Here is a 113090-nt window from a genome sequence, read left to right as displayed (position 1 = left end):
CTGACACCAGGCTGCAGGAGGCGATTGCGCCGGTGTTTTCCAACCGCATCGACCGCACCGCCTGGCTGCTGGATTTCGGCGAGGGCCGGCAGGCCGAACTGGTGCTGGACCAGGGCGAACTGCGCCGTGGCGAGCAGCGCGAGGCGATCAGCGAAATCGAACTGGAAGTCAAATCGGGCGACGCCGCGCCGCTGTTCGACTTTGCGCTGGCGCTGCTGGACGACATCCCGCTGCGCCTGGGCAATGCCAGCAAGAGCGCGCGCGGTTACGCGATGATGCATCCGGCGCCGCCGCCGCTGGTCAAGGCTGCCCCGGTCGAACTGGCCGATGCGATGACGGTGGAACAGGCGCTCCAGGCCATCGCCGGCAACTGCATTGCGCAGATGCAGGGCAACGAGGCCGGCGTAATGCGGGGCGGCGACCCCGAGCATGTGCACCAGATGCGGGTCGGGCTGCGCCGGCTGCGTTCGCTGCTGAAAATGTTCGAGGAACTGGCGCCGCTGCCGGCCGGGCTGGACCAGGAATTGCGCTGGCTCGGCGGCGAACTGGGCGCCGCGCGCGACTGGGAAGTGCTGGCGGGCGACACCCTGTCGGACCTGATGCATGAACAGAACGACGCGCTGCTGCCGCCGCTGCAGCAGGCGGCGCAGGCGCAGGCCGACGGCAACCGCGCCCGCGCCGCGCAGGCGGTGGGCTCGGCCCGTCATGCCCGGCTGCTGCTGAACCTGATCGCCTGGCTGCATGGCGCGCGCTGGCAGCATGAAGCGTCGCCGGAACAGCGCAAAACCCTGTCCGCGCCGGTTGGCCGCTTTGCCCGGCGCGTGCTGAAGCAGGGCGAGCGCCGGATGAAGCGGCGCGCCCGCAATCTGGTGCATGCCGATGCGCCGGCCCGGCACCGGCTGCGGATTGCCGCCAAGCGCATGCGTTACGCCACGGAATTCCTTTCCAGCCTGTATCCGCAACGCCAGGTGCGGCCGTTCGTCCGGGCGCTGACTGCGCTGCAGGACAGCCTGGGCGGGCTCAATGATGCCGCGGTGGCACAGGGCCTGCTGCGCGACCTGGCGCAACGCCAGCCTTCCCAGGCGCTGGCCGCCGGATTCGCCTGCGGCCTGTTGCAGGCGCGCGAGCCGGACGCGCTGCGCAGGCTGTGCAAGCGCTGGAAAAGCCTGCGCCAGGTGCCGCAGCCGGGATGATGAATCGCACGCCATGAAGCGTGTTGCAGGCGCGTCATCAGGACGTCATCCAGCCATGATTAAGTCGCGCTGCGATCGCACGCCGTCAGGCCGATGAGCTTGCCGTCACGGCAGTGCGATCCCGCAGGCGCGGCCAGTGGGCGACGGCCCGTTTCATCGGCGCACTCGACCATTGCCGGCGCCGGCGAAACTGTATATATTATTTATACGATTAACTTCGGGAGCGCTTCGTGGCAAGAGATTCCAATGACATGGCCTTACCCACCAGGAAAACCGCCGTGCCCAGGCAGAAGAAAGTCCTGGCGGCACTTTCGCCGACCGTGGCTTCGCCTGAAGTGATGTTGCCCGAAGTGGCGCTGGACCAGGAGACTGCCCGGCCCGTCGCACCCGTCACCGAGAAGAAGAAGGACAAGGACAAGCCCAAGGCGAAAAAGCAGAAGCTGGTGCGCGACAGCTTCACGATGCCGGAAGCCGAATATGAGGCGCTGGCCGAAATGAAGAAAGCCTGCATCAAGGCAGGCGTGGCGGTGAAGAAGAGCGAACTGCTGCGGGTGGCGGTGTCGCTGCTGCGCAAGATGGAAGTCGCCCAGATCCAGCAGGCGCTCGGCACGCTCACGCCGGTCAAGGCGGGCCGTCCCAGCAAGCAGAAATAATTCCCCCGCTTCCTTGGCTGGCGGCTAGGCGCCGGGGCCGGCGCCGCCTATAGCCATGCGCAGCGCATCCATGCGGTAGGGCTTGCCGATCAGGGCCGCCGCCATGCCGTGCGGCGCCTCACCCACCATGACCAGCCGCAGCGACGGATAGGCGCTTGCGATGTCGCCTGCCTGCTCGCGGTCGGCGACATCGTCGGCGACCAGCAGGATGTCCGTCGCCCATCCGGCCAGCGCCTCGCGCGCCTGGTCCATGCTGGCCACGCCGTGCGGCGCATGGCCCAGCAGCGACAGCATGTCGCAGACGATCTGGCGCGAATCCTCCTGCTGCTCCACCACCAGCACCCGCCGTGCCGCGCGCGGCGCCGCGACCTGGGCCAGCGCCTGGCGCACGCCGCGGGCAAGCTGTTCGCGCCGGTAAGGCTTTTTCAGCAGCAGCGGCTCGGCGCCACTGACGCCCTGCAGTACCGCGTCGCGGGTATGGCCCGAGGCATACAGCACGGCCAGGCCGGGGCGAAGCGCCAGGGCTGCGCGCACCATGTCCGGCGCGCGCAGCGGGCCCGGCATCACCACGTCGGTAAACACCAGATCGGCCGGCACGCCCTGGCGCAGCATGTCGAGCGCGGTCTGCGCGTCGCCGGCGCTGCGGACCCGGTAACCCAGCTGGCCCAGCATCGTGCAGACCGAATCCCGGACCGCCTCGTCATCCTCCACCACCAGGACATGCTCGTCACCGCCCTGCGGCGCCGGGCCGGCCGCCTCCGGCGCCGCGCTCTCCGCCGCGGTGCTGCGCGGCAGGAACAGGCGGACCGTGGTGCCGGCGCCGGGCACGCCATCGATATCGATATGCCCGCCGCTCTGCGCAACGAAGCCGTAGGCCATCGCCAGCCCGAGGCCGGTGCCGGCGCCCTCGGCCTTGGTCGTGAAGAACGGCTCGAATGCGCGCTCCCGCACTTCCGGCGTGATGCCGGTGCCGCTGTCCTTCATCGCCAGCACGACATAGTCGCCGGCGGCGAGATCGGGCCGTGAACGCAGCTCGCCGGCAGCCAGCGTCAGATTGTCCAGCGTGATGTCGACGCTGCCCACGCCATCCATCGCGTCGCGGGCGTTGATGGCCAGGTTCAGGATCACGTTCTGCAGCTGGTCACGGTCGACCAGGGTGTTCCACAGGGCCTCGTGCGCATGGATGGCCAGCGTGGTCGATTCGCCCAGCGCGCCGCGCAGCAGCTCTTCCATGCCCCTGACCAGCCGGGCAAGGTTCACCGCCACCGGCCGCAGCGGCTGGCGCCGGGCAAAGGCCAGCAGGCCCGACGCCAGGCGCGCGCCGCGATCGACCGCGTCCAGCGCACTGGACATCTGCCGCGCCAGCAGGCCGCCGGCGGCCACCTCGCGCTGCATCAGCTGCAGGTAGCCGCTGATGATCTGCAGCACATTGTTGAAGTCGTGGGCGATGCCGCCGGTGAGCTTGCCGACCGCTTCCAGCTTCTGCGCATGATGCAGCGCCGCGCGCGCCTCTTCCAGCGAACGCTCATGCTCGGCGCGCAGGCGCTCGGCCTCGCGCCGGTCGCTGATGTCGCGCACGAATGCGGTGGCGGCATAGCCGCCGCCTTCATGCGGCATCGCCGCCAGCGCAAGTTCGACCGGTATCAGCCGGCCGCTGCGATGCAGTGCCATGATTTCCTGGCGGCCGCCGGCGCCGTCGCCGCGCTCGATGAAGCGGGCGAAGCTGGCCAGGTGCTCGGCACGCTGCTGCTTGGGAATGATCAGGCCGGCCAGGCTGCGTCCGATCGCCTCATGCGCGCTCCAGCCGAAAGTGCGTTCGGCCTGCACGTTCCAGTCGGTGATGCGCTCGTCGGGGCCGACGGCGATGAAGGCGTCGTAGGAGTTCTCCAGGATGACGCGGATGCGCTGCTGCTCCGCCGCGGTGGCGCTGTAGGCCACGCGCAGCGCGTCCTCGTTCTGCTTGAGCCGGCTGATGTCGGTATGGGTGCCGATGGTGCGCAGCGCCCTGCCCTGGGCATCGCGGCTGACCACCATGCCGCGCGTCAGGATCCACTTCCAGCTGCCGTCGCGACAGCGCATGCGGATTTCCTGGGCATAGTCCGGCAGGGCGCCAGCCACGTAGTTGCGCAGCACCTGCATCGCGCGTTCCCTGTCCTCCGGATGCATCAGCCTGTCCCAGCTGGCAACGCTGTCTTCCACCTCGGACTCGGCGTAGCCCAGCATTTCCTTCCAGCGCCGCGACAGCACGACTTCGCCGGTATGGTTGTTCCAGTCCCAGACGCCGTCGCCGGCGCCTTCCAGCGCGTATTGCCAGCGCAGCTGGCTGGCGCGCAGTGCGCGCGTCATGCTGCCCGCCAGCGCCAGCGCGCGGCTGCGCCCGCTTGCCAGCAGCCAGACCAGCAGCGCCAGCAGCACGCTGATGCCGGCGCCGGCGCCGGCGACAAGCAAGGGGGCGCCGCTGTTGAAGCGCGCCTCGAATGCGGGCGTGCTGTCGATGGCCAGCGTCCAGTCGCGGTCGGCAATGCGGAGGCGGCGCAGCGCCTGCAGCTCGGCCGGGGCGGCATTGCCGGCGGCAGCCGAATCATAAAGCCGGGCATCTTCGGCCATGCCGGCGCCGTCGAAGATGCGCAGCCGGACGTCGCCGGCGCGCTCCCCCAAGAGGCCCAGCATCAGGTCGTTCATGCGGAACGGCGCGCCGACCCAGGCCACCAGCGCGGCGCGCCGCTGCGCCACGGTGTCCAGCGGGAGCGCGTGTCCATATACCGGCAGGTAGACGATCACGCCCGACTGCACATGCGGCTCCTGCTCCTGCACCAGCCGCAGCTTGCCGGTCAGCGCCGCCATGCCGCTGTCGCGCGAGCGCTCCATGGCGTCGCGCCGCACCGGCTCGGTCAGCATGTCGTAACCCAGCGCGCGCATGTTCATTGCCGTGGCCGGCTCGATCTGCGCGATGGCGCTGTAGGCCGGCCGCTCGCCATCGGGGCGGACGGCATAGTTGCCCACGCCCTGGGCGCGCACCCGCGCCATGTGGGCTTCGCGCTGGCCGGCCGGAATCATCTCGGCAATGGCAATGCCCTGGATGCCGGGAAAGCTTTCCTCCAGCCGCAGCGTGGCCACATAACGGGCGAAGTCGTCGCGCTCGGCCATGGCGTGGCTGCCGACGAAGCCCTGGGCGCCGCGCAATACCTGCTCATACGTCGCCATGCGCTGCTGCAGCAGGGTCAGGATGCGGCGAACCTGGTAGTCGAAGTCCTGCTGCTGGCTGCGGGCAGCGGCGCTGCGCGCTTCATGCCAGGCCAGCGCGGTAAGCCCCAGGCACAGCAGCAGCACCAGCAGGGGCAGCAGCCAGGACAGCAGCGGCACGCGCGCCGCCCCGGACGGCGATGCGACGTCGTCCGCCGGCGACCCGCCGGACAGGACGGCGCCGGCGCGGCCCCGTTCCACGCTCATCGGGCCTGCCCTGCGATCCAGGCGCGATAAACGCAAAGCGCCGCATGCGCATCATTGGCGGCATACAGCATCTGCCGTTCGCTCAGCCTGCGGCTGGCCCAGTTGGTGGTGGCGACCCGCTTGGATTTTTCCAGGCGCCGCCCAAGCAGGCCGGCCACCGCCTTCTTCACGCCCATCGCTTCGCGCCTGTTATGGCGCAGCAGCTGGGCCAGGTCCAGCACGCCGCCGCAATGAATGTCGCACTTCGATGCCAGGCGGCGCAGATCGTCGCCCAGGCCGAAACCGGCCTTGACCAGGCCGGGCGATTCAAGCACGGCACGCAGGTCGGCCAGGTCGGCAAGATGGTCGACCTGGTAGAGGAAGCAATGGCTGTCGGTGGCCAGCTGCACCAGGTGCGGACCGCTGGACGCTTCGCCACGCACGAAGGTGGGACGCGACTCGGTGTCGAAGCCCAGCGCGTCGGCGGCTTCCAGCACCCGGCGCGCAGCGGCGGCGCCGGCATCGTCCCGCACCAGCGTGATGCTGGCAGGGTCCAGTCCCGCATAGGGCGGCAGGCCGGCTGGATCGTCTGGCGCCATCACGCGGCGCTCGCATCGGCGGCAACCGCCGCCAGCACGGCGCGCAGCTGATTCAGGTCGTAAGGCTTGGCCAGGGAACGCGAGCGGATGTTCAGATGGGAGCTGATGGAGGCGCCGTAACCCGAAGCGAAGATGATCGCCAGGCCCGGCGCCATGACCGCGGCCTTCTTGGCCAGCTCCACGCCCGACATGCCGGGCAGGCTGACATCGGTAAACAGGGTGTCGAAGCCGCCGCCCTCCAGCGCCTCCAGCGCCTCCTCGGCGCTGCCCACGCCGGTCACCTCGTGCCCCAGCGTAAAGAGCAGCTCGCACACCAGGATGCGCGAATCCTCGTTGTCTTCCACCACCAGGATGCGCAGCGCGCCATCCTGCGCGGCGGCATCGGCGGCATCGGCGGTATCGGCGGACGGCGCCGGCTGGCCGGCCGCCGGGGCCGGTCCGGATGCGGCCGGCAATGGCGGCGGCGGCGGCGCGGCGCTGCGCCCCATCGCCTGCTGCCGGTTGGCGAATATATGGCGGATCTTGCGCGCCAGGTCGGTACGCCGGTAAGGCTTGGACAGCAGTTCCACGCCCTCGTCCAGGCGGCCGCCATGCACGATCGCATTCTGCGGATAGCCCGAGGTGAACAGCACGGCGATGTCGGGAATCAGCAGCCGCGCCTGGCGCGCCAGTTCCACGCTGCGCACCGGGCCGGGCATCACCACATCGGTGAAGAGCATGTCGATATGCATGCCGCTGCGAAGGATCACCAGCGCGCCCTCGCCATCGTCGGCCTTCAGCACCCGGTAGCCCAGCGTGCTCAGGATGTCGACCACGGTCGACTGCACATCGGGATCGTCCTCCGCCACCAGGATGGTTTCATTGCCGCCGATGACGGGCCCCGACAGCAGGTCGGGCAAGGCGTCCTTGGCCTGGGTCGAACGCGGCAGATAGATGCGTATCGTGGTGCCGACGCCAACCTCGCTGTAGATGCGTATGGTGCCGCCGCTCTGGCGCACGAAGCCATAGGCCATCGACAGGCCCAGGCCGGTGCCCTCGCCTTCCGGCTTGGTGGTGAAGAAGGGCTCGAAGGCCTTTTCCAGCACCGCCGGCGACATGCCGGAGCCGGTGTCGGTCACGGCCAGCATCACATAGCCGCCGGCCGGTACCGGGTCGGCTGCGCCGAATGCCTGCCCGTCCAGGTCCACGTTGGCCAGTTCCAGCGTCAGCCGGCCCTCGCCCTGCATCGCGTCGCGGGCATTGATCACCAGGTTCAGGATCACGTTTTCGATCTGGCCGGGGTCGGCCAAAGTGTTCCACAGGTCCGGCTCGACCACGGTGCTGACGCTGACCGCCTCGCCCAGCGCGCGCCGCAGCAGGTCGTCCATGTTGCGCACCAGGTCGCCGAGGTTGATGACCACCGGCTGCAACGGCTGGCGCCGGGCAAAGGCCAGCAGCTGCGACGCCAGCTTGGCGCCGCGCAGCACCGCCGCCAGCGCGGTGTCGAGGCGCTTCTGCGCCGCCTGGTTGCCGGCCAGCTGGCTCTGCAGCAGCTGCAGGTTGCCGCCGACCACCTGCAGCACATTGTTGAAGTCATGCGCGACGCCGCCGGTCAGCTGGCCGATCGCTTCCATCTTCTGCGCCTGGCGCAGCGCGTTCTCGGCGTCGGCGCGGCGGCTGATCTCTTCCACCACGCGCTGCTCCAGGGTTTCATTGAGGTCGCGCAGCGTGGCCATGTGCTGGCGGCGCGCGGTGATGTCGGTGAAGGTGCATAGCGCGCCTTCGAGCACGCCGTTGCGACGCACCGGATGCGACCGGTATTCCACCGGGAAGCTGCTGCCGTCGACGCGGAAGAACACTTCCTCGTCGACCAGCGCCGATTCGCCGGTGCGGGCGGTGCGCAGGATGGGACACTCGTCGGGCTGGTAAGGGGCGCCGTCCGGATGGCTGTGGTGGATCAGGTCGTGCAGCGGCTTGCCGATGACCTGCGAGGCCTGGGTGAAGCCCAGCATGCGCATGAAGGCGCGGTTGCACAGGGTGGTGCGGCCATTGCGGTCGATCGAATAGAAGCCTTCCTCGGTCGAGTCGAGCAGCAGGCGGATGAATTCATTGCTCTGCTGGATGCGCGTCTCGCTGTCGCGCAGCGCCTGGTCGATGCGCTTCCTGTGGGTGACGTCGAAGGCCACGCCCAGGTAGCGCTTGCGGCCGTCGCGCTCGATCACCTTGCCGCGCCGCGCCAGCCAGCGTTTTTCGCCATTGTCGGCCCGGGTGATCTCGTATTCCGCGTATTCCAGCGGATTGGCCTCGCGCGCCAGCTTGGCCGGCCCGACCTCATGCCGGTCCTGCGGGCTGACCATGGCCACCAGCATGCTGCCGGTGACGGGCACATCGTCCGGCAATCCCCACAGGCGGCGGTAGGTATCCGAGCACACCAGCTGGTCGGTATCGGGAAACCACTCGAAGCTGCCGATGCCGCCGGCTTCCTGCGCAATCCGCAGGCGCTCGGCATTGGCGGTCTGTTCGGTCACGTCGACGCCCTGCACGAAGATGCCGGTCACGGCGCCGGACGGGTCGCGTATCGGCTGATACACGAAATCGAGCAGCACGGTGCGCTGCGCGCCGCCGTTGCCGCCGCGCAGCTTCAACTGCATTTCCTTGCCGATATAGGGTTCGCCGCTGGCATACACCTGGTCGAGCAGCGTCACGAAACCCTGGTCCACCACCTCCGGCAGCGCCTCGTCGACCGGCTTGCCGATGATGTCCTCGCGTCCCACCAGATGGCGGTAGGGCGCGTTGGCGACGGTGAACACATGGCGCGGGCCGCGCAGCACCGCCGTGAAGCCCGGCGTCTGTTCGAACAGGCTGCGCAGGAAATCGCTCTCGTCGGCGCGCGCATGGCGCTGGGTATCGGCTTCCAGGCGTTCCGCGGCGATCGCTTCGTGCAGGCGCCGCACCATGCCGCTGTCGGGGCTGTTCTGCGCCTGCGGCGCGGTTTCGGTGACGGTGACCAGATAGCCGGCATCGTTGCCATCATCGGCGGCGTCTGTGCCCAGCGGCGTGTAGTACAGGTCGAATCCTTGCCCGCCAATGAAAAGATGCTGGCGCTGCGGCACGCCCGCTTGGCTGTCGCCGCCGGCCGGCAGCAGTTGCGGCCAGGCTGCCGCGGCCGGTCGGCCGAAGGCGTCGGCATCGCGTTCGCCGGCCAGCGCGGCAAAGGTCTGGTTATAAATCAGCGTATGCTGCGGCCCCCACAGCAGCAGCGTGGGCAGCGGCGCATTGCACAGGATGTCGGCTGCGGTACGCAATACCGGCGACCATGCACGCCGTGGCCCCAGTGGCGTGGCGGACCAGTCGAAGGCGCTCAGGCGCAAACGTGTCGCTTCCGGATTCAACCGAATAATCGCATTCATTCAGATTCAGGCTTCAGGCCGGGAGCCGGCGCATGGAGTTGGCATTTGGAGCCTGAAATTCTAAATGGTAATGCGGCCACGGGTGGCAAAACAATCGCCTTTACACGCTGCGGAACAAACCAGCGATGCTGGCCGCCTCAATTGCCTCTGGCCGGGAATCCCGAGTTGCCCAGCACCAGGCCTTCCACCGGCTCTTCCGGCGCGCTTTCCGGGCTGGTCTCGCGGGCCTGCTCGGGAGGCTCGAGGTCGGATGCCGGCGCGGCCCCCTGCGGCGGCTGCTTTGCCTTGTGGTGATGCGGCGGCTGGGAGCGCGGGTCGCCCGGCATTTCGCTGAACTGGTCGTCCTTCGCGGTCTCGATGAAAAGCTGTTCTTCGACCACGGTCTGCAACTGGCTGCCATCCTGCGGATGGCCACTGCGTTTCTTCGCCGGCTCGACGCCGGCTGGCGCGCCATTGTCCGGTCCGGCTGGTCCTGTCGTTTCGCTGGCCACGGTAAGTCTCCTTGTTCTCCTGACAAGGCTGCATCATAGGCGCAAGCCTTTCGCAGCGGTGTCAGAGAGGCGGCGCCCCCTGCGTAGGAAAACGCTGATTTTCCAATCTGGCCCAGGCTTGACCGAACGCCTGAGGCGAATAGCTTCTTCCAGTAAAATCGCCCGGTATACGAACTGCGAGCGAGGTATTGCAATGAGTGATCAGACCGATAAGGAGCAGTTTGCCGCCGACCTGGAACAGCGTTTCCAGGACCTGATGCAATGGGCAGTCACCAGCTGGCCGGACCGGGAGCGTCCGGTTTCCCTGGCTGACTTCGAGGATGTCAGGAAGGCGGTGCATGCGATCAGCCAGCGTGTGCGCCATCCCAGGGGCGAGGCGCTGGCGCCTTCCGAAGGCGGCGCCCAGTTTGTCAGCGTCGCGCCCGCGCCCTGGCCTTGAATACCACGCCAGCCGTTGCGCCTGATGGCGCCTTCGCCGCATCCCGGCCTGGCGCGCTGGCGCATGCGCGCGCGCCCGCGGCCGCGTCCACGATTGCGTCGCCAGGCTGCCGCAGCACCGGAGGTAGGCCAGAGTGAGCCAGAAAGCACAGAGCAATTTTGATTTGCTTGCCGGCGGCGGCGAGATGCGCGCCCGCATGCGCAGCCACGACTGGAGCGATTCGCCGCTGGGACCGCCGGCTACCTGGCCGTCGTCGCTGCGCACCGCGGTCGGCATCATGCTCAACTCCAGCTTCCCGATGTTTCTGGCCTGGGGTCCGGCGCTGACCTTCCTGTTCAACGACGCCTATATCCCGGTGCTGGGCAACAAGCAGCAGCATGCGCTGGCGATGCCGTTCGCGCAGGTCTGGTCAGACATCTGGCCGGACATCAGCCCGCTGGCGGAAACGGCGATGTCCGGGGAATCGATCTTCGCCGACAACCTGCTGCTGGTCATGGAGCGCAACGGCTTTCCCGAGGAAACCTACTTTACCTTTTCCTACAGCCCCATCCATGATGAATCGGGCCAGGTGGCCGGCATGTTCTGCGCCTGCACCGAGACCACGCCGCAGATCCTGTCGGAACGGCGCCAGCGCTTCCAGCTGGAAATCGCGGACCGGCTGCGCGGCCTGACGGAACCGGGCCAGATCACCGAAACCGCGTCCGCCCTGCTCGGCCGCCATCTCGGCCTGACCCGGGTGGTGTACGCACAGATTACGGGGGACGGCCAGCAGCTGCGCATCAACAGCGACTGGCATGACGGCAGCGTGCCGGGCATACAGGGCCAGACCTACCCGGTCGCGCGGCTCGGCGCGGCGCTGGCCGCCAACGTGCAGCGCGGCGGCCCGTTCTGGGTCACCGATGTGGAAAGCGACAGCCGCACCGCCGCCCATGCCTCCCTGTATGCCGGCGTGGCGGTGCGGGCGCTGCTGGCGGTGCCGCTGCGCAAGACCGGTCAGGAGCAAAGCCTGCTGGTGCTGGCCCAGGCCGCGCCGCGCCGCTGGCGCGACGGCGACGTGGCGCTGGCCGAGGACATGGCCGAACGCATCTGGTCGGCGGTGGAAAGGGCATCCGCCGAAGCCAGCCGGCGCCAGGCGGAAGCGGCGCTGTCACGCCAGCTGGCGGCCGAGGGCGACCGCCTGCGCGGCCTGTTCGAGCAGGCGCCCGGCTTCATGGCCGTGGTGCGCGGCCCCGACCACGTATTCGAGCTGGCCAACAAGAGCTTCACCCAGCTGATCGACCGCAGGAACATCCTGGGCAAGAGCGTGCACGAGGTGCTGCCCGAGTTGAAGTCGCAGGGCTTTTTCGATCTGCTCGACCAGGTGTATGCCAGCGGCCAGCCCTTCTTCGGCCATGAATCGCTGCTGGTGCTGCAGCCGCGGCCGGATGTCGCGCCGGCCCGGCGCTTCGTCACTTTCATCTACCAGCCGGTGCTCGGATTCGACGGCGCGGTATCGGGCATTTTCATCGAGGGCTATGACGTCACCGACCAGCGGCTGGCGGCCGAGGCGGTGCATGACAGCGAGGAAAGGCTGCGCGAGGGCCTGCAGGTCGGGCGCATGGTGGTGTGGGACTGGGACCTGAAGCAGGACAAGGTGCGTTATTCCTTCAATGTGAAGGATGTGTTCGGGCATGGCCAGGAAGATGCGCCGCCGGGCTGGTCGGCGGTCCATCCCGAAGACATGGCCCAGATCGGCGGCGTGGTGCAGAAAGCCATCGCCGAGCGCAGGGATTATGAAGGCACGGTGCGCATGATCCGCCCCGACAATGGCGCCACGATCTGGGTCGAGGCGCGCGGCAAGGTGGTGTGCGACGCCGCCGGCGAGCCGGCGCTGGTGCGCGGCATCTCGATCGATGTCACCGAGCGCAAGCGCGCAGAGGAAGCGCTGCGCGCGGCCGACCGCAGGAAGGACGAATTCCTGGCGATGCTGGCGCATGAGCTGCGCAACCCGCTGGCGCCGATCAGTACCGCCGCCCAGCTGCTGCGGCTGGCGCAGGCGGACGATCCGCGCATTGCCAGGACCAGCGACATCATCAGCCGGCAGGTGGAGCACATGACCAGCCTGATCGACGACCTGCTGGATGTATCGCGGGTCACGCGCGGCCTGGTCACGCTGGAAAAGGAAGCGGTGATGCTGGACCAGGTCATTGCCAGCACCCTGGAGCAGGTGCGTTCGCTGGTGGAGTCGCGGCGCCATCATCTCGACATCGATATCGCGCCGGGCATTCCGCCGCTTCTGGGCGACCGCATCCGCCTGGTCCAGATCTGCACCAACCTGCTCAACAATGCCGCCAAGTACACGCCGCCGGGCGGCGAGCTGCGGCTGGGGGCACGGGTGGAGGACGGCATGCTGGCGCTGACGGTGAGCGACAACGGCATCGGCATGCCGCCGGACCTGCTGCCGCATGTGTTCGACCTGTTTACGCAGGGCGAGCGATCCCCGGACCGCGCCCAGGGCGGACTGGGGCTGGGGCTGGCCCTGGTCAAGAGCCTGGCGGAACTGCATGGCGGCCGGGTGGCGGCCTACAGCGAAGGGTTGGGCAAGGGCAGCACGTTCTCGGTCTATCTGCCGCTGGCGCCGGGCCAGCGGCAGAGCCTGCCGCCCGCGCAGGATGGCAGCCATCAGGCGCATGTCGCGCCGGCGTCCACGCTGCTGCTGGTGGACGATAACGTCGACGCCGCCAATACCCTGGCGATGCTGCTGGAACTGCAGGGTTATCAGGTTTCGGTGGCCTACCAGGCGCAGGACGCGCTGGAACGGGCGGCGGCGCAGGCGCCCGGCATCTGCCTGCTCGATATCGGCCTGCCGGACATGGACGGCTATGAACTGGCGCGCCGCCTGCGCGCCTCGCCCGCCACCAGCGACGCCGTGCTGATTGCGCTGACCGGCTATGGCCAGGCGCAGGACCGCGAGCGCTCGATGCGGGCGGGCTTCGACCATCATCTGGTCAAGCCGGTGGAGATCGACCGGCTGATCGCGCTTCTGGCGCGCATCGGCAAGCAGGCCCGCGCCGCCTGATCCGGGCGGCGCGGGCCTGCCCGCTGGCGCTCAGGCCTTGGGCGCGCGCTTCTTGGCCACCGTCTTGCGGGCGCGCGGTTTGGCCTTCTCCGCTTCCGCTGCCTTGGGTTCGCTGCGCGACTCGGCGCGCGGCTCGGCGGTCACCGCCGTGCTGACGGCCTGCTTGAACTGATCCTGCAACAGGTTCCACCATGCTGCCGGATTGGCGAAGGCGGTGGCATTGCCCATGTCGGCATTGGCCTGCGGCGGCTCGCCTGCCGGCTTGTCGCCGGCGCCCGGCGCAGGCGGCTTCTCGGCCTGCGGCGGGGAAAACGAGAAGGCTTTGGCCATGTCCGCTGCCGGCCTGCTGTCGGCCGACGCCGCCTGCGCCATGCCGGCCTGGGCCAGGGAATTCATGCTGTTGCCCATGGTGTGCAGCGCGGCCAGGGTGGCGCTCTGGACTTCCAGCGCCTGTATCGTGCTGCGCAGCATGCTCATGTTGACGTTGAGCCAGGACTCGACCGCCTTCAGGTCGGCAATCTGCTTGTTCACGTCATCGACGGACAGGGAAGGCATTGCCATGCCGGGTATCTTCATGCCGCCCCACAGGTTCTTGACGAACTCCAGTGTGTCGGTCATCGCGCCCACGCCTGGAATGCCGGACATGCTTGAATCTGCCATGCTGATCTCCACGTTTGATGTCCGCTTAGCGTAGCAGAAAAGCCACATAAAAAAACCTGCCCGGGCAACGATTCCAGGGGCGCGCTAATACATTTTGACTTTGATCGAAGCCGGAGTTCTAAGGCCGCGTCATCCGGCAGCTGGTTGGCAGGGCCGTTTCCTCGACCGACAGATAACGCTCGGTACGAAAGCCGTAGCCGCTGCCTTCATTGTCGAAGCGCACGCCCTCGCCCTTTTTCTGCATTACCGACACATACAGCGGCTGGATCAGCTGATGGTCGGCGGCGCGCATGGTGGCCTGGTGGAAGCTGTTCCTGAACTGCGCGCCTTCGAGCGCCCGCGCCACCGCCGCCGCCTCGGTGCTGCCGGCCTTTTCGATCGCCGCGGCCAGCATGCCCACCATCACATGCATGCGCAGGTGCACATAGTCGTCCTTCGGCGCCGGATAGCGCTTGCCGAAAGCCTGGTAGAAGGCGTCGCTGGCAGTGCCGCCGGCATTCGGATGCCACTCGGCCACTGCCCGCACCCGTCCCACGCCGGCATCGCCAATCGCGGCCGGCGCGCCCAGGCCGTTGCCGTAGAAGGTGTAGAACTTGGCGTCCAGGCCGGCCTCGCGCGCCGCCTTGACCAGGAGCGTCAGGTCATTGCCCCAGTTGCCGGTGACGATGCTGTCGGCGCCGCTGGCGCGGATCTTGGCCACATAGGGGGAAAAATCCTTGATCTTGCCGACCGGGTGCAGTTCGTCGCCGACGATGGCAATGTCCGGCCGCTTGGCTTCCAGCATGCTGCGCGCCGCCTTCGCGGTCTGGCGGCCGAAGCTGTAGTCCTGGCCGATCAGATACACCTTCTTCGCATGGCTGTCCTGGCGTATCACCTCGGTCAGCGCATGCATGCGCATGTCGGCATGGGCGTCGAATCGGAAATGCCAGAAACTGCATTTTTCATTGGTCAGCGCCGGGTCCACCGCGGAATAGTTCAGGAACAGGATGCGCTGATCGGGCACGCGGCCATTGTGCCGCTCCACCGCGTCGATCAGCGCCGACGCCACCGCCGAGCTGTTGCCCTGCACCAGGAAGCCGATGCGCTGGTCGGACAGGCGGCGAAATTCGATCAGCGCCTCTTCCACGCCCTGCTTGCTGTCGAAGACGGTCAGCGCCAGCGGATGCCTGCCGTCCGGCAGACGCACGCCGCCGGAGGCGTTGATCTTGTCGACCGCCAACTGGATATTGCGCGCGACGGCCTCGCCGGCATTGGCAAAGGGGCCGGACATGCCCTCGACCATGCCGATGCGGATCGGCGTGCCGGCCGCGGCGCCCTTTGCAAGAAGCAGCAGCAGCGCCGCCAGCATTGTTCTGAACATGGTGCCCCCGAAAAAAGGCGCCATTCTACTTGCTTTGCCGCGCCGCAGCATGACCGGCGACCATTGGCCGCCGAGCGGCTACACTAGCGAAATGTCCGAGAAACATTCCCCCATCCAACGCTGGCGCGGTCCCCTGCTGCGCATGCTGGCCGTGCTGGCGCTGTCGCTGCTGCTGCACGCGCTGGCACTGCATTGGGCGGGCGGCCATATCGGGCTGCCATCGCTGGCCCAGGACGATGCGCCGCCGGTGGCGGTGGCCCTGCTGCCGCCGCCGGCGCCCGTTGCGGCGCCGGAGCCGCCGCCGCCGCCCAAGCCCAGGCCGCGTCCCAGGCCCAGGCCGAAAGCCGTTGCGCCACGACAGGCCAGCGCGCCGCCACCCGTCACGCCGCCCGCCGAAAGCACGGCCGCGCCCGCGCTTGCCGATGCCACGCCGTCGCCGGCGCCAGCGCCGGCCGGGAGCGCGGAAGCCGCCGTGTCCGCCGAGGCGCCGCCGCAGTCCGCGCCGGACCCCGCGCCTGTTCCCGCCCCCGCCACGCCGGAGCAGGAAAGCTTACCGCGCTACCAGGTGCGCATGCCGCCATCGGTCGACATGAAATACGACGTGCGCGCGCTGCGCCAGGGCAAGGAAGTGTATGGCAACGGCCGTATCGTCTGGCATGCCGACGGCCAGCGCTACCGCATCGACGGCGAGGCCGGCGTGCTGTTCTTTACCGTGCTGCGCTTCCAGAGCCAGGGCGGCTTCGACGACTTTGGCGTGGCGCCGCAGAGCTATGCCGAAAAGCGCATGCGCAAGGACGAAACCGTCACCCGCTTCGAACCCAGCCCGGGCAGCATCCGCTTCTCGTCTTCCACGGCGTCCTATCCGCGCAACGGCGGCGAGCAGGATCGCGCCAGCATCGTCTGGCAACTGGCGTCGATCGGCCTGGGCGATCCCGCGCAATATGCGCCCGGCGCGCAGTTGCGCATCTTCGTGGCCGGCGTGCGCGACGCGGAACCCTGGCTGATCCGGGTGATCGGACAGGAGCGGATCGACACGCCGGCCGGCGCGATGCAGGCCTGGCATGTCAGCCGCGTGCCGCTGCCCGGCTCGCGCGACCAGAAGCTCGATATCTGGCTGGCGCCCGAGCATTCCTGGTACCCGGTGCGGCTGCGCTTCACCGAACCCAGCGGCGAATACCTCGAACTGGCGGTATCGGCGCTGCAGCCGGCCCCACCGATCTGACATGGAGAACCTGCCCGCAATGCATTTCCGCACCCTCTGCACGGCGCTGCTGTGCCTCGTCGCCGGCAGCGCCGCACTGGCGGCGCCGCCGCCGAAATACCCGACCCGGCTGCCGCCGCCGGCCGAACTGGACTATGGCATCAAGGCGCGCCAGAGCGGCCTGTCCCTCAATGGCGAAGCGACCATGCGCTGGGACCATGGCGGCCAGGGCTATACGATAGGCGTGACCACCCGCGCCATGCTGGTCGGGAAGATCCTGGACGAAAAGAGCGAAGGCGGCGTCGATGCGTGGGGCCTGGCGCCGGCGCGCTTCACCGAGCAGCGCTACCGCAAGGGCGCGACCAGCGTCACCTTCGACCGTCCGGCGAAAAAGATCCGTTTCGAGGCATCCGACCGCAGCTATCCGATCCAGGGCGGCGAGCAGGACCATGCCAGCGTGGTCTGGCAACTGAGCTCGGTGGCGCGCGCCGCGCCCGCAAAATTCAAGGCCGGCTCGAACTGGCACTTCTTCGTGGTAGGCCAGCGCGACGGCGACCCGTGGACCTTCCGCGTGGTCGGCCAGGAAAAGGTCAACGGCCCGTCCGGCCCGACCACGGCCTGGCATGTGACCCGCAATCCGCCGCCCGACGCCAAGGGACGCCAGCTCGACATCTGGCTGGCGCCGGACCTGCAGTGGTACCCGGTGAAGCTGCGCTATACCGAAGGCGACGGCGACTACATCGAACAGACGCTGCGGGAAGTCCGCGGCCAACCAGCAAAGTAAGGACAACACAATGAGCAATGCAAAGGGCGCCCTGGTACTGTTTTCCGGCGGCCAGGACTCCACCACCTGCGCCGCCTGGGCGCTGGCCCGCTATGAGCGGGTCGAAACCATCGGCTTCGACTACGGCCAGCGTCATGCGGTCGAACTGGCGGTGCGCCCGGCCGTGCTGCAGTCTCTGCGCGCGATGTCGCCCGACTGGAACGCCCGCCTGGGCGAGGACCACATGCTGGACCTGGGCCTGCTGGGCCGCATCTCCGACACGTCGCTGACCAAGGACGTGGCGATCGCAATGCAGGAAAACGGCCTGCCCAACACCTTCGTCCCGGGCCGCAACCTGCTCTTCATGATGGTGGCCGCCACCCTGGCCTACCGCCGCGGCCTGGACGTGCTGGTCGGCGGCATGTGCGAGACCGACTACTCCGGCTACCCGGACTGCCGCAACGACACCATGCAGTCGCTGCAGACCACGCTGAACCTCGGCATGGCAACCGACCTGCGCATCGAGACGCCGCTGATGTGGATCGACAAGGCGCAGACCTGGGAACTGGCGCGCGAGCTGGGCGGCGAGGCGCTGGTGGAAATGGTGCGCACCGAGACCCATACCTGCTATCTCGGCGAGCGCGGGCAGCTGCACGACTGGGGGTATGGATGCGGGGCTTGTCCGGCGTGCGAGTTGAGGGCCAAGGGGTATCGGGCGTTCAGGGAAAAAGGGCAGCATTGAAAGCGGCGGCATTGGGCGGGCAAGCAGGACGGCGGCCAGGACTGAATGAGCCGCTGCCCAAACCCGTTGGCTGATGCACTGTCCGGTAACAGAGTTTTGCTGGCTTGCGTTCAAGCAGCGCCGTTCGTCCTTGTCCGGAACCCTTCTGGCTGGCAAGCCGGCCACATGCGCTGCGCCAGGCCCTGCGCGGCGCTTCCAGCACCGCGCAGGCGCATTCCGATGACTCCTGCAGCCAGGAAACAGTCAGGAAACGGCCCGGCGGCTGGAAGGAAATGACAGGCGCCAGCAGGGAAGCTGGCGCGCAAGTTCAAGGATTACTTCAGCGCCTGCGCCGCCTGCAGATGCCCGCGCAACTCATCCGCGGACGACATCGTGTAGTCCTTGTTCAGCTCCAGCTTCACCAGCGCGGTCAGCTGCTGCGGCAGCAGCTTGCGCAGCATGCCCAGGAACTGCGGCGATACCACCAGGCACAGTTGCTGGAATCGCCCTGCCCGCTGCGACTCTTCCAGATAGGCGACGATGTCGCGGGCGAACAGTTCGGCCGCATGCTCGTCGGGTGTCTGGCGTGGCTCGAAGAGCTTGTTGGGCACGGCGCCGCCGGTGTTGTGCATGCTCTTGGTGCCCGCGGTCGGCCCGATCTTGTCCGACTCGTTGCTCTCGGCCATGCGCAGCCGCGCGCCGTCGTTGACCATGTCATTGACTTCTTCCAGCGGCGCGGCCGCGTTCGCCTGGGAAAAAAACCTTGCCCGGCTTGCATTTGATGAGACGATCCACGTAGCGTTCATGTTGTCCTTGTCCTGGCTGTATGTTGAGAGAAAAGTTCGATGCCCGTGCCAACCGAAATGTTCCGCGCCCGCGGCGCCGATGCCGCCGCCAGCCCGCGCCGTATTGCGCATATCGATGTCCTGCGCGGCATGGCGGTGTTTGGCATTCTGCTGGTCAATGTCTGGTCGTTTGTCTGGGGCTTCGGCGCGCTGCGTTATGGCGCCATTGCCGAGCCGTCCTGGCTGGACCGCGGCGCGGTCTTTGCAGTGGCCTTGCTGGCGGAGCAGAAGTTCTACCCCATCTTCGCCTTCCTGTTTGGCGCCGGTTTCGCGCTGCAGGCCCGTTCGCTGCAGCGCCGCCTGCGGGACCAGAGCCAGGTGCATGCCGCATTGCGCCATCGTTTCCGCTGGCTGCTGGGCTGCGGCATGCTGCACGGCCTGCTGCTCTGGGCCGGCGATATCCTCACGGTCTATGGCGCTGCCGGCTTCCTGCTGCTGCGCCTCCTCGATGCCCGGCTGCGGTTGGTCCGCGCCAGCCTGCGCGGCTGGGGCCTGCTGTGGCTGATCGTGGTGGCGGCCAGCGTGGCGCTGTCGCTGCCTTCAGGCGGCCCGGGCGCCGACGATGCGCGGCATGAACAGGCCATTGCCTACATCGAGGATGCGCAGGAGGACCGCGCCATCTACACCGAAGGCACGGCCGGCGAAGTCGCTGCGCAGAGACTGTCGGACTATCTGGCGGTCACATCGGGCTCGCTGCTGCTCGTGCCGCATCTGATGGTGCTGTTTCTGCTGGGGATCTGTTCGGTGCGGCTGGGATGGCTGACCGCGCCGCGGCGCCATGCGCTGCTGTGGCGGCGGGTGCGCGCCATCGGCCTTCTGGCCGGCCTGCCGCTGAATCTGGCCTGGGCCGCAGCCGCGGCGACCGAAGCGGCCAACCCGCTCGCCGCGCCGGTGCATGGCGAACTGGCCTATGCGCTGCTGCCCTTGAGCGGCTCCTTGCTGGCCGCCGCCTATGTCGCCACGCTGCTGCTGGCGCGCGGTTCGCTGGCGCGGCGGGCAAGCGCCTGGCTGGCGCCGGTGGGCCGCATGTCGCTCAGCAATTACCTGATGCAGTCCCTGCTGGGCGTATGCCTGCTGCAGGGCACGGCGCTGGGCATGCATGCATCGCCGGCCGGGCTGATGCTGGTCGCGCTGGCCATCATGCTGCTGCAGTCGCTGGCCAGCCGCTGGTGGCTGGCACGGCATGCGCAGGGACCGATGGAATGGCTGGCCGCGCGCGGCAGGCCGCGGGCCTGACGGGCGCCGCGTCAGGCCCCTTCCTTTTTGTAGGTCACCAGGCGATAGAGGTAGGTCGCGGTCAGGAAGCCGACGATGGCCTTGGATACCGGATCGAGATAGCGGGCAACGGTGTCGTACTGCGCCTCCAGCAGGTAGCCGGCGCCCGCCAGCAGGCAGGCCCAGATCAGCGAGCCGATCGCGGAGTAGGCCAGGTAACGCGGCAGGCTCATCTCCGCGATGCCGGCCGGCACCGAGATCAGGGTGCGCACCGCCGGCAGCAGCCGGCCGAACAGCACCGCCTTGCGGCCATGCCGCTCGAATGCCTGCAATGCCTTGTCGATGTCATCGGGCCTGACCGTGAGCCAGCGGCCGTGCCTGGCTGCAAGCGTGCGCAATCTTTTCCGGCCATAGAGACGGCCGGCGTAATACCAGGGCGCGCTGCCCGCCACCGAACCGGCCGTGCCGGCGAGCAGCACGGCAAACAGGCTCAGCTTGCCGCTGGCGGCAGTAAAGCCGGCCAGCGGCATGATCAGTTCCGACGGAATCGGCGGGAAGATGTTCTCGGCGGCCATCAGCGCGAAGACGGCGAGATAGCCATGCTCGGCGATGAACCGGACGATGAAGTCAAACATGGCGCTTTGCCGGCAGTGTCGCATCGTAGGCGAACGGCGGCGCGCCGGCGGTCGCAGGCACCGGAACAGCAGTGCGGCCCATCCGACGCGGCAGGCGCGGCGGACTAATAGCGATGGGTCTCACCCGCCATCTTGCTCAGGGTATAGATGGAATACAGCGCCGACAGGCCCACCAGGCCGTACACCGTGCGGGATGCGGTGGTCATGTCGCCGAAGATGGTGGCGACCAGGTCGATATTCATCAGGCCGACCAGTCCCCAGTTGATGCCGCCGATGATCATCAGCACCATGGCCAGCCAGTCGATGGCGCCCATGCGGCGCGCCATGCTGCTGCCGACAGGCGAGCGGCGCTCGGGCGTGTGACGCCTCTCGGTGATATGAGGATTCATTGTTGCCATACAGGACTCCTTGCTTGTGACGCGGGATAGCGGCGGGGCGTGAAAAGGCGCGGCAATCCGCTGATAGGGCATGGCCGCGATGTCAGGCGTTTAGAGAAGGCGCCTTCGGACCAGTTCCGGGCAACTGCCTTCCATTGTTTGCGCTTGCACAATGCGCCTGAGGAAGAACAGCGGGATAGACTGGAAATGCGCAAACCGCCAGCGGCAAACCCAGCGGACCATTCTTTTTAGCAATAAATTTGTTACATGCCTTGACCCACTTTGCATATTCAGTGACGATACGGCTCCAGTTCCCCCGCCTTGCCAAAACCTCTGCCCGCCGATAACGATGTTACGAAAACACATCAGCCTTCATGTCTGCCTGGGCGCCGCCTCTTGCGCAGTGATCCTCGTGCTGGCCTTGGCCCTGGCCGGCGTGCTGGGCGAACTGGCCAAGCATGAAATCGCCCGCCTGGCCAGCGCCAACATCGAGGGACTGGCCCAGCAGATGGCGCGCGAACTGTCGGCCGGCATGGACGACTTCGCGCGTGACATCGAGGTGCAGGCAAGCCGCGATGTCTTCCGCGGCGCAGGCACCGCACCGGCGGAGTCGCGCGCCGCCCTGGAGCAGTTCGTCGCCACCCGTCCCGAATACGCCTACCTGGCGCTGATCGATGCCGCTTCCGGCAAGGTGCTGGCCGCCACCGGCGGCGTTTTCGAAGGCGGCAGCCTGGCCGGCCGGCCGGTGTTCGAGGAAGGCCGCAAGGGCGCCTTTGTCGGCGATGTGCATGAAGCGGTGCGGCTGGCCGAACTGCTGCCGCCGCCAGCCAGCGGCGAACCGCTGCGCTTTCTCGATGTGGCCGCGCCGGTGCGCGACCACAGCGGGAAAATCGTTCGCGTGCTGGCCGCGCATATCAGCTGGCAATGGACGGAAGGCGTGCGTGCCAGCGTGCTGGGGCCGTTGAAGGAAAAGCGCGGCATCGAGATGCTGATGCTCGACACCCGCAACAAGGTCGTTCTGGGACCCGACAAGAGCACGCCGGTCGGCAGCGCGCTGAGCCAGCTGACCAAGCGCCTGCCCGACGCCAGCGCCAGCGTGATCGGCTGGTCCGGCGGCGCCGACTATCTGACGGTCATGACCCCCACCGAGCCGAGCGGCCAGTTTGCCGGTTTTGGCTGGAAGGTGGTGGCGCGCCAGCCGGTTTCCGTGGCATTCGCGCCGGTGGCCATGCTGCAGCGCGGATTCTTCGCCGGCGCGCTGGCGCTGGGCCTGCTCGCCGCCGGCATTGCCTGGTTCGTCACCGGCCGGCTTCTGAGGCCGGTGCGCAAGCTGGCTGATTCCGCACTGGCGCTGGCGCCCGCCTTTCCCGTGCCGAAGAAGGCGGGACGACGCCTTGGCGACATCGCCCAGGTCGAGGATGTGCTGCACCAGCTGGCCAATGACAGCCGCGCGATGTCGCACACGGCGCTGATGCGGGAACTGGAATTCGTCACCCTGGCCGAGTCGCTGCCGCATATCGTCTGGCAGGCCGACCCGCAGGGCGCGCTCGAATACCGCAACGAGCAGTGGCATACGACCTTTGGCCCCGGCCCGGTCACCAGGCTGGACCAGCTGGCAGCGCTGGCTCACCAGAGCGACCTGCCAGTCCTGATGAATGCCTGGAGCCTCAGCCGCGCCAGCGGCGTCGATCTGCACTGCACGGTGCGCCTGCGCAGCCATGACGACAGCGCCTATGTCTGGTTCCGGATCCATGGCCGTGTGCTGCGCGCAGAGGACCAGCGGATCATACGGTGGGTAGGCACCATCACCAATGTGCATGACGCCATCCTGCAGACCGAGCGCACCGAGCAGGCGCTGGAGATGGAACGCCAGGCCCGTGCGGAAGCGGAGCGCGTGGCATCGATGGCCGACGAATTCCTGGCTACGCTGTCGCATGAGCTGCGCACGCCGCTCAATGCCATTGCCGGCTGGGCCGAACTGCTGGCGCGGCGCGCCTCGGGGGACGATACCGTGACCCGCGCCGCCGAAGTGATCAACCGCAACGTGCACCTGCAGGCGGCGCTGATCAACGACCTGCTCGACACCAGCGCCATCATCGCCGGCAAGGTGGTGCTGGCGAAACGGCCGTTCGATGCCGCCGCGCTGGTGACCAGCGTGGCGCTGTCGCAGAAGCCCATGGCCGAGCAGAAAGGCATCATGCTCGAATGCCGCGCGCCGGCGCCGGTGCTGATCGATGGCGACGAACGCCGCATCAACCAGGTCGTCACCAACCTGGTGTCGAACGCAATCAAGTTCACCGACAGCGGCGGCCGCGTGACGCTGCAGGCGGGCTTCGACGGCGAATCGCTGCTGGTCTCGGTGACCGACACCGGCTGCGGCATCGCGCCCCAGTTCCTGCCGCATGCCTTCGAACGCTTCCGCCAGGAAGATGCCTCGGCGACCCGGCGCAAGGGCGGACTGGGACTCGGGCTGGGGATTGCCGCCAGCCTGGTCAAGCTGCACGGCGGCACCATCGAAGCCGACAGCGCCGGCCTGAACCAGGGATCGCGCTTCACGGTGCGGCTGCCGGCGCTGGCCGAGGCGACTGAAAACATCGTCAGCGACCGCACCGAGCGGTTGCTCCAGCAGTTCCCGATGACGCCGCTGACCGGGCTGCGCATCCTGGTGACCGATGACGAGGAGGATGCGCGCCTGGCCACGCAGTCCCTGCTCGGCAGCTTCGGCGCCGAGGTCGCGGTGTCGGCGTCGGCTGCCGAAACCCTGCAACTGCTGGACCGGCGGAGCTTCGACCTGCTGATCTGCGATATCGGCATGCCGGGCATGGACGGCCATGAACTGATCCGCACCATCCGCAAGCGCAGCCGCGACAAGGGTGCGCTGATCCCTGCGATCGCCCTGACCGCCTTCGCCATGACGCGCGACGAGCGTGCCGCCTCGTTCGCCGGTTTCGATGCCCATGTCGCCAAGCCGCTGTCGGCCCAGACCCTGATCGAGACCATCTGCAGCGTCTGCGAAGTCGGCAATACCCGCAGCGTCTGACGGCATCGACAAGCAGACAAGCAGCCTGGGTAAGCGCAGCGCACCCCGGGTTCCTGCCGGCGCGCTTGCCGTCGACGCCTACTGCCAGGACCGCGCTTCCTTGCCGGCGCACCGGCTGCCCGCAGCCGGCGGCAGCAGGCGCGAGAATTCGGCCCGCACGGCGCGGTAGCAGTCGCAGGCCATGGATTCCAGCAGGCCGCGGTCAAGTATCCTCAGATGGCCGCGCCGGCAGCCGATGGCGCCGGCCTGCTGCAGCCGCGCCGCCGCCTCCGACACCCCTTCGCGCCGCACGCCCAGAATCGCGGCCAGCATGCTGTGGGTAACCGCCACTTCGGCGCTGCCCACCCGATCGAAACTCTGCAGCAGCCAGCGGCACAATTGCTGGTCGATCTTGTGATAACGGTTGCAAATGGTGTTCTGCGCCATCTGCACCATGAATGCCTGGGTATAGCGCAACAGCAGCGGCGTCGCCGATCCGCCGTGCGGCAATGCCTGGCGCATCAGGTCGGCGCGCAGCCTGTGGCTATGGCCGGCCGCCTGCACCACGGTGCGCGCGCCGGTCGCTTCGCCGCCCATCAGGAGCGAAATGCCGACCATGCCTTCATTGCCCACCGCCACCAGTTCGGAGGAGGCGCCGTTTTCCATCAGATGCAGGATGGAAAGCACCGCGCTGGTGGGGAAATACAGGTGGGTCGGCACCGTGCCGGCTTCGCACAGGATGTCGCCGCTGCGCAGCACGACCGGTTCGAGATAATGCGCCAGATGGTCACGCTCAAGGGCCGGCAGGGCCGACAGCAGGCGGTTCTGGTCCGCGGTGGCAAGCAGGAGCATGGGCGTCTGGCGGGCGGCCGGATGAAAACCGCCATCTGTGCGATGATGCGGCCCAATATACCGTGGTAAAAAATGCATTCAATGGTTGATGCAACTGCTTACATCTGACACATCCGTGGCCATGCTTGTAACAGGAAGCGAAAATCAATAACGACAGGAAGAGGAGCCTTATGACCAATCTGCTCAAGCGCCGTCTCGCGCTGCTTGCCAGCGAACAGGCGCGTCCCCTGCTGCTGCAGGGCTTGCGCGGCATCGAGCGCGAGACGCTGCGGGTGACCGCCGGCGGCCGCCTGGCAACCACGCCGCATCCGCCGGCGCTGGGGTCGGCGCTGACGCATCCTCAGATCACCACCGACTATTCCGAAGCCTTGCTGGAATTCATCACGCCGGCCGAGCACGACATTGCCACTGCGCTCACGCAGCTCGACGCCATCCATCGCTACGCCACCGGCATGCTCGGGCAGGAACTGCTCTGGAGCCAGTCGATGCCGGTGCCGCTGCCGCCGGAAGAAGAGATACCGATCGCCTGGTATGGCACCTCCCATATCGGCATGATCAAGCATGTCTACCGGCGCGGCCTGGCGCTGCGCTATGGCCGCGCGATGCAGTGCATCGCCGGCATTCATTACAACTATTCGCTGGCCGAGGCGCTCTGGCCGCTGCTGCAGCAGGAGGAAGGGGCCTCGGGTTGCCTGCGCGACTACCAGTCTGAAAGCTATATCGCGCTGGTGCGCAATTTCTACCGGACCAACTGGCTGCTGATGCTGCTGTTCGGCGCGGCGCCGGCGCTGGACGCCGGCTTCATGCGCGGCCACGAGCATCAGCTGCAGCGCCTCTCGGACGACACCTTGTATCTGCCCTATGCCACCAGCCTGCGCATGAGCGACCTTGGCTACCAGAATAACGTGCAGGCGGGCCTGGTGCCGCCCTACAACACCCTGCCGGAATACATGCGCAGCCTGGCGCGCGCGGTACGCCAGCCGCATGCGCCCTATGTGGAGATGGGCACGCGGCGCGATGGGGAATGGGTGCAGATCAACACCAACGTCCTGCAGATCGAGAACGAGTTCTACGCCAGCATACGGCCCAAGCGGGTGATCGCTTCCGGCGAACGTCCGCTGGAAGCACTGTGTGCGCGCGGCGTGCAGTACATCGAGGTGCGCTGCATGGACGTGGACCCGTTCTCGCCGGTCGGCATCAGCCTGCAGACGGCCCGTTTCCTGGACGTGTACCTGCTGTACTGCACGCTGCAGCAGAGCGCGCCGACCAGCCACGCGGAAGGCATCGAGAATGCCGCGAATTTTGCGCTGGCGGTGAAGGAAGGACGCCGTCCGGGGCTGACGCTGCAGCGCAATGGCGCGGCGATCCCGGTGCAAGCCTGGGGCCGGGAACTGCTCGACGAGATGGAGGCAGTCGCTGCGCTGCTGGATGCGCAGCATGGCGGCGCCGAACATGCGGACGCGCTGCGCGCCCAGCGCGCCAAGCTGGCCGACCTCGACGCAACGCCCTCGGCGCAGGCGCTGGAGGCGATCCGCCGGCATGGCTCGTTTGCCGCCTTCGGCCTGGCGCAGAGCCGGCTGCACGCCGAGAATTTCCGCTCGCGGCCGCTCGCTCCGGCGCAGCAGCAGGCATTCGCCGCCATGGCCGAGGCATCGCTGGCCGAGCAGGCCACGATGGAAGCCACCCAGTCGGGAAGTTTCGACGACTTCATCCTGCATTACCAGGCCAGGACCCCGGCCCAGCTTTGCGAGCAGCCCTGCACACAATAGGCACGACAGGCCGCCCGATTGCTTGCGCACAAATCGGAGCCTTGCCGCCGGAGGCGGCGCCGGACGTTAGGTTTAGCATTGCGGTAACTTCATGCTTGTAACCTCCATTACGCGACGCGGTGGAGGTTTCCCTTTCCATTCGCCGATCTTTCCAGAAACCGCCGATGAACCATCCCGAACTTCAGCAAAAAACCTTTCTGATCCTGTTGATCCTCGTCTCCATCGCCTTTGGCTGGATATTGCTGCCCTTCTACGGCGCGGTATTCTGGGGCGCGGTGCTGGCGATCCTGTTTGCGCCTTTCTACCGGCGCCTGCTGGCGCGCATGCACCAGCGGCCCAACTGGGCGGCGCTGGCCACGCTGGCGATCTGCCTGGTCGGCGTGATCCTGCCGCTGACCCTGATCACGATGGCCATGCTGCAGGAAGGCATGCTGATCTTCGAGAAGATCCGTTCCGGGCAGATCAACTTCGGTGAGTATTTCCAGCAGGTGGTCGCCGCCCTGCCGCAGTGGCTGACCCGGCTGCTGGAGCGGCTGGACCTGCTCGACATCAACTCCATCCAGCAGCGTCTCTCATCCGGCGCGATGCAGGGCAGCCAGTATGTTGCCACCCAGGCCATCAGCATCACGCAGAACACCTTCGACTTCATGGTGAGCTTCTTCATCATGCTGTACCTGCTGTTCTTCCTGCTGCGCGACGGCGCTTCGCTGGCAGCCCGCATCCGCGACGCCATTCCGCTGAGCGCCAGCCACAAGCGCCATCTGTTCAAGAAATTCACCACCGTCATCCGCGCCACCGTGAAGGGCAATGTCGCGGTGGCGGCGGCACAGGGTGCGCTGGGTGGGCTCATGTTCTGGTTTCTGGGCATCCAGGGCGCGCTGCTGTGGGCAGTACTGATGGCCTTCCTGTCGCTTTTGCCCGCCATCGGCGCGGCAGTGGTCTGGCTGCCGGTGGCAATCTATTTCCTGGTGACAGGCGCGATCTGGCAGGGCGTGACGCTGATTGCCTTTGGCGTCCTGGTGATCGGTCTGGTGGACAACCTGCTGCGCCCCATCCTGGTCGGCAAGGACACCCAGATGCCGGACTACGTGGTGCTGATCTCCACCCTGGGCGGCATGGCGCTGTTCGGCCTGAACGGCTTCGTGATCGGGCCGGCGGTCGCGGCGCTGTTCATTGCCTGCTGGGACCTGTTCTCGGCAACGCCGGAAGTGCATCCGTCGGTCAACTGATTCACTGATGTCATTGCGGCATGGCTTGATGGCATCGTCATTGGCCATGTGGCTGCGCTGATACACTCGGATGACGGTTTTCCGGCAGTTTTCCTGCAGTTTCTTCTTTTGAACAGGCCTGCATTCATGCGTACACCCGGTACTCCACCCAAGCACTTTTCCATGCTGCGCGGCTTTCACCTGGCGGATTTCTTCACGCTGGGCAATGCCGCCTGCGGCGTGGCGGCGGTGCTGCTGTCCATGCTCTACATGGGCAGCCAGTCCCTGGACCACTTCTATGCCGCCGCGGCCATGGCGCCGGCGGCGCTGATCTTCGACGTGCTCGACGGCCGCATCGCCCGCTGGCGGCGCCAGCATTCACCGCTGGGACGCGAGCTCGACTCGCTGGCCGACGTAATTTCCTTCGGCGTGGCGCCGGCGGCGCTGGCCTTCGCCGCCGGCATGCGAGGCGGCTGGGATGCCGCTGCGCTGGCCTATTTCGTCTGCTGCGGCGTGAGCCGGCTGGCGCGTTACAACGTCACCGCCGAAAGCCTGGCCGAGGGCGCCGACAAGGTCGCCTATTTCGAAGGCACCCCGATCCCGACCAGCGTGCTGCTTTCCGCGGTGCTCGCCTTCGCCGCCTGGCAGGGCCGCATCGGCGACGCGCTGTACTGGGGGGAACTGGCGATCGGTCCCTGGCATTTCCATCCGCTGGCGTTGCTGTTCGTGCTCTCCGGCACGCTGATGATCAGCAAGACGCTGCGCATCCCCAAGCTGTAGCCCGGCCGGAGCCGGGCGCCGCTCAACGCGGCCAGGCGGTAAAAGCGGCCGTTTCAGGGCACGTTACGGGTCGGGATCGGCATTACTTGCCTGAAGCACCGGCCTGCTGCCGCTGCGCGGCCTGCGCGTCCGAACGCGGCGGGGTAGCTGCCGCATTCGCAGTGGCCGCCCCGGCGGAACCGGCCGGCCGCTCACCTGTACTGATGGCGGATGGTTGCGCAGTCTTCGCAGTCCCCGCGGCCTCGGGCTTCGCGCCGCTGCTTCTTTTCACGCCACTGATGCCGGTGTTGACCACATTCTGCCTGTTCTTCTTCCTGCGTTGCTCCACGCTCCGCGCGCTGATCACCTGGCCTTGCGACTTGATCTCGGTATTGACCAGCACTGCCTTGCCGCCGGCCTCCACCACCACGGCGCCATCGGACTTCAGGACGGTGCCCTGAAAATTCTCGTTTTTCTCGGAGCGCATTCCCGTTTCGGCCTGACGCTTGTCGAGGTTCTTGCTGCTGTCCGGCAGCTCGGCTTTCTTCCCGGCCAACGAAGCGCTCACCTTCAAGGCCTCGTCCGTACTGCGCGCGGCCTCCATCGTCACATTGCCGCCCGCAGCGACGGCGATGCCGCCACGGGCATCGATGGCCGTGCCTTCGAACAGCGTGTCGTCCCGGCTGCGCGTGCTCAGGTTGCCGCCCGCGGTGATGGCAACCGCGGTGGCCTGGCTGGACTCCTGTTTTTCCACGGTGCCGGAAGCATTGACGGCATCCACTTTTGCTTTGGCGACCTTGCCTTCATCGTCCGTGGCTTTGACGCGGGCCGTATTGATGCCGCCCTTGAATGCCTGGGCATTGGAGGACGCGGTGTCGCGGGCGGCATTCAGGCTCAATGCGCCGCCTGCCTCGATCGACGCATTGCCCTTCGCCTCCAATGCCGCTCCCTCCACGGCAACCGCCTGCCCTCCCCTGATAGCCAGGTCGCCCCCGGCGCGGATGGCGCCGACGACAGCCTTGTTATCGGTGTCGCTTGACCGTTCATAGCCGCCGCTGGCGGCCAGGGTGGCCTCGCGGTTGTCCTTGTCATTCCGGCCAGCTGCCAGATCGAGGCTACCGGTCACCTTGTCGGTGCCTGACTGGCTCTTCTCACGCGCCGCCCGGTAATCGATGCTGCCCGCGGCGCTGACATCGGCGTTGCCGCCGGCCGTCAGTTTCGTGCCTTCCATCAGCAGGTCGCCCTGGCTGCGTATCGTCAGATCGCCGCCGGCGTCCAAGGCCGCCACCCGGGCGCTCGACCGGGTGGCATTGTCGGTCCTGTTTTCCATTTCCCCTTTCAGGCCACCTTCCAGAACGGAGTTGGTGCCCACGCCCGTGCCAGCGGAAAGCGTGCCGCTGGCGCTGGTGTCAGCGCTGCTGCTGGAAGCGCTGTTGCCCGCCGCCAGGATATCGATACGGCGCCCGCTCAAGTCCATCTTGCCGCCGCTTTTCAGTTGCGTGCCCTCCATGCGCATTGCATCGGACGTGGATATGGCGATATTGCCTCCCGCCTTGATGCTTGACACGACGGCCGTCGCACTGCCGGCATCCTTCTGTGCCGACTTGTAGCTGTACTCGATCTGCGCACCCACGCTGGCGCCGGCGCGGGTGTCGGTCTTGCTGTCCTGTTCCTTGTCGAGGGCGTTGCCGCCCAGGTATCCCAGGCCGGCGTTGGCGTTGGCGCTGGCATCGGCCGACGCGCCAGCGCCCGCCTTCGCGTACGACACCAGCCTTCCTGAATGCGCGCTGCTCTCGTCATGCCGGCTGGCGGTATTGCTGCCCGCCTTGCTTTCGAACGCGTCGGATTGCTGCACGACGTCGCCGCCCGCCTCGATGGATGTGCCGACGTCGGTGATCTTGCCGGAAGCAATGCGGCTGACGTTGCCATCCCCGGACACGATGCGGGTGGCTTTCGCCTGCGTGGACCCGGTGCTCTTGCCGGCGGCGCCATGCTTGAACTGCAAGCCGCCCTCCGCACCCGCATCGGCATTGGCGCTGGCCGAAGCAGTGGCCGAAGCGCTGACGCTGGCACGCGCGGCATCGCGGTCGGCCAGCCCGTAAGCAGCCGTTTCATTGCCTTGCCTGGTCGCGGCGCTCATGCTGGTCTCGGCCTTCAGGCTGGCCTTGGCCGATGCATCGGCCGAGGCTTCGGCCTTCAGCGCCAGGCCGAAACTGGACTTGCTTTCCGTGCTGCCGGCTTCCTGGGAATCGGCGGCCACGCCAAACGACATCTCACGCGCCTTCAGGTCCACGCCCTCACGGCCGGAGAGCGTGCCGCCCTCGGTGCTCAACCTGTCCACCGCGGTGATCTGCAGATTGCCGCCGGCTGCGATGCTGGTTTCCAGGCTTTTCCCGGCGGCGCTGTTCTCCGTTGTCTGTTCCGTGCGAACCAGGTCGACAATGTTGTCGCTCCTGGCCTTGACTGCGGCTTCCGCGTTGGCCTCCAGCGTGGCCTTTGCATCCATGCCCTTGCCCCGGTCGCTTCCCACCGTGGTGGCCTTGGCCTCGGCATTGGCATTGGCCGAGGCACTGGCGCTGGCTGTATTCTTCGACTCCGCCAGCAAGCCGATATCGGTCACCTTCGACGTCTTGCTGCTGGCGCTGGTTTCCGCAGCCGAAGTGATGCGCACGCTCCTGCCGGACATGCGGATGTCACGCTCGGCGCGCACGGCAGCGCTTTGAATGTCCAGTGCGTCTGCGGCATTGATCTCCACTTCCCTGCCGGACAGATTGGCGCGGGCCAGCCTGGTCTCTTCCTTGCGTTCGGTATCGACCTGGCTGCGCATCAGGTTCAATTCGCCTTTGCCCGTTGCGCTGGCCTCCGCCTTTGCCTCGGCTTTTGCCGATGCAGCTTTTGTGGCGACCTGCGTGGCAGGCTTGTTGTCTGCCGTGAGGGGTTTTTCCCTCGTCTGCGTGCCGGCCAGCGACTGGCTGGCAGCCTTGCCGCTGCGCTTGCTGGTCTCGTCGACCTTGCCCTTCTTGTCGACCGAACGGCTGGTGCTCACCGAGGTTTCCGCCATGGCGATGGCGCGGCTCGACGTAGTGTCGCCCTTGCTGCCATCCACCGTGGACACGCCATCCACATCCTTGTAAGCCTGCTTCTGCAGCTTGTCGGATGCGCTGGCCTGGGCCGAAGCGCTTGCCGCTTTCTTCACATCGCTGGACGTTGACGTGGCCAGAAAGCTGGTGGCTTCGGTTATCTTCTCGCTGGTGGCAACGTTTTGTGCGGACTGCAGCGTGACCTGGTCGCCGGTGAGCAGCAGCTTGTCCTTCGCCGAAATGTCGGAGCCTTTCACCAACAGTTCCTTGCCTGCCAGGAGGCTGCCCTTTCCGCCCGCAGCCAAAGCGGCTTGACGATTCTGCTGGTCGGTCTTCTTCTCCGTCGTGGTCTCGATGCCATACAGGCCGCCGCCCACGCCAAAGCCGCTCTTGCTGGACTGCTTCCTGCTCGATTGCGTGTCGGTACGGGCGATGATGTCGAGATTTTCTCCGGCATCCAGGACCATGTCCTTGCCGCTGTCGAGCCCGGAACCGGCGATCAGCATATCCGTGCCAGCGGATGCGTCGAGGTTTCCACCCGCGCTCAAGCCAGAAGCATGAGCCTTGACGCTGCCGACTCCAGCGCGTGCCTGATGCTCGTCTTGCGTATCGATCTGCACTGCCTGTCTCGCCTCAATGGCCAGATCTTTTTTTGCTGCGGCCCTTGCGCCCTTGAAGCCGACATTTGCGGCGGAGATCAACAGGTCGGCGTCGCTTTCCACGCTGGCGGTCCTGCCCATGTCGGTATGGGCGAACAGATCCCCGCCGCCCTTGACCACTGCCACGGTTTCATTGATGAAGTCGCCCCCCGCAGCGATCACTGCATCGCCGGCCTTAATGCTGCCGCTCAGATTGCGCACGTCGCCGGCGCTCCTGACCGCGAGCTTGCCGTCGGCCCTGATCACGCCGCCGTCGTTGGTGAGCGACGCCACATTGGCGTCGATGCTGCCGGCTGCAATCACAGGGCCGCTGGCATACCCCTTCCTGGTGGCTTGCGACAGATAAACGACGGGCATCAGCACCTTCCTGCCCTTGATTTCAACTTCCACCATCCACACCATGTCGCTTTCCACCGCCGCCGCCTGCTCGTCGGACAAGGCGCGGCCAAACACCAGGCCCAGCGCTTCGAGCTGGTCGACGCTGCTTTCCATCAGCGCCTGCATCTGCGCAGCTTCGCTGACACCGGCCTGCAGCAGGTTGCGGCCAACCTGCGCGATCAGCTGCTGCCGCACGATCTGGGTCTCGTAGGCTGCGTCGCCGAGCCGCTTCTGCACCTTGTCCGGGTCCAGCTGCAGCAGCTGGGCCAGGTAATCCGAGCCGACCACGGGCGGCGTCTGGGGTTGCTGTCCTGGCTGCGGGCTGGCCGTGGCAGCGGGCGGCGAAACGAACAGGGGATTGGTTTCCACCAGATAGCGGGCCTGCGGATCCCTGGAAGGAACGAAATAGCCATTGGGATTGGCGGGCAGGCGCAGGTTGGCAACGTCGAATGGCAATACGCCAACCTGGCGCCCGGAATTACTGTCGGCAGCGATCGCTATGGCTGCCTCGCCAGCCAGCCATGCGTTTTCGTCCGGCGCCGGCTGCCTGCTGGCCGATCGCGCCTGCACCGTCGGCGAAAAGGGCGACCCCAGGTTCAGCAGGCTGGCGCCCTGGACGTTCAGCTTCCCGGCATAAATGCCCGCATCATAGGTCTTGACGGTCTTGCGGTTGACCTCGTCCACATAGCTGGCCGCCCTCGCCGCTTCCGCGCTGGCGGCCTGGCTGGAAAAACACGTTCCCCCATTGCAGGAGAACCTGGCTGCACTTTCCGGATACCAGTAAGTGACTGTGTTCGGATGGAACAGGCTCTGCAACTCGACCTTGGTCCAGCGTCGTTCGCGCTCATAGGCGTCGAGATGCAAATCGGCATTGACGAAGCCCGCGCCGTCGGGCTTGCTGCTGTAGAGGTTGACGGTGGGGGCGGACAACAGCGACGCCCGGTTTTCTCCCCGCGCGCCATAATCGATCGACAAGGTCCTTCCGGCAATGATGCGCCCCCGCACCTCCGGCAGCGGGCTGGCCAGTTCCTGGACGACGCTTTCCTTTTCCTTGTACAAGGTCGTGACATAGCGCGTGAAGAGGTCGATATCCTCGACGCGCGACGTGACGCTCACGGGTGCGCTCGTCACCTTCTCGATCACCACAGGCACGCCCCCCGTGGGCAGATTGCGAAAGGCATTGGTAACGGCAATGTCGATATCGCGCGTTGCACTGACGGCGTTGTAGTTATCGAACGTGCCCGCCCTGATCACGATATCGCCGCCGTCCATCGTGCCGCTGCTGCGGTTGACGATGGCCTGGCCGGGCGCGGACAGGGTCAGCAGGCCGGCTGCATACAGTGCGCCGCTGTTGTCCAGCCCATGGGTGTTCATATGCAGCGACAGGTTGGCAAGGGAAGACATGCCGCCGGTGTCGCCGTTCATCACGCTGCCGGCCTGGATGCGCATGCGGCCGCCGCTGTGGATGGCGCCGCGGTTTTGCAAGGCAGTATCAATCGTCATGCTGCTGGCGCTGCCATCCAGGCCGGCCAGGATCACGGCGGCACTGTTGTCATTGTCGAGGCTGCCGGCACGCAGGTCGGCAGCGCCATCCGACTGGATGCGCGCGCTGTTGGTCAGTTCCCTTGCATTGATCGTCAGGCGTCCTGCCTGAAGCAGGGCGCCCGGCGTGTTGTGCAGCAAATTCAGCATGGCGCCATCGGCGCCCAGCGCGAGCAGCCCGTCGGCGCGAATGGTCCCGAGGTTGGTCACGGCGAGCTGCATGTCGGGGCCGGTGATACGCACAAGGTTCTTGCCCAGGATACGCCCGGCCTTCTCGTTGACCAGGTAGCCGCGCGAGAACAGGTCGATATCGGCCGCGGCCTGGATCAGGCCGCGATTGAGCAGGATATTGTCCACGTTCAGCAAGGCTGCGCCTGCGCTTTGCAGCGTGCCGGCGTTCTCGATGGCGGTGGCGGTCAATGCCAGCGACCGTGCGCCGTCCTGATTGAGCATGACGCCGCTGTTGTGCAACTGGCCGCCGACGACGGCATCCAGGCCGGCATCCGCCTGTACCTGGCCACGGTTATCGAGTCGGGCGGCAGACAGCCTGAGCGGTCCGCCCCGTGCATGGATCGTGCCGCTCGCTTCGTTCACGGCCTCCGCTGCAAGGCCAAGCGTCATCGCGGCACCCGACTGCATGGCGCCGCTGTTGCGCAGCGTGCCGCCATCCAGGTTCATGTGCCCATCGCTGACGATCATGCCTTCGTCCTGATTCCGCAGGCTCGATCCGGCCGGCGCCTGCAGGACCAGATCCTTGCCCGAAGCCAGCAGGCCGCGATTGTCGAACGCGAATCCGGCGCCGCCAAGCATCAGCACACCGTTGGCGCCACGCAGGATGCTGCCGGCATCGCGATTGCGCAGGGCCGCCGCGCCCAGGAACAAGGTATCGCCCCGGATGCGTCCGCTATTGTCGATGGCGCCGTCGGCCATGACACGGTTTGCGCCGGATGCGTCGATCCAGCCGCTGTTGTCGATGCTGCCGGCGCGCAGCAGCATGGCGCCATCGGCGCCGCCATCGATGCCGCGCAGCGTCAGCATCGTGCCGCGATTGACCAGGGCGCCGCCTGTAATGACATCCAGCGTGCCGGCCGATTGCACGGCGCCCTGGTTGTCCACTGTCGCCCCGGAGAGCGCGACCTGGCTGCCGGCCGCGGTATTGGACAGGCTGGCGCCGGCGCGGTTGAGCATGCCGCCGCTGACAGACACGGCGAGGCGCTCGCTGGCCTGGATGCGGCCTGCGTTGTCCAGGCTGTCGCCGGCGATATCAAGCGATGCGCCGATCAGGCTGCCGCTGTTGCTCAAGGTGAGTTGCTCGCCGGCGGCGCCGATGGCAAGCGCGTTGCCCTGCATCCTGCCGCTGTTCTCCACGGCGAGCGTGGCGTCGGGTGCGGCGGCGCGCACGCTGAACGTCCTTGACGCCAGCAGTTCGCCGGCGTTGCGCAGTGTGCCCCGCGCAGTCAACGCCATGTCGCGGCGGGCTTCGATATCGGTGCCGGCGCCCACGGCAAGCTGCCTGCCGGCGGCCAGCTGGACATCGGTGCCGCTGACCAGGCGGGTGGCATCGAGCGCCATGTCGGCGCTGGTGGCGATGCGCAGCTCGCGTTCCGCCGCATCGGCATCGGCGCCGCTATGGAACAGCGCGCCATCACTGATGAAGGTGCCGGCAGCCAGTCCGAAGCGGGAGCCGGCGCCCCAGCGCGCGCCCTGAATGCTTGCAGCGCCGCTGAAGACGGCATCGACCTGGCCGTTGGCGGCGCGGCTGGCCTGGCTGTCGGACCGGTCCGTCAGGTCGCGTGCGCGCAGCACCAGATCGGTGCCGGCCTTGAGCTCTGCGCCCGACAGCATGAGCCCGCCCGGCGTGCTGGCATGCAGCGCAGCGCCGGCGGTGACCGATGCCCTGCCTGCCTGGCCGGCGTCGTCGAGCATGCCGGGATCGGATATCTCGATGCCGGCCGCTTCGCCGGTCTGCGCCAGCGCCATGTTTCGCGCTGCCGACAACCGGCCCTGCAGCTGGATGCGGCCGGCGGCATCGAGCGTGAAGTCGTCGGCCCTGGCGGCCGCTTCGCCCCGCATGCGTACGCCCACGCCGGCTTCGGTCGCGACCAGCCTGATGCGGTCGGCATAGATGCCGCCCAGCCTGCTGCTGTCGATCGCATAGGCGGGCGCCGGGCCGAAGCCGGTGGCGCCGCCGCTGACAGTGCGGCCGGCATAATCCCACTGGACGAGGCCGGTGGTGACATGCAGGTCCCTGGCATTGACCGGGCCATCGAGCTTCAGTGAACGGGTAACGACGTCCAGCAGCTGCTGATCGCTGGCGTTCATGCCCTGGCCCTGCACCAGCACATCGCCTGTCCTGACGTGCAATGCGTTCAGGCCGCCATTGGCGCCGAATACCGGCGTGCCGGTGCTGAGCGTCACGCGGTCGGCATTGATGAAGCCGCAGCCGCTGCAGGTGATGCCGTACGGGTTGGCCACGATCACGTCGGCGCGCCCGCCGAGCACTTCGGTGAAGCCAGCCAGCATGCTGCGCTGCGGCGCCACGACCTCATTGAGAATCAGCCTGGCCTCGGCGCCCAGCGCGGCATTGGCATCGACCTGCCCGGCCAGGACCGACTGGCGCCTGGTCATGCTGTTATTGAGCACCAGGCCGCGGCTGTCGACGTCATAGCGTTGATACTGGTTGTACGACAGGCCCGCGCCATTGGCGGCATTGATGTTGACCACCGGGACGCCGTTGGCCGACACGGTGGCCCTGGTGGCGCTGCCCGGCGCAGATGCCGGAACGACGGTGGCGGTAGGCGTTTGCGCATGCGCCAGGCCGGCAGTGGCCAGGCAGCAGGCAGCCAGGACGGCGCGCCCCCTGCGCCGCGCCGTTTCCGGCGCGACCAGATAGGCGCCGTGGGACGCACTCCATACAAGACAGTAAGCGTGGTTCATGAGGTTCGTCCATCGGGTGATCAGAGCGTCAAGGCCAGCCTGAGCCAGGTCTGGCTGGCTTCGCGCGGCAGGAAATCCGGCTGCGACAGCCGGCGGGCGTTGAACAGGTCGACCGAGATGCCGGCCCAGGTCGCCGACAGGCCGACCGCGATGCCGGCCAGCCGGCCGCCGGGCACGTCGGGAGCGCGGTTGCTCACGCCGCCGATGTCCACGCCCAGATAAAAGCGCACCGGGACGGCCACGCTGCCCAGCACAAGGGAAGGCTGCACGGACACTTCATTGCGGCTGGTCCAGCCATGGTCTCCGGACAGGGTGTTGTTGCGAAAGCCGCGGATGCTGTAGATCCCGCCGATCAGCACCTGCTCCGAGCCGTACAGCACCTGCTGCGCCCTCTGCGCATTGAACTGCGTGGAGAACTGCATGTCGGTACCGGCGACGGAAAAGGGAAGCAGGTAGCCCAATCCCAGCTTGAACTTGCCGAATTGCGCACGCGGCGCAAGGTCGGGCAGCCCGTCGGCGTCACGCAGCGCGCCACCCAGCTTCAGGCCGCGCGCATAGCCCAGGCTGGCGGTGGCAACGCCGCCCAGCATCAGGCTGCTGCCAGTGGTGTCAAGATCCAGCACGCTGAGCGAGCGGCTGCTCAGGCGCAGATACTGGTCCGACAGGTAGTTGCTGGATTCCTTGGCGGTGAGCATGGCGGCGACAGCCCAGCGGCTGACGCGGTCGCGGTGCAGCACCTGTTCCAGCCGGATGTTCCCGGCCTGGCTCCGCCCGCGAAATTGCAGCGCGGCGCCGGAAGGCGCCTCGACCGTGGAGACGAATTGCGAGCGCAGGGCCGAGAGGCTGAGCGTGGCATAGCCAAGCGGAACGATCAGGTTCAGGCTGCTGCTTTCGCTTGCGCGGCGCCCGGCATCGCCGGGCTGGGAACGGCGATGGGTCAGCAGCAGCAGTTCATTCAGGCCGAGCAGCCGGTCCGCCGAAAGCGATACGCTCACCTGGTTCCTGCCGGTGCTGTCGGAGCCCTGGTTGTCTGCCCCAACCGCCGCGTGATAGCGGGTGGACGGCGCATTCCGGATGAGCACGTCGCTGGCGCCCGGCCGGCTGCCTGGCAGGATGTCGAGCTGCGCCCGGTTCGATTCCAGGCGGTTGAGCTGGTCGATGCCCTGTTCGAAATCGCGCAGATTGAACAGCGCGCCGGGCGCTGGGAAGACGTTCGCGGGATTGATGCTCCCGCGCGCGCCCTCATCCAGCAGGATGTTTTCCACCACGCCTTCGACCACCTGGATTTCCAGTACGCCGCCGGACAGGTCCTGGCTGGGCAGATAGGCGCGGGTCGTTACCAGGCCCTGCTCCAGGTATTGCCTGGTGATCGCCGCCAGCATCTGCTCGATGTCGGCCACGCCCAGGCAACGCCCTGCATGGCCTTCCACGACCTGCTGCCGCGCGGACGCGCTCAAGCGGCTGGCGCCGCTGATGACGATGCGGCTGATGTCGCGGCAGGCGGCTTCCGCGGCGGAGGCCGCGGCGCCGGCGGCAGGCGCCATCGTGCTGGTATCGGCGCCGCCGGGTCCGGGCTCAGGCAACCTTGCCGCGTCGATGTCGCGCTGGATGCGCTGCTGGTTCTGCCTTTGCAGGATCTCGGCCTGGCGCGCAGCCGCCGCTTCGGCGGCGCCTTGCGCACGGGCCGGCACGCCGGTCAGCGCAAGCGACAAGCCAAGAAACAACAGCAACATTGACGGTGCGAAAACAGCAGTTGGCATGGATGGTTTCGACTGGGAAGTGGGCAGCAGGCGCAGTGCGGTCTGCCAGAAGCGTTATTAGTCCGAGTAGTCGGTTACAGCACGCAACTGTTGGTTCCATCCGCGACAAGCCGCGACAGGGAAGCAGCTCGCAAGCAGTGTCGGACCATGGATGCCGGGTTACGGCATGGAAGTACGCCGATGGCAGGAAGGGACAGCGAAGTCTGGCAGGCGCTTGAAGCCGGCGCTGCGCGCCGTCATTCGCCCTGGCGCGGATGGGCCAGGGCGATCAGGTCGGGCGCGGCGGCGGCGCCCAGGGTCAGTACGTAGCTGCGCATGGCTTCATCCTGTATGAAGCCGGCGGCGGAGGTGAAGCGCAGCAGGGTGTCCGGGGCCTGCGACCTGGCCACCGCATAGCCCTGCACATAATCCACGCCCAGTTCGGCCAGTGCCTGCACGGTGGCCTGGTCTTCCGCCCATTCCGCGATGGTGCGCATGCCCAGGCTGGCGGCGAGGGTAACGATGGCCTCGACGATGGTGATGTTGGCCGGATCGTCGTTCATGTCGACGATGAAGCTGCCGTCGATCTTCACCACGTCGGCCGGCAGGTCCTTGAGATAGGAGAACGAGGTGTAGCCGGCGCCGAAATCGTCCAGCGCGATCTTCACGCCATGGCTGCGCACCTGGTCGATGAAGCGGCGGGTGTTGTCGAGGTCATGCAGCGCCACGCTTTCGGTGATTTCCATGCACAGGCAGCGGGCCGCGTCCGGGTTGGCGGCCAGCATGGCAAAGGTGTCCTGCACGAAGCGCTCGTCATTGAGCGAGGCGCCGGACAGGTTCATGCAGACGAACTGGGTGCGGCCGAGGCGCTCCCTGCTGGCCGACAGCCAGTCCAGCGTGGTTTTCAGCACCCAGCGGTCGATCATGCCGATGCGGCCGCAGCTTTCGGCCGCCGGGATGATGCGGCCGGCGGTGATGACGTTGCCGTCGCGTTCGCGCATGCGCAGCAGCACCTCGAAATTGAGCGAGCCATGCGGCGCCGACAGCGACATGATGGGCTGCATTTCCAGGAACAGGAAATCGCCGATGTCCGGCGCGGACAATTGCTCGACCAGGCGCAGCTCGGCCTGGCGCTCCCGGAACACCGCCGAGCCGCGCTCGTAGACCACCAGGCCGTCGCTGGCGGTGCTCTTGGCGGCGCGGCAGGCGCGGTCGGCGTTGGCCATCAGGTCGCGGATCGCGGCGCCGGGCTCGACCTCGATCAGGCCGATCGAGCCGCGCACCTGGAAAGCCTTGTCGCCCAGCCGGTAAGGCTCGGTGCCAATGCGGTCGATGATGCCGCGGCAGGTCCATGCTGCCGGGCCGATGGCGGTGTCTGGCATGACGATCACGAATTCGTCGCCGCCCACCCGGCCGATCTGCTGCCCGCCCTGCAGCATGGTGCGGATGCGCTGGCATACCAGCTTCAGGATCTCGTCGCCGGCGGCATGGCCATACAGGTCATTGATCAGCTTGAAGCGGTCCAGGTCGAGATAGGCCAGCGTCAGCGGCCTGCCCTGCTCCAGCTGCGCGATCGCATCGGTCAGCACGGCTTCGATGCCGCGCCGGTTGCAGACCTTGGTCAGCGGATCGTTCAGCGCCAGGAAACGCAGTTCCTCGGTGGCCACGCGCTGCGCCGTCACATCCTGCAGCGAACCTTCGATCTTGCCGTTGGCCAGGGTGGCCTTGACCAGGAAATGGCGCTGCGGCGCCTCCGGCGCCGGCGCGCTGCTCAGTTCCAGTTCGACATGATGCTGGCGCCGCGCCATCTGCTGCAGGCTGCTCCAGGCATTGCCGCTGAAATGCCGGCCCCACTGGTTGCGGCCCGGCGCCAGCACATCGTCGCCCAGCATCTGCTTCAGCGCCGGGTTGGCCGACAGCAGATGGCCCTGCAGGTCCAGCGTGAACAGGCCGATGGGCATGGCGTCGAAGGCATTGCGCAGCGCGGCCTGGGCCGCCAGCCGCTGCTGCTGTTCATGCCGCATCTGCTCGGCGATGGCCAGCGCCGCCAGCAGGCTCGACGACAGCGCGGCGGTGACGCTGTTGACGGTCCCGATCAGCGCATGCATGCCGAGCGCGGCGGCGAATACTTCATAGAGGCTGGCCAGCAGCGTCACGGCGATCGAGGCGCTGTACCAGACCGCGCTGCGCGACGGCACGATGAACAGGATGCGGGCCAGGAAGAACACCAGCACGCCGGTGCAGATGCCGGTGGCGCCCCAGATGAAGGGCAGGAAGTCATGAAACGGCAGCAAGAGCGACAGCAGCACGAGCGGCAGGCAGGTCCATTGCGCCAGCCGCAGCAGCCAGCCGTAGCCGACCCTGGCAAGGTCGCTGCGGAACAGGGTGCAGAACAGCATGATGGTCAGGGTGTAGTACAGCGCCGTGGTCAGCAGCCGGATCTTGGGCAGCAGTTCGGTGGGCAGGTTGCGGCCCAGCCACTGGATGTCCCAGCCGCCCGACAGCGCCGCCATGCGCAGGTTGATCACCAGCCAGGCGGCGAACAGCACATAGGTGCCGGAGCGCAGGATCAGCGCCGTGATCAGCACGAAGGCGGCCAGCACCAGCAGGCCGCCGTCGAGCAGGCCGGCGTTGCGATGGAATTCATAGGCGGAGAGCTGGAGCCGGTCGGCCGGCCACTGCATGACCGACAGCGCCGCCGGGCCGATGAAGCGCATCCGGCACAGCACGTCGGTGGACGCGCCCGGCGCCAGCGCGAAGCCGGCCTTGATGCGGGTGACGCCGCCATCGGTGCCGGCGCGGCTGCCGCTGCCCAGCGGCGCCAGGCTGCGCGCGTCCCAGCAGCGCAGATCCAGCGTATGACGCGACGGAAACTCCAGCATCGTGGGCGCGCTTTGTGCCGGCGCTCTGGTGGAAAAGACGATCCAGAAAGGGGTTTCGGCAAGCCTGGTGTGAAAGCGAGCGAAGGTCGGCTGGCCGTTGAGCCGGGCCAGCGCCGCTGCCGGGTCTTCAGAACCCTGCCGGACCGGCGCCTCGGGCACGACGCGAAACATCAGCGTCTCGCCCTTGCCTGCCGGGTAATGGCCGCTCCAGGCAGTCAGCGCCAGCAGGGTTGCCAGGCCAATCAGGGCCGGCGCCAGATACACCGACAGCAGGTACAGCGCATTCTCGAGACGCGTGCGTCCCTGGAAAGGATTGCCGTCAGGCTGCAGGAGAGTGCCATGCATGATGCGTCATTTCCGCGCGGTGCCCGCATCAGTCACGGGCTTGCCGGCTAACGTAATGGCGTTACGTTAACTGAAATGGCGTCGCGGAAAGGCTGGCTCATGCAGCCAGCTTGTCCAGGCGCATGGAATTCACGTAATTGTCCGATGCCGGCAGGACCAGGCGCCCGGATGCGTTGCAGGCCGCGTCGAGCATGATGTCCGGATGCACGGTCCGGAAGATGAAGTCGTACAGCGGATGGCCGGCCGCGGCCCAGCGCCGTTCGGCGCTGCCCACCTCGAACGACATCACCCGGTGCGGCAGGTTGCCGGCATGGCGCAGCGGAATGTAACCGGCGTCGGGATAGATATCGTTGAACAGCAGCCGCTCGTACTGGCGGTCGATCGGCGCGCGTCCGGCAATCACCATCCACTCGATGCCGGCCTGCTGGCAATACTGGAAAAATGCCTTGAACAGCACGGTCTTGACCATGCGCCCGACACGCTGTTCGGTCACGCCGAGCCGGGCTGCCTCGGCCAGCGGCCGGCTGGCCAGGCTGTGGGGCAGCGCGATCGACTGCTCCAGCGCCAGCGGCTGGAAGCGGTTGGTCTGGATGCGCATCGTGCCCAGCGGCGCGCCGTCGAGCTTGGATTCGGCCAGCAGCACGGCCACGCCTGGCCGCAGGTCCAGCGCCTCGGGCGTGCCCAGTGTCTGCGCGAATTCCGGAAGGTGGCGGCCATAGGCGGCCTGGCGTATCTGCACCGCCTTCATCAGCGCGCTTCTGCCGCTGACCACGCGCACGGTAAAGGGCAGGGCTTGCTCGGCGCGGCCGGGAAGCGGCATGGCCGGGCGGCTGGAATGAACGACGGCGTCGAGATAGCTCTGGCTCATGATGTCTCCTGCGTTATTGGAGACGCCATCTTATTTCTTTATGGAAATCATTCAATAGAGAAATTTTAACTTTGCTATAAAAAATTTTCTTTTCTTATCAAATACTTATTTCATTTCTGCAAGAGCATGCCGGAATGACATTACCGGCGGCAAGATCGCTCTAATGATGGCCCGACAGGCGCCACGGCATCAGAGGCCCAGGCATTGCAGGTAGGTCGGCAGTCCGGCGGTACAGATGGGCAATTGCTCGGGCAGGTGGCGATACAGCAGCCATGCCAGCAGCACGCCGCTGGCCAGCACGACCAGCGCCAGCGGCCCGCGCCGCGCGCCGCTGCGCCGTGCCGCCTTCGACAGCATCCATGTCAGCAGCAACTGCGCGCCCAGGGCAAGCAGCGCCATGAGCAGGAACCGGATGCTGTGATTGGCCATCGGGGGGAAAGGGGTGATTGCGGCGGGGAAGGAAAATTGAAAGGGGCGGCACGCGCCGCCCCCAGTGTGCGCCAGGCGGTCAGTGCCTGGCGTCTGCTGCCATGCGGGCCTCGCTGCGGTCCAGCACCGCTTCCGGCTCCTCGGCCTCCTCATCGGTTTCATTGTTGAGCTGACGCTGCATGCGCGCCGCGTCGAGGTCGCCGGTCATGCGGCCGACCACCACGGTGGCCACGCCATTGCCGATCAGGTTGGTCAGGGCGCGCGCTTCCGACATGAAGCGGTCGATGCCGAGGATCAGCGCCAGGCCGGCAACCGGCACGCCGCCCACCGCCGACAGCGTGGCCGCCAGCACGATGAAGCCGCTGCCGGTCACGCCGGCCGCCCCCTTGGAGGTCAGCAGCAGCACCGCCAGCAGCGTGATCTGCTGGGTCAGCGTCATCGGCGTGTTGGTGGCCTGGGCGATGAACACCGCCGCCATGGTCAGGTAGATCGAGGTGCCGTCCAGGTTGAAGGAATAGCCGGTCGGGATCACCAGGCCGACCACGGACTTCTTCACGCCCAGGTTTTCCATCTTGGCCATCATGCGCGGCAGCACCGACTCGGACGACGACGTGCCCAGCACGATCAGCAGCTCTTCCTTGATGTACTTGATGAATTTCCAGATCGAGAAGCCATTGAGGCGGGCGATGGTGCCCAGCACCACGAAGATGAAAATCAGGCAGGTGGCGTAGAAGGTGCCCATCAGCTTGCCCAGCGACAGCAGCGAACCCACGCCGTACTTGCCGATGGTGAAGGCCATGGCGCCGAAGGCGCCGATCGGGGCCACCTTCATGATGTAGCCGACGATGACGAACAGCACATGCGACAGCTTTTCAATGAAGTCGAACACCAGCGTGCCGCGGCCGCCGAAGCGATGCAGCGCGAAGCCGAACAGCACCGCGAACAGCAGCACCTGCAGGATCTCGCCCTTGGCGAAGGCATCCACCACGGTGCTCGGAATCACGTTGAGCAGGAAGTCGGTGGTGTTCTGCATCTTGCCCGGGCCGGTGTAGGCGGCGATGCCCTTGGTGTCGAGCGAAGCGGGGTCGATGTTCATGCCCACGCCCGGCTGGACCAGGTTGACGATCACCAGGCCCACCACCAGCGCGATCGAGCTGACGATTTCAAAATACAGGAGCGCCAGCCCCCCGGTCTTGCCGACCTTCTTCATGTCTTCCATGCCGGCGATGCCGACCACCACGGTACAGAAGATGATGGGCGCGATGATCATCTTGATGAGCTTGATGAAGCCGTCGCCGAGCGGCTTCATGGCCGTGCCGGATTCCGGATAGAAGTGGCCGAGCAGCACGCCGATCACGATGGCAAGGAGCACTTGCACATACAGGGACCGGTAGAGAGGTTTGCGGGTCATGGATTGCCTACTTAAAAGAGTCGGGTACGGACAGTAAGGCGCGGATTTTGACCATCGGGCGTCCGCCTCACAACTGTGGATATCCACAAGCGGGCCGGACAGCTTTTGTTTTACCGCCGCTGCCCGCCTCTGCAGTTGCGCCGCGCCAAAGGATGCCGCCCTGCCCTTGCGCACTACCGGTTCAGGTAGCTACAAGCTCGCGGCCCAGGTTGAACAGCATCGTCATGTTGAGCGCAATGATCAGCAGCGCCACCGCCGACGCCAGCAGGGTCAGCCAGCGCGGGTTGACGAACACACCCATCCGGCGGCTGCTGGTGAACCGGATCAGTGGCACGATGGCAAACGGAAGTTGCAGGCTGAGGATGACTTGCGACAGCACCAGGAGCCGCGCCACGCCCGATTCGCCATACCAGGCCGCCACCAGCAGGGCCGGCACGATGGCGGCGGAGCGGGTGACCAGGCGCCGCATCCAGGGCTTCAGGCGCCATTGCAGAAAGCCTTCCATCACGACCTGGCCCGCCATGGTGGCGGTGATGGTCGAGCTCTGGCCGGACGCCAGCAGCGCCAGCGCGAACAGGGTGCTGGCGATGGCGCTGCCCAGCATGGGCGACAGCAGCCGGTGCGCATCCTGGATCTCGGCAACCTGCGTCTGGCCGCGCTCGTGGAACACTTCGCCCGACACGATCAGGATGGCGGCATTGACCAGGAAGGCAAGGAACAGCGCGATGACGATGTCGATGGTGGCGAACCTGATCGCCTCGCGCTTGCCGGCCTCGCCCGGCGCGCGGGCGCGATGCTGCACGATCGAGGAATGCAGGTAGAGGTTGTGCGGCATCACCGTGGCGCCGATGATGCCGATGGCGAGATAAAGCATGTCCGGATTGGCCAGCGCCCGCGGTGCCGGTACAAGGCCGCCGGCGACATCGGCCCAGTCGGGCTGGGCCATGGCCAGCGTGATGGCGAAGCAGCAGAAGATCAGCGTGAGCAGCGCAATGATCATGGCCTCCAGGTAGCGCATGCCGCGCGCCTGCAGCCAGAACACCAGCAGCACGTCGAGCGCGGTCAGCGCCACGCCCCATGGCAGCGGAATATGGAACAGCAGGTTGAGCGCAATGGCGCTGCCGATCACCTCGGCCAGGTCGCAGGCGCAGATGGCGATTTCACAAAGGATCCATTGCAGCAGGCCGGACAGCCGGGAGGAATTGGCGCGGCAGGCCTGGGCCAGGTCCAGCCCGGTGACCACGCCGAGCCGGATCGCCAGCACCTGCAGCAGGATGGCCATCAGGTTCGACAGCATGATCACCCACAGCAGTGCATAGCCGAAACCGGAGCCGGCGGCCAGGTCGGTGGCCCAGTTGCCGGGGTCCATGTAGCCGACCGCGATCAGGTAGCCGGGCCCCATGAAGCCCAGCAGCCGGCGCAGCCAGCGGCCGGGCGGCAACGGGCGCGGGCCCGCCGCCCGGGGCGGCAGGCCCGCGTCGACAGCGGCGCTGTCAGTGGGCGGCGGCGTCACGCAACCACCCGCGGCGAAGGCGGCAAATGCATCAGAAGGCCATCTCCAGTCATGATTCATGCATGGAATCACATGTCGGCGACCAAGTTCCATGCAGCTTCCCGACAAGCGAAAAGTCAGCTTAGGCAGCATCGACCGCAGCCCGTATAGGACGCTTTCCCAAGCGCGTGTAGGACCAATGCTGATTCAGGGAAGATATCGATGCGATTGACGAACATCAGAGCAAAAGCCACTATCTGCGGCAAGGTGCTTAATTTTCAGAAATAATTGTTTTTTCTGAAAAAGTACTGCGTAGCAACAAATCCTGGCACAGCGTTCCTTCTACAATTCGTTGTCGTTTCGATATGCATCGTGCAGTCAGGCTTACATGACGGACCGGAACCGCTTCCGGTCCGCGGACAGAATTTGAACAAAGGACAGTCATGGAGCATGCAGGCGCCAAGACGCTGGATAACTGGTACGCCAATCGCGCATTACCCTTTCCGACCAGCTTGCGCAAACTGGCGGTCATCGCCCCGGATACTTCGCCCGGACTGGCTGCGCTGCGCCAGCGCCTGGCCCAGCGCGCCAGCCATCCGCTGCGCTGCGACCACTATGCCGCCGGATTCAATCCCGCCGGCAGCGCGTCCCTGGAGCAGGCATTCGAGCAGTTGCGCATTCAGCATGCCATCGATCCTTACGACCTGGTACTGCTGGTCGACGGCAGCGCCGACGCGCTGGGCATTGCCGAGTCCAATGGCATCATCCCCGGCCAGGTCAGCCGCACGCCGGCGCCGGTCTGGACTGCCATCGGCGAGGACGATGCCAATACCGAGCTGGGCGATGTGGCCAACCGCGTGTTTGCCAGCGTATTCGCACTGATCGAGGCCATGCCGCTGGCGGTGACGGCACGGCCGGACATTGCACGTTCATCGACGGCTGCCAACGATACGGCGGCCACTGCCATGAGAGAACCGGCAGCCGAAGCCGCCAGGCCGGCCGTGGTGCACCTGCCGGTACTGGCTGCCGCCGGCACGGCCGCGCCGGCGGCAGCCACGGGCACCCATCCGCTGGTGCTGTGCGCGGCCGGCGCGGTGATCCTGGCCAGCTTCACGGCCATGGCGGCCATGCTGGGATGGCTGCCGAACCAGCAACAGGGTGCGGTTGCCACACCGGCGCATGCCGTGGCGAGCACCGCGCCGGCGCCGACCGCAACGCCGGTGGCGCTGCCGGCACCGGCAAGCCCATCGCCCGTCCCGGCGCCGGCGCTTGCTGCGCCTTCCGAACCGACACCTGAACCGGCGGCCACGCCGGCCAGCCCGCAAACCCGGGGCAACGAGGAACCGGACGGCGCGCCGCTGGGCACCGTGGCGGCCCTGGGCGCGGCCGGGCTGGCCGCGGCGGCGCCACGCAAGGTGGACAATTCCCCGCCGGCCAGGGCAAAGCGGCCGGTGCGGCGCACGGCGCGTCCGGCGCCAGTCCAGGAATCGCCGCGCCAGGTTGGCAGCAATGAGGTGCCAGTCGTGGAATTCGTCGGTACCAAGACCCGTGAACAGGTGATTGCGGAAATGATGCAGGCCCGGCGTGCGGCGGCCCGGCAGGCTTCGCGCAGTAGGTCGTTTGGCGCGCCGGACAACCGGATATTGCCTAATTGATTGCAATCAATTATGACGTAAAGAAACCAAGAACTTTTTCTATGGAAACATGTCTCAGTTGTTCGCATGCATCAATGTGCGAGCCAGCGCACCGATCAGAGTGCAAGACAGGAGGCAGAATTCCAGTTTTTCCGGCGCTTGCGCCTCTTACCCTTTTCCTAAAGAAGAAAGCATGATTCCTGCAGACGAGATCCATCAGGCGAAAATTCTCGTAGTGGACGACTGCGAGGACAACCTCTTCATGCAGATCGAAATCCTCAAGATGGCGGGTTACAGCCAGATTTCCTCGTGCAAGAACTCCAGCGACGTGCTGGCCCTGCATGTGGCCCATGCCTACGACCTGATCCTGCTGGACATGCACATGCCGGGCATGAACGGCCTGGAAGTCATGGCGCGGCTGCGGGAAGTGGAAAAGGATTCCTATCTGCCAGTACTAGCGATTACCGGCGACCGCGGCTTCAAGATCGCTGCGCTGGAAGCCGGCGCCCGCGATTTTCTGACCAAGCCGTATGACATGACCGAGTTCCAGATGCGGGTGCGCAACATGCTCGAAGTGCGCCTTCTCTACAAGACCGTGGCGGAACAGGGCCGGATGCAGAAGGAAATGGCGCTGCATGATGCGCTGACCGCACTACCGAACCGTCGCCTGCTGGTGGACCGTATCGAAAAGGCCATGCAGCATGCCAGCCGCGGCCACAACATGATGGCGGTGATGTACATGGACCTCGACGGCTTCAAGGCGGTCAACGACACCCATGGCCACCAGACCGGCGACGAACTGCTGAAAATGGTGGCCGACCGCCTGCTGCGCGCCACCCGCAAGGAAGACACGGTGGCGCGCCTGGGCGGCGATGAATTCGTGGTGGTGCTGTCCGATATCGCCCATGTCGACGACGTGGTGCGCCCGGCGTCCAAGGTGCTGCGCTTTCTGTCCACGCCATTCGAGATTGGCGACCTGACCGTCAAGGTCAGCGCCAGCGTCGGCATCGCCTTCTATCCCGGCGACGGCAACGACGTCGAGGAATTGCTGGCGCGCGCCGACAAGGCGCTCTATGACGCCAAGCGAGCCGGCAAGAACCGTTATCACTTCAGCGACCTGCCGATGCTGCTGGGCGCGGTGATGTAAGCCTCCCCGGCTTCGTGCTGTTCTGCTTCATGCCAATCCCGACCCATAACGCGCCATGCAACCGCGTCTTTTCCCGCCTGGCTGCGCTGTCGAACGGCAATGCCGCTCGACTCCCCGCTACGCTCTTGCCAGGCGAAAACATCCGTCGGTTTCATCCGCGACGTGGTGGATTGGGATTCGGATTGGCATTAGACCGTCGTCAGACTGCACGAAACTTTCACGCCACGCCGAAATAGTGTTCTTTTCACAGGATTGACAAGCAAAATCCGAAAACAATTTCCCAAGAGAAATATTGTGTCTTACAATCCGTTATTGCCCGCAACCAGACGCTGCGGCCTGTTTCCACGGAGTTAGACCATGCATCGCCCCCTGCTGTTTCTTGCCCTGCTGCTGCCTGCACTGTGCTCCCACGCCGGTTGCCGGGTCGCGCCATCGGCCAGCGATACCATTTCGCTGGTGGTGGGCGAAGGCGGCTGCCTTGGCAGCACTGCACAGCGGGAGGCTTTCGCGGCGGAGCTGAAGTCGGCGGTGCAGGCAATGGAAGGCAGCCGCAAGCCGGGCCTGCAGCGCAAGTCCACGGCCGACCAGCTGAACGGTTTTGGCGACCTGCGGCGCCAGGCCGAGCATCTGATGCCGCCGGCGCCGGTGTACTACGGGCAGCGCTGAAGCATGGCGGCAGTGCGTGCCGACCGCGCCGCTTACAGGCGCATGCTGAAGAAGACCAGCAGCACGTCGCCATTGCCCTTGTGCTGCGACAGCCGCGGCACGTAGGAGGCGCGCAGCTTGATGTCGCGGCTGCCCAGGGACACGATGGGCAGCACCATCGGAAACGGGATGCCGTGAAAGTAGTCGGCACGGCTCATCAGCATGGCGGTGAAACCGCCGCCCGCCTCCAGCCCGGCGCCCAGCGGCTGTATCCATTCATGGCCATAGCCCGCCATGAGCTGGGGCTTGCGGTGTGAATCCGACAGGCCAAGCGCATACACCATCTCGTCATTGCCCCTGTCATTGCGCAGGCGCCGCCCGATGCCCACGCCCCAGGCCTGTTCGTTGAGTTCAGCCAGGCGTTCCCGCGTATAGGTGCCGCGGCCATGGTGGGCATAGCCGGACAGGTAGAGATCGGTTGCGCCCGTGTCCGCGATCGCTTCCAGCCTGTTGCCAGCCTGATATAACCAGTCAGGCGCGGCATGCGCCTGTGGCGCAAGCAGGATGGCGCCGGCCAGCATGGCGGCGCGCGGAAACCGTGGGCGCCATGGCTTCCATTGCAAGCGCATCGTCGCTCCAGTCGTTGATTGCGGCAAAGAATGCCACTCGAATGCGCCGGCGTGAAGCGGCTGCCGCCGTGATACGCGCCTTCGTTGTGTGCTGTCAAAGCGTTGCCAGAACTTCATCTCTCCTCACCACTCTATTTGTTGATCGAACAATGGGTGGGCTTTTTTATGGGAAAGTTTCTATGAACACGATTGAAGTCGGCCGGGGCGCCGAAAATCAGAAGGTGGAACTGTTCTTCCAGGATATCGGTCATGGCCAGCCGGTGGTATTGATCCATGGCTGGCCGGTCAGCCACGCGATGTGGGAACACCAGATGCTGGAGTTGCCGGCGCATGGCCTGCGCGTGATCGCCTATGACCGGCGCGGCTTCGGCAATTCGTCCAAGCCATGGGAAGGCTATGACTACGACACCTTCGCCGACGACCTCAAGGCCCTGCTGGACCAGCTCGACCTGCAGGACGTGGTGCTGGTGGGCTTTTCGATGGGCGGCGGCGAAGTGGCGCGCTACATGTCGCGCCACGGCGGCGCACGGGTCAGGAAAGTGGCCTTCATCAGCGCCGTCACGCCCTTCATGCGCAAGACCGCGGACAACCCCGACGGCGTCGACGACAGCGTGTTCCAGCAGATGATCGCTGGACTGAAGAAGGACAGGCCGGATTTCCTGACCACCTTCGGCAAGCATTTCTTCAATGTCGGCATGCTGCGCCACCCGGTCAGCGACGCCACCCTGGAATGGACCCGCGGCCTGGCGCTGCCGGCGTCGCCCAAGGCCACGATCGACTGCGTGCGCGCCTTTTCCGGCACCGACTTCCGGGAAGACCTGAAGTCGATCAGCGTGCCGGTGCTGGTCGTGCATGGCGACGCCGACCAGACGGTGCCTATCAAGGCCAGCGGCGCGCTGACCGCGAAGGCCCTGCCCGGCGCCCAGTACAAGGTGTATGACGGCGCGCCGCATGGCCTGTACATCACCCACAAGGACGACCTCAGTCGCGACCTGGTGTCCTTCATCAAGGGTTAGCCGAACATCGCCATGCTTGAAAAACTGCCTCAGGCGCTGGGCCATGCCCTGCGCAACCAGCGCGCCGGACTCGACCAGATCGCCTTCAATCTCGTCAGCGTCGGCGGCGGCACCGCGGCGATCCAGGTGCGCAGCCTGGCCTTTGCCGACCACGCGCCGATACCGGCGCTGTACACGGCTGACGGCGCCGGCATCTCGCCGCCGGTCGAATGGACCGGGGTGCCGCCGGGCACGGCCTCGGTGCTGCTGATCGTCGAGGATGCCGACGCGCCGACGCCGCATCCGCTGGTGCATGCCATCGTGGTCGACCTGCCGCCGCAGGACGGCGCATTGCCCGAGGATGCATTGAAGAGCAGCCACAGCGAAGGCCTGGGCTATCACACCGGCCGCAATTCCTATCTGCAGGCCTCATGGCTGCCGCCCGATCCGCCGCCCGGACACGGCGTGCACCGCTATGCCTTCCAGGTATTCGCGCTGGAAGCGGCGCCCGACTTCGGCGGCACGCCCGGCCGCGAGGCGGTGCTGGAAGCGCTGCGCGCCCACGGCATCGCCAGCGGCTGCCTGATCGGCACCTATCTGCGGCCGGACGGCACGATCCCGGTCGAGGAAGCGGCGCCGGCGGCGGTCAACGTCGACCAGCCGCTGGCCTGACGACTGGCTTCGCCTGCTCAGCCGCCGGCGGCAATCTGCCGCAGGGCCTGCGCAAACACCTGCGCCGGCTGGCCGCCCGAAATCAGGTGGCGGTCATTGATGATCACCGCCGGCACCGAGTGGATGCCGGCGTCCAGGTACATGCGCTCGCGCTCCCTCACCTCGGCGGCATACTCGTCCGAGCCCAGGATGGCCGCGGCGCGGGCGCGGTCCAGGCCGACCGATTCCACCGCCGCCAGCAGCACCGCATGGTCGCCCGGATTCTCGCCGCGGGTGAAATAGGCTTCGAACAGCGCATGCTTGAGTTCGCGCTGCTTGCCTTCCCCATCCTCTTCCTCGGCCCAGTGCAGCAGGCGGTGCGCATCGAAGGTGTTGTAGATGCGGCTGCGCTTGCCTTCGCCGAAGATGAAGCCGACTTCCTCGCCGCGTCGCCGGATCTGCTCGCGGTTGGCCGCCATCTGCTCCTTCGATGCGCCGTATTTCTGCGCGATGTGCTCATCGATATCCTGGCCTTCGGCCGGCATCTGCGGATTGAGCTCGAAGGGCTGGAAGTGCAGTTCGGCGCTGATCTCGTCACGCACCTCGGCCAGCGCCTGCTCCAGCGCATTGAGGCCGATGGCGCACCACGGACAGGAAATATCGGAAACGAAGTCGATCTTCATCGCGGCTGGCATGGCATTCCTCGCAGGTTTTCGTGAAAGCTGCCATATGCTTCCATGCGCAGGATATTCAAGTCGCCGGTGATTTCACGCAACGGCTGGCGCGCCTGGCCGGGACAGAATGAACGGGTCTTTCCATCGATAGCCCTTCAGCCACTTCATGAACGCTCCCACCAGTCCGGCCAAGCTGCGCCGCCGCGCCACCGACATGTTCACCCCCATCCTGCGCAAGACCTTCGGCATCGATCGCCTGCGGCCGGGCCAGCGCGACGTGCTCGACAGCGTACTGTCCGGCGCCGACACCTTTGCCCTGATGCCCACCGGCGCCGGCAAGTCGCTGTGCTACCAGTTGCCGGCCCTGCAGCTGCGCGGCCTGGTGCTGGTGGTCTCGCCGCTGATCTCGCTGATGCGCGACCAGCTTGCCAAGCTCGACGAAATGGGCATACCGGCGGTGCAGGTCAACAGTTCGCTGAACCGGGAAGAGGAAAGCGCGGCGCTGGAAGCGATTGCAGAGGGCCGCTGCCGCATCGTGTTCGCCACGCCCGAGCGCCTGACCCAGCAGGAGTTCATCGCGCTGCTGCGGCAGCAGAAGATGGCGCTGTTCGTGGTCGACGAGGCGCATTGCGTGTCGCAGTGGGGCCATGATTTCCGGCCCGCCTATCTCGACCTCGCCGCCGCCATCCGCGCGCTCGGCAAGCCGCCGGTGCTGGCCCTGACCGCCACCGCCACCGAGGAAGCGATCGCCGACATCGTCAAGCAGCTCGGCCTGTCGCGGCCGCGCATCATCAACACCGGCATCTACCGCAAGAACCTGCGCTATACCGTGACCCAGGTCACCAGCGACACCGAGAAGCTGTCGCAGCTACTGGAGACAGCCATGCGCCAGCCCGGCCCGGGCATCATCTACACCGCCACCGTGGCCGCGGTCGAGGCGCTGCATGCCGCGCTGGCCGAGCGCGGCGAAAGCGTGACGCTCTACCACGGCCGGCTCGGCGCCAGGGAACGGCAGGCCAACCAGGACCAGTTCATGCAGGGCGAGAAGCGGCTGATGGTGGCCACCAATGCCTTCGGCATGGGCATCGACAAGGCCGACATCCGCTTCATCATCCATTACCAGATGCCGGCCAACCTGGAAGCCTATTACCAGGAGTCGGGCCGCGCCGGGCGCGACGGCGAGCCCGCCGAATGCATCCTGCTGTTCCAGTTCAAGGACAAGCGGGTGCAGCAGTTCTTCCTGGCGCGCGACTATCCCGACGGCGACGACGTGCGGCATGTGTATGCCGCCGCCGCCACCCTGGCCGAGCAGGGGCCGACGCCCTTCGCCGACCTGTGCGCCGCGCTGCCGTCGATGTCGGCGGCGCGGGTGCGGGTGGCGCTGAAGCTGCTGAAGGAAGCCGGCCTGCTGGCCCAGGACAAGCAGCTGCGCATCCGCGCCGGCAGGAAGGCCGCCGCCGCCGACAGCTTCGACATCCTTGCCGGCGCCTATGCCGACAAGGCCGAACGCGACCGCGAGGCGCTGGAGCAGATGGTGTCGTATGCGCAGAGCGGCACCTGCCGCTGGCAACTGCTGCTGCAATATTTCGGCGAGGCAGAAGACACAGTCGAGCCCTGCAATACCTGCGACAATTGCCAGCGCACCCGGCAGCTCGAAGCCAGCATCCCGGCCCCGGTCGAGGCGGCGCCTCCGCCGGCGGCCGTCGCGCCGGCGCCGCTGTTCTCGGTCGGCAGCCGGGTCAGGGTGCCGCGCCACGAGGAGGGCGAAGTGATTGCCATTGCGGGTGACATGGTGACCATCGCGTTTGGCGACGGCGGTGAAAACAAGACCTTCCTGGCCAGCTACGTGCAACCCAGCGACGCCGCGCCCGGCCAGCAGAATGAACAAAGGGGAATAGCATGAGCAAGGAACAGTCCAGGCGCCATGACGATGACGACACCTCGATGTGGATCGTCTATGAAGAGCCGCCCGCCTTTCCCAACCAGTATGTGGCGCGACGCTATCGCAGCTATGTGGAAACCGGCGAATACGTGGTCGGCGACACGCTCACCGACGTGCGCGCCAAGCTGCCGCCCGGCCTGATGCGCCTGGAGCGCAGCAGCCAGGACGACCCGATGGTGCGCGAGTCCTGGATCTGAGCCAGGAACGCGTAAATGCCGCACAGCGGCGCGGAAGCGGTTGCGGTTGCGTCTCAACTCCCCTTAAGCGCGCCGTCACGGCGCTGCCTGAAGCGAAAACGATGCAGGTTCGGTAGGGTGGAATACCCCAAAGGGGCATTTCACCATTGGTCGATCGGGAAAGTCGGCCGACGATGCGATCCCAGTTTGCGGCCACGGTGCAATGCCCTTCGGGTATTGCACCCTACGAAAAGCACAGCGGCGCCGCACAGGAAGCGTAACGGTTGCGGTTGCAGTGAAGTCCCGTTGAGCGCGCCGTGACGGCGATGTCTGACGCGGATAAGGTGCGGCGTCTGTCTGAGCGGAGCGAGTTTAGCCGCGCCCTGCTTAAGCCATCGACGGCACGGGAATCCCGCGCAGCGGGGCGCGATTACCGGGTCGCCTTTTTTGCCTACTTTTTTGGCGAAGCAAAAAGTAGGTCGCCCGCCGGGGCGAACTCCCGGCCTGGGCATGATGCGAGGACATGCGCATTGGGTCATCAGGGAAAAGGCATCACTGCGAAGCAGCAGTTCCCTGCGAAGTCAGCCGTCTAAAACGATCGCAAGCCAATGTCATAACGAGTTTGCAAAGTGCTCGTTCGAACGAATCTCACCCGGGCTGACCTTTTCCGCCTCAGGCACGGCCGCGATCAAAAGGACCGACAGGCTGAAAGCCCCCGAGCCACCGCCATTACGTCGACGCAAACCCGCCCCGAAAAATCGTATGTAGAATTTTTTCATGTACGATCTGACAAGCCGGCAGGAACACGCTTCAGCCAGCGCCAACGGCAAGGCCCGCAATGACAGCCAGGCGGAAACGCTGAAGGAAGAACTGAGCAATATCCTCGAGGAATGCCGGATACTGCTGCCCGGCATGCAGGCCCTGTTCGGCTTCCAGACCATTGCCGTCTTCAATGAGCGCTTCGAGCACCTGCGCGGGCTCTCCCCGGTTGCCCATCTGCTTTCGCTGTTCATGGTGGCCGTGGCCATTGCGCTGGGCATGGCGCCGGCTGCCTTTCACCGCATTGCAGAGCCGGGCCGGGTGTCGCGCCGGCTAATCGTCCTGTCTTCCCGCTGCATCTGCGCCGCGCTGTTCATGCTGATGCTGGCCTTCGCCCTTGAAATGTTCGTTGTCTTCAGCCTCGCCACGGACAAGCAGCCCTTCAGCGTATCGGTCGCCGCGCTGCTCCTTCTCATCATCGGCGCCGCCTGGTTCGTACTGCCCTGTCTGATCCGGCGGCGCTGGCGGCGTCCTCCACCCTGAACAGAACGGAAACCCATTCATGGATCAACAACTGCAGAGCGTCTTGCGCTATCTCGAAGACAACAAGCTCAAGCTGGTCACTGCCGAATCCTGCACCGCCGGCATGATCGCCTCCACCCTGGCCGACGCGCCGGGCAGCGGGCAATGGCTGGAATGCGCCTTCGTCACCTATTCCGAGGAAGCCAAGATGCGCTGCCTGGGCGTGAAGCAGGTAACCATCGAACGCTACAACCTCACCAGCGAGGAAGTGGCGCGGGAAATGGCCGAGGGCGCGCTGGCCTGCACCCGCGCCAATGTCGCCATTTCCGACACCGGCGTGGCCGGCCCCGGCCCCGGCGAAGGCGGCATCGCGCCCGGCACCATCTGCTTTGCCTGGTCGTTCGAGCACGAAGGCAAGGTCGCCACCTTTACCGAGACACGGCGTTTCGACGGCGACCGCAATGAAGTCCGCAAGGCCGGCACCGACTATGCGCTCAAACGCATCTGGCATTACCACAACGAAATGCAGGGCGCGAACGCCACATAGGAGCCCGCGCGCCAGCAGCATCGGCGCCGCGACAGCCGTCAGCGCTTCTGCTCGATGCGCCTGAATTCCTCGTCCGAATCCGGCACGCCCTCGATCATCTGCTGCAGGGCGCGGGCGTCGTTGAGCGCCTCGTCGCCATCTTCAGCCGGTTGGTCGCGGTCGCGTTCCGTCGGCTCGGCCTGCCGGCCATCTTCATTGCCGGCGCGGTGCGCGCCGGGCTTTCCGGTTTCCATTTCCATCGCGTTCTCCTTGCGTGCTGTGGTGCAGTGATGATTGGACCGTTCCGCGCTGCCATCATTCAGCAACAGGCTTACGCAGGATTGTGTGTCGCCAACCCTGTCGATCAAATGCTTACCCAATGAAAATAATTTATGGTATAAGCATATTTCTAAGAAGAAATATTACTTATTTCCTGTCTACCGGCTCTGCCCAATTTCCCATGACCCAGCTAGCACATTACGCCTTTGTCCAGCCCGAACTGCTCCCCCTCCTGACATCGTCATCGCCCGAGATACTGGACAGCCTGGACTTCGGGCTGATTGGTTTCGACGCCGATGGCATGGTCCGCCAGTACAACGCCTTCGAAGCGCGCGCCGCCGGCCTGTCGCTGGAGCGCGTGCTCGGCCAGTCCTTGTTCACCCATGTCGCGCCTTGCATGAACAATTTCATGGTAGCCCAGCGCTTCGAGGATGCAGCCAGCGCCGGCAGCACGCTGGATGACACCATCGACTATGTGCTGACCCTGCGCATGCGGCCGGTGAAAGTCAGGCTGCGCCTGCTGTCGGACCCGGCGCAGGCCATGCGCTATGTGCTGATCCAGCGCTCACTGTAGGCAAGGCCCGGCGTGGAAAACCTGGAAAGCGAATACGAGGCGCTGCTGCAGTTTCTGTACCTGGCGCCGGTGGGCATCGTTCAGACGGCGCTGGACGGATCGATCGCCATGATCAATCCGCTGTCGGCGCAACTGCTGATGCCGCTGTCCCGCGACGGCAGCCTGGACAATCTGTTCGACGCGCTCGAACAGGTGGCGCCGGAACTGCGCAACATGGTGAGCCAGTTCCCGCAGGCGCACGGCACGGTCTGCGACAGCCTGCGGGTGCAGCTTTCGGCCGGCATCCCCGGCGAGAAGGATGCGCGCATGCTGTCGCTGTCGGTGCTGAAACTCGATGACAGCCGCCTGATGGCGGTCATCAGCGACATCACCCAGGCGGTGAAGCGGGAACGCCAGTTGAAGCAGAGCGAAGCCTGGTTCAGCGCGGTGCTGACCGGCATCACCGATTACGCGCTGATGTCGCTCGACCCGAGCGGCCGCGTCGAATCCTGGAACCAGAGCATTGCCCGAGTCACGGGCCATAGCGAGCGTTCCGTGATCGGCCGCCCGATGTCCCTATTCCACCCGCCCGGCGCCATCACCAGCGACCGTATCGCCGACCGCCTGGTCGAAGCCGACGCCAACGGCTGGAGCCTGGACAATGGCTTGTGCCTGCGCGCCGACGGCAGCCGGTTCTGGGCCAATACCATGATCGCGCCGCTGTCGCGCGATGACGACCTGCCCGAAGACGAGCGCGGCTATGCGCTGATCATCCGCGACATCACCGACAAGCGCGAAGCCGGCGACAGCGCGCTGCGCGCCAGCGCCTGCGACTACCTGACCGGCATCGCCAACCGCCGCACCTTCTTCGAAGCGGCCGAACTGGAACTGGAACGCTGGCGGCGCTTTCCGCGCCCGCTGTCGGTTGTGGCCGTCGATGCCGACTTCTTCAAGCAGATCAACGACACCTGGGGCCATCCGGCGGGCGACGAGGTGCTGCGCAACCTGGCGCAGACGCTGTCGGCCACGGTGCGGGAAATCGACGTGGTGGCGCGGCTGGGCGGCGAGGAATTTGCAGCGCTCCTGCCATCGACCGACCTCGAAGGCGCAGTGAAGCTGGCCGAACGCTTCCGCACCGAGATCGAAAGCCAGCGGGTGATGGTAGGCAGCCAGGAAATCCGCTACACCGTCAGCGTCGGCGTGGCCAGCATGGACAGCCAGGTCAGCGGCATGGACCAGTTGCTGAAACTGGCTGACAGCGCGCTCTATGCGGCAAAGAAAGCTGGCCGCAACCGGGTCTGGCACAAGCGGGCGGACCATGTGCTGGCGGGGCCGGAGGATGGGGCGGCATGAAGGCCGAAGCCTCCCTGCCGGGCCTGGTTCGGCAGGGAGGCTTCAGGGGTGGGGGTAGTACTTCGCCAAGCCGGCAGAGCTCAATGAATTGGTTGCGCTGATGCATTGGCGCCAGCGTTTTAAAAACAGGCGGGGAAAAACCTGCCGGGTGGCGTGCATTAATTGCAAAGCTGGTAACTGAGTCGGGTGTCTTTGTCTATTGCTTCTCATTCGCAACCCCTTTGCAAAGATTAGCCTTGACGCAATCACCGCTAGCCACCCAGGTCACTTTCCCATCGGCATAGGTTGGCGTAAGGATGTAGGTTTCTTCAGAAAGACCGTTTTTGTCGATGGCCTTGGCAGTAATGACGCCGTTTTCTTCTGTTTTGACGCTTGCAACATTTCCAGATGCCTTCTCAATATTGGCTGGAATCTGATTGGTTCCCCCTTTGCATTCTTTGATGCTATTGAGATCCTGCGCACAGATCTCCACCGCAATCTTGGCCGGCGCGGTCGCCAGCACCACTTCGCTGAACTTGGCCCTCTTCGTGTAATCCCGATAAGCCGGCAAGGCCACCACGGCCAGGATGCCAATGATGGCTACGACGATCATCAGTTCGATCAGGGTAAAGCCGCTTGCACTGCCGCGCGGGTAACGATGTTTGATCATGATTGCTCCATGGGGTTGAACGGATCCGGCAGCGAAGACACGGCTGCCGGCGCAACGCAGGAGCAAAGCGGATGCCATCAGCAATCAATCCATCAACGGCTATACGTTCGTTTGATGCCCGATTTTGGACGACGACGGACGTTTGTCGCCGTTCATGACAGGCCTGACCGGGCGCCACCGGCAATCACCGTGACGATCGATCGCCATCCATCAAAACGCAGGGTCAGATCGAGCTTGCCTGTTGCCGGAACCGCCCGCGCATCACGGTGACCATAAGCCGGTTTTCGGCACGCCATCATGAAAGGCCATCTCCATGCGCATCGTCAGCCTGTCGACTGCAATGACGCTCAGCGACTTAAGCGAAAGCACCTTCCGGCGCAAGATCAGGAGCGGGGAAATCGGTCTGCTGCTGACGGACGATGCGGGCGTCCGGGAAGGCATTGCCATCGACCGGAATGCAGCCTATCTGAACACCGACATCGCTATCGGGCACTGGGAACTGGTGAAGGATGCCGACCGGGGCGACCCGCTCGCCCAGACCGAACTGGCGCTGATTCTGCAGCGGCACCGCAAGTTCAGGGCCGCGGTCTACTGGCTGCAGCTGGCCGCGAGGAAGAATGACAGCCACGCGCTGCACTGGCTGGCGCGCTGCCACCTGGAAGGCCGGGGCGTGGCAAGGAACGACGACAAGGGCATCATGCTGCTGGCGCGTTCCGCGATGCTGGGCAACATGATCTCGGCCCACCAGCTGGCCGCCCTGCGCCATGGCTTCATCCAGCATTATTCCGCACAGCCGCAGGCCGGCCCACACATGACCCGGCGCCGGGCCTTTGCGCCCGGCGGTTGAGCTTCCCTCGATGCCGGTCATCAGGCCGGCCTGGCAGGCGTGGTTATTGCGACGTGGCCGGCGTGCTGCTGGTAGTGGACTGGCGGGCCTGCGCCTGGGTCTGCGTCTGGGCCTGGGCCTTTTCCGCGTCTTTCTTGTTGGCGCGATGACGACCGACTGCGCAGCCGGCTGCAGCGCCCAGCACGCCATGATTGCCAGCGACATGGCCAGCCACGCCGCCGACGGCGGCACCCTTGATACAGCCCTTGGCCGAGGCGGCGCCGGACAGGCCGGCGAGCGAGGCAAACAGGCAAACGGCGATCAGCTTGGCTTTCATCACATCTCCTTCAAAGCGGCATGGATACAAGACCAGGACACATGCCCTGGCCAGTAAAGTTCATCATCCCGGTTTGGATCGATGCTGGCGGTGCGCTGCCCAACATAACTGCCGCACTGCCTGAAGAATGCGTCAGGCCTTTTCAGGCTTGGGCTTGCCCTGCGCATCGCTCAGGCGATACTTGGTGCGGCGGTCGCCCATCAGTTCACGCAGTTCGCGGATGTCCATGTTGGACACTTCATGCATGCGGATCAGCATCGAAGCGCCAACTGGCAGGCGACGGTGCCGGATCTTGCTGATCACCGGCGGCGCCACCTCGAGCGCGCGCGACAGCGCCGCGTCATTTTTCAGATTGAGCCGCTCGATCAGGGAGTCCAGCAGATTGTCGGGGTTATAGGTCACTTGCGAGGTCAGTTCATGCGCTTGCGGTGCGTCCTGGGGCTGGTCCATTTTATTTCTCTCCAACGCGGTTGACCGGGCGCCGCTTCGGCGCACCAGATGATGCTAATTTGGCATTAAAAAACTGGGTCGAGAATAGCACTTTGTCAACGAAACTTGAAAGAGCTTGCCTGTGCAAATTTCACCAAGTTCTGACCAAATCGGTATTTTTAGCGAATCGAGTCGGTGTCCGAACCAAAATCCGTATCGCCGCCGCCCGATGCGCCAGCGCTGCTCACCGGCTGGCGGTCGCCATAATCGACCGCGCTGCGCGCCGCCATCCGGGCGCCGCTGACCGGATCACGCCCCATGCCGGTCATCACGCCGCTCAGTTCATCGTCGGTTTTCGCCGGCGCCATGCTGTCGGCCTGGGCGGCAGCCTGGCTGTCGCCGATCCAGACGCCGCCGCCGGCATAACGGCGCACCACGATGCCGGCCATGGTGGTGGCGGGCGGCGGCGCCGCAGCGCGCTGGCTGTCGGCGCTGATGATTTCACCCTGGGCATCCATGCCGTAGGGCAGCGGCGCCGATACCATCACCGGCGGGCGCTCCGGACGCGGGAAAGATGCCTTTGCATCCAGCATCCCGGCCTGCATCGCTTCCCGGAAGAAGTCGCCCACCAGCAGCAGCGCATTGTGGCCGCCCTGCCCCCAGTAATCGCTGCGCATGGTGACGCGGGCATCGTTGAAGCCGACCCAGGCGCCCATCACCAGCGTCGGATGCATCAGCATGAACCAGCCATCCGTATTGTTCTGCGTGGTGCCGGTCTTGCCGGCGATATCGGCGCTGACCTTGAACTGCGTCTTCATCGCGGTGCCAGTGCCGCGGCTGATCACGCCGCGCATCATGTCGATCAGCTCGACGGCGGTATGTTCGCTGATCACCCGCACCGGCGCGCGACTGAATTCGGCCAGCACCCGGCCATTGCGGTCGCTGATGCGGCGGACGAAGATCGGCTCCTGGTACAGGCCGCCACGGGCGATGGTGCCGTAGGATGCCGCCATTTCCAGCAGCGTCACCGGGCTGGTGCCCAGCGCCAGCGACGGCACCGCGTCCAGCTTGCTGCGGCGCACGCCGGCGGCCTGGGCCAGGTCGACGATGTCCTTCACGCCGACGTCCTGCATCACCTGAGCGGTGATCGTGTTCTTGGAATACACCAGGCCGTCGCGCAGGCTCATCATGCGGCCGCTGGCGCCGCCCATGTCGCCGGGACGCCAGACCCGGCCGTCGCCGAGCCGGATCTCCACCGGGCCATCGGCATACATGCGCTCCGGCGCCAGGCCGGCTTCCAGCGCCGCGCCATAGACAAAGGGCTTGAAGGTGGAGCCGGGCTGGCGTTCCGCCTGCGCCACATGGTCATACTGGTCGCGCTGGAAATCGCGGCTGCCGACCCAGGCCCGCACCTCGCCGCTGCCCGGGTCCAGCGCGACGAAGCCGGCTTCGAGCCGGGTCTTGGCCTGCTGCAGCCGATTGATGAAGTCCGGATCGCGCTTTAGCCTCTTCAGCACCGCGGCCTCGCCCTCGGCGGCCACGGCGCGCCGGAATTCCGGCGTCTCGCGCAGGAAGGCATCCAGCAGGTCCGTGCGCTCGGTCCAGAAATGACGGAACGGCACCACCTTGCCCTGCAGTTTTTCATAGGCGCCCGGCGTCTTCGACAGCAGCTTGCCGGACGGCTGGCTCCATTCCACGTCGGCCACCGCCTGCAGCACCTTCGCCTGGCGTTCCACCGCCTGCGCCGCCACGGCCTGCAGCTTCGGGTCCAGCGTGGTCTGGATCACCAGGCCGTCGGCGCCGAGGTCGTGGTGGTTGCGGTCGGCCCAGTCCACCAGCCACTTGCGCACGTATTCGGTGAAATGGGTGGCGCTGCCGGTCGGCTCGGCCTGGCGCTGGAAGCGCAGCTGCAGCGGCTCGGCGCCGAGCCGGTCGACATCGGCCTGCGCCAGATGGCCGCCGCGCACCATCTGCGCCAGCACCACGTTGCGGCGCGCCTTGGCGCGTTCCGGGTTCACGACCGGATTGTAGTAATGGGTGCCCTTGAGCATGCCCACCAAAGTAGCCGCCTCGACCGGGCCGAGTTCGGTGGCGGGCCTGGCGAAATAGGTGCGCGCCGCCATCTCGATGCCGAAGGCGTTGTACAGGAAGGGCACGGTATTGAGATAGGTTTCAAGGATCTGGTCCTTGCTGTAGCGCTGCTCGATGCGCACCGCGGTGATGATTTCCCGCAGCTTGCGGCTGACGGTGCGGGCACGGCCGATTTCTTCCGGATGCAGGTTGCGCACCAGCTGCTGGGTGATGGTGGAGCCGCCCTGGGTTTCGCCATTGGCGGTATGCAGCGCCGCCGACAGCGTGCGCCTGATATCGAAACCGCGATGCTCGTAGAAGCGCCGGTCCTCGGTGTCGATCAGGGCATGGATCACATGCGGCGATATCTTTTCCAGCGGCAGCCATTCCCGCTGCACATTGCGCAAGGTGGTCAGCTCGCTGCCATCGGCCGCCAGGATCACGCTGGGCTGCACCGCGCGCACCGTCTGCAGGCGGTCCACCTCGGGCGTTTCCTGGATGGTCACATACACCAGCCCTGCCAGCAGCAGCGCCACGGCAATGCCGGAAACGGTAATGACCTTGATGGCATGCCAGCCCATGCCGGCAACTGACCACAACCAGCCCCGACGCTGGCTCGCGCGCTTGTCCACGGGAATTCCTCAACACTTGATCAAATGCAAGTCTGACAAGATTTGAGGAAGGGAGTTTTGCGTCGGTCGTGGCTCCGAAGGACGTGCCCCGGTTGTTTTGATGCTTGTTTGCGCGAAGTCGTGTTGACTTAACACGGGGAAATAGGCCAGCCGAAAACCTGGCGGGCGGGCAGGTCATGCACTGGCATGCAGTCGCTGCCGAGGTCGATACCGTTCAGGTCCGCCGTCGAGCACGGTCGTGACAGGCCAGGCTCGATGCAGATCCCTGCAGCAACGATGACAACAAAGACAGCGGCAAAAGCCGCCGGTGCCGGGTCAACGCGGCATGTTGCCCATGGGGCTGCCAAAACCCTGCATGGGCGCTGCGCCCTCCGGCACTGCCTGGACCTGGGGCGGCGGCATTGGCGCGGATTGCGGCTGCATCTGAGGCTGCTGCATGCCGGGCGGCGGCGGCACGGCTCTGGTGACGGGCGGGCGGCTGCCGGTATCAGCCATCATGCCGCCTTTTGCCTCGTCCAGCAGCTCGACCCGTTTCATCACGCCGTTTTCCTGCAGCAGCACATAGCGCGGATGCACTTCCTTGATCACCACGCCGGGCTGGAATTCGCGGTTGGCGCGCACCGCCTCGGGCGGCTTGCCGTCGGCCGACAGGATCGCCACGCTCTCGCCGCTGGTGCCGGACGACACCACGCCGCGCAACTGGTAATTGGTGGCGACCGCCACCGGGCCCTGGCGGCCGCCGAACAGCACGGCGGCGGCGCGCGGGTCGGGCGGCGCCTGCACCGCCGGCGGCGGCGCGGCGACCGGCCGCGCCGGCGGTTTCAGCAGCTGCATGCCCCAATAGGTGGCGGACACGCAGAGCGCAATGAACAGCACGAAACTGGTAAGCAGCGGCCAGCGTTTCATTCGACTTCCCTTATCTGTGCGGCTTCCGACATCAGCGCACCAGCTGGTTGATTTCAATAATCGGCATCAGCACCGCCAGCACGATCAGCAGCACCACCACGCCCATGGCGAGAATCAGCGCCGGCTCCAGCAGGCCGGCAATGGTCAGCGCGCGCCGTTCCAGATCCTGCTCCTGGGCATTGGCGGCGCGGTCCAGCATGGCCGGCAGCTCGCCGGTGACTTCGCCGGCGCGGATCATGTGGATCAGCATCGGCGGAAAATGCTTGTGCGCCGACAGCGCCCGCGCCAGGCCCACGCCTTCGCGCACGCTGGTGGCCGCTTCCTCGACCTGGGCCCGCATCGCCACGTTGGACAAGGTGTCGCGGCTGGTCTGCAGCGCGCGCAGTATGGGCACGCCGGAACCGGTGGTGATGGCCAGCGTGCTGGCAAAGCGCGCGGTGTTCAGGCTTCTCTCGAACTTGCCGTACATGGGCGCTGTCAGCAGCCAGCGATGCCAGCGCATCTTGATGACCGGGTTCTTCAGCGCCCGGCGCCAGGTCCAGAACAGCGCCACCACCACGCCCGCCACGATCAGGCCGTAATGGCGCACGAAATCCGAAATGGCCAGCATCACCACGGTCAGGAGCGGCAGCTTCTGCTTGGTATTGGCGAACACCGAGACGATCTGCGGCACCACGTAGGTCAGCAGGAAGATCACGATGGCGAACGCCACCACGGTGACGATGGCCGGATAGGTAAAGGCCAGCCGCACCTTCTGCACCAGCGAGTTGCGGCGCTCGATGTAATCGGCCAGGCGCGACAGCACCTTGGCCAGCTGGCCGATCTGCTCGCCGGAGGCCACCAGCGCGCGGTAGATGTCGGCGAAGTCGCGCGGATGCTGGCCCAGCGCGTCGGAGAGCGACGCGCCGCCCATGATTTCCGAGCGGATCGATGCGATCAGGTCGCGCACATAGGTGCGCTCGGCCTGTTCCAAGAGGGCGGTGAAGGCCTGCTCCAGCGGCAGGCTGGCTTCCAGCAAGCTGGCCAGCTGGCGGGTGAATAGCGACAGCTCGACCGTCGAGAGCCGGTCGCCGAGGCCGCGCCGGCGCCCCTGGCCGCTCTCGTCGACCTGCGAGGCGATCGCGTCGACCACGATAGGCACCAGGCCCTGGGTGCGCAGGTCGGAGCGGGCGGCGCGGGCGCTGTCGGCATTGAGCACGCCCTTGCGGGTGGCGCCCAGCGTGTCGACGGCTTCATAGCGGAATGCGGGCACGGGCTTTCCTCTTTAATCCTTGGTCACGCGCAGCAGTTCGGCCTGCGTCGTGGTGCCGTCGGCCAGCCAGCGTTCGCCATCCTCGCGCATGGTGCGCATGCCGTCGCGCTGGGCGGTGGCGCGGATGTCGGCCTCGGCGGCGCGGTCATGGATCTGGGAACGGATCTGGTCGGTGGTCTGCAGCAGTTCATAGACGCCGACCCGGCCCTGATAGCCGGTCATGCCGCACTTGTCGCAGCCCACCGCATGCCACAGCGTGCCGTCATGGCGCCGGCAGTGCGGGCACAGCTTCCTGACCAGGCGCTGCGCCACCACGCCCAGCAGCGAGGACGACAGCAGGAAGGGCTCGATGCCCATGTCCAGCAGGCGGGTGACGGCGGCGGCGGAATCGTTGGTGTGCAGGGTCGCCAGCACCAGGTGGCCGGTGAGGGAGGCCTGCACCGCGATCTGCGCGGTTTCCAGGTCGCGGATCTCGCCGATCATGATCACGTCCGGGTCCTGGCGCAGGATGGCGCGCAGGGCCTTGGCGAAGGTCATGTCGATGCGGGCATTGACCTGGGTCTGGCCGACGCCGGCCAGTTCATACTCGATCGGGTCTTCCACCGTCAGGATGTTGGTGCTGGCGGCGTTCAGGCGCGACAGCGCGGCATACAGCGTGGTGGTCTTGCCGGAACCGGTCGGGCCGGTCACCAGCACGATGCCGTGCGGCTGGGCGATCAGGTGGTCGAATTCCTTCAGGGTATGGTCGTCCATGCCCAGGCTCTGCAGGTCCAGCCGGCCGGCTTCCTTGTCCAGCAGACGCAGCACGGCGCGCTCGCCGTGGCCGGTGGGCAGCGTCGAGACGCGCACGTCGACCGGCTTGCCGCCCACCCGCAGCGTGATGCGGCCGTCCTGCGGCAGCCGTTTCTCGGCGATGTCGAGCTGGGCCATGATCTTGATGCGGGAAATCATCGAGGCATGGATCGCCTTCTTGGGCCGCACGATGTCGCGCAGCGCGCCGTCGATGCGAAAGCGCACCACCGAGATCTGCTCGAAGGGCTCGATATGGATGTCGGAGGCGCCTTCCCGCAGCGACTGCGTCAGCAGCGCATTGATCATGCGGATCACCGGCGCGTCGTCGGCCGATTCCAGCAGGTCTTCCACGGCCGGCATGTCCTGCATCATCTTGGCCAGGTCGAGGTCGGACTCGTATTCGTCGATCACCTGGGCAGCGTCGTTGCCGGCGCCGGCATAGGCGCGGGCGATGGCGGCATCGAGCGTTTCGCGGTCCATGCGCTTCAAGCGGATGCGGCCGAAACGGCGGCTGACCTCGGCGATGGCGCGGGGCGCGGTGGCATCCGACACCCAGACCTCGACGCCGGTATCGGGCGTGGGGCCGCGCTGCGCAAGCACGGCATGGTCGCGGGCGAAGGCATACGGTAACAGTCGGGCTTCCATGATTTCTCTCTTTGCCGCCGCTTACTGGGTGAACTGCGGCAGGCCTGGTTGCGGCGCCGGCGGTTGCGGCGGCAGCGCGGGTTGAACGGGCATGGGCTGCGTCTCGGGCGGCAGGCTTGGCTGCAGCGGATTGCGCGGCGGTATGCCATTGGCGCCCGGCGGCAGGTTCAGCAGGTCGCCATCCTTCAGGCGGCCGTTTTCCATCACCGGCACGATCGGCCTGCCGACGTTGGGCAGCACCGGCGAGTCGGGCTGCTTGGTCTGCAGCTGCTGGCCACGGATGTATTCGTAGCGGTCGCTTGCCACGTTCAGGTTCTGATCGGCGCTGCGGATCAGGGTCGGGCGCAGGAACACCATCAGGTTGGTCTTTTCGCGGCTGGTGTTCTGGTACTTGAACAGGTTGCCGACCACGGGAATGTCGCCCAGTCCAGGCACCTTTTCCGTGCCATTGCTGTTGCGGTCGTCGATCAGGCCGCCCAGTACGATGATCTCGCCATTGTCGACCAGCACATTGGTCTGGATCGCCCGCTTGGTGGTGATCAGACCCGAGACATTGTTCTTGGTTTCGTCGATGGCCGAGGTTTCCTGGTAGATCGCCATCTTCACCGTGCCGCCCTCCGAGACCTGCGGCTTGACCACCAGCGACAGGCCGATGTCCTTGCGCTCCACGGTCTGGAACGGGTTCACGCCGGCCGCGCCGCCGGACGCGGCGGTGGTGTACTGGCCGGTGACGAAGGGCACGTTCTGGCCGACGATGATGCGGGCTTCCTCGTTGTCCAGCGTGATCAGGTTGGGCATGGACAGGATGTTGGCATTGCCCTCGGTCTCCAGCGCGCGGGCAATCAGGCCCAGCGTCAGCTGGCCGGCCACCTGACGGAACACGCCGAGGTTCAGGCCGTTGCCCGGGGGCTGCACCGCCGTCGTGGCGCCGGTGGTGGTGCCGGCCAGGCGCGCCGCCGCCTGGGTGATCAGGTTGTTGCCGCCGCTGGAAAAACCGGTAATGGTGCCAACCCGGTAGGCGCTGTCGCCGTTGCCGGACAGGCCAGCCCACTGGATGCCGAATTCGGCGGCGCGCTTGGCGGTGACCTCGACGATCAGCGATTCGATGTAGACCTGGGCGCGGCGGGCGTCGAGCTGGTCGACCACGCTGCGCAGGTTGCGGTACACCGCCTCGCTGGCAGTGATGATCAGGGAATTGGTGGCGGGGTCGGCCTGGATGAAGCCGCCCGGGCCGCCGGTGGGCAGCGGGCCGCTGCCCTGGCCCTGGCCGGACTGGCCAAAGCCCATGCCGCCCTGGCCCAGTCCGGCCTGTCCCAGGCCGCCGCCGCCGGTCTGGCCGAGGCCGGCGCCGCTGGTGTTGGTGAGGGCCGGGTTGCTGGGCGTGGACGCGCCGCCGGTGTTGCCGGTCTGCAGGCCGGACGCCGACGGGTCCGAGGCCACCACTGCGCGCAGGGTCAGCGCCAGCTTGGTGGCTTCGGCGTTTTTCAGGTAGATCACATGCACGTTGCCGGGCATCGCGGTGGGCTGGTCGAGCTTGTCGACCAGGGAGCGCGCCAGCCGGGCGCGGGCCTCGGACGGCGCCCGGATGATAACCGAGTTGGTGCGGCTGTCCGCCAGCAGGCTGGTGCGGTCGCTGCCGCCGGCGACGCCCTGTCCGCCCGGCTGGCCGCCGGCGCTGCCGCCATCGAGCAGCCGGTTGACCATGGTGGCGATGTCGGTCGCGACCGCATGCCGGATCGGCAGCACGTCAAGATCTGCCGCGGCCGGCATGTCCAGCGAGGCGATGATGCGGCCCAGCCGGCGCAGGTTGTCGGCATAGTCGGTGATGACCAGGCTGTTGGTGCCGGGATTGGCATTGATGGTGTTGTTGGGCGAGATCAGCGGCCGCAGCACCGGCACCATGTTCACCGCCGATTCATAGTTGAGCTTGAAGACCTGGGTGGCGATCTGGTCGCCGCGCACCGCGCCGTCGCCGCCGCGGCCGGGCGTGGTCTGGATCGGGCCGGCCTGCAGCTTGGCATCGGCTTCCGGCACCACCTTGGTGAAGGGGCCGCTGGCCACGACCGTATAGCCCTGCAGGCGAAGCGCCGAACTGAGCAGCTGCATCGCCTGCGCCTTGGTTACCGGCTTTTCGGAAATCAGGCTGATCGTGCCCTTGACCCGCGGATCGATCAGGAAATTGGTGCCGGTGTAGTGCCCGACCGCCTTGACCACGGACTCGATGTCGGCGCCGACGAAATTGAGCACCGCCTCGTTGCGCGACGGGTCCTGCGCCCGCGCCGGCGCCATGCCGGCCAGCAGGCTCATCACGAGAGTGGCGGCGCCAGCGCGGCGCCAGGTTGCCTTGGTCGGCAGGCATTTTGCCAGTGGGAAAAGTTTTTTCATTTGAATTCGAGTGAGATGTAATCCTTGCCGCCTTGGGTACGACGTTGTCCCAGCAGATTCAACAGATTCGCCAGTCTTTGCTCTTGCCCCGGCTCCGCCTCGGCCCTGCCGGAAAACTGCATCCTGCCGCGGTCAAGCCGGCCGGCGCCGCTCAGCAGCAGCGGACCGTGCAGCGAGCTCAGCTGCAATTGCGCCTGCTGGCCGCGCCATTCCAGTGTCATTCGGTAAGCGCCCAGCGGCTTGATCGGCGACAGCCGGGATGCAATATCGTCGAGCGTCAGGCGCATTGTGCCGGTCATTGCCAGTTGCTGGCCCTGCCGCGCAATCTGCAGCTGCTGCCAGTCCAGCGTCATGCGTCCTGACGGCTGCAGCGTGTTGAGCGGTGCGCCGAGCGCCGTCAGGCGTTCGGCCGGCAGGCTGATGGCCGCCGCACTGATGGTCCAGGCGGTCCAGCCGCCGGTAATCTTCACCGGTTTCGACAGCGCCGCCGGATTGCTCAGTTCGGCATCCACCGTTCCCAGCACGACCAGCGGCGACAGCCGCCACGCGAAGCGGCCCGGCAGCAGCGGCGTCACCGCAGCGTCGGCGCCAGGCGCGCCGCCCAGAAAGGCCGATCCCTGCCACAACGTCCCCTGCGCATCGCCCAGCGAGAACCTGCCGCCGGTTTGCCGCTCCAGCAACACCGACATCCAGGCCGCGGGCAAAAAAGCCAGCATAGTCAAGAGGATAGCGAATGTTGCCGAAAGCAACCATACCACGGCCCTCAGCAATTTCCCGCCTTTTTGTGCGATTTCCGGTTTTCATTATCTGACGGCATGGACACTGTCTCTCGCTTATTGCGCCTTTTGCTGGCGCAAGGTCAGGCTGGCATTGACGATGTCCGGCGTCGGCTGGGCGGTGATGTTGGCCTCGGTCACCGTCAGCTGGAACGCGGCGCGCGCCTCGTTGAGCCATTCGTTGAGCGCGCTGAACGAGGCGCCCGCAAGCTGCAGGCGCACGATCTCGCCGGCAACCGAGGTGTTTTCGGCTTTCAGCCCGCGCCGCTGCAGCGCAGCCTCCAGCGTTTCGCGGCTCAGCGGCACGGCGGACGGCGCCGCGGCGGCGTCGCCCTGCGGCAGCATCACCGCCTCCTGGGTGAGGGCCTGCAGTTGCGCCACCTGCTGGCGCATTTCCGGCAGGCTGCGCTGGTAGCGCGCAATGCCTTCCTGCGCCGGGGAGACCAGCAGCAGGTAGACCAGTGCGGCCACGATCGCGGCCATGCCGGCCAGCAGGATGCGCTGCTCGCGCAGGTTGCGCTCGGCCCAGAAACGGGAAGCGGCCTGGCTCGCTTCGGTCATGCTTGTCTTCAGACTCATCTGCGCTGCCTCATTTTCCGGTCTTGACTTGCCACATCACCACGCCGGCCTGCTCCGGCGCGGCGGTCAGGGACAGATTGCGCCGCGCCAGCGCCGCGCTGACCGCATCGAACGGCACCTGCGCCTCGGGCTTGAGGCGGACGAACAGGCTGCGCTCGCGGTATTCCAGCCCGGCCAGCGTCGGCGGCGCGCCGCCCGGCGTGCGCGTCGCGGCGCTCTGCCACGCCTCGCCGAAGGCGGCGGCCAGCGCGCCGAAATCGTCCGGCGCGCCCTGGCCGGCATTGCGGCGGCCGGCGGCCACCTTCTGCCGGGTCTGGGCCAGCGGATCGACGATCACGGTCTCGTTCGGAAACGCTGCCTTGTAGATCTGCGTCATCGAAGCGCGCAGGCCGTCGTATTCCCGTTTCAGCCGTATCCATTCCAGGTTCAGCGGCACCAGGTTCACCGCCAGCAGCAGCACCGCCAGCGCCAGCGGCAGCCGCCACGGCTTCCAGTTCAGCTTGGGCCGGGCCGAGGCGCCCAGGCCGATCGCCAGGTCGATGTCGGCGCCGCCGGCGCCGGCGATCCACTGCTGCCAGCTGTCGGCCTGCACCGTGGCCAGTTCGGCCGCGCCCAATTCCGCCGCCGCCTGCTGGTAAGCCGGCACCCGCTCGCGCGGCACCCGCAGCAGCAGCGGTTGGCCGTGCGCCATCGCCAGCGCCGCGTCGACCGCCTCGCGCGCCGCGCTGGCCGGATGCTCGGGCAGGATCGCCACGCCCATGCCATCCTGCGCCGACAGGCGCAGCGTCAGTTCGATGTCGGCGTCCTGCTCCAGCACCACGCCCTGCACGGCGTCGGCCGCATGCGGCACGCACAGCTGGGCCGGCAGCGCCGAAATGCGCGCCATGCCGGAACCGAGCACGGTGCGCGTCATCAGTTCCAGCCAGGCGCGCTGCACCACCGCCACCGTGCGCAAGCCGTCGGCCAGCGCGCCGCCGATGACGATGCATTCGGCCGGATCGGTGATCAGCTGGTCTTCCACCAGGTTGGGCAGCGCGGCCCGCTGGCGCGCCGCCGACATCGGCGGCATCTGCACCCGCAGCATGGTGACGTCGCTGGCCGCCACCAGCAGCACCACGCGCTGCGCGCGCGCCACCAGCGCCGACACCTGCGACAGGGCAGCGACGCCCTCCTGCTCCAGAAGGCCGGACGGCGCTGCCAGCGCATACGGGCAGTCCAGCACTTCCCACTGGGCGGTGCTGTCGAAAGCTGCCTTGGACGGCAGGCGTAGATACAGTGTGCTCAAGGACTTCCTTCTAGTTTTCGCGTATCCATACCAGCTGGGTTTTCGCAGACGGGCCACGACCGTTGCGCTTCATCAGCGCCTGGATCTGCAATGCAGCCCGGTTCAGCTTTACCCGACCATTGACCAGAAAATAGTTTGAATAGACATCCAGATTACTGGAACCGACCGTCGGTATGCCCGGCAACTGGTTCGCAATCGTCTCCTTGCTGCGAAAGCTGGCGGTGGTTCTGGTTGCCACGATCACCGCCGCGTCCGACGTCGATATATTTTCGATCACCGCTGCCAGAACCTCCACTGGAGCGGTGTTGATATTCAGACTAGTTCCCCCCTGCGGCAGGAAGATTACCAGATTGCGCAGCTTCTCCACCGCTTCGGGCGTGAAGCCGGGTATGGCCAGCAGGTCCTCCACCTGGGTCATCGGCATCAGGCGCTGGCTGCCGACGGTAACCGTTGCCGTGCCCTGGTTGCCAGCGGCGCCGGCATTGGCATTGGTATTGGCGTTGGCGCGCGGCAACCCGGTCAGAGGGTCGATATCCTGCCCAGCCCCGGCCGCGCTGGCTGCAGGCAGCGGCTGCCTGGGCACGCTGGCCGCCACCATCGCCGCCGTATCCTGCGCCAGCGACGGGTTGAGCCGCTGGCTGGCCAGCAGGCGGGCGAAGATCTTCACTTCCTTTTCGACGATCTGGCCGTTCGGCGCCAGGTTGGTCAGGTTGTACAGCGACTGCGCATCGACCATCTGGCCCGACAGCGTGGCGTCGCTGCTCTCGGTATCGGCGCGGTTGTTTTCCACATACTGGTCCAGCCGGGTATCGAGCAGCGGCACCGCCCACGGCTGGTCGAGCGAATCGTAGTTGGAAAGGCGGGCGTTTTCCCGCAGGATCAGGCGCGCCCAGTCGAGCGCGCCGCGCAGTATCCATTGCTTCTGCAGCTGCAGGCGCTGGTTCTCGATCGAGCGCACCTGCACCTGCTGCTGCCAGAACAGGCTGGCCACGATGGTCACGGCCAGCGTGGTCAGCAGCAGCGCCGTCACCACCGCAACGCCGCGCTGCCGATAGTGATGTCGTCTACAGGCCATTGGGCACCACCTGGGTCAGCTTGATGATGCGCCGCTCGGGGCTGGCGGCATCGACCACGCTCACTTCCACCCGGCGGAACGCCGGATTGGGCGTGGCGAACACGCTTTCCTGGCAAACCAGCGCCAGCTCGCCCTGCGGACACTCGAAGCTGCGGTTGCCCAGCGGCGGCCACTCCTTGGCCATGCGGATCTGCGACAGCCGGTTCTCCGCCGACCAGGTCGCCATCAGCGACGCCCGCAGGTCGTTGCTGTTCTGGGTCAGGCTGCCGACCGCGCGCAGGCTTGCGCCCAGCGCGGTGCCGACGATGGCCAGCGCCACCAGCACTTCCAGCAGGGTGAAGCCGGCATGGCGCAGAAGCGCTGTGGTCGGGGCAGGCATCTCAGTCAACGGTAAAATGGCCGATGCCATCGGCGCGGATGGCCACGCTGGTATCGGCCAGCGCCAGCGTCAGCACGAAGGGCTGCTGCACCGGCTCGCGGCCGAACACGATGCGCAGCGGACCGGCATTGCCATCCGGCGGCGGGAACACCAGCAGGGTGACCGGCGCGCGCTTGAACTGGCGCGGGCGCAGCATGTCGTCCGCGCGCAGCGGCTGCCAGGTTTTTTCCTCGCGCTGCAGGAAGCGGTAGCCTTCGCCGTCGGCCTCGAAGGCGATCGGGCGGTCGCGCACGATGGCTTCGTCGCGCGCAAGCTGCAGCAGCAGCGCGATGCGCTGTGCGTCGTCTTTCAGGTTTTGCTGCGGGCCGGGCATGGCATTGAAGGACACGATGCCCAGCGTAATGCCGGCAATGACCAGCACCACCAGCAATTCAAGCAGTGTGAAGCCGCGCTGCGCGCGGCTGGCCCGGTGGAAGGTCAGAGATCCCACGACCCGATGTCGGCATCGTTGCCGGTGCCGCCTGGCTGGCCATCCGCGCCCAGCGAGAACACGTCGACTTCGCCGCGCAGGCCGGGGGAAAGGTACTGGTAGGGATTGCCCCAGGGGTCCTTGGGCAGCTTGTCGATGTAGCCGCCCTGCTTCCAGCCGTTGGCGGCCGGGCCGCTGGTGGGCTTGGTGACCAGCGCCTGCAGTCCCTGTTCGGTAGTCGGATAACGCTGATTGTCTAGCCGGTACAGCTTGAGCGATTGCATCAGCGTCGAAATGTCCTGGCGCGCCGCCATGATGCGGGCATCGTCGGTGCGGCCCATCAGCTTGGGCACCACCAGCGCGGCCAGGATGCCCATGATGACGACCACCACCATGATTTCGATCAGGGTGAAGCCGCGCGCCAGTGCGCGCCGGGAAACAGAAGCAGAAGACTTGAGCATGGATTCGGTTACGGGTGAGGAGAAATGAAAGTATAAGGGCAGTACCGGGGCGGCATGCAGAGAAAACAAGAAAATGACATAAAGAAATAGAACAGTAACAATTGCCGCAGCTGCGAGCACAGGCAATCATTCTTTCTTGCATCTTCTCTGACAGCAATAGTGGTAGCAAAGTGCCGCTGCTAGTTCAAAACGACTCGATCATGCGCAATGCCATCCGCGGACAGCAATGTAGGCTAGGGATTTTGCTTTGGGAGAACGTTTATGTCCCTGCCCCATGCCGCCTCTGGCGATTTGATCAACATCGCGCCGTTGGGCGATCAACTGGAAAGCGCGGTCTCCACCGCATTCCTGAAAACCGAGCACCTGGAACTGATGCGCCTGGTGCTGCAGGCGGGCAAGTCGATGGCCGAACACTGGGTGGAAGGCGATGTGACGCTGCAATGCCTGGAAGGCAGCATCGAACTGGAAGCCCACGGCAAGCGGCAGACAATGCGTCCTGGCCAGATGGTCTATCTTGCGCCCAAGGTGCCGCATGCGCTGCATGCCAGGGAAAACGCCTCGGTGCTGATGACGGTGCTGCTGAACCGGCCGGTCAATACCGGCGGCCCGTCCGGCAGCAAGCCGTAGAGCGCTTTCGGCCGGAGCAGCGCCGCTCAGCCCTGCTCCGGCTGCGGGTCGCGCGCCATCAGGCGGGCCACCATCGCATCCGGCGCATCGCCGTCGAACAGCACGCCGGCCACCGCGCTGGCGATCGGCATCTTCACGCCGTGCTGCGCCGCCAGCTCCCGCACCGCCCGGGCGCAGCGCACGCCTTCGGCCACATGGCCCAGTTCAGCCACGATGACGTCCAGCGGCTTGCCCTGCGCCAGGCCGAGGCCGACACGGCGGTTGCGCGACAGGTCGCCGGTGCAGGTGAGTATCAGGTCGCCCATGCCGGTCAAGCCCATGAAGGTTTCGGGACGGCCGCCGAGCGCCACGCCCAGCCTTGAGATTTCCACCAGCCCGCGGGTGATCAGCGCGGCGCGCGCATTCAGGCCCAGGCCCAGGCCGTCGACCACGCCGGTGGCGATCGCCAGGATGTTCTTGACTGCGCCGCCGACTTCCACGCCGACCACGTCGTCGGTGGAATACACCCGGATGGCGCCGCCGTGCAGCGCCGCCACCACCCGTTCGCACAGGTCGGCGTTGGCCGACGCCACCGTCAGCGCGCACGGCAGGCCTTGCGCGACTTCCTGGGCAAAGGAAGGCCCGGACAGCGCCGCGGCCGGCAGATCCGCGCCCAGCACCTCCCGTACCACCTGGTGCGGCAGCAGCCGGGTCTCCTCCTCGAAACCCTTGCACAGCCAGACGATATTCGGGATGGCGCAAGCCTGGAGCTGAATGGCCAGCGGCCGCAGGCCGGCCACCGAGGTGGCGACGACCAGCAGCGCATCGGGCGCGGCCACATGGGCCAGCGCCTCCGGCAGATCGCTGGAAAGCCGCAGCTGCGGCGGCAGCGCAAAACCGGGAAGATAATCGTGGTTCTCGCGCGCGGCGGCCATGCGGCCGATGGCTTCCCGGTTGCGTCCCCACAGCAGCACGTCATGGCGCGCCGCCAGCGACAATGCCAGCGCGGTGCCCCAGGCGCCAGCGCCCAATACCGTGATCTTCACGCTGACTCAGTCGCCCCAGATGTCGGCGGCGCGGATATAGCCGCCCTGGCCGTCGCGATGGCGCACCTTGACCCAGCCCGACGAAATCGGCTCGGCCAGTTCCAGCAGCACGCCCTTGTCGGCCGTAAACACTACCGCGCCGGCCTCATCGGCGCTGGCGCGGACCCTGGCGCCGGGCACGCTGACCACCACGTGGCGCCGGCTGTCCAGCGCCTTGGCTTCGATCCAGGACAGGTCGCCGGCGACATCGCGCACCTTGGTCCACTCGCCATAGCTCAGCACGACTTCCACCGGCATGCCGCGCGGCGCGACGAACATCTTGCGGCCGCGTTCGGATGGCGCGTCGTACAGGATGGCGGGCGCGGCGCCCACCGACTTGAACTCGGCCGCGCGCGCCGCTGGCGCCGCCAGCGTGGCGGCCAGGGCAGCCAGGGCAGCGGCGCAGGCAATACGGCGATTCATTGCAGTGCTCAGTGCTTGGCCTGCGAACCGTCCGGCATCACGATGCCGGCGCCGCCCGCCTGCTGACCCTGCTGACCCTGCTGCTCGGCCAGCGCCTGCAGGCGCTGCTGGTAGAACAGCTCGAAATTGATTTCCGACAGGTGCACCGGCGGGAAGCCGGCCCGGGTGATCAGGTCGGCGATGTTGGCGCGCAGGTATGGGTACACGATGTTCGGGCAACCGATGCCCAGCAGCGGGTCGAGCTGCTCGGCCGGGATGTTGCGGGCCTCGAAGATGCCGGCCTGCTTGCATTCGACCAGGAAGGCAACCTTGTCCTTGATCTTGGCGGTCACGGTGATGGTGACGGTGGACTCGAAGATGCCATCGGCCAGCGGCTCGGCGCCGACGTCGACCGCCACTTCCATGTTCGGCGCTTCCTGCTCGAGGAAGATGGTCGGGGAATTCGGCTGCTCGAGGGAGACATCCTTCAGGTAGACACGCTGGATCTGGAATACGGGTTGCAGGTTTTCGTCGGACATGGACTTCTTTCTGTGTATGAAGGTGGTTGCTTATTCGCCGCGCAGTAGCGGTTCGAGCTTGCCGGCGCGGTCGAGCGCGGACAGGTCGTCGAAGCCGCCGACATGGGTGTCGCCGATGTAGATCTGCGGCACGGTGCGACGGCCGGTTTTCTGCATCATGTGGTTTCGTTGTTCCGGATCGAGGTCGATGCGGACCTTTTCGATCTCGTCGACGCCCTTGGCTTTCAGGAGGCGTTCCGCCATCACGCAATAAGGGCAGACGCCGGTGCTGTACATGAGAACATGCGCTGTCATGATGTTGTTCCTTGATTATTTCGCGGTCGGCAGGCCCTGTGCCCGCCACGCGGCCAGGCCGCCATCGAGACTGTAGACTTCGGAAAAGCCGGCGCTCTTCAACTGGCTGGCCGCGCGGGCCGACTGCGCACCGGAGGAGCATACAACGATTACGGATTTCGATTTGAACTTGTCCAGTTCGCTGATGCGCGACTTCAAATCCTTCAGCGGGATGTGGCGGGCGTCGCGGATATGGCCGGCGGCGAATTCATCCTGGTCGCGGATGTCCAGGATCACGCCCTTGCCCTGGTTCAGCATTTGGGTGGCCTGCAGCAGCGAGACGCGCGCGCCGCCGCGCTGCAGGGTGGGCAGAAAGAGCGCGCCGCCGGATAACAGGGCCAGCGCGATCAGCCAGATATTGTCGATGAAGAATTTCACAAGCGTGCCGTCAGTAGGTGGAATCGGGAGGAAACCGGTTGGATTGGGATGGAACAGCCAAAAGAGCGCGACATTATAAAATAGAAGTCGGTTTACAATTCAAAACCTGCATTTGTCCGCATTTGCCCCCGATTTCCCCATAGACCATAGAAGCCCCATGTACAAAATCGTATTGATGCGCCACGGCGAATCCACCTGGAATCTGGAAAACCGTTTCACCGGCTGGACCGATGTCGACCTGACCGAGAAAGGCGCGGCCGAAGCGCGTCACGCCGGCAAGCTGCTCAAGGATGCCGGCCTGTCCTTCGACCTCGCCTATACCTCGGTCCTGAAGCGCGCCATCCGCACTTTGTGGATCACGCTCGACGAAATGGATTTGATGTGGCTGCCGGTGAAGAACGACTGGCGCCTGAACGAGCGCCACTACGGCGCGCTGCAGGGGCTGGACAAGGCCGAGACCGCCGCCAAGTACGGCGACCAGCAGGTGCTGGTATGGCGCCGCAGCTATGACACGCCGCCCAATCCGCTCGACGCCAGCGATCCGCGCGCTTCCTACAACGACCCGCGCTACGCCGGCCTGGAGCGCGAGCAGATCCCGCTGACCGAATGCCTGAAGGACACCGTGGCGCGCGTGATGCCGGCATGGGACGAGGAAATCGCGCCGGCCATCAAGGCAGGCAAGCGCATCATCATCTCGGCCCACGGCAACAGCCTGCGCGCGCTGATCAAGATGCTCGATGGCATCAGCGACGCCGACATCGTCGGCCTGAACGTGCCGAACGGCCAGCCGCTGGTGTACGAGCTCGATGCCGACCTCAAACCGATCCGCAGCTACTACCTCGGCGACGCCGACGCGATTGCCGCGGCAATGCAGGCGGTCGCCAGCCAGGGCAAGGCCAAGTAATCCTTCCCGAGACAATAAGTGACTGTTCAACGATGGCGCGGCGCAGCGCTGGGCCTGGCGCTGCTGTTGGCGGCCGGCCCGGGCGGCGCCGCCAAGCTGACCGAGCGCACCCGGCAGAAACAGGCCGCCGAGGCCGAACGCGCCGTGCTGCAGCAGAAGCTGACGGCATTGAAGCGCGACATCACCCGCACCGAGAGCGCCAAGGAAGATGCGGCCGATGCGCTGGCTGAATCCGAAGCGGCGATCTCCGACGCCAACCGGGCCCTGTACGACCTTGCCCGCGAGCAGAAGGACACGGCCGGCCGCATCGCCCGCCTGCAGAAGGAACTGGCGCAGCTGACGAAGGAAGTCGACGCCCAGAAGGCGCGGCTGTCACGGCTTTTGCGCCAGCAGCACATGGCCGGCGGCGAAGACCGCATCAAGCTGCTGCTGTCGGGCGACAATCCGAACCGCATCAACCGCGACCTGCAATACCTGGGCTATGTGTCGCAGGCGCAGGCCAGGCTGATCGAATCGCTACGCGCCGACGTGGCGGCGGTGGAAAAGAACAAGGCCGACACCCAGGACGCGAAGGAAGAACTGGATGAAATCGCGCTCGAGCAGCGCGACCAGAAAGCCCTGCTGGAGCGGGAAAAGGCCAAGCGCGCCACGCTGGTGGCGCAGCTGTCGAACAAGCTGGGCGAGCAGCGCAAGGAAGTCGGCAACGTCCAGCGCGACGAGCAGCGCCTGGGCGGCCTGGTCGACAAGCTGGCCAAGATGATCGAGGAACAGCGGCGCGCCGAAATCGCCGCCGAAAAGCGGCGACAGCAGCAACTCGCAGCGGCGGCGGCCGAGCGCGCGCGCCAGGAAAAGCTGCGCGAGCAGCAGGCGGCCGCAAGGCGGCAGCGGGAACAGCAGGCGCACAATGTTCCCAGGGGCAAACCGCTGCCGGGCAACAATCCGGATGCGATCGACGCCGACGAGAATCCCAACCTGGCTGCCAACAAGCGGGAACGGGAGCGTGCACTGCCGCCGCCCCCGCCTCCGGCGCCTCCGGCCGGCATCTTCCCGGCCTCCTTCCCCGCGCTGCGCGGCCAGATGGCGATGCCGGTGCATGGCGAGATCGCGGCACGTTTCGGCGGCGGCCGCGGCGACGGCCCGAGCTGGAAAGGTTTGTTCATCAAGGCCGCCGAAGGCGCCGAGGTCAAGGTAGTGGCCGGCGGCCGGGTCGTGTTCGCCGAATGGCTGCGCGGTTTCGGCAACCTGATCATCGTCGACCACGGCAGCCAGTACATGAGCATCTATGGCAATAACCAGTCGCTGCTGAAGCGGCCGGGCGATGCGGTCAGGGCCGGCGAGGTCATTGCCAGTGCAGGCAATAGCGGCGGCAACGAACAATCGGGTTTATACTTTGAGATGCGGCATCAGGGCCGCGCCTTCGATCCTCTCGGTTGGGTAACTTCCAGGTGACACATGAGCAGCAAATTCAAGAACTTCGGTCTTATTGGTCTGGGCATGCTTGCCGGCGTCGTCGGCTCGATGCAATTCGACGCGCTGGCGCAGAAGAATGCCGGCGCCCCGCTGCCGGTCGATGAACTGCGCCAGCTGGCCGACGTGTTCGGCCTGATCAAGTCCGATTATGTCGAGAACGTCGAAGACAAGAAGCTGCTGACCGAGGCCATTTCCGGCATGGTGGCATCGCTGGACCCGCATTCGGCCTACCTGGACAAGAAAGCCTTCAAGGAACTGCGTGAAGGCACCCAGGGCAAGTTCGTCGGCCTCGGCATCGAGGTCGGCATGGAGGACGGCTATGTCAAGGTCATCTCGCCGATCGAGGATTCGCCCGCCTACAAGGCCGGCCTGAAAGCAGGCGACCTGATCACCCGTCTTGACAGCACGCCGGTCAAGGGCATGACGCTGGATGAGGCCGTCAAGCGCATGCGCGGCGAGCCCAACACCAAGATCACGCTGACGGTGGCGCGCAAGGAAGAAGACAAGCCGGTGCTGATCACCATCGTGCGCCAGGAAATCCGGGTGCAGAGCGTCAAGTCCAAGCTGATCGAACCCGGCTATGCCTGGGTGCGGGTGTCGCAGTTCCAGGAGCCCACGGTGGAAGACATGGCCAGGAAGATCAGCGCCCTGTATGCCCAGGACCCCAACATCAAGGGCCTGGTGCTGGACCTGCGCAACGATCCGGGCGGCGTGCTGCCGGGCGCCATCGGCGTCTCCGCCGCCTTCCTGCCCAAGGACGTGGCAATCGTCTCGACCAATGGCCAGCTGCCGGATTCCAAGGCCACCTTCTATGCCCGGCGCGAATTCTATGGCACCCGCTCGCTGGGCGATCCGCTGTCCAGGCTGCCGGAGGCGGTGAAGAACGTGAAGATGGTGGTGCTGGTCAACTCCGGTTCGGCATCGGCGTCCGAGATCGTGGCCGGCGCACTGCAGGACTACAAGCGCGCCACCATCATGGGCAGCCAGACTTTTGGCAAGGGCTCGGTGCAGACCATCCGCCAGCTCTCCGCCGACACCGCGGTCAAGCTCACCACCGCCCGCTACTACACGCCCAACGGCCGCTCGATCCAGGCCCGCGGCATCGTGCCCGACCTGATGGTCGACGAAACCCCGGAAGGCGATGGCCTGAACAGCCTGCGCCTGCGCGAAGCCGACCTGACCAAGCACCTGACCAATGACAAGGACAAGGAAGCCGAGGTGCGCAACAAGGTCGACGAACTGGAGGAGGAACAGCGCCTGGCGGCGCTGGACAAGAAGCGCAAGCCGCTGGAGTTCGGCAGCAAGGACGACTTCCAGCTGGCGCAGGCGCTCAATCACCTGAAGGGCCTGCCGGTGCAGGTCGCCAAGGCCAAGGTCGTGGAGAGCAAGAAGGAACCCAGCATCAACGACCCGGAAGATCCGAAGAAGAACGACAGCAAGAAGTAATATCCGCAACAACCTCACGGGCCGCAGCGATGCGGCCTTGCTTTTTCAGGCCTGGCCCCATCCATGAACGACGAACAACTGCTGCGCTATTCCCGCCATATCCTGCTCGACCCGATCGGCATCGAGGGTCAGGAAAAACTGCTGGCCGGGCATGCGCTGGTGATCGGCGCCGGCGGGCTGGGTTCGCCCGCCGCGTTCTACCTCGCCTCCGCCGGCGTCGGCCGCATCACGCTGGTCGACAACGACACGGTGGACCTGACCAATCTTCAGCGGCAGATCCTGCATACCACCGACCGCGTCGGCCAGCCGAAGGCGCAGTCCGGCAAGCTGACCCTGGCGGGCATCAATCCCGAAGTGGAAGTGCTTGCCCTGACCGAGCGGCTGGAAGGCGAGCGGCTGCGCGCGTTGACGGCCGAGGCGGACGTGGTGCTGGACTGCAGCGACAATTTCGCCACCCGCCACGCGGTCAATGCCGCCTGTGTCGCGGCCGGCGTGCCGCTGGTGTCGGGTGCGGCCATCCGCTTCGATGGCCAGATCTCGGTATTTGACAGCAGCCGGCCGGACGCGCCCTGCTATGCCTGCCTGTTCCCGCCCGACCAGGAATTCGAGGAAGTCCAGTGCGCCACCATGGGCGTGTTCGCGCCGCTGGTGGGCATCATCGGCACCATGCAGGCGGCCGAGGCGCTGAAGCTGCTGGCCGGCCTGGGCGAGGCGCTGGCCGGCCGCCTGCTGCTGCTTGACGCGATGACCATGGAGTGGACCAGCATACGGATATCGCGCAACCCGGCCTGCCCGGTATGCGGCGCGCGGCATGCCGGCGCCTCAGCGTAGAACAAGACCCGTCAAATATTGCACGCATTCAACGCGCAGGCAAGATTGCGCGAAATAAAGGAATGTCCATCTTTGCAATAACGTTCCTCTGAAACGATGCTGCATATTTTATAATGCCCAGGGCTATTGCCTTTTGGCATGCATGTCACGCCTTCCCTTCCCTGGCCTCAATGGCACATGTACTTACAAGGAACCGCTATGCAAAATGAAACCGGCCGTCTGGGCGACATCATCATTGAACACCAGGAAAAACTGCTGGAAGGCTGGCTGGCTTCACTGATTTCCCGCATTAGCCGGCGCGATGCGCATGCCGAAGCCGAACTTCGCCAGCAGGCCAGCCGTTTCCTCAAGCTGGTGGGCACGACGCTGAGCAAGGCCGGCAGCACTGACATCGATTCGAGCGCCTGGCAGGAGGCGCGCCAGCTGTTGGGCGAAATCTCGGCCAACCGGGTGCGCCAGGGCTACAGTTCGATCGAAACCGCCAACTTCGTGTTTTCGCTGAAGGAGCCGCTGACCACCTATTTGCAGACCGAACTGTCGGGCGACCCGGTCACGCTGGTCAATGAAATCATGGCGACCAATTCGCTGTTCGACAAGCTGGGCCTGTTCACTGTCGAGTCTTACCAGAAATCCCGCGAACAGGTCATCATGCGCCAGCAGCAGGAACTGCTGGAACTGTCGACGCCGGTCGTGCAGCTTTGGAAAGACGTGCTGGCGCTGCCCCTGATCGGCACCCTGGACAGCGCCCGCACCCAGGTGGTGATGGAAAGCCTGCTGCAGAAAATCGTCGACACCGGCGCCTCGATTGCGATCATCGACATCACTGGCGTGCCAACCGTCGATACCCTGGTGGCGCAGCATCTGCTGAAAACCGTGGCGGCAGCGCGGCTGATGGGCGCGGACTGCATCATCAGCGGCATCCGGCCGCAAATTGCCCAGACCATCGTCCATCTTGGCGTGAACCTGGAAGACGTGATCACCAAGGCCACCCTGGCCGACGCCTTCCTGGTGGCGCTCCAGCGCGCCGGTTCCGTCATTGTCCAGAAAGACCGCTGAGGTTCGCATGGAGCGTATTCCAATATTGAAAATGGGCCAGTTGCTGCTGGTCACCATCCAGGTCGACATGCATGACCGGCTGGCAATGACGCTGCAGGACGACCTGACCACACGTATTGTGAAAGATCGTGCCAAGGGCGTGCTGATCGATATCTCCGCGCTCGATCTGGTAGATTCTTTTATCGGTCGGATGATCAATAACATTGCTGCAATGGCCAAAATTTTGGATGCGGACACGGTACTGGTCGGCATGCAGCCCGCAGTGGCGATCACCCTGGTCGAACTGGGCCTGACACTGGAAGGCGTGAAGACCGCCCTGAATGTCGAACGCGGCATGACCATGTTGAACCTGGGCAGTTTTTCATGAGGCTGACTGCATGCCGGATGCTGGCCTGCGGTCTGCACGAAAGGTAACGTCTTGATTGGCAACGACATCGATGTGAAGGTGGTTCCGCTGCGTGCGGACGAGGACGTGGTGCGCATGCGCCAGGTCTTGCGCGAGTGCCTGGTGTCCATCGGTTTTTCCCTGATCGAGCAAACCAAGATGATCACCGCGGCCAGCGAACTCGGGCGCAACACGCTGCGCTACGGCGGCGGCGGCGAGGCGCATATCGAGAAAGTGACCGATGGCGGCCGGCGCGGCGTCATCCTCAGCTTCATCGACCAGGGGCCTGGCATCGAGGATGTGAATCTGGCGCTGACGGATGGCTACACCACCGGCAACGGCATGGGCCTGGGACTGGGCGGCGCGCGCCGCCTGGCCGATGATTTCGAACTGACCACGGCGCCCGGCCAGGGCACGACGGTACGCATTGCGAAGTGGAAGCTGTTTTGAACTCCCTGGCACCCCAGACCATCCACCCGGTCACCGAGAGCAGCGGCATCGCCGCCGTGCGACGCGCCGGCAATACCCTGGCCGGCACGCTGGGCTTCAATGAAACCATGGCGGGCAAGGCGGCCCTGGTGATCACCGAGGCCGCCACCAACATCCTGAAGCATGCCGGCAGCGGCGACATCCTGCTGCGGCCGCTGGAGGGCGACGGCACGCGGGGCATGGAAATCCTGGCCATCGACAAGGGGCCGGGTTTCGCCAACCTGGACCTGGCCATGCGCGACGGCATGTCCACCGCCGGCAGTTATGGCGTGGGCCTGGGCGCGATGCGGCGGGTGGCCGATGAATTCGACCTCTACACCGACCGCGATCACGGCACCGTGCTGCGCATGGCGGTCTGGGCCGCCGCGCCGCCATCGACGCCATGGACGGTGGGCGCCGTCTGCCTGCCCCTGCCCAGCGAGCATGCATGCGGCGACGCCTGGGGCGCTGCCTGCAGGAATGCCGAGCTGTTGCTGATGGTGGCCGACGGCCTCGGCCATGGCCCGGAGGCAGCCCGCGCTTCCCAGGCAGCGGTGGCCCTGGTGGATGCGCAGGCAACCTTCGCGCCGGAAACGCTGCTGCAGCGCGCCCACATTGCCCTGCATGGCACGCGCGGCGCCGCGCTGGCGGTGGCCTGCCTGAATCCGGCCGAGGGCAGCCTGCGCTTTGCCGGCATCGGCAACATCAGCGTCTCGATGCATGCGGCAGGAACCTCCCGGCATCTGGTGTCGCACAATGGCATCGTGGGCAGCAATATGCGCAAGGTGCAGGAGTTCCGGATGGACTTCGGCGACGATGACCTCCTGATCATGCACAGTGACGGCCTGGCCACCCGCTGGGACCTGGAACGCTATCCCGGCCTGCTGCGGCATCATCCTTCCCTGATCGCCGCCGTCCTGTACCGCGATCATGCCCGCCACCGCGACGATGTCAGCGTGGTGGTGGCACACAGGAACCGGGAGTAGCCGCAGATGACCAAGCGCATCCTCACCGTGGGCATCCAGGCCGAGTTCGATGTCGTGGCCTGCCGGCAGCGCGCCCGCCAGATCGCGGCGCTGTGCGGCTTTGGCCTGCAGGACCAGGCGCGCATTGCCACGGCGGTGTCGGAAATCGCGCGCAATGTGTTCAACTATGCCGCGCCGGGCCGCGCGGAATTCCTGATCGAGGGCGAAACCGCGCCGCAGGTGCTGATCATCCGCATCGAAGACCATGGACCCGGCATCGCCGATCTCGAAGCCATCCTGGCGGGACAGTACAAGTCGCCGACCGGCATGGGCATGGGCCTCTTGGGCGCGCAGCGGCTGATGGACCGCTTCACGATCGATACCGGCCCCGGCGGCACGCTGGTGGAATTGAAGAAGCTCTTTCCGGCGCAGGCGCGCCTGCTCACGCCGGCGCTGATCGGCGACATCGGCGCGCGCCTGGCGGCCATGCCGGCCGAAGCCACGCTGACCGAAGTGCAGCAGCAGAACCGCGAACTGCTGTCCACGCTGGCCGAGCTCAAGGCGCGACAGGAAGAACTGCTGCAGCTCACGCGCGAACTGGAAGACACCAACCGCGGCGTGGTGGCGCTGTATGCCGAGCTCGATGAAAAGGCCGGCCACCTGCGCCGCGCCGACGAGATGAAGTCGCGCTTTTTGTCCAACATGAGCCATGAGTTCCGCACGCCGCTCAGTTCGATCCGGGCGCTGTCCAAGCTGCTGCTGGACCGGGTTGACGGCGAACTCACGGCGGAGCAGGAAAAGCAGGTCAACTTCATCCTGCGCGGCGCGGAAGACCTGTCGGAACTGGTCAATGACCTGCTCGACCTGGCCAAGATCGAAGCCGGCAAGATCGACATCCGCCCCGGCAAATTCGAAGTGGCCGAGCTGTTTTCGGCGCTGCGCGGCATGCTGCGCCCGCTGCTGGTCAGCGAATCGGTGCGGCTGGAATTCGATGACCCGGTCGGCGTGCCTGCCCTGTACACCGACGAGGCCAAGCTGTCGCAGATCCTGCGCAATTTCATTTCCAATGCGCTGAAGTTCACCGATGCCGGCGAAGTCAGGATCAGCGCCGCCGCCCTGCCGTCGGAGCAGTCGGTACGGCTGTCGGTCCGCGATACCGGCGTTGGCATCCCCGAGGAAAGCCAGCAGCTGGTGTTCGAGGAATTCACCCAGGTCGAGAACCGCATGCAGAAGCGGGTCAAGGGCACTGGCCTGGGCCTGCCGCTATGCCGCAAGCTGGCCGCGCTGCTGGGCGGGCGGGTCGAGCTGCAAAGCACGCTGGGCGAAGGGTCGACCTTTTCGGTGGTGCTGCCGGTGCATTATGCGGCGTTGCCGGCGCCGGCCGCGTCGCCAGCGGCCAGCTCCGGCAGCCAGGACGGCCAGCCCGATGGGCGGCGGCCGGTGCTGGTGGTGGAGGATGACGAATCCACCCGCCTGCTGTACGAGCGCTTCCTGCATGGCTCGGCATTCCGGCCGGTGCATGCGGCCAGCGTGCGGCAAGCCGAGGAACAGTGGCTGGTGCAGGAGCCGGCGGCGGTGCTGCTGGACATTAGCCTGAAGGGAGAAGAAACCTGGCGCTGGCTGGCAGACATCAAGAGCGACCAGCGCCGTGCGCGGGTGCCGGTGGTGCTGGCCACCCAGACCGACGACAAGCGCAAGGGCCTGGCGCTGGGCGCCGATGCCTATTACATCAAGCCGTTGTCACGACGGGAACTGCTGTCCACGCTGGACTACCTGACCGGCGCCGGCACACAGACAAACAAGGAGAGCCCGTTGTGAGGCGGCCGGCTTTATGAGTGCAAGCAAGCATGAATCCCTGGTGCTGAACGTCGACGACAACGACGGCGCCCGCTATGCCAAGACGCGCATCCTGACCCGCGCCGGACTGAAGGTGATCGAGGCCGCCAGCGGCGGTGAAGCCCTGCAGATGGCCAATGAACACCATCCTGACCTGGTGCTGCTGGACATGAAGCTGCCCGACATCCATGGCATGGAGGTATGCCGCATGCTCAAGCAGGATCCGGCCATGGGCTCGATCCTGGTGCTGCAGACCTCGGCGTCCTACCTGTCCAGCGCCGACAAGATCCGCGCCCTGGACGGCGGCGCCGACAACTACCTGTTCGAGCCGATCGAGCCGGAGGAACTGGTGGCCAATGTGAAGGCGCTGCTGCGCCTGGGCCGGGTGGAACGGCAACTGCGCGATGCCGACCGCCAGAAGGACGAGTTCCTGGCCACGCTCGCGCATGAGCTGCGCAATCCGCTGGGCCCGATACGCAATGCGGTCGAACTTCTGCGCCAGATCGGCAACGATGCGCCGCAGCAGCAGGAGCAGGCGCGCCAGACCATCATCCGCCAGACCAACCACCTGGTGCGCCTGGTCGACGACCTGCTGGATGTCTCGCGCATCAACCAGGGCAAGATCACCCTGCGGCGCGAGCCAACCGAACTGGCGGCCTTCATCGGCACCGCGCTGGAAACCGTGCAGCCGATCATGGCGTCGCGCCAGCATGCGCTATCGGTCACCCTGCCGCCGCAGAGCGTCACGCTGCATGGCGACAATGTGCGGCTGGCCCAGATCATCGGCAACCTGCTGCACAATGCCGCCAAGTTCACCCCGGTGGGCGGCCAGGTCACGCTGACCGCCGCGCTCGAAGGCGACGTGCTGGTGATACGCATTGCCGACAACGGCATCGGCATCGCGCCCGACAATGCGGCGCGCATCTTCGACCTGTTCGCCCAGGCCCAGCATGTGTCCGACCGGGTCCAGGATGGCCTCGGCATCGGCCTGTCGCTGGTGAGGAAACTGGTCGAGCTGCACGGCGGCACGGTCACTGTCAGCAGCCGGGGCGAAGGACAGGGCAGCACCTTCGAGGTCAGGTTGCCGGTGATGGCGAGCGCCCCGCTGCCGGCGCCGGCGACAGCGGCCGCTGAGTCCAGCGCCCTGCATGGTCAACGCATCCTGGTGGTGGACGACAGCGCCGACTCCGCCGCCATGCTGTGCGCGCTGCTGGAGATCAATGGCCACACGGTTGCCACCAGCAATACCGGCAAGGACGCGATCGCCACCGCGGCCAGCTTCCGGCCTGACACCGTTTTCCTGGACATCGGCCTGCCCGACATGACCGGCTATGAAGTGGCGTCGACCCTGCGCGGCATGCCCGAAACAGCCAGGGCAACGCTGGTGGCGCTGACCGGTTACGGCCAGCAGAAGGACAAGAAGGATGCGATGGCGGCCGGCTTCGACCATCACCTGGTCAAGCCGATCAATTTCGATGCGCTGATGGCGCTGACCTCGCGCAAGCCCCCGGCCTGAGGCAGCCTCCCAGGCTGCCGGCGCAGGCATTGAACCCGCGCCGGCGCCGCCACTCCAAACAGCAGGCCCATTTCCCTCTCCCGAATGCATGCCCACGCTGTCCCGTCTCATTGGCCGCCTCGCGCTCGCCGTGCTGGTGCTGTTCCTGCTGTTCCTGGCGGAGGCGCCGCTGAAGATGGCCTGGTACGCTGCCCGGCTGGCGGCGATGCCGGCGCCGCAGTCGCTGGCCATGCCGGTCGACGGCGTGCATCGGGCCGCGTTGCGCGACAACTGGCATGCGCCGCGCGACGGCGGCGCCCGGCGCCATGAGGGCCTGGACATCTTCGCGCCGCGCGGCCGCCCGGTACGGTCCGCCACCGAAGGCATCGTGCTGGATGTGGGCAACAACCGTCTCGGGGGGCAGGTGGTGTGGGTGCTCGGACCGGGCGGGCAGCGGCATTACTATGCCCATCTCGACCGCTTTTCCGACGTGCGCCGCGGGCAGCGGGTCGCCAGCGGCAATGTGCTGGGTTATGTCGGCACCACCGGCAATGCGCGCGGCACGCCGCCGCATCTGCATTACGGCGTCTACACCAATGCCGGCGCCATCAATCCCTATCCCCTGCTGGTAAGGCACGCGCAGGCACGGGCGCCGGCTCATGCCTCAGCCGGCTGAAGCGCGTTGGCCGGCGCGGCCGGGCTGGCGTCATGGAACGCATGGCGGCCCTTGCCGCTGCTCTTGGCTGTGTACATCGCGAGGTCGGCATTGCGCAGCAGGGGAGCGGCGCAGGTGCCGTCCTGCGGATACAGGCTGATGCCGATCGAGGCCTGGGTTCGGCAGCATTGGCGGTCGTTCAGCAGGAAGTCTTCCGCCAGGGTGTTGTTGATGCGGCGGGCGATCTGGACGATCTCGGCATGATCCGCCTGCGCCAGGACGATGACGAACTCATCGCCGCCAAGGCGCGCCAGCTTGTCTTCCGTTCGAACCGCGGCGGCCAGCCGGCCGGCGGCTGCCACCAGCAGCGCATCGCCGGCATCATGGCCGAAGGTGTCGTTGACTGATTTGAAATTGTCGAGGTCGATGAACAGAACAGCCAGGCTGGAAGCGTTGGCAGCGGCCGACTCGATTGCACGGGGCAGGAAATTCGTGAGCCAGAGACGGTTGGGCAAGCCGGTCAGCGCGTCCACGTGGGCCATTTTCATCAGGACGTCCTGATTCGCCCTGGTCTCGGAGACGTCGCGCAGAAGGATGACCAGGCCGGCATCGGCGCGCAGCAGACGCCGGTGCAGGCAGATGCGCTGGCCGTTACGCGTGGTTTCCAGTTCTTCCTCGTGCGATCCGGCGGCCATCGCATGACTGCATGCCTGGACCAGGCCGGCAATCCCTTCGCTGTCGCGCAGTTCGCCCAGCCGCCTTCCCAGCAGGTCGCACCTGGCCAGGCCGGCGTGTTCGGCGCCGCGCTCATTGCAGTCCTGAATGATGAAATCAGTGAAGCGGCCGCCGTGCTGCCGTACCGGAAGAAGGATCAGCAAGCCTTCCTTGCCGGCGTCCATGGCTTTCAGGCAGGCGCCGCGCATTTGCTCGGCAAGCTGCCTGCGCTTGTCCAGACGCACCGCCAGCGCCATGCCGCCCAGCCCCAGGGCGAAAAGCAGCATGTTGGCGATGAACAGATGCTGGTGCACCAGTTCCCGGTACCGCGCCAGCATCGCCGACGCGGGAGAGGTCGCCTTGCCAGGCGGATTGCCGGTTTCCGGTTCCGGCCCGAGTGCCGCTTCCGCATCGCTGAGCGCCGCATTGTTGATGTCCCACCATTGCAGACTGAGCCAGAGGGCCATGCCAGCCAGGCCGCATGCCAGCGGCCAAACCAGTGTGGCCATGGCCGGGCCCGGCGAGTGCCTGGAACTGACGCGTTGGCCGCCGGGATGCGTGGCGACAAGGCGGGGAAAGGGGGCTGAGGAATGTTTCCGGAAAAAAAGCATGGGCTATCCTTTATCGCACTTTGGGCATCCTCAGCTTGGGAACAGCAAACGTCCTTTTATCGCACCAGAAACTGGATTCCGAAAAATTTTTTCAGGGAAATTTATTGTTCAGGCGCAATTTCTGTCGATATGTAGAATGGTAATTTTGATAGCCATGCTATATATTTCTGAAGAGAAATTCTCTTGCGATAGCGCCAATGAATCAGCGTCCCTTTCCTGAAAACAGCCGTGCGCATGCCAGCCAGGCGCAGCCTTCGACCATCGGCAATCCGTCGGCAGCCAGGGAATTCAAAGCGCAGCAGACTCCTGCCAATGCTGGCGAACAGGCCGATGGGCCGCTGCTACAGGCCGCGCAGCGCCTGCGCGAGTCACGGCAGCAATTGCATGACCTGATCGCGCTGGCTCCTTCTCCTTATCTGCTGGCCAGTCGCGACGGCGTGCTGCTGGAGGCGAATCCGGCGCTGTGCGCCATGAGCGGTCATGCGCCGGCCGATCTGACCGGCCGCAATCTGGCCTGGCTGCTTCCGGATGGTCCGCGCACGCCAGGCGACGACGATGCCATGCTGCCCGGCATACGCAGCTTGCGCCACCGGGACGGTCATGCGATCCCGGTGCGCCTGCATGCCAGCGTGAGCCGGGATGCCAGCGGCGCACCAGACAGGCTGCACTGTTTTTTGAGCCAGGCCGGGGACGGGCTGCCGGAAAACCGCTCGCAGGAACTGGCCTTGCATGATGCGCTGACCGGCCTGCCCGACCGGACACTGCTCAATCAACGGCTGCAGCACCTGCTGGAGCAGGCGGACGGCAAGCCGGTCGCGCTGATGTTCCTGGACCTCGACCAGTTCCGCAAAGTCAACGAGATGCTGGGGCATGAAGCGGGCGACCAGCTGTTGCGCCAGGTGGCGCTGCGCCTGCGGGCCATGCTGCCGGCCGATGGCATCGTCGCCCGTCTGGGGGGCGATGAATTTGTCGTGGCGGCGCGTTGCCCAGCGGGCGCCTCCGACGCCGCGGCCACCGCCGGCCGCCTGCTGGCAGCGCTGGCGGCGCCATTCAGCATGGGCGGGGAGGAAGCCGGCATCAGTGCGTCAATCGGCGTGGCGATGCATCCGGCCGATGCCGCCACCCGCGAAACGCTGTTCCGGCATGCCGACGCCGCGCTGCACCGCGCCAAGGCAGCAGGCCGCAACAGCTGGTGCTTTTTTGAAGCCGAGGTCAATGCCAGGGCGCGCGCCAGAATGCTGATGGAACAGGCGCTGCACCGTGCGCTGGAACGCGGCGAGTTCGAACTGCATTACCAGCCGCGCCTCGACCTGCGCAGCATGGCGGTGACCGGCATGGAAGCCCTGCTGCGCTGGAATCATCCCCACCTGGGCCGGATTGCGCCGCAGGACTTCATTCCGGTGGCGCAGCAGCTTGACCTGATGGATGACATCGGCCACTGGGCGCTGCGGCAAGCCTGCCTGCAGGGTGGCCGCCTGCAACGCCAGTTCGGCCGCGCGCTGCGGGTGTCGGTGAATCTGTCGGCACGGCAGCTGTGTCATCCGGCGCTGGGCGAACGGCTGGGCGCTGCGCTGGAAGCCGCCGGCCTGGCGCCGCAACTGCTGGAACTGGAACTGGCCGAGACTGCCCTGACCGACGACCTCGACGCGGCGGCACGGCGCCTGGGGGCACTGAAGGCCCATGGCGTGCGGATTGCCGTCGACCACTTCGGCGCGGGCGGCGGCGCCCTCGCCTGCATCCAGCACCTGCCGGTCGATACCGTCAAGCTCGACCCGACACAGGACAGCGCCAGGCCAGGTTTCCTGAAAGCGCTGGTCACGCTGGCGCATGCGCTGGACATACGCGTCACTGCCACCGGCATCGAAACCCTGCCCCTGCGCGACCGGATGCGCGACGCCGGCTGTGACGACGGCCAGGGCTATCTGCTGGCGGGACCGCTGTCCCTGGCGGAATTCCAGCTGTTTCTGGCCCGCCTGCCGGCGTAGGGCGATTTCACCCGACCCGGCCCGCGGGCTGGCCTGCGCGCCGGCTCAGGCTGTTTCGGCCAGCCGGACCCAGGTTGCGCCCGGCATGCTCGGCCTCGTACAGCGCGGCATGGGCATGGCCGAGCAGCGCGGAAAACGGCTCTTCCGCCGGCAGGGCGCCCGGCTCTAGCCGTTCCAGCAGTTGCCGCAGGCGTTGCGCCACCTGCATTGCCGCCGCCGTGCCGGAATACGGCAGCAGCAGCGCGAATTCCTCGCCGCCCAGGCGGGCAAGGCAGTCGATGGTGACGGGCATGCTGCTGCGCGCCAGCGATCCCGGCACAAGGAGCCCGTGATCAGCAAAAACATGACGGGACTCAGCATGGCATCAACTCAGGGTGAAACGCCAAAGACGGCAGGAACGGCAACGATGGCGCACAGGAGAATATTGCATCCAGGTAATTATATGGACAGAACGATATGTTTCTCCCGCACGCTACTTTTCTTGTGGCGACATCGCGTCTGACAGGAAAGCATTCTTCCTTGAACAGAGACAAGAGCGATGCATCTTGGCAATTTGAGTTACAAGGAGGCAATGACAGGATGCGCAGGCAGGCGGAATAACAGGCGCGCCAATGCGCCTGCCCACTTAAACGCTACCGTGTCTATTACCGCACCGCTCAATTAAGAATAATTATCATTACGGTGCTACACTTATATCTCCGCCACGCCCCGCTCTCTCTGCCCATGTCAGCCATCCAACAAGCCATCATGCCCCGCTCCCTTCCACAGGCTGCCAGCCAGCCCCTGTCGCTACTGCGCAAGGGCGAGCGCGCCGTGGTCGCGGGCATGGCCGACGCTGCCGGCGACGAGGAACGCGCGGTGCAGCTGCGCTTGCGCGAACTGGGTTTCGTGCCTGGCGAGGCCGTGCGCGTCGTGGCGGTGTCGTTTCCCGGCGCCGATCCGATCGCGGTGCGCGTGGGCGCCACCACGTTCGCGCTGCGCCGCTTCGAGGCGGCGATGGTCCAAGTCATTCCTTCGTAATTACCGTTCATGAATGCCATCCGGCCCCTGCGCCTTGCCCTGGTGGGCAATCCCAACTGCGGCAAGACCGCGCTCTTCAACCGCCTCACCGGCGCGCGCCAGAAAGTGGCCAACTATGCCGGCGTCACCGTCGAGCGCAAGGAAGGCCAGTTCTTCTCCGCCACCGGACGGGCCTACCAGGTCACCGACCTGCCCGGCGCATACAGCCTGAAACCGATGACGCCCGACGAGGCCATCACCCGCGAGGTGCTGCTGGGCGCCCGCGCCGACGAGGCCGCGCCCGACCTGGTGGTGCTGGTGGTGGACGCCACCCGGCTGCGGCTGAACCTGCGCCTGGTGCTGGAGGTCCTGCGCCTGAAGCGGCCAACCGTGCTGGCGGTCAACATGATGGACGTGGCCAGGAAGCGCGGCATGCAGATTGACATCGCCGCGCTGCAGCGCGAACTGGGCATTCCGGTGATCGAAACCGTGGCCGTGCAGCCGGGCGGCGCCAGCGCGCTGCTGGCGCAGCTCGACCAAATCGCCGCCGACCATGCCGGCCTGCCGCCCCAGGCCGGCGTGCCTGGTGCGGAGAGCGACGCCGCCACGGTGGAAGACACCCAGGCCCGCGTCAGGCGCATCCTGGAAGCGGCGGTTGCCAACCCCGGCCGCGAGAACGTGCCCGGCGAGCGCATCGATGCGGTGGTGCTGCATCCGGTGGCGGGCTACGTGATCCTGGCCGCCGTGCTGTTCCTGATCTTCCAGGCGGTGTTTTCCTGGTCGCAGTGGCCAATGGAACTGATCAAGGATGGCGTCGACGGCCTCGGCGCGCTGGTGCGCGACGCGATGCCCGACGGCCTGCTGCGCAGCCTGCTGGTGGACGGCATCCTGTCCGGCGTGGGCAGCGTGCTGGTGTTCCTGCCGCAGATCCTGATCCTGTTCCTGTTCATCCTGGCGCTGGAGGATTCCGGCTACCTGCCGCGCGCGGCCTTCCTGCTCGACCGCCTGATGGGCAGCGTCGGTCTCTCGGGCCGCGCCTTCATTCCGCTGCTGTCGAGCTTTGCCTGCGCGGTGCCGGGCATCATGGCCACCCGCACCATACAGAACCCGCGCGACCGCCTGGCCACCATCATGATCGCGCCGCTGATGACCTGTTCGGCGCGGCTGCCGGTGTATGCGCTGATCATCGGCGCCTTCATTCCCGAGCGCTCGGTGGGCATCTTCAACCTGCAGGGCCTGGTGCTGTTCGGCCTGTACGTGCTGGGCATCGTCTCGGCGATGGCGGTGGCCTGGGTCTTCAAGCGCACCCTGGGCAACAAGGGCGCGCATGCGCTGATGCTGGAACTGCCCGACTATCACTGGCCCAACCTGCGCAACCTGGCCATCGGCCTGTGGGAGCGGGCCCGCATCTTCGTCAGCCGGGTCGGCACCATCATCCTGGCGCTGATGGTGCTGCTGTGGTTCCTTTCCAGCTTCCCGGCGCCGCCGGCCGGCGCCACCGGTCCGGCCATCCAGTACAGCCTGGCAGGGCAGCTGGGCCAGTGGCTGCAGCTTGTCTTTGCGCCGGTCGGCTTCAACTGGCAGATCGCGATTGCGCTGATCCCTGGCCTGGCCGCGCGTGAAGTGGCGGTCGGCGCGCTGGGCACCGTCTATGCGCTGTCGGCCACCGGCGACGCGCTGGCCACCACGCTCACGCCGATGATCTCGGCAACCTGGACCCTGCCGACCGCGCTGTCGCTGCTGGCCTGGTACGTGTTTGCGCCGCAATGCATTTCCACCCTGTCCATCGTGCGCCGCGAGACCAACTCCTGGAAGCCGGTGCTGGCGATGGCGGGCTACATGTTTGCGCTGGCCTATCTGGCGGCATTCGCCACCTTCCAGATCAGCCGCGCTCTCCTGGGAGGATGACCATGCTGCAGAACCTGATCGTCGCACTGATCGTGGCCTGGGCCGTGTGGGTGGCGGCAAGCCGCCTGCTGCCGCGGCCGCTGCGCGCCGCGCTGCGCAAGCGCGCCGCGCAACTGGCCGGCGCGGTTGGCCTGGCACGGCTGGCGCAAAGGCTGGCCACGCCGGCCAGCAGCGCCGGCGCCTGCGGCGGCTGCGACAGTTGCGGCGACAAACCCGCGGCCGCGCCGGCAAAGGATGGCGTGGTTGGCGGCATTGGCGTGGAGGCCTTGCGCAGGACCATACGGCGCTGAGACGTGGCTGGCCAGGCGGAGGCCGCCGCACCAGAACCTGCAGGCAGGATGAGCCCTGCAAGATGTTGCCGCTGCGGGCAAGCGCACATCTGGTGCAATACCCGAAGGCAATTGCAGCATGGGAGGCAAACCGCCGGCGGCGCAAGGGCATCGGCGGCGTGCGCTGCAAGCGTGGTCCCGGCCGGCGAGATCGGAACGGAATCTGGCTGGCGGCATGGCCGCCAGCCAGCCTTCAGATCTCCACCTGCGTGCCCAGTTCGATCACCCGGTTGGTCGGCACCCGGAAGTAGTCCGCCGCATCCCGGGCATTGCGCGACATGGTGGCGAACAGCGCCTCGCGCCAGCGCGCCATGCCGCCGCCGACGGCGGAGATCACGGTCTGGCGGGCGATGAAGAAGGAGGTCTCCATCATCTCGAATTCCAGGCCATGCCTGGCGCACAACGCCAGCGCAAGCGGAATGTCGCGCTCGTCCTTGAAGCCGTAATACACATTGACCTGGTAGCACTCATGGCCCAGCGGCTCGACCTTGACCCGGTCTTCCATCGGCACGGTGGGAATGTCCTCGTTGAACACGGTCAGGAAGACGATGCGCTCGTGCAGCACCTTGTTGTGCAGCAGGTTGTGCAGCATCGCATGCGGCACGCCGTCGCCTTCGGCGCGGAAGAAGATGCCGGTGCCGTCGACCCGGTGCGGCGGGCCATAGAACAGCGACTGCAGGAAATCGTTCAGCGGGATGGCGTGCTTCTTCAGGTTGTTGAACACCAGTTCGCGGCCGGTCTTCCAGGTCAGCATGATGGTCACCATCAGCGCCGACAGCGCCAGCGGGAACCAGCCGCCGCTGACGATCTTCAGCGAGGTCGAGGCCAGCAGCGTGAGGTCCAGCGTCAGGAAGAAGCCGGTGGCCAGCGTGGCCAGCAGCAGATTGTATTTCCACTGGTAGCGCACCACGAAGAAGGTCAGGATGGTGGTGGTGGTCATGGTGGCGGTGGCGGCGATGCCGTAGGCCGAGGCCAGGTTGCCGGAAGAGCCGAAGCCGATCACCGCCATCAGCACGATGGTCAGCTGCACCCAGTTCACCAGCGGGATGTAGATCTGGCCCATTTCGCGGTCGGAGGTGTAGATCACCCGCATGCGCGGCAAAAAGCCCAGCGAGATCGCCTGCTGCGTCACCGAGAAGGCGCCGGAGATGGTGGCCTGCGAGGCGATCACGGTGGCCATGGTCGACAGCACCACCAGCGGATAGACGCTCCACGGGCCGAGCTGCTGGAAGAAGGGATTGCTCACCGCCGCCGGCGTGGACATCAGCAGCGCGCCCTGGCCGAGATAGTTCAGCGCCAGCGCCGGGAGCACCACCGAGAACCAGGCCAGCCGGACCGACTTCTTGCCGAAGTGGCCCATGTCGGCATACAGCGCCTCGGCGCCGGTCAGCGCCAGCACCACCGCGCCCAGCGCGATGAAGGCGAACCAGCCGTTGTGCAGCATGAAGTTCAGTCCATGCAGCGGATTGAAGGCGGCCAGCACCGCCGGATAGTGCACGATATTGATCACGCCCATGGTCGCCAGGGTGGCGAACCAGACCAGCACGATGGGGCCGAAGAACTTGCCGATGCCGGCGGTGCCCTTGCGCTGCAGCGAGTACAGCGCCACCAGCACCGTCACCGTCAGCGGCAGCACATAGGGCTTCAATGCGGGCGTGGCCACTTCCAGGCCTTCGATGGCGGAAAGCACCGAGATCGCGGGGGTGATCACGCCGTCGCCATAGAACAGGCCCGCGCCCATCATGCCCAGCAGCATCACCGGATAATGCCAGCGCGAACCGGTGCCGACCGAGGACATCGCCAGCGCGCTCAGGGCCATGATGCCGCCCTCGCCGCGGTTATTGGCGCGCAGCACCAGGGTCACATACTTGAGAGAGATGATCAGGATCAGGCCCCACAGGATCAGCGACACCACGCCCAGGATGTTGGTATGCGTCAGCGCAATGCCATGCTCCTCGGAAAACACTTCCTTCATCGTGTACAGCGGGCTGGTGCCGATGTCCCCGTAGACGATGCCAATGGCGGCGATGGTCAGCGTCAGAAGCCGGCTGCCATGCCCTGGGCCTGCATGGCTGTGAGCGTTGTGCTCGCTGCCATTTTCGGCGTGGCTGTCGTTGGTAGTGGATGAGGCCAATGGACACCTGTCGTTTCTGGAAAAACCCGCATATTAACTGAGAGCATGCCCGCCTGGCGCGTTCGCCGGCACCCATGATGTTGTCGCTGGAGTATGCCTGCATACCGTTGTTCATGGCTTGACATGAACGAGCAGCCCGGCGGATTGCCGGCGCCGGGCCGGAAGCAGGCGTGCGGACGCCATCGGGCGCATAATGCCGCCTTTCCTTTTCTCAAGAAACGCCGTTCCTTCCCATGAACCCTGGCATGCTGTCCGCCGCCCTGGCCTTTCTGGCCTGGGGCCTGTTCCCGCTGTATTTCAAACTTTTCCAGGGCATTGCGGCGCAGGAAATCCTGGCGCACCGGATGGTCTGGTCGCTGCTGTTCCTGGCCGTGGTGCTGCTGTGGCGGCGCCAGTGGGCCTGGCTGATCGCGGCGGCCGGCAAGCCGCGCCTGCTGGCCGGTTTCGCCGCCAGCGCCCTGCTGCTGGCGGCCAACTGGGGCATTTATATCTGGTCGGTCAATCATGACCGTGTCGTCGATGCCAGCCTGGGCTACTTCATCAATCCGCTGGTCAACGTGGTGCTGGGTTTCTTCGTGCTCGGGGAGCGCATGCGGCCGGTGCAATGGACGGCGGTGGCGCTGGCCGCGGCCGGCGTCGGCTGGCTGACCTGGCAGGCCGGGCATCCGCCGTGGATCTCGCTGGCGCTGGGCCTGACCTTCGGCATCTACAGCCTGCTGCGCAAGACCGCCTCGCTGGGCGCGTTGGAAGGGCTGTCGCTGGAAACCATCTTGCTGTTTCCGTTCGCCGTCGTGTACCTGGCCTGGCTGGCGCAGCATGGCCAGAACGGCTTTGCCGCCGCCACGCCGCTGACCCAGGCGCTGCTGGCGCTGTCGGGCCCGATCACCGCGATCCCGCTGCTGCTGTTCGCCGCCGCCGCGCGCCAGCTGTCGCTGTCGCTGCTGGGCCTGATGCAGTACATGGTGCCGACCATGCAGCTGCTGCTGGGCGTGTGGCTCTACCATGAGCCGTTCGGCATCGGCCGGCTGGCCGGTTTTGCGCTGATCTGGGGCGGCCTGGCGCTGTACTCGGCCGACGGCATGCTGCGCGCCTGGCGCCGGCCGCAGGCGGCGGGCTGATCGCAGCCGGCAGGGCAAAGGCAGCGGCGAACGCGGCTGTACCCTGCCGCGCCCTTGCGTTATCCTTCTCCTCCTTTATCCTCCCTGCCCTTCAAGCAAACCAGACCCCAACATGGCCAATTACGTATACACGATGAACCGCGTGGGCAAGATCGTCCCGCCCAAGCGCCACATCCTGAAAGATATTTCCCTGTCGTTCTTCCCCGGCGCCAAGATCGGCGTGCTGGGCCTGAACGGCTCCGGCAAGTCCACGCTGCTGAAGATCATGGCCGGCGTCGACAAGGACATCGAAGGCGAAGCCATTCCGATGCCCAACCTGAATATCGGCTACCTGCCGCAGGAGCCGCAGCTGGACCCGGAACAGACCGTGCGCGAGGCGGTCGAGGCCGGCCTGGGCGAGGCTTTCGCCGCCCGCGCCAAGCTCGACGCGGTGTATGCCGCCTATGCCGAGCCCGACGCCGACTTCGATGCGCTGGCCACCGAGCAGGCGCGGCTGGAAGCCATCATCGCCGCCTCCGACGGCGGCAACCTGGAGCTTCAGCTGGAAATGGCGGCCGATGCGCTGCGCCTGCCGCCATGGGACGCGAAGATCGGCGTGCTGTCGGGCGGCGAGAAGCGCCGGGTGGCGCTGTGCCGGCTGCTGCTGTCCAAGCCGGACATGCTGCTGCTGGACGAGCCGACCAACCATCTCGACGCGGAGTCGGTGGACTGGCTGGAGCAGTTCCTGCACCGCTTCCCCGGCACCGTGGTCGGCATCACCCATGACCGCTACTTCCTCGACAACGCGGCCGAATGGATCCTGGAGCTGGACCGCGGCCACGGCATTCCCTGGAAGGGCAATTACAGCTCCTGGCTGGAGCAGAAGGAAAACCGCCTGAAGCAGGAGGAGTCGACGGAGAGCGCGCGCCAGAAGGCGCTGCAGAAGGAACTGGAATGGGTGCGCCAGAACCCCAAGGGCCGCCAGGCCAAGAGCAAGGCGCGCCTGGCCCGCTTCAACGAGCTGTCCGAGCATGAATACCAGAAGCGCAACGAGACCCAGGAAATCTTCATCCCGGTGGCCGAGCGCCTGGGCAATGAAGTCATCGAGTTCAAGAACGTCAGCAAGGGCTACGGCGACCGGCTGCTGATCGACAACCTGTCGTTCAAGGTGCCGCCCGGCGCCATCGTCGGCATCATCGGCCCCAACGGCGCCGGCAAGTCGACCCTGTTCCGCATGCTGGCCGGACGCGAGCAGCCCGACAGCGGCGAAGTCGTGATCGGCTCAACGGTACAGTTGTCGCTGGTGGACCAGTCGCGCGACGACCTCAACAACAAGAAGACCGTGTTCGAGGATGTCTCCAACGGCGCCGACCTGCTGACCGTGGGCCGCTTCGAGATGCCGTCGCGGGCTTATCTGGGCCGCTTCAACTTCAAGGGCAGCGACCAGCAGAAGGTCGTCGGCAACCTCTCCGGCGGCGAGCGCGGCCGGCTGCACCTGGCCAAGACGCTGCTCATGGGCGGCAACGTGCTGCTGCTGGACGAACCGTCCAACGACCTCGACGTGGAAACCCTGCGCGCGCTGGAAGACGCGCTGCTGGAATTCGCCGGCAGCGTGATGGTGATCTCGCATGACCGCTGGTTCCTGGACCGCATCGCCACCCATATCCTGGCCTTCGAAGGCAATTCGCAGGTGACCTTCTTCGACGGGAATTACCAGGAGTACGAGGCCGACAAGAAGAAGCGGCTGGGCGAGGAAGGCGCCAAGCCCAAGCGCATCCGGTACAAGCCCTTGCGCGGATAAGGCAGCCCGGCAGTGCGTAGGGCGGAATACCCCGAAGGGACATTCCGCCGGACCGTTGCTTGCGGCAAGGCGCCATCTTCGCCCGTCGTTCCGCCGTCCCCGGTGCAAGGCCCTTCGGGGATTGCACCCTACGCACGCTGCTCGAGGCAAAGGCCTGGCAGTCGACTGCCGCTGCATTACTGACGACCCGGCATTCCTTGCGCGAATAGTCGGTTAAGCGCGGGCAGGCGTGGCATGGGCTTCTCATGCCACAGGGGACCGGCGTGGCTTGCTATAAACGTCCATGTCGCCGAGACCCAGCGAAACAAGCGTCTTGTTGACCATCGCCTCGCTCTTCCGGGAGCTTGCGTCGGCATCGCCGATCTTGTTGTTCTGAAGGCAGAGGTCAGTGAGCGTGTTATTGATCTTCAGCGCCTCCAATATCAATTGCAGGCCTGCATCGCCGATCTTGTTGTACCCAAGGTCCAGCGACACGAGCGTCTTGTTGGCCTCCAGGATGTTTTTCACGGAAATTGCGCCGGCATTGCTGGCCTTGTTATGCCGAAGGCGGAGGTCAGTGAGCGTGCTATTGACCGTCAGCGCTTCTGCCATGTGTGCCAGGCACGCATCGCCGATCCTGTTTCTGCCAAGATCGAGTGTGGTGATGCGATCATTGCTCTTCAATGCCTCCGACACCAGGGTGGCGCCAGCACCGCCGATCTCATTGCCCGCCAGGTGAAGCCGGACGAGGCCGCCATGACCTTTCCCGGCATTCAGAAGCAAAGCTGCGCCCGTGTCGCTGATCTGGTTGAAAGAGAGGTCGAGCGTGGCAAGAGCGCCATTGCACGGCAACGCTTTTGACAGCGCATGGACGCCCTCATCGGTGATCACGGTTGCGCCGAGGTCAAGCCTTGTCAACGTGCCGTTGACCTTCAGCGCATCCGAAAATGCGGCTGCGCCATGATCGCCAATCACGTTGGCTCGAAGAACAATCTCGGTAAGGGCGCGATTGGTCTTCAGCGCATCGGCCAGAAAGGTTGCGCCGACGCTGCTCAAGCTGTTGGCTGAAAGGTCGAGCGCGGCAAGCGTGTCATTGGCCTTCAGCCCCTCTGACAACAGGCGTGCGCCGTCATCGTCAATGTCGGTGTTGCAAAGCACAAGGGTGACAAGCGTGCGATCGGTTTTCAGGAAATCCGACAACAAGGCAATGCCGTCCCTGCCCAACCTGGATAACTCAAAGGTCAGGCTGGTGACGGTGCAATTGTCCTTCAGCGCCTTTAACAACGGCGGCAGGAAGCCATTGCTGCAGTCCGCATATCCGAAGTTAAGACTGACCACCCCGCAATGAGGGTCGGCAAGCAACTCTGCAAGCGCTTGCGCCGTGCATGGGTCTTCCGCCCCGTCCACCACCAGCTCGCCCTCGCGGATCCGACCAGACAACTCTGCCAGCGCGGCATCGACCCGATCGTCGCGCGGCTTGGCCGAATCCATCTGCCCATTGAACGCGGGGCCTCTGGTTACACAGGCTGTTTGACTGTCGTCACCGGACGCCTGGAGCAGCGTGTGCTGCGGCGGGCTGGCGCGTATCACGGGCATGCCGGCAACGTTGCCTGAGGATGGCCTGGCTTGCCCGTGATCCGGTGTATGGGTGCCGATTAACTTGTCGGAATTGATGGTGGCAGTGGTGGCATGCATGGTGGCTGATGTCCTGTCAGGAGAGGGGCTTTTCCGGAAGCCCGCCATGGTTAAAGGGTGCCTGGTATTTAACGGGCGAAAAAAAAGGGATCCCTGTTTCCGGACACCGCAGTCATTGCCGCTGCCTGCCCCATGAACTGGCGCACGTCATTTCGGTACCGCTTCTCTGTCGTCGCGCCGAAAACCAGGCATGCCGCTTGCCCAGAGCGTGGCAAGGAAGCAGCTCGGCGAGGAAAGCGCCAGGCCCAAGCGAATCAGGTACACGTCATTGCGGTGATAACAAGGCTGCGCAGCAGTGCGTAGGGCGGAATACCCCGAAGGGGCATTCCGCCGGGCCGTTAATTACGGCAAGGCGCCATCGTCGCCCGTCGCTCCACCGTCCCCGGTGCAATGCCCTCCGGGGATTGCACCCTACGCACTGCCCGTGGCTGTGCGGCAGCGCCGCCACCGCTTGAAAAGCGGCGCCCATGGTCCCCGCAGCGCAGCGGAGCCGCGCCATCATCGGCAACCGCTTTATACCAGGGCTATACCAGCCGGAATGTTATTGGCCTGGACCCTATAATTCTCCATTTGACGACGCCCCATGCCATGAATGCCCTGCGCGGATTTGCCCTGCTGCTGTTGCTGCAAGCCTGCGGCGAAGGATTGAGCCGCCTGCTTTCCCTGCCCATACCCGGCCCCGTGATCGGCCTGCTGCTGTTGTGGCCGGTGGTGCAATGGACGCCGCTGCGCGAGGCCGTGGCGGCGGCGGCGCAGCTGCTGCTGAATCATCTCTCGCTATTCTTCGTGCCGGCCGGCGTGGGCGTGATTGCCCATCTGGACCTTGTGTCAGCGTATGGCATGCGCCTGCTGGCCGTGGTGGTGCTGTCGACCTGGATCGGCCTGGCGGTCACGGCGCTGACGCTGCGCGCGCTGCTGCGGCGGACCGGCCGGGAGCCAGGCCATGAGTGAATTCGTCCAGCTGTGGGTGTATCTGTCTTCCGCGCCGCTGTTCGGGCTGACCTCGACGCTGGTGGTGTATGTGCTGGTGCAATGGGCCTATGAAAGGCTGGACCATGCGCCGTGGGCCAACCCGGTGCTGTGGTCGGTGCTGGCGCTGGGCTCGGTGCTGGTGGCCACCCGCACGCCTTACCAGACCTATTTCGCCGGCGCCCAGTTCGTGCATGTGCTGCTGGGCCCGGCCGTGGTGGCGCTGGGCTGGCCGCTGTGGCAGCGCCGCGGCGAACTCAGGAGCCGCGGCATGGCGCTGGTGCTGGCCGCCACCGTGGGCGGCGCGGCAGCCGCCGGCAGCGCGGTGCTGCTGGCCTGGGCATTCGACCTGCCGGCCGATGTGATCCGCTCGCTCGCGCCCAAGTCCACCACCGCGCCGGTGGCGATGGGCATTGCCGAGCGGCTGGGCGGCATACCGGCGCTGGCGGCGGTGTTTGCGGTGCTGACCGGCATGGTCGGCGCGCTGTCCGGCAAATACCTGTTCGACCTGCTGGGCGTGCGCGACTGGGCCGTGCGCGGTTTTGCATTGGGCACCGCTTCCCATGGCATCGGCGCGGCGCGGGCACTGCAGGTGCATGCCGACGCCGGCGCCTATGCCGGCATTGCGCTGGGCCTGCAGGTGCTGATCGCCTCGCTGCTGCTGCCGCTGGCGGCACGGGCCGTAACGTGGCTGGGCTACTGACAGATCAATTCGACGCGCTCCCGGTCCTCGCGTGGATCGGCATCCGTGAAGACAGAGACGATTTCCGTTTCGGCCAGCGTATGAATCGCGTGCCCAGTGCCGGGCGGGATGCATACGCTGGCGCCGCCATCCATGCGCGTCCTGAAAACGTGGCGGCCAGGACAGCCGCACAGCAAGTACAGCGCAATGGCGCCGCTGAGCACGGTCAGCGTTTCGGTGCAGCGCCGGTGCAGGTGGTTGCCGCGCACCACCTGCGGCCGCGAATGGATGACTTCCACGAACCCTGGCGGCGAAGCCGCGGTGTTCAGCGCAAAGAATTCGCCGCGCGCGTCGACCGCGCTGACGGCAAGCAGCGGATTGTCGCCGGCTTCTCGAAACGCCGCCTGCAGGCAAGGAGGGCGCTCGTGCGCTGGAACCAGGTCGGAACTGAGCTTGGGATGAGTGGCCATGACAAGGAAATAGAGAGTAAGGAATTCCAGAAGCCTGCGCGACAGAAGGCTTCTAGCCGATGATGCGCCGGACCTCATCGAGCACATCGAACATGCAGCTTACCTTCCCTCCCAAGACGACATGGTAGTCCGGCAGGCCGCCGAAGTCGCGAAACACCATGGCCTTGCTGCTGTACTCGCCGGTTGCCGGATCGCAGTAGGCGGACCGCGTGCCCACCGTGTAGCCGCGGTAGCATGCCGCATGCAGCAGGGGAAGATAGGAAGATGCTTCGTCGACCGCCTGCTGCCAGACCGCGGGCGCAGTTTGCGTGTCCTGCCACGAGGGCGGCTTGTCGACATGGCTGGACTGCACGCGGCGGAACTTGCCGGAGGCCAGCACGTGCCCCTGGCGGAAGTTGGACGGCAGCAGCGAGGCATACGGCCCCCTGATCACGGTGGCGGCGGTATCGCGGTACTGCTGCGGCAGGTCCAGCACGAAATGCAGGAATGTGTCGTGCTGCAACGGAATCGGTGCCAGGCCGGACTGCGCATGGAGCCGGTTGATGTCGGCAAAGGTCACATTGAATACCCGGGCGGCCCGGATGGCGTGGCTGTCGGCGCTGATGTCCAGGCCTTGCGCGGCCGCAGCGATGCGGTCGATGCACACCCCGCGCAACAGGCCGACCCGGTTATGCAGCAGCTTCTGCATCAGGATGCGCTGCATCACCGCGCTGTCGAAGGTCTTTTCGGAAGTGAGGAAGGAAGTGTCTATGTCATCGCCGAAAATGTCGCGCGGCCTTTTCACTGGCTTGAGCGCCAGGCCGGCGCCGGCGCAAAAGCCGGCGAAGTCGTCGGCGCTGATCTGCGATTGCCGGTGGATGCCGTACAGGGAATGCATGTCGCTGTCGACCGCATCGCCGAAGGTGTCCATGAAACGCTCGACATTGTCTGCGCATTCGCGCGCCAGCGCCGGGTCGGCGCTGTACATGTAACCCATGTGGAACTGGCCCTGGTTGGTGGACGAGGCCTGGGTGAACAGCGCTTTCTCCTTCTCGATGATCATCACTTCCAGGGTTGGCTGCCGGGCCTTGATTTCATTGGCCAGCAATGCCCCGTAAAAGCCGCCGCCGATAATGGCGACATCTGTGTGCGCAACAGTAGGCATCATGGGTCTCCCTTATCAATCCAGTTCGGCTTCGGTAAGCAGTGGGGCGCTCCGGTCTCTTTCTGACAGCACGGGGGCGCCGGGCAGCGGCCACGCGATGGCTAGCGCGGGGTCGTTCCAGCACAGGCAGCGCTCCTGTTCGGCGACACGGTAGTCCGTGGTCTTGTAGAGCACTTCCGCCGCGCCGCTGGTCACGGCGAAGCCATGGGCAAAGCCGGGCGGAATCCATAGCTGGCGCCGGTTTCGCGCGGAAAGCACGACGCCTATCCATCGCCCGAATGAAGGCCGGCCGCGCCGCAGGTCGACCGCCACATCGAACACCTCCCCGGACACCACGCGCACCAGCTTGCCCTGGGGCCGCGAGAGCTGGTAATGCAGGCCACGCAGCACGCCATGCATGGATCGGGAATGATTGTCCTGAACGAAGAACGCCGACACCCCGGTCAATTCCTGGAAATGCCGCTGATGGAAACTTTCGAAGAAGTGGCCACGTTCGTCGTCATATAGCTGCGGCTCGATCAGCAGGACATCGGGTAGGGATGTGGGCTGGATATGCATGAAGGCTCCTTGGCATCGGGTATTGAACAGGCAAACGGAATGGAAATGCCCTTATCGTCGACGGGCATCATGTGAATCACTGCTCTCGCCGTGCGCTGGCAGCCGGTACGCATGCTGCGCATGCACATGGCGATCCGAGTCCGGAGCGGCGTGGACGCGGGACGATGCTGCAGTTAGCAAACCAAGTTGAACTGGAACGGCGCAAATGCATTAAGGGCGTTTTATTGTGCGATAAAAGGTGTAATGTGCTTTTATGTAACGCGCGACCATGCCTGGTAGTAAAAATTACACAAAATAAATTGAGGAAAAATGGACAGTAAACAGCTTGACATTCGAAGATTTGCTGCATTGCAGCGTGCTCACCCTTGGCCACGCAAGACGGCGGCAGCAGCCGTGCCACCTCGGCGCGGCACTGCACTCATGGAAAGCCGATAAAAGTGCCATTCGCCGTCACCCGTGCCACTTGCGCGCATTGCCTGCGCCCGGCGCGCGCCTGCCTCTGCGGCTGGGCAACGCCAACCGCCAACCGGGTGGAAGTGCTGCTGCTGCAGCATCCGCTGGAAACCGGCCATGCCAAGAACAGCCTGACCCTGCTGCGGCTGTCCCTTGCACGACATGCGGTGGCAATCGGCGAAGCCTTCGCGCCTGCCTTGCTGCAGCAACTGCTCGATGGACCTGAACCCGGCAAGACGCAGCCGGTGCTGCTGTACCCCGGGGCGCCGGATGCACCGACCTTTCTGCCCGATCCCCACGGCCCGCCGCCGCGGCTGGTGGTGCTGGACGCGACCTGGCGCAAGAGCCGCAAGATGCTGGCGCTGAACCCGGCCCTGCAGGCGCTGCCCCGGCTGTCGCTGTCGGCGCCGCCGCCGTCGCAATACCTGATCAGGAAAGCGCACAAGCCGGGGCAGCTCTCGACGCTGGAAGCGGTCTGCCATGCGCTGGCCCAACTGGAGGGCGACGCGGCGCGCTATCGGCCGCTGCTGCAGGCCTTCGACGGTTTCGTCGCGCAGCAAATGGCCTTCCGCGATACGGCGGATTAATTGCCTGCCGCGCCGCCCCACTCCGCGATAAACCGGTCCCGGAACGCGCGCAGCCAGTCCAGGCGCTCGTTGGCCAATGCCTGGCCAGCCTCGGTCTGCATGGTGGCCGGCAGGGTCGCCAGCTTGCATTCGATATGGTCGAGCGCATAGGCGCGGTCGTCCGGTGCGCGATGGAGCGCGCCCGGATCGTCGCCATGCGCCAGCGCCGAACCCATGCGTCCGGCGGTATAGAAAAGCCGCGCCAGGCCAATGGCGCCCAGCGCGTCGAGCCGGTCGGCATCCTGCACGATGCGCGCTTCCAGGGTGCGGGGCGCGATCGCCGCGGAAAAGCTGTGGGCCTCGATCGCATGCGCCACCGCCGCCAGGCGGTCCGCGGGAAAGCCGGCCTCCGCCAGCTTTTCCGATGCCAGCGCAGCCGCCTGGCGCGAGGCGGTACTGCGCTGCGGATGGTTCTTCGGCAGGTTCACGAGGTCATGCAGGTAGCAGGCGGCCAATACCACCAGCGCATCGGCTTCAGGGGAATGGGCCAGCAGTTGGCTGGCGCTTTGCCAGACGCGGTGCAGGTGCTGCAGGTCATGGGCGCCGTCGTCGCCTGCCGCGGTCTGGGCGATATCCGCCAGACGCGGCTGCCAATGGCTTATCAATGCATTCATCAACAATGCTTTCAAATGGAAATGCCGGCATGGTAAGGCCGGGCAGTCCATTTCGCCGACTGCCTCTCTGTCGTTTTTTCACCAAAAGTTTCTTTATTGCATTGCTGCGATGAAGCAATTCCCCTAGCCTGTCGGCTTTCCTGAATGCATTTTCTCAAGGCGCATGGTGCAGCCTCGGGCTTCTCTTTTCCTTTTTCCATGACAATCTCAAGGCAAGAACGCAGCCTGCTGCCCTTCGTCACGCTGCAGGGCGCGGTCGGCACCCTGTCCGGCTTCATTGGCTATTTCCTGATGGGCGGCAGCCGCCATGAAGCGATGTTCGAATTCACTGCGCTGCTGCTGACCGTGGCAATGATCGCCGCGGTGCTGGCCTATGGCCTTGGCCCGCGACTGGGCCTGACCGGCAAGACGCTGATGAAACTGGGCTTTTTCCTGCCTGGCGTGGTGCTGTTGTCCGGCAACCAGACGGTTTGGGCGATGTCGATTGCCTTCGGCGGCTTCCTGGGACTGACCTGGAGCGCCCGCCACTGGCTGGAAATGCGACTGCTGTCGGACAGCCAGCGCGACGGCTACGCCTCGCATGCCGGCGCGCTGGGCGTGGCCGGCGGCATCGTCGCCACGCTGCTGGCAACCATGCTGCTGGCCAGGACCGGCAACAGCGCCCGCCTGCTGTATGCGCTGTATGGCGCGGCCTGCCTGCTGGCCGCCTGGCGGCTCGGCCGCGGCATGGCGGATGCGCCGCTGCAGCCGCTGAAAGCGCCGTTCGCGCTGGTGCGGCAGCCGCAATTCCTGGCCTGCCTGCCGCTGTTCTTCCTGGAGTCCGGCCTGTTCGGCCTGGGCCAGGCGGTGACCTCGATCGGCGCTTCCCGCGCGATGGGTTCGGCCACGGCGCTGGGCTGGGTCGCCACCGTTGCCGGCCTGGCAGGCGGCGTCGGCCTCTACCTGTCGGCCAGGAAGCGCGATGTCGGCAACCGCGGCTCCTGGCTGGGCGGCTCCTGCCTGGCCATGGCGGTGGCGTTCCTGTTCCTGGCCGGCAGCGCCTGGCTGCCGGGACTGTTCGTGGTGCACCTGATCGCCAAGGCTGCTGCCAGCCCCTTCCTGGGCGCCAGCGAGCATGTGCTGAACCAGCGCGCGCTGGACATACACGGCGACCTCGGCGATCGCATCGTGGTGCGCGAAGTCACGCTCTGGGTATTGCGCATGGCCTCGCTGCTGGGCTTCTGGGCGTTGTCGGCGGCGATGGCGCCGGCCATGATGCTGGCGGTCGGCGCGGCGCTGATGGCGCTGGCGGTGGGGCTGGAATACCTGGTGGCGCAGGCCTGGTTCGGGGAAGGCGAGCGGCAGGCGGCGTGAGGCGGCAGGATCGGGGCAGTACGCTCGCCTACCAGGCCGAGCGCAGTGCTTCCTGATACGCGACGCCGTCTCGCCCAAGCCGGTCAGGCCGAAAGCGCTTGAGTCGTTGCGGACCAATACCGGGAAGCAAGGTCACGCGAAGGTGCGGTCCGTCGGCGGCGTCCACTGGTACAGCCACGTCTCGCTCAGCGGCTGGCCATCCACTTCCAGGTACAGGCGCAGGTTGACCGGCGCCTTGTCGGTATCGGGCAGCTTCAGGTCGAACATGGCCCGGTATCCCTTCACCGAGTCCAGCGGACGTGCCGAGGTGATTTCCACCGTGCCGTGGCTGGCGGTGATCACCGGCTTGACCACGGCCTTGCTGCTCAAGAGCGCCAGGTCGCCGCCGGCGAAATCGATGGCGAAGCGCCAGGAGAAATACTTGCGCTTCTGGCCGATCACGCCGCCGATGCCGGTGCGGGTGGCCACCACGTGGGCGAGATTGGGCACGGCCGGCATCTTCACGCCCCAGTGCAGGCGATAGCCAAACAGCAGCTCCTGGCCCGGCTGCGGCTTTTCCTCCGGGTTCCAGAAGGCGACGACGTTGTCGAATGTTTCATCCACCGTCGGGATTTCCACCAGCTGCACCGAGCCCTTGCCCCAGCCCGCCTTGGGTTCCACCCACAGGCTGGGCCGGCGGTCGTAGAACACGCCGTCATCCTGGTAATGCTCGAAATTGCGGTCGCGCTGCAAGAGGCCGAAGCCGCGCGGATTGTTGTCGGCATAGGCGTTGAAGCGCAGCTGCGGCGGATTGGCCAGCGGCCGCCAGATCCATTCGCCGCTGCCGGTCCACATCGCCAGGCCGTCGCTGTCATGGATTTCCGGACGCCAGTCGTTGGCCATGCGGCGGTCGTTCTCGCCGTACTGGTACATGCTGGTCAGCGGGCCGATGCCGAGCCGCTCGATAGGCTTTCTCGGATACAGCGCGGCGTCGACATCCATCGCGGTGGTGGCGCCGGGCACGATCTCGAAACGGTAGGCGCCCGCGACGCTGGGCGAATCCAGCAGCGCATACACCACCAGCTTGCTGGAATCCTTGCCCGGCCGTTCCAGCCAGAAGTCGCGGAACATCGGGAATTCCTCCGGCCGCTCCATGCCGGTGTCGATCGCCAGGCCGCGCGCCGACAGGCCGTACTGCCATTCGCCGCCGACCGCGCGGAAATAGCTGGCGCCGAGGAAGGCGGTGATGTCGCGGGTCAGGTCGGTATGGAAATTGACGCGGAAGCCCGCAAAGCCCAGGTCCCTGGGCAGCTCGCCGCCCTTCAGTCCGCTCTTGCCGTAATTAAACATTTCCGGATCATAGGCCAGCTCGCGCGCCATGCCGTCCACCACTTCATGGATCTGCACCGGCTGCTTGAAGAACAGGCCGAGGTGGAAGAACTTGACCTGGAAGCGCAGCTTGTCATTGGCCCACAGCGCATGGTCATCGCGGTAGCCGATGGCCTGGTACTGGTCCCAGTCCAGCGCCGACACCCGCGGCGGCAGCTGGTCGGTCACGGGCTTGTAGGCCTGCTGCGCCATCTCGCGGGCGCGGCCCTTGAGCCAGGCGTAGTCGAAGGCCTGGGCCTTGCCCAGGGTTTTCAGTCGGGTCGGGGCGTCGCTGGCGGCAGCGGGCCGGGGCAGATAAATGCCGGCCAGGGCCAGCGCGGCGGATGCCTTGAGCAGGTCACGACGATGCATGGGGCTCCTTTTCTGAAGAGGAATGGGGCGCAATGGCTGAAATCGGATGCGGCGGCGCACGTTGTCGAAATGCTGCGCCGCAACGGCGAAGCCGACACTATACAAGAGGCCGGAGATACGGTTGAGCTTGCCGGTACGCCGGGCGGGAGTTGGTCAATCCCGATACGCCCCCATCAGGGCGAAAACCGGCCCGGCCAGAGGATAGTTGCTTTTATTCAATCTCCAGCGCCAGCTTCGATCACCGCAGCCGTCGCAGGTGCCGCGGCAATTGCGTCACCGACCTGAGCTTCACATCGACATAGTCCGGCTTGCGCGTGTTCGCCAGCGCCCGGTGCGCGCCGCTGTGCTGGCGCTGCGCCGCATGCGCCGGCAGGTACTGGGTAATCCACACGGTGCGCATGCCAAGCTGGCGCGCGCCCTTCAGGTGGTTAACGGTATCTTCCACCAGCACGCAGCGGCCTGGCGCCAGGCGGTTCCGCGCCATCAGCCTCTTGAGCATCAGCCGCGACGGCTTGGGCCGCAGCTGACGGTGCACCGTCATCGCCTCGATCGGCACATGCTGGGCAAAATGCCGGTGCAGGCCGAGGTGGCGCAGCACATCCTGCGAATAGCGGCGCGGCGCGTTGGTCAGCAGGATCTTCCTCCCCGGCAGCCGCGCCAGCAGCCGGCCCAGGCCGCGCTCGGCGCGGATCATGGTGGCAAGGTCGTCGAACTGATGGGCTTCATGCAGGAAATCGTCGGCTCGCACCTGGTGGTGGCGCACCATGCCCAGCAGCGTTGCGCCATAGCGCTGCCAGTAGGCCAGCCGCGCCGCATTCACCGCCTCCGGCGTGGCCGCCATGCCGTTCTGCTCCAGCACCCTGGCGATGTAGACATTCATGTTCGCGGTGATCGCCGGGAAGATTGCGTGCGACGCGTTGTGCAGGGTGTTGTCGAGGTCGAATAGCCAGGTCAGCTTGGACATGAAATAGGAAAGGTTAAGGGGCGGTTGCTTCCGCGATGGCGATGGCGATGGCGGTGGCCGTTGCAGTTGCAGTTGCAGTTGCAGTTGCAGTTGCAGTTGCAGTTGCAGTTGCAGTTGCAGTTGCAGTTGCAGTTGCAGTTGCAGTTGCAGTTGCAGTTGCAGTTGCAGTTGCAGTTGCAGTTGCAGTTGCCGTGAAGTCCCGTTGAGCGCGCCGTGTCAGCGGTGCCCGGAGCGGATAAGGTGCGGCGTCTGTCTGAGCCAAGCGTAGCTTGGCGAGTTTAGCCGCGCCCCGCTCCGGGTGCCGCTGAAACGGGAACCCCGCGCAGCGGGGCGCGATCACCGGGTCGCCTTTTTTTGGTTACTTTTTTTGGCGAAGCGGTATGTGTCAAGGTAGTTGTCGCCAAATTAGTCATGCAGCACGTGGCATCGCGGCCGGCAAAGCCTCCTTTCGTTCGGGGTTCAGATACACCACCTCGTCAAGATCCCAATGGCGCACGGCGCCTGCCCAGCGCTGCGGCTTGGCGGCCCGGGCGGCTTGATAGACCGCCTTGCGATGGGCCAGCAGCTGGTCCGCCTGGCCACGATGACGCTGATCCGGCGTCA

At 66.0% G+C, this 113090-nt stretch carries 100 protein-coding genes and 1 pseudogene (1 of these 101 running past the window's edge); 48 read left to right on the top strand and 53 right to left on the bottom strand.

Features of this window, described 5'->3' with window-relative positions; genetic code table 11:
• Positions 1-1193, top strand: partial view of a CYTH and CHAD domain-containing protein gene (locus IGW04_RS07650; protein ID WP_194712465.1) — the 3' portion only. 337 nt of this gene lie to the left of the window's left edge; only the last 1193 of its 1530 coding nucleotides appear in the window; its start codon lies beyond the left edge, outside the window; the stop codon is at positions 1191-1193.
• Between the two features lie 251 nt (positions 1194-1444).
• Positions 1445-1846, top strand: a complete 402-nt coding sequence (locus tag IGW04_RS07645) for a hypothetical protein (RefSeq protein ID WP_194712464.1) — start codon at positions 1445-1447, stop codon at positions 1844-1846.
• A 24-nt stretch (positions 1847-1870) separates the two neighbouring features.
• Here IGW04_RS07645 and IGW04_RS07640 read toward each other — a convergent pair whose 3' ends face one another.
• From IGW04_RS07640 to IGW04_RS07625, 4 genes are all read right to left on the bottom strand, one after another.
• Positions 1871-5296, bottom strand: a complete 3426-nt coding sequence (locus tag IGW04_RS07640; protein ID WP_194712463.1) for a CHASE domain-containing protein — start codon at positions 5294-5296, stop codon at positions 1871-1873.
• The gene (locus IGW04_RS07635) at positions 5293-5874 is read right to left on the bottom strand and encodes a 3'-5' exonuclease (protein WP_194712510.1); all 582 of its coding nucleotides are present in this window, start codon (positions 5872-5874) and stop codon (positions 5293-5295) included. Before IGW04_RS07635 ends, IGW04_RS07640 begins: the two co-directional genes overlap by 4 nt.
• Positions 5874-9263: a hybrid sensor histidine kinase/response regulator gene (locus tag IGW04_RS07630; protein WP_194712462.1), complete on the bottom strand. Its 3390-nt coding sequence runs from the start codon at positions 9261-9263 to the stop codon at positions 5874-5876. The genes IGW04_RS07635 and IGW04_RS07630 overlap by 1 nt, the downstream gene beginning before the upstream one ends.
• Before the next feature lie 137 nt (positions 9264-9400).
• Complete coding sequence (locus IGW04_RS07625; RefSeq protein ID WP_194712461.1) at positions 9401-9754, bottom strand: hypothetical protein; 354 nt, start codon at positions 9752-9754, stop codon at positions 9401-9403.
• Between the two features lie 193 nt (positions 9755-9947).
• Between IGW04_RS07625 and IGW04_RS07620 the strand changes: the two genes are divergently transcribed.
• Positions 9948-10193: a hypothetical protein gene (locus IGW04_RS07620; RefSeq protein WP_194712460.1), complete on the top strand. Its 246-nt coding sequence runs from the start codon at positions 9948-9950 to the stop codon at positions 10191-10193.
• A gap of 133 nt (positions 10194-10326) precedes the next feature.
• On the top strand, positions 10327-13251 hold the full coding sequence (locus tag IGW04_RS07615) for an ATP-binding protein (RefSeq protein ID WP_194712459.1): 2925 nt from the start codon (positions 10327-10329) through the stop codon (positions 13249-13251).
• Positions 13252-13281: 30 nt separating this feature from the next.
• Here the strand turns inward: IGW04_RS07615 and IGW04_RS07610 are convergent, their stop codons facing one another.
• Both IGW04_RS07610 and IGW04_RS07605 read right to left on the bottom strand, forming a co-directional pair.
• Positions 13282-13911 carry a PhaM family polyhydroxyalkanoate granule multifunctional regulatory protein gene (locus IGW04_RS07610; protein ID WP_194712458.1) on the bottom strand — a complete coding sequence of 210 codons (630 nt, stop codon included), beginning with the start codon at positions 13909-13911 and terminating at the stop codon, positions 13282-13284.
• 118 nt (positions 13912-14029) lie between these two features.
• The gene (locus IGW04_RS07605) at positions 14030-15271 is read right to left on the bottom strand and encodes a branched-chain amino acid ABC transporter substrate-binding protein (protein WP_194712457.1); all 1242 of its coding nucleotides are present in this window, start codon (positions 15269-15271) and stop codon (positions 14030-14032) included.
• A 91-nt stretch (positions 15272-15362) separates the two neighbouring features.
• On the opposite strand from IGW04_RS07605, the gene IGW04_RS07600 reads away from it, so the two are divergent.
• The 3 genes from IGW04_RS07600 to queC are packed head-to-tail and all read left to right on the top strand — an operon-like array spanning position 15363 to position 17977.
• Positions 15363-16493 (top strand): DUF3108 domain-containing protein, encoded by a 1131-nt coding sequence (locus IGW04_RS07600; protein ID WP_194712456.1) that lies wholly within the window; start codon positions 15363-15365, stop codon positions 16491-16493.
• 1 nt (position 16494) lies between these two features.
• Complete coding sequence (locus tag IGW04_RS07595) at positions 16495-17256, top strand: DUF3108 domain-containing protein (protein ID WP_194712455.1); 762 nt, start codon at positions 16495-16497, stop codon at positions 17254-17256.
• 10 nt (positions 17257-17266) lie between these two features.
• Positions 17267-17977, top strand: a complete 711-nt coding sequence (gene queC / locus IGW04_RS07590) for a 7-cyano-7-deazaguanine synthase QueC (RefSeq protein ID WP_194712454.1) — start codon at positions 17267-17269, stop codon at positions 17975-17977.
• 314 nt (positions 17978-18291) lie between these two features.
• On the opposite strand, the gene IGW04_RS07585 is transcribed toward queC, so the two are convergent.
• On the bottom strand, positions 18292-18762 hold the full coding sequence (locus IGW04_RS07585; protein ID WP_194712453.1) for a host attachment protein: 471 nt from the start codon (positions 18760-18762) through the stop codon (positions 18292-18294).
• A gap of 39 nt (positions 18763-18801) precedes the next feature.
• On the opposite strand from IGW04_RS07585, the gene IGW04_RS07580 reads away from it, so the two are divergent.
• Positions 18802-20037 (top strand): DUF418 domain-containing protein, encoded by a 1236-nt coding sequence (locus IGW04_RS07580; protein ID WP_228526915.1) that lies wholly within the window; start codon positions 18802-18804, stop codon positions 20035-20037.
• An 11-nt stretch (positions 20038-20048) separates the two neighbouring features.
• Here IGW04_RS07580 and IGW04_RS07575 read toward each other — a convergent pair whose 3' ends face one another.
• Positions 20049-20651 (bottom strand): DedA family protein, encoded by a 603-nt coding sequence (locus tag IGW04_RS07575; RefSeq protein ID WP_194712452.1) that lies wholly within the window; start codon positions 20649-20651, stop codon positions 20049-20051.
• A 104-nt stretch (positions 20652-20755) separates the two neighbouring features.
• Entirely contained in the window at positions 20756-21049 is a 294-nt protein-coding gene (locus IGW04_RS07570) for a DUF378 domain-containing protein (RefSeq protein WP_194712451.1), read from the bottom strand.
• Positions 21050-21377: 328 nt separating this feature from the next.
• On the opposite strand from IGW04_RS07570, the gene IGW04_RS07565 reads away from it, so the two are divergent.
• Positions 21378-24068: an ATP-binding protein gene (locus IGW04_RS07565; RefSeq protein WP_194712450.1), complete on the top strand. Its 2691-nt coding sequence runs from the start codon at positions 21378-21380 to the stop codon at positions 24066-24068.
• Positions 24069-24146: 78 nt separating this feature from the next.
• On the opposite strand, the gene IGW04_RS07560 is transcribed toward IGW04_RS07565, so the two are convergent.
• A complete protein-coding gene (locus tag IGW04_RS07560) occupies positions 24147-24899 on the bottom strand; it encodes a Crp/Fnr family transcriptional regulator (RefSeq protein WP_194712449.1) in 753 nt (250 codons plus the stop codon).
• A 170-nt stretch (positions 24900-25069) separates the two neighbouring features.
• Between IGW04_RS07560 and gshA the strand changes: the two genes are divergently transcribed.
• From gshA to IGW04_RS07545, 3 genes are all read left to right on the top strand, one after another.
• Positions 25070-26668: a glutamate--cysteine ligase gene (gene gshA / locus IGW04_RS07555; protein ID WP_194712448.1), complete on the top strand. Its 1599-nt coding sequence runs from the start codon at positions 25070-25072 to the stop codon at positions 26666-26668.
• Between the two features lie 164 nt (positions 26669-26832).
• Entirely contained in the window at positions 26833-27897 is a 1065-nt protein-coding gene (locus tag IGW04_RS07550) for an AI-2E family transporter (RefSeq protein ID WP_194712447.1), read from the top strand.
• A gap of 126 nt (positions 27898-28023) precedes the next feature.
• A complete protein-coding gene (locus tag IGW04_RS07545; protein ID WP_194712446.1) occupies positions 28024-28656 on the top strand; it encodes a CDP-alcohol phosphatidyltransferase family protein in 633 nt (210 codons plus the stop codon).
• Between the two features lie 82 nt (positions 28657-28738).
• Here IGW04_RS07545 and IGW04_RS07540 read toward each other — a convergent pair whose 3' ends face one another.
• The 7 genes from IGW04_RS07540 to IGW04_RS07510 all read right to left on the bottom strand — a co-directional run bounded on the left by IGW04_RS07540 (position 28739) and on the right by IGW04_RS07510 (position 46418).
• Positions 28739-37231 carry a two-partner secretion domain-containing protein gene (locus IGW04_RS07540; protein ID WP_194712445.1) on the bottom strand — a complete coding sequence of 2831 codons (8493 nt, stop codon included), beginning with the start codon at positions 37229-37231 and terminating at the stop codon, positions 28739-28741.
• Between the two features lie 20 nt (positions 37232-37251).
• Positions 37252-38964, bottom strand: a complete 1713-nt coding sequence (locus IGW04_RS07535; protein WP_194712444.1) for a ShlB/FhaC/HecB family hemolysin secretion/activation protein — start codon at positions 38962-38964, stop codon at positions 37252-37254.
• Positions 38965-39227: 263 nt separating this feature from the next.
• On the bottom strand, positions 39228-42197 hold the full coding sequence (locus tag IGW04_RS07530) for a putative bifunctional diguanylate cyclase/phosphodiesterase (RefSeq protein WP_194712443.1): 2970 nt from the start codon (positions 42195-42197) through the stop codon (positions 39228-39230).
• A 97-nt stretch (positions 42198-42294) separates the two neighbouring features.
• Positions 42295-43065, bottom strand: a complete 771-nt coding sequence (locus IGW04_RS07525) for a hypothetical protein (RefSeq protein ID WP_194712442.1) — start codon at positions 43063-43065, stop codon at positions 42295-42297.
• 189 nt (positions 43066-43254) lie between these two features.
• On the bottom strand, positions 43255-43494 hold the full coding sequence (locus tag IGW04_RS07520; protein WP_194712441.1) for a hypothetical protein: 240 nt from the start codon (positions 43492-43494) through the stop codon (positions 43255-43257).
• Between the two features lie 79 nt (positions 43495-43573).
• Positions 43574-44905 (bottom strand): dicarboxylate/amino acid:cation symporter, encoded by a 1332-nt coding sequence (locus IGW04_RS07515; protein ID WP_194712440.1) that lies wholly within the window; start codon positions 44903-44905, stop codon positions 43574-43576.
• 181 nt (positions 44906-45086) lie between these two features.
• A complete protein-coding gene (locus IGW04_RS07510; RefSeq protein WP_323744829.1) occupies positions 45087-46418 on the bottom strand; it encodes an Nramp family divalent metal transporter in 1332 nt (443 codons plus the stop codon).
• Positions 46419-46840: 422 nt separating this feature from the next.
• Here IGW04_RS07510 and IGW04_RS07505 point away from each other — a divergent pair, with 422 nt between their 5' ends.
• From IGW04_RS07505 to IGW04_RS07495, 3 genes are all read left to right on the top strand, one after another.
• Positions 46841-48052 (top strand): hypothetical protein, encoded by a 1212-nt coding sequence (locus tag IGW04_RS07505; protein ID WP_194712438.1) that lies wholly within the window; start codon positions 46841-46843, stop codon positions 48050-48052.
• Positions 48053-48224: 172 nt separating this feature from the next.
• Entirely contained in the window at positions 48225-49178 is a 954-nt protein-coding gene (locus IGW04_RS07500) for a GGDEF domain-containing response regulator (protein ID WP_194712437.1), read from the top strand.
• 357 nt (positions 49179-49535) lie between these two features.
• Positions 49536-49844, top strand: coding sequence for a hypothetical protein (locus IGW04_RS07495; RefSeq protein ID WP_194712436.1), 309 nt, complete (start codon positions 49536-49538; stop codon positions 49842-49844).
• A gap of 32 nt (positions 49845-49876) precedes the next feature.
• On the opposite strand, the gene IGW04_RS07490 is transcribed toward IGW04_RS07495, so the two are convergent.
• A complete protein-coding gene (locus IGW04_RS07490) occupies positions 49877-50452 on the bottom strand; it encodes a hypothetical protein (RefSeq protein ID WP_228526914.1) in 576 nt (191 codons plus the stop codon).
• 179 nt (positions 50453-50631) lie between these two features.
• Here IGW04_RS07490 and IGW04_RS07485 point away from each other — a divergent pair, with 179 nt between their 5' ends.
• A complete protein-coding gene (locus tag IGW04_RS07485) occupies positions 50632-51468 on the top strand; it encodes an alpha/beta fold hydrolase (protein ID WP_194712435.1) in 837 nt (278 codons plus the stop codon).
• A 12-nt stretch (positions 51469-51480) separates the two neighbouring features.
• Entirely contained in the window at positions 51481-52119 is a 639-nt protein-coding gene (locus tag IGW04_RS07480; RefSeq protein WP_194712434.1) for a YbhB/YbcL family Raf kinase inhibitor-like protein, read from the top strand.
• A gap of 17 nt (positions 52120-52136) precedes the next feature.
• Here the strand turns inward: IGW04_RS07480 and IGW04_RS07475 are convergent, their stop codons facing one another.
• Positions 52137-52793, bottom strand: coding sequence for a DsbA family oxidoreductase (locus tag IGW04_RS07475; protein ID WP_194712433.1), 657 nt, complete (start codon positions 52791-52793; stop codon positions 52137-52139).
• A gap of 145 nt (positions 52794-52938) precedes the next feature.
• Here IGW04_RS07475 and IGW04_RS07470 point away from each other — a divergent pair, with 145 nt between their 5' ends.
• The gene (locus IGW04_RS07470) at positions 52939-54675 is read left to right on the top strand and encodes a RecQ family ATP-dependent DNA helicase (RefSeq protein ID WP_228526913.1); all 1737 of its coding nucleotides are present in this window, start codon (positions 52939-52941) and stop codon (positions 54673-54675) included.
• Positions 54672-54911: a hypothetical protein gene (locus IGW04_RS07465; RefSeq protein WP_194712432.1), complete on the top strand. Its 240-nt coding sequence runs from the start codon at positions 54672-54674 to the stop codon at positions 54909-54911. The genes IGW04_RS07470 and IGW04_RS07465 overlap by 4 nt, the downstream gene beginning before the upstream one ends.
• Before the next feature lie 590 nt (positions 54912-55501).
• Here IGW04_RS07465 and IGW04_RS07460 read toward each other — a convergent pair.
• Entirely contained in the window at positions 55502-55669 is a 168-nt protein-coding gene (locus IGW04_RS07460; RefSeq protein WP_194712431.1) for a hypothetical protein, read from the bottom strand.
• Between IGW04_RS07460 and IGW04_RS07455 the strand changes: the two genes are divergently transcribed.
• On the top strand, positions 55668-56192 hold the full coding sequence (locus tag IGW04_RS07455; RefSeq protein ID WP_194712430.1) for a DUF6328 family protein: 525 nt from the start codon (positions 55668-55670) through the stop codon (positions 56190-56192). The two genes, IGW04_RS07460 and IGW04_RS07455, sit on opposite strands and share 2 nt — an antisense overlap.
• Positions 56193-56211: 19 nt before the next feature.
• A complete protein-coding gene (locus IGW04_RS07450) occupies positions 56212-56718 on the top strand; it encodes a CinA family protein (RefSeq protein ID WP_194712429.1) in 507 nt (168 codons plus the stop codon).
• Positions 56719-56756: 38 nt separating this feature from the next.
• Here IGW04_RS07450 and IGW04_RS07445 read toward each other — a convergent pair whose 3' ends face one another.
• A complete protein-coding gene (locus IGW04_RS07445; protein WP_194712428.1) occupies positions 56757-56957 on the bottom strand; it encodes a hypothetical protein in 201 nt (66 codons plus the stop codon).
• 200 nt (positions 56958-57157) lie between these two features.
• On the opposite strand from IGW04_RS07445, the gene IGW04_RS07440 reads away from it, so the two are divergent.
• Positions 57158-57550: a PAS domain-containing protein gene (locus IGW04_RS07440; protein ID WP_194712427.1), complete on the top strand. Its 393-nt coding sequence runs from the start codon at positions 57158-57160 to the stop codon at positions 57548-57550.
• Positions 57551-57562: 12 nt separating this feature from the next.
• Positions 57563-58882, top strand: coding sequence for a sensor domain-containing diguanylate cyclase (locus IGW04_RS07435; RefSeq protein ID WP_323744828.1), 1320 nt, complete (start codon positions 57563-57565; stop codon positions 58880-58882).
• Positions 58883-59078: 196 nt separating this feature from the next.
• Here the strand turns inward: IGW04_RS07435 and IGW04_RS07430 are convergent, their stop codons facing one another.
• Positions 59079-59531 carry a pilin gene (locus IGW04_RS07430; RefSeq protein ID WP_194712426.1) on the bottom strand — a complete coding sequence of 151 codons (453 nt, stop codon included), beginning with the start codon at positions 59529-59531 and terminating at the stop codon, positions 59079-59081.
• A gap of 313 nt (positions 59532-59844) precedes the next feature.
• Between IGW04_RS07430 and IGW04_RS07425 the strand changes: the two genes are divergently transcribed.
• Positions 59845-60378, top strand: coding sequence for a tetratricopeptide repeat protein (locus tag IGW04_RS07425; protein WP_194712425.1), 534 nt, complete (start codon positions 59845-59847; stop codon positions 60376-60378).
• 43 nt (positions 60379-60421) lie between these two features.
• Here IGW04_RS07425 and IGW04_RS07420 read toward each other — a convergent pair whose 3' ends face one another.
• From IGW04_RS07420 to gspG, 14 genes are all read right to left on the bottom strand, one after another.
• Positions 60422-60694: a hypothetical protein gene (locus tag IGW04_RS07420; RefSeq protein WP_194712424.1), complete on the bottom strand. Its 273-nt coding sequence runs from the start codon at positions 60692-60694 to the stop codon at positions 60422-60424.
• Between the two features lie 132 nt (positions 60695-60826).
• Positions 60827-61144 carry a hypothetical protein gene (locus IGW04_RS07415; protein ID WP_194712423.1) on the bottom strand — a complete coding sequence of 106 codons (318 nt, stop codon included), beginning with the start codon at positions 61142-61144 and terminating at the stop codon, positions 60827-60829.
• 158 nt (positions 61145-61302) lie between these two features.
• Positions 61303-63825, bottom strand: a complete 2523-nt coding sequence (locus IGW04_RS07410) for a penicillin-binding protein 1A (protein WP_323744827.1) — start codon at positions 63823-63825, stop codon at positions 61303-61305.
• Between the two features lie 315 nt (positions 63826-64140).
• Entirely contained in the window at positions 64141-64731 is a 591-nt protein-coding gene (locus tag IGW04_RS07405) for a type II secretion system protein N (protein WP_194712422.1), read from the bottom strand.
• A gap of 31 nt (positions 64732-64762) precedes the next feature.
• The gene (gspF, locus tag IGW04_RS07400) at positions 64763-65983 is read right to left on the bottom strand and encodes a type II secretion system inner membrane protein GspF (RefSeq protein ID WP_194712421.1); all 1221 of its coding nucleotides are present in this window, start codon (positions 65981-65983) and stop codon (positions 64763-64765) included.
• A gap of 12 nt (positions 65984-65995) precedes the next feature.
• Positions 65996-67420: a type II secretion system ATPase GspE gene (gspE, locus tag IGW04_RS07395; protein WP_194712420.1), complete on the bottom strand. Its 1425-nt coding sequence runs from the start codon at positions 67418-67420 to the stop codon at positions 65996-65998.
• A 21-nt stretch (positions 67421-67441) separates the two neighbouring features.
• Positions 67442-69805 (bottom strand): type II secretion system secretin GspD, encoded by a 2364-nt coding sequence (gene gspD, locus IGW04_RS07390; RefSeq protein WP_194712419.1) that lies wholly within the window; start codon positions 69803-69805, stop codon positions 67442-67444.
• On the bottom strand, positions 69802-70521 hold the full coding sequence (locus IGW04_RS07385; RefSeq protein ID WP_228526912.1) for a type II secretion system protein N: 720 nt from the start codon (positions 70519-70521) through the stop codon (positions 69802-69804). Before IGW04_RS07385 ends, gspD begins: the two co-directional genes overlap by 4 nt.
• A gap of 117 nt (positions 70522-70638) precedes the next feature.
• Positions 70639-71160 (bottom strand): type II secretion system protein GspM, encoded by a 522-nt coding sequence (gene gspM, locus IGW04_RS07380; protein ID WP_194712417.1) that lies wholly within the window; start codon positions 71158-71160, stop codon positions 70639-70641.
• A gap of 10 nt (positions 71161-71170) precedes the next feature.
• Positions 71171-72445 (bottom strand): type II secretion system protein GspL, encoded by a 1275-nt coding sequence (gene gspL / locus IGW04_RS07375; RefSeq protein ID WP_194712416.1) that lies wholly within the window; start codon positions 72443-72445, stop codon positions 71171-71173.
• Between the two features lie 10 nt (positions 72446-72455).
• On the bottom strand, positions 72456-73520 hold the full coding sequence (gene gspK / locus IGW04_RS07370) for a type II secretion system minor pseudopilin GspK (RefSeq protein WP_194712415.1): 1065 nt from the start codon (positions 73518-73520) through the stop codon (positions 72456-72458).
• Positions 73510-73899 carry a type II secretion system minor pseudopilin GspI gene (gspI, locus tag IGW04_RS07365; protein ID WP_194712414.1) on the bottom strand — a complete coding sequence of 130 codons (390 nt, stop codon included), beginning with the start codon at positions 73897-73899 and terminating at the stop codon, positions 73510-73512. Before gspI ends, gspK begins: the two co-directional genes overlap by 11 nt.
• Before the next feature lies 1 nt (position 73900).
• A complete protein-coding gene (gspH, locus tag IGW04_RS07360; RefSeq protein WP_323744826.1) occupies positions 73901-74389 on the bottom strand; it encodes a type II secretion system minor pseudopilin GspH in 489 nt (162 codons plus the stop codon).
• Positions 74377-74829: a type II secretion system major pseudopilin GspG gene (gene gspG, locus IGW04_RS07355; RefSeq protein ID WP_194712413.1), complete on the bottom strand. Its 453-nt coding sequence runs from the start codon at positions 74827-74829 to the stop codon at positions 74377-74379. The genes gspH and gspG overlap by 13 nt, the downstream gene beginning before the upstream one ends.
• Positions 74830-75090: 261 nt before the next feature.
• On the opposite strand from gspG, the gene IGW04_RS07350 reads away from it, so the two are divergent.
• Positions 75091-75456 (top strand): cupin domain-containing protein, encoded by a 366-nt coding sequence (locus IGW04_RS07350; protein WP_194712412.1) that lies wholly within the window; start codon positions 75091-75093, stop codon positions 75454-75456.
• Between the two features lie 26 nt (positions 75457-75482).
• Here IGW04_RS07350 and IGW04_RS07345 read toward each other — a convergent pair whose 3' ends face one another.
• The 5 genes from IGW04_RS07345 to IGW04_RS07325 are packed head-to-tail and all read right to left on the bottom strand — an operon-like array spanning position 75483 to position 78172.
• A complete protein-coding gene (locus tag IGW04_RS07345; protein ID WP_194712411.1) occupies positions 75483-76481 on the bottom strand; it encodes an NAD(P)H-dependent glycerol-3-phosphate dehydrogenase in 999 nt (332 codons plus the stop codon).
• A gap of 6 nt (positions 76482-76487) precedes the next feature.
• Positions 76488-76943 (bottom strand): SH3 domain-containing protein, encoded by a 456-nt coding sequence (locus tag IGW04_RS07340; RefSeq protein WP_194712410.1) that lies wholly within the window; start codon positions 76941-76943, stop codon positions 76488-76490.
• Positions 76944-76951: 8 nt separating this feature from the next.
• Positions 76952-77461, bottom strand: coding sequence for a protein-export chaperone SecB (gene secB, locus IGW04_RS07335; protein WP_194712409.1), 510 nt, complete (start codon positions 77459-77461; stop codon positions 76952-76954).
• Between the two features lie 30 nt (positions 77462-77491).
• Positions 77492-77755, bottom strand: a complete 264-nt coding sequence (gene grxC, locus IGW04_RS07330) for a glutaredoxin 3 (RefSeq protein ID WP_194712408.1) — start codon at positions 77753-77755, stop codon at positions 77492-77494.
• Between the two features lie 15 nt (positions 77756-77770).
• Entirely contained in the window at positions 77771-78172 is a 402-nt protein-coding gene (locus IGW04_RS07325) for a rhodanese-like domain-containing protein (RefSeq protein WP_194712407.1), read from the bottom strand.
• A 157-nt stretch (positions 78173-78329) separates the two neighbouring features.
• Here IGW04_RS07325 and gpmA point away from each other — a divergent pair, with 157 nt between their 5' ends.
• The 11 genes from gpmA to IGW04_RS07270 all read left to right on the top strand — a co-directional run bounded on the left by gpmA (position 78330) and on the right by IGW04_RS07270 (position 89704).
• Positions 78330-79076 carry a 2,3-diphosphoglycerate-dependent phosphoglycerate mutase gene (gpmA, locus tag IGW04_RS07320; RefSeq protein WP_194712406.1) on the top strand — a complete coding sequence of 249 codons (747 nt, stop codon included), beginning with the start codon at positions 78330-78332 and terminating at the stop codon, positions 79074-79076.
• A gap of 18 nt (positions 79077-79094) precedes the next feature.
• Positions 79095-80525 (top strand): murein hydrolase activator EnvC family protein, encoded by a 1431-nt coding sequence (locus tag IGW04_RS07315; RefSeq protein ID WP_194712405.1) that lies wholly within the window; start codon positions 79095-79097, stop codon positions 80523-80525.
• Positions 80526-80528: 3 nt separating this feature from the next.
• The gene (locus IGW04_RS07310) at positions 80529-81992 is read left to right on the top strand and encodes a S41 family peptidase (protein ID WP_194712404.1); all 1464 of its coding nucleotides are present in this window, start codon (positions 80529-80531) and stop codon (positions 81990-81992) included.
• Between the two features lie 63 nt (positions 81993-82055).
• Positions 82056-82823: a HesA/MoeB/ThiF family protein gene (locus IGW04_RS07305; RefSeq protein WP_194712403.1), complete on the top strand. Its 768-nt coding sequence runs from the start codon at positions 82056-82058 to the stop codon at positions 82821-82823.
• Positions 82824-83021: 198 nt separating this feature from the next.
• A complete protein-coding gene (locus IGW04_RS07300; RefSeq protein ID WP_194712402.1) occupies positions 83022-83879 on the top strand; it encodes an STAS domain-containing protein in 858 nt (285 codons plus the stop codon).
• A 7-nt stretch (positions 83880-83886) separates the two neighbouring features.
• Positions 83887-84246, top strand: a complete 360-nt coding sequence (locus IGW04_RS07295) for an STAS domain-containing protein (RefSeq protein WP_194712401.1) — start codon at positions 83887-83889, stop codon at positions 84244-84246.
• Between the two features lie 114 nt (positions 84247-84360).
• The gene (locus tag IGW04_RS07290) at positions 84361-84714 is read left to right on the top strand and encodes an anti-sigma regulatory factor (RefSeq protein ID WP_194712503.1); all 354 of its coding nucleotides are present in this window, start codon (positions 84361-84363) and stop codon (positions 84712-84714) included.
• Positions 84711-85718: an ATP-binding SpoIIE family protein phosphatase gene (locus IGW04_RS07285; RefSeq protein WP_228526911.1), complete on the top strand. Its 1008-nt coding sequence runs from the start codon at positions 84711-84713 to the stop codon at positions 85716-85718. Before IGW04_RS07290 ends, IGW04_RS07285 begins: the two co-directional genes overlap by 4 nt.
• 6 nt (positions 85719-85724) lie before the next feature.
• Positions 85725-87515, top strand: a complete 1791-nt coding sequence (locus IGW04_RS07280) for an ATP-binding protein (protein WP_194712399.1) — start codon at positions 85725-85727, stop codon at positions 87513-87515.
• Between the two features lie 13 nt (positions 87516-87528).
• Positions 87529-89049 carry an ATP-binding response regulator gene (locus tag IGW04_RS07275; RefSeq protein ID WP_194712398.1) on the top strand — a complete coding sequence of 507 codons (1521 nt, stop codon included), beginning with the start codon at positions 87529-87531 and terminating at the stop codon, positions 89047-89049.
• An 88-nt stretch (positions 89050-89137) separates the two neighbouring features.
• Positions 89138-89704, top strand: a complete 567-nt coding sequence (locus tag IGW04_RS07270) for a M23 family metallopeptidase (RefSeq protein WP_194712397.1) — start codon at positions 89138-89140, stop codon at positions 89702-89704.
• Here the strand turns inward: IGW04_RS07270 and IGW04_RS26115 are convergent.
• Positions 89686-90906, bottom strand: a complete 1221-nt coding sequence (locus IGW04_RS26115) for a diguanylate cyclase (RefSeq protein ID WP_194712396.1) — start codon at positions 90904-90906, stop codon at positions 89686-89688. The genes IGW04_RS07270 and IGW04_RS26115 overlap by 19 nt on opposite strands.
• A gap of 100 nt (positions 90907-91006) precedes the next feature.
• On the opposite strand from IGW04_RS26115, the gene IGW04_RS07260 reads away from it, so the two are divergent.
• Positions 91007-91228: a hypothetical protein gene (locus IGW04_RS07260; RefSeq protein ID WP_194712395.1), complete on the top strand. Its 222-nt coding sequence runs from the start codon at positions 91007-91009 to the stop codon at positions 91226-91228.
• Positions 91206-92993: a putative bifunctional diguanylate cyclase/phosphodiesterase gene (locus IGW04_RS07255; RefSeq protein WP_194712394.1), complete on the top strand. Its 1788-nt coding sequence runs from the start codon at positions 91206-91208 to the stop codon at positions 92991-92993. The genes IGW04_RS07260 and IGW04_RS07255 overlap by 23 nt, the downstream gene beginning before the upstream one ends.
• Positions 92994-93000: 7 nt before the next feature.
• Here the strand turns inward: IGW04_RS07255 and IGW04_RS07250 are convergent, their stop codons facing one another.
• Positions 93001-93285, bottom strand: coding sequence for a diguanylate cyclase domain-containing protein (locus IGW04_RS07250; RefSeq protein WP_194712393.1), 285 nt, complete (start codon positions 93283-93285; stop codon positions 93001-93003).
• Positions 93286-93740: 455 nt separating this feature from the next.
• On the opposite strand from IGW04_RS07250, the gene IGW04_RS07245 reads away from it, so the two are divergent.
• Genes IGW04_RS07245 through IGW04_RS07235 form a run of 3 tightly spaced genes read left to right on the top strand, consistent with a single transcriptional unit; the run spans position 93741 to position 96190 of the window.
• Complete coding sequence (locus IGW04_RS07245; protein WP_194712392.1) at positions 93741-94013, top strand: FeoA family protein; 273 nt, start codon at positions 93741-93743, stop codon at positions 94011-94013.
• A 9-nt stretch (positions 94014-94022) separates the two neighbouring features.
• On the top strand, positions 94023-95900 hold the full coding sequence (feoB, locus tag IGW04_RS07240; protein ID WP_194712391.1) for a ferrous iron transporter B: 1878 nt from the start codon (positions 94023-94025) through the stop codon (positions 95898-95900).
• Between the two features lie 2 nt (positions 95901-95902).
• Positions 95903-96190 (top strand): DUF6587 family protein, encoded by a 288-nt coding sequence (locus IGW04_RS07235; RefSeq protein ID WP_194712390.1) that lies wholly within the window; start codon positions 95903-95905, stop codon positions 96188-96190.
• A gap of 232 nt (positions 96191-96422) precedes the next feature.
• Here IGW04_RS07235 and IGW04_RS07230 read toward each other — a convergent pair whose 3' ends face one another.
• A complete protein-coding gene (locus IGW04_RS07230) occupies positions 96423-98270 on the bottom strand; it encodes a potassium transporter Kup (RefSeq protein ID WP_194712502.1) in 1848 nt (615 codons plus the stop codon).
• 326 nt (positions 98271-98596) lie between these two features.
• On the opposite strand from IGW04_RS07230, the gene rarD reads away from it, so the two are divergent.
• Together rarD and ettA are read left to right on the top strand one after the other, a co-directional pair.
• Complete coding sequence (gene rarD, locus IGW04_RS07225; RefSeq protein ID WP_194712389.1) at positions 98597-99481, top strand: EamA family transporter RarD; 885 nt, start codon at positions 98597-98599, stop codon at positions 99479-99481.
• Between the two features lie 112 nt (positions 99482-99593).
• The gene (gene ettA / locus IGW04_RS07220; RefSeq protein ID WP_194712388.1) at positions 99594-101261 is read left to right on the top strand and encodes an energy-dependent translational throttle protein EttA; all 1668 of its coding nucleotides are present in this window, start codon (positions 99594-99596) and stop codon (positions 101259-101261) included.
• 243 nt (positions 101262-101504) lie between these two features.
• On the opposite strand, the gene IGW04_RS07215 is transcribed toward ettA, so the two are convergent.
• A complete protein-coding gene (locus tag IGW04_RS07215; RefSeq protein WP_194712387.1) occupies positions 101505-102935 on the bottom strand; it encodes a leucine-rich repeat domain-containing protein in 1431 nt (476 codons plus the stop codon).
• A 588-nt stretch (positions 102936-103523) separates the two neighbouring features.
• Between IGW04_RS07215 and IGW04_RS07210 the strand changes: the two genes are divergently transcribed.
• Both IGW04_RS07210 and IGW04_RS07205 read left to right on the top strand, forming a co-directional pair.
• Positions 103524-103886, top strand: a complete 363-nt coding sequence (locus IGW04_RS07210) for a CidA/LrgA family protein (RefSeq protein ID WP_194712386.1) — start codon at positions 103524-103526, stop codon at positions 103884-103886.
• On the top strand, positions 103879-104607 hold the full coding sequence (locus tag IGW04_RS07205; RefSeq protein WP_194712385.1) for an LrgB family protein: 729 nt from the start codon (positions 103879-103881) through the stop codon (positions 104605-104607). Before IGW04_RS07210 ends, IGW04_RS07205 begins: the two co-directional genes overlap by 8 nt.
• Here the strand turns inward: IGW04_RS07205 and IGW04_RS07200 are convergent.
• From IGW04_RS07200 to rfbC, 3 genes are read right to left on the bottom strand one after another with little or no spacing between them, the layout of a single operon-like run.
• Positions 104601-105056, bottom strand: a complete 456-nt coding sequence (locus tag IGW04_RS07200; RefSeq protein ID WP_194712384.1) for a polysaccharide biosynthesis C-terminal domain-containing protein — start codon at positions 105054-105056, stop codon at positions 104601-104603. The genes IGW04_RS07205 and IGW04_RS07200 overlap by 7 nt on opposite strands.
• A 52-nt stretch (positions 105057-105108) precedes the next feature.
• Positions 105109-106203 (bottom strand): FAD-dependent oxidoreductase, encoded by a 1095-nt coding sequence (locus IGW04_RS07195; protein ID WP_194712383.1) that lies wholly within the window; start codon positions 106201-106203, stop codon positions 105109-105111.
• Between the two features lie 12 nt (positions 106204-106215).
• Positions 106216-106758 (bottom strand): dTDP-4-dehydrorhamnose 3,5-epimerase, encoded by a 543-nt coding sequence (gene rfbC / locus IGW04_RS07190; RefSeq protein WP_194712382.1) that lies wholly within the window; start codon positions 106756-106758, stop codon positions 106216-106218.
• A 437-nt stretch (positions 106759-107195) separates the two neighbouring features.
• Here rfbC and IGW04_RS07185 point away from each other — a divergent pair, with 437 nt between their 5' ends.
• Positions 107196-107798, top strand: coding sequence for a tRNA-uridine aminocarboxypropyltransferase (locus tag IGW04_RS07185; RefSeq protein ID WP_194712381.1), 603 nt, complete (start codon positions 107196-107198; stop codon positions 107796-107798).
• Here the strand turns inward: IGW04_RS07185 and IGW04_RS07180 are convergent.
• Both IGW04_RS07180 and IGW04_RS07175 read right to left on the bottom strand, forming a co-directional pair.
• On the bottom strand, positions 107795-108451 hold the full coding sequence (locus IGW04_RS07180) for an HD domain-containing protein (protein ID WP_194712380.1): 657 nt from the start codon (positions 108449-108451) through the stop codon (positions 107795-107797). The genes IGW04_RS07185 and IGW04_RS07180 overlap by 4 nt on opposite strands.
• A gap of 11 nt (positions 108452-108462) precedes the next feature.
• Entirely contained in the window at positions 108463-108651 is a 189-nt protein-coding gene (locus IGW04_RS07175) for a hypothetical protein (RefSeq protein WP_194712379.1), read from the bottom strand.
• On the opposite strand from IGW04_RS07175, the gene IGW04_RS07170 reads away from it, so the two are divergent.
• Positions 108650-109804, top strand: a complete 1155-nt coding sequence (locus tag IGW04_RS07170) for a hypothetical protein (RefSeq protein ID WP_194712378.1) — start codon at positions 108650-108652, stop codon at positions 109802-109804. The genes IGW04_RS07175 and IGW04_RS07170 overlap by 2 nt on opposite strands.
• Before the next feature lie 132 nt (positions 109805-109936).
• Here IGW04_RS07170 and IGW04_RS07165 read toward each other — a convergent pair whose 3' ends face one another.
• Positions 109937-111523, bottom strand: a complete 1587-nt coding sequence (locus IGW04_RS07165; protein ID WP_194712377.1) for a glucan biosynthesis protein — start codon at positions 111521-111523, stop codon at positions 109937-109939.
• 238 nt (positions 111524-111761) lie between these two features.
• Positions 111762-112487, bottom strand: a complete 726-nt coding sequence (locus tag IGW04_RS07160; RefSeq protein WP_194712376.1) for a pyrimidine 5'-nucleotidase — start codon at positions 112485-112487, stop codon at positions 111762-111764.
• A gap of 47 nt (positions 112488-112534) precedes the next feature.
• Here IGW04_RS07160 and IGW04_RS07155 point away from each other — a divergent pair, with 47 nt between their 5' ends.
• Positions 112535-112693, top strand: coding sequence for a hypothetical protein (locus tag IGW04_RS07155; RefSeq protein ID WP_194712375.1), 159 nt, complete (start codon positions 112535-112537; stop codon positions 112691-112693).
• Positions 112694-112896: 203 nt separating this feature from the next.
• Here IGW04_RS07155 and IGW04_RS07150 read toward each other — a convergent pair.
• Positions 112897-113090: pseudogene (locus tag IGW04_RS07150) on the bottom strand (hypothetical protein); the annotation flags it as partial.

The organism is Noviherbaspirillum soli, from assembly GCF_015352955.1.
Classification (GTDB): domain Bacteria; phylum Pseudomonadota; class Gammaproteobacteria; order Burkholderiales; family Burkholderiaceae_D; genus Noviherbaspirillum_A; species Noviherbaspirillum_A soli.
The sequence above is the reverse complement of the archived record's forward strand: the minus strand, read 5'-3'. Positions and strand labels throughout refer to the sequence as shown.

Excerpts from the sequence above, each read along its gene's own strand:
- IGW04_RS07645 (WP_194712464.1), top strand. The coding sequence starts at position 1,445 with ATGGCCTTACCCACCAGGAAAACCGCCGTGCCCAGGCAGAAGAAAGTC.
- IGW04_RS07640 (WP_194712463.1), bottom strand. The coding sequence starts at position 5,296 with ATGAGCGTGGAACGGGGCCGCGCCGGCGCCGTCCTGTCCGGCGGGTCG.
- IGW04_RS07635 (WP_194712510.1), bottom strand. The coding sequence starts at position 5,874 with ATGGCGCCAGACGATCCAGCCGGCCTGCCGCCCTATGCGGGACTGGAC.
- IGW04_RS07630 (WP_194712462.1), bottom strand. The coding sequence starts at position 9,263 with ATGAATGCGATTATTCGGTTGAATCCGGAAGCGACACGTTTGCGCCTG.
- IGW04_RS07620 (WP_194712460.1), top strand. The coding sequence starts at position 9,948 with ATGAGTGATCAGACCGATAAGGAGCAGTTTGCCGCCGACCTGGAACAG.
- IGW04_RS07610 (WP_194712458.1), bottom strand. The coding sequence starts at position 13,911 with ATGGCAGATTCAAGCATGTCCGGCATTCCAGGCGTGGGCGCGATGACC.
- IGW04_RS07605 (WP_194712457.1), bottom strand. The coding sequence starts at position 15,271 with ATGTTCAGAACAATGCTGGCGGCGCTGCTGCTGCTTCTTGCAAAGGGC.
- IGW04_RS07600 (WP_194712456.1), top strand. The coding sequence starts at position 15,363 with ATGTCCGAGAAACATTCCCCCATCCAACGCTGGCGCGGTCCCCTGCTG.
- IGW04_RS07595 (WP_194712455.1), top strand. The coding sequence starts at position 16,495 with ATGGAGAACCTGCCCGCAATGCATTTCCGCACCCTCTGCACGGCGCTG.
- queC (WP_194712454.1), top strand. The coding sequence starts at position 17,267 with ATGAGCAATGCAAAGGGCGCCCTGGTACTGTTTTCCGGCGGCCAGGAC.
- IGW04_RS07585 (WP_194712453.1), bottom strand. The coding sequence starts at position 18,762 with ATGAACGCTACGTGGATCGTCTCATCAAATGCAAGCCGGGCAAGGTTT.
- IGW04_RS07580 (WP_228526915.1), top strand. The coding sequence starts at position 18,802 with ATGCCCGTGCCAACCGAAATGTTCCGCGCCCGCGGCGCCGATGCCGCC.
- IGW04_RS07575 (WP_194712452.1), bottom strand. The coding sequence starts at position 20,651 with ATGTTTGACTTCATCGTCCGGTTCATCGCCGAGCATGGCTATCTCGCC.
- IGW04_RS07570 (WP_194712451.1), bottom strand. The coding sequence starts at position 21,049 with ATGGCAACAATGAATCCTCATATCACCGAGAGGCGTCACACGCCCGAG.
- IGW04_RS07565 (WP_194712450.1), top strand. The coding sequence starts at position 21,378 with ATGTTACGAAAACACATCAGCCTTCATGTCTGCCTGGGCGCCGCCTCT.
- IGW04_RS07560 (WP_194712449.1), bottom strand. The coding sequence starts at position 24,899 with ATGCTCCTGCTTGCCACCGCGGACCAGAACCGCCTGCTGTCGGCCCTG.
- gshA (WP_194712448.1), top strand. The coding sequence starts at position 25,070 with ATGACCAATCTGCTCAAGCGCCGTCTCGCGCTGCTTGCCAGCGAACAG.
- IGW04_RS07550 (WP_194712447.1), top strand. The coding sequence starts at position 26,833 with ATGAACCATCCCGAACTTCAGCAAAAAACCTTTCTGATCCTGTTGATC.
- IGW04_RS07545 (WP_194712446.1), top strand. The coding sequence starts at position 28,024 with ATGCGTACACCCGGTACTCCACCCAAGCACTTTTCCATGCTGCGCGGC.
- IGW04_RS07540 (WP_194712445.1), bottom strand. The coding sequence starts at position 37,231 with ATGAACCACGCTTACTGTCTTGTATGGAGTGCGTCCCACGGCGCCTAT.
- IGW04_RS07535 (WP_194712444.1), bottom strand. The coding sequence starts at position 38,964 with ATGTTGCTGTTGTTTCTTGGCTTGTCGCTTGCGCTGACCGGCGTGCCG.
- IGW04_RS07530 (WP_194712443.1), bottom strand. The coding sequence starts at position 42,197 with ATGCATGGCACTCTCCTGCAGCCTGACGGCAATCCTTTCCAGGGACGC.
- IGW04_RS07525 (WP_194712442.1), bottom strand. The coding sequence starts at position 43,065 with ATGAGCCAGAGCTATCTCGACGCCGTCGTTCATTCCAGCCGCCCGGCC.
- IGW04_RS07520 (WP_194712441.1), bottom strand. The coding sequence starts at position 43,494 with ATGGCCAATCACAGCATCCGGTTCCTGCTCATGGCGCTGCTTGCCCTG.
- IGW04_RS07515 (WP_194712440.1), bottom strand. The coding sequence starts at position 44,905 with ATGACCCGCAAACCTCTCTACCGGTCCCTGTATGTGCAAGTGCTCCTT.
- IGW04_RS07505 (WP_194712438.1), top strand. The coding sequence starts at position 46,841 with ATGGAGCATGCAGGCGCCAAGACGCTGGATAACTGGTACGCCAATCGC.
- IGW04_RS07500 (WP_194712437.1), top strand. The coding sequence starts at position 48,225 with ATGATTCCTGCAGACGAGATCCATCAGGCGAAAATTCTCGTAGTGGAC.
- IGW04_RS07495 (WP_194712436.1), top strand. The coding sequence starts at position 49,536 with ATGCATCGCCCCCTGCTGTTTCTTGCCCTGCTGCTGCCTGCACTGTGC.
- IGW04_RS07490 (WP_228526914.1), bottom strand. The coding sequence starts at position 50,452 with ATGCGCTTGCAATGGAAGCCATGGCGCCCACGGTTTCCGCGCGCCGCC.
- IGW04_RS07485 (WP_194712435.1), top strand. The coding sequence starts at position 50,632 with ATGAACACGATTGAAGTCGGCCGGGGCGCCGAAAATCAGAAGGTGGAA.
- IGW04_RS07480 (WP_194712434.1), top strand. The coding sequence starts at position 51,481 with ATGCTTGAAAAACTGCCTCAGGCGCTGGGCCATGCCCTGCGCAACCAG.
- IGW04_RS07475 (WP_194712433.1), bottom strand. The coding sequence starts at position 52,793 with ATGCCAGCCGCGATGAAGATCGACTTCGTTTCCGATATTTCCTGTCCG.
- IGW04_RS07470 (WP_228526913.1), top strand. The coding sequence starts at position 52,939 with ATGAACGCTCCCACCAGTCCGGCCAAGCTGCGCCGCCGCGCCACCGAC.
- IGW04_RS07465 (WP_194712432.1), top strand. The coding sequence starts at position 54,672 with ATGAGCAAGGAACAGTCCAGGCGCCATGACGATGACGACACCTCGATG.
- IGW04_RS07455 (WP_194712430.1), top strand. The coding sequence starts at position 55,668 with ATGTACGATCTGACAAGCCGGCAGGAACACGCTTCAGCCAGCGCCAAC.
- IGW04_RS07460 (WP_194712431.1), bottom strand. The coding sequence starts at position 55,669 with ATGAAAAAATTCTACATACGATTTTTCGGGGCGGGTTTGCGTCGACGT.
- IGW04_RS07450 (WP_194712429.1), top strand. The coding sequence starts at position 56,212 with ATGGATCAACAACTGCAGAGCGTCTTGCGCTATCTCGAAGACAACAAG.
- IGW04_RS07445 (WP_194712428.1), bottom strand. The coding sequence starts at position 56,957 with ATGGAAATGGAAACCGGAAAGCCCGGCGCGCACCGCGCCGGCAATGAA.
- IGW04_RS07440 (WP_194712427.1), top strand. The coding sequence starts at position 57,158 with ATGACCCAGCTAGCACATTACGCCTTTGTCCAGCCCGAACTGCTCCCC.
- IGW04_RS07430 (WP_194712426.1), bottom strand. The coding sequence starts at position 59,531 with ATGATCAAACATCGTTACCCGCGCGGCAGTGCAAGCGGCTTTACCCTG.
- IGW04_RS07425 (WP_194712425.1), top strand. The coding sequence starts at position 59,845 with ATGCGCATCGTCAGCCTGTCGACTGCAATGACGCTCAGCGACTTAAGC.
- IGW04_RS07420 (WP_194712424.1), bottom strand. The coding sequence starts at position 60,694 with ATGAAAGCCAAGCTGATCGCCGTTTGCCTGTTTGCCTCGCTCGCCGGC.
- IGW04_RS07415 (WP_194712423.1), bottom strand. The coding sequence starts at position 61,144 with ATGGACCAGCCCCAGGACGCACCGCAAGCGCATGAACTGACCTCGCAA.
- IGW04_RS07405 (WP_194712422.1), bottom strand. The coding sequence starts at position 64,731 with ATGAAACGCTGGCCGCTGCTTACCAGTTTCGTGCTGTTCATTGCGCTC.
- gspE (WP_194712420.1), bottom strand. The coding sequence starts at position 67,420 with ATGGAAGCCCGACTGTTACCGTATGCCTTCGCCCGCGACCATGCCGTG.
- gspD (WP_194712419.1), bottom strand. The coding sequence starts at position 69,805 with ATGAAAAAACTTTTCCCACTGGCAAAATGCCTGCCGACCAAGGCAACC.
- IGW04_RS07385 (WP_228526912.1), bottom strand. The coding sequence starts at position 70,521 with ATGCTGGCTTTTTTGCCCGCGGCCTGGATGTCGGTGTTGCTGGAGCGG.
- gspM (WP_194712417.1), bottom strand. The coding sequence starts at position 71,160 with ATGAGTCTGAAGACAAGCATGACCGAAGCGAGCCAGGCCGCTTCCCGT.
- gspK (WP_194712415.1), bottom strand. The coding sequence starts at position 73,520 with ATGGCCTGTAGACGACATCACTATCGGCAGCGCGGCGTTGCGGTGGTG.
- gspI (WP_194712414.1), bottom strand. The coding sequence starts at position 73,899 with ATGCCTGCCCCGACCACAGCGCTTCTGCGCCATGCCGGCTTCACCCTG.
- gspG (WP_194712413.1), bottom strand. The coding sequence starts at position 74,829 with ATGCTCAAGTCTTCTGCTTCTGTTTCCCGGCGCGCACTGGCGCGCGGC.
- IGW04_RS07350 (WP_194712412.1), top strand. The coding sequence starts at position 75,091 with ATGTCCCTGCCCCATGCCGCCTCTGGCGATTTGATCAACATCGCGCCG.
- IGW04_RS07340 (WP_194712410.1), bottom strand. The coding sequence starts at position 76,943 with ATGAATCGCCGTATTGCCTGCGCCGCTGCCCTGGCTGCCCTGGCCGCC.
- secB (WP_194712409.1), bottom strand. The coding sequence starts at position 77,461 with ATGTCCGACGAAAACCTGCAACCCGTATTCCAGATCCAGCGTGTCTAC.
- grxC (WP_194712408.1), bottom strand. The coding sequence starts at position 77,755 with ATGACAGCGCATGTTCTCATGTACAGCACCGGCGTCTGCCCTTATTGC.
- gpmA (WP_194712406.1), top strand. The coding sequence starts at position 78,330 with ATGTACAAAATCGTATTGATGCGCCACGGCGAATCCACCTGGAATCTG.
- IGW04_RS07310 (WP_194712404.1), top strand. The coding sequence starts at position 80,529 with ATGAGCAGCAAATTCAAGAACTTCGGTCTTATTGGTCTGGGCATGCTT.
- IGW04_RS07305 (WP_194712403.1), top strand. The coding sequence starts at position 82,056 with ATGAACGACGAACAACTGCTGCGCTATTCCCGCCATATCCTGCTCGAC.
- IGW04_RS07300 (WP_194712402.1), top strand. The coding sequence starts at position 83,022 with ATGCAAAATGAAACCGGCCGTCTGGGCGACATCATCATTGAACACCAG.
- IGW04_RS07295 (WP_194712401.1), top strand. The coding sequence starts at position 83,887 with ATGGAGCGTATTCCAATATTGAAAATGGGCCAGTTGCTGCTGGTCACC.
- IGW04_RS07290 (WP_194712503.1), top strand. The coding sequence starts at position 84,361 with ATGCGCCAGGTCTTGCGCGAGTGCCTGGTGTCCATCGGTTTTTCCCTG.
- IGW04_RS07280 (WP_194712399.1), top strand. The coding sequence starts at position 85,725 with ATGACCAAGCGCATCCTCACCGTGGGCATCCAGGCCGAGTTCGATGTC.
- IGW04_RS07275 (WP_194712398.1), top strand. The coding sequence starts at position 87,529 with ATGAGTGCAAGCAAGCATGAATCCCTGGTGCTGAACGTCGACGACAAC.
- IGW04_RS07270 (WP_194712397.1), top strand. The coding sequence starts at position 89,138 with ATGCCCACGCTGTCCCGTCTCATTGGCCGCCTCGCGCTCGCCGTGCTG.
- IGW04_RS26115 (WP_194712396.1), bottom strand. The coding sequence starts at position 90,906 with ATGGCCACACTGGTTTGGCCGCTGGCATGCGGCCTGGCTGGCATGGCC.
- IGW04_RS07260 (WP_194712395.1), top strand. The coding sequence starts at position 91,007 with ATGGGCTATCCTTTATCGCACTTTGGGCATCCTCAGCTTGGGAACAGC.
- IGW04_RS07255 (WP_194712394.1), top strand. The coding sequence starts at position 91,206 with ATGAATCAGCGTCCCTTTCCTGAAAACAGCCGTGCGCATGCCAGCCAG.
- IGW04_RS07250 (WP_194712393.1), bottom strand. The coding sequence starts at position 93,285 with ATGCCCGTCACCATCGACTGCCTTGCCCGCCTGGGCGGCGAGGAATTC.
- IGW04_RS07245 (WP_194712392.1), top strand. The coding sequence starts at position 93,741 with ATGCCCCGCTCCCTTCCACAGGCTGCCAGCCAGCCCCTGTCGCTACTG.
- feoB (WP_194712391.1), top strand. The coding sequence starts at position 94,023 with ATGAATGCCATCCGGCCCCTGCGCCTTGCCCTGGTGGGCAATCCCAAC.
- IGW04_RS07235 (WP_194712390.1), top strand. The coding sequence starts at position 95,903 with ATGCTGCAGAACCTGATCGTCGCACTGATCGTGGCCTGGGCCGTGTGG.
- rarD (WP_194712389.1), top strand. The coding sequence starts at position 98,597 with ATGAACCCTGGCATGCTGTCCGCCGCCCTGGCCTTTCTGGCCTGGGGC.
- ettA (WP_194712388.1), top strand. The coding sequence starts at position 99,594 with ATGGCCAATTACGTATACACGATGAACCGCGTGGGCAAGATCGTCCCG.
- IGW04_RS07215 (WP_194712387.1), bottom strand. The coding sequence starts at position 102,935 with ATGCATGCCACCACTGCCACCATCAATTCCGACAAGTTAATCGGCACC.
- IGW04_RS07210 (WP_194712386.1), top strand. The coding sequence starts at position 103,524 with ATGAATGCCCTGCGCGGATTTGCCCTGCTGCTGTTGCTGCAAGCCTGC.
- IGW04_RS07205 (WP_194712385.1), top strand. The coding sequence starts at position 103,879 with ATGAGTGAATTCGTCCAGCTGTGGGTGTATCTGTCTTCCGCGCCGCTG.
- IGW04_RS07200 (WP_194712384.1), bottom strand. The coding sequence starts at position 105,056 with ATGGCCACTCATCCCAAGCTCAGTTCCGACCTGGTTCCAGCGCACGAG.
- IGW04_RS07195 (WP_194712383.1), bottom strand. The coding sequence starts at position 106,203 with ATGATGCCTACTGTTGCGCACACAGATGTCGCCATTATCGGCGGCGGC.
- rfbC (WP_194712382.1), bottom strand. The coding sequence starts at position 106,758 with ATGCATATCCAGCCCACATCCCTACCCGATGTCCTGCTGATCGAGCCG.
- IGW04_RS07180 (WP_194712380.1), bottom strand. The coding sequence starts at position 108,451 with ATGAATGCATTGATAAGCCATTGGCAGCCGCGTCTGGCGGATATCGCC.
- IGW04_RS07170 (WP_194712378.1), top strand. The coding sequence starts at position 108,650 with ATGACAATCTCAAGGCAAGAACGCAGCCTGCTGCCCTTCGTCACGCTG.
- IGW04_RS07175 (WP_194712379.1), bottom strand. The coding sequence starts at position 108,651 with ATGGAAAAAGGAAAAGAGAAGCCCGAGGCTGCACCATGCGCCTTGAGA.
- IGW04_RS07165 (WP_194712377.1), bottom strand. The coding sequence starts at position 111,523 with ATGCATCGTCGTGACCTGCTCAAGGCATCCGCCGCGCTGGCCCTGGCC.
- IGW04_RS07160 (WP_194712376.1), bottom strand. The coding sequence starts at position 112,487 with ATGTCCAAGCTGACCTGGCTATTCGACCTCGACAACACCCTGCACAAC.
- IGW04_RS07155 (WP_194712375.1), top strand. The coding sequence starts at position 112,535 with ATGGCGGTGGCCGTTGCAGTTGCAGTTGCAGTTGCAGTTGCAGTTGCA.